Source organism: Erysipelothrix piscisicarius (assembly GCF_003931795.1).
GTDB lineage: Bacteria > Bacillota_I > Bacilli_A > Erysipelotrichales > Erysipelotrichaceae > Erysipelothrix > Erysipelothrix piscisicarius.
On sequence record NZ_CP034234.1, the window covers coordinates 461372 to 576714 of the forward strand.

Consider the following 115343-nt stretch of genomic DNA (forward strand, 5'->3'; position numbering starts at 1 on the left):
TACAATGGTTATAAAGTCTATGATGAAAATGGTTGTCAATTGGTGGATCACAAGATTGCGCGTGTGATTACGCTCATCAATGAGGAACCGGATGAAACATGTGTTGATATCAATCAAGGTGATCGTTCAATGATTACATATATGGAAGCTGATTTTGATGAGACCTATAAAGATGCAATTCATTCGATTCAATTACGCCCTGAGGAAGAAAAGACGTTATCGGTTGTGTTTACATCTCAACACGGAACATCTTATCCGCTTGTACCCGATATCCTAACGGATGCAGGATATCATGTTATACCCGTTCTTGAACAAAGTAATTATGACCCTAATTTTAGTAATACCAAAACACCAAACCCTGAAGAAAAAGCATCTTATGATCTCGCGGTTGAATATGCGAAAAACCATGATGCAGATCTCGTGTTGAGTTGTGACCCGGATGCAGACCGCATGGGGATTGTAGTTAAACATCAAGATACGTATGTTTACCTTACAGGGAACCAAGGTGGGTCGATCCTCCAAGAATATATTTATGCTACGCATATTGAAAAAGAAACGATGCCCGAAAATCCAATTATGTTTAATACAGTTGTGACTTCTGATCTAGGCGAAAAGATTGCGCAAGCATATGGTGTTAATGTGGAGAAAACATTAACCGGATTTAAGTATATTGGTGATAGCATTGAAAACCACAATAAAGTTGGTGATTACAATTTTGTATTTGGATATGAAGAGAGTTATGGTTACCTCATTGCGGACTTTGTACGTGACAAAGATGCATTGCAAGCATGTATGATGGTTGCGGAGGCAGCAAACTACTATAAAAACAAAGGTTTGACGCTTGTAGATGTTTTAAACGGACTTTACGACCGCCATGGTGCTTATCATGAAACGCAGGTTGCGATTACATTATCAGGACAAGAAGGCTTAAATCGTATTCAAGAAATACTAACAACGTTTAGAGAATCAAATATTGAAATGTTTGCGGGAATTAAGGTTCTATATCGTGATGACTTTCTCACTTCGACACGATCAAATGGTGAGATGTTAACATTACCAAAATCAAACGTTATTAAATACAGTCTTGAAGATGGTTCTTGGATTGCAATTCGTCCATCGGGAACCGAACCAAAATGCAAGCTCTACTATTGCGTTGTCGGTAAAACAATCGAAGAATCACTCTTGAAATTTGAAGCGCTAAAAAAAGACATTAATCAAATAGCACAACTCGACTAAAAATACAGTGTGCTATGTCTTTTTAAGGCGTAAACGGGACATTGATATATTCGTTAAAATCATGTATCTTATATATGAAAAAGAAGGAGCACATATAAATTATGAATAATATAGAAAACTTAGCAGTTAATGCACTACGTGTGTTATCTGTCGATGCAGTTCAAAAAGCAAATTCTGGTCATCCAGGGATGCCTTTAGGTGCTGCACCCATGGCATACACAGTCTGGGCAAACCATATGAACTTTAACCCTGCTGATCCAAAATGGATTAACAGAGATCGTTTTGTTCTGTCTGCAGGACATGGTTCGGCACTGCTCTACTCATTACTCCATGTATTTGGGTATAATGTTTCAAAAGAAGATTTACAAAATTTCCGTCAGTTTAACTCGTTAACACCAGGTCATCCAGAATATGGTCATACGGATGGCGTTGAAGCTACAACAGGTCCTTTAGGAGCGGGTCTATCGACAGCAGTTGGTATGGCAATGGCTCAAGAACATCTTGCAGCAAAATATAACAAAGACGGTTTTGAAGTCTTCAATAACTTCACTTATGTCATTTCAGGTGATGGTTGTATGATGGAAGGAATTACAAGTGAAGCTTCCTCATATGCAGGAGCAATGAATTTAGGTCGCTTGATTGTTCTTTATGATTCAAACAACATTACAATTGAAGGAAGTACAGATCTTTCATTCCATGAAGATGTTTGTGCACGTTATGAATCCTATGGGTTTGATACATTCGTAGTTGAAGACGGTAACGATATCGAAGCAATTAATGCTGCAATTACAGAAGCTAAAGTAAATCTGGATAAACCTTCATTTATTGAAATTCGAACAAAAATTGGTTTCGGAACACCTAAAGAAGGTTCTGCCGCATCACACGGTGCTCCAATCGGTGAAGAAGGTATCAAAACATTTAAAGAACTTGTAAATTATCCAAGTCTTGAACCATTCTATGTACCCGAAGAAGTTTACGAACACTTTAGTTCAATTGCAGCTGAAGGCGCAAAAGCACAAGAAGCATGGAATGCAATGATGGATTCATATAAGAATACGTATCCAGAATTAGCACAACAATTAGAGCGAGATTTGAAAGATATTACTGTTGAAGAACTCACAGCAAATAAATCACTTTTTGAATTTGAAGATAAGCCAATGGCAACACGCAGTGTTTCAGGTATGATGATTAACCGTCTTAAAGATCAATATTCAAATATTTTTGGAGGGTCTGCAGATTTAGCGCCTTCAAACATGACTCATATGAATGATGAAGATTCATTCTCTTCACAAAACTTTGCAGGACGTAATATCCATTTTGGTATTCGTGAACATGCAATGGCTGCAATGGGAAATGGGATTGTTCTCTATGGTGGACTTAAAGCATATGTTGCAACATTCTTCGTGTTCTCAGACTTCCTAAAACCAATGGCTCGTTTAAGTTCACTTATGAACTTGCCACTAACCTACGTTTTAACGCATGACAGTATCGGCGTTGGAGAAGATGGACCAACTCATGAACCTGTTGAACAATTAACAATGTTACGTTCATTACCGAACTTCTATACATTCCGTCCTGCAGATGCTACTGAAACAGCATACGGCTGGGTTTTAGCACTTACATCAAAAACAACACCAGTTGGACTGATTCTTTCACGTCAAAACTTACCACAACTTAAATTAACAGGTGCGGATGCACTTAAGGGTGGTTATGTTGTGAAGGATGCGGAAAAGGTTGATGCAATCATCATGGCTACTGGATCTGAGGTTTCACTTGCAATTGAAGCAGCTGAGTCATTAGAAAAAGAAAACATCGGTGTTCGTGTTATTTCAATGCCATGTATTGAACTCTTTGAAGCGCAAAGCAAAGAATATCAAGAATCGGTACTTCCTTCATCCGTTCGTGCCCGTGTTGCTGTAGAGGCAGGGTCATCGATGAGTTGGGGTAAATTTATCGGACTTGATGGTGCGTATGTAACCTTGGATCACTTTGGTGGTTCTGCACCAGCACCAAAACTCTTTGAAGCATTTGGATTTACTGTTGAAAATGTATCTGAAACTGTAAAATCAGTAATCAAATAATAACGATTAAGATGTGAGGAAGTCTCCCATCTTTTTTTATTCAAAGGATAGGGTATAATAAACATAAAAAGAAGAGGTGCATGTTAGATGATACGTTATATGGAAATTCCCGAGATTGAACAGGTTATGAAAATATGGTTGGAGTGCAACTTGGAGGTTCATTCCTTTATGGAGGCCACCTATTGGACAGACAATTATGATACTGCAAAAGAAATGATGGAGAATTCAAACATCTATGTTTCAGTTGAAGAAGGTGTTATTCAAGGGTTTGCAGGTGTGACTGAGGGCTATTATCTTGCGGGTATTTTTGTTTTGAAAGATTATCGAAACAAAGGAATTCGTAAGCAACTTCTTGATTATATAAAAACGCGATATGATGAACTCACACTTGATGTTTATGATCACAATAAACAAGCACAAAACTTTTATAAACGAGAAGGATTTGTTGTTGTGGAAACGCATCCCGAGAGTCCTGTCGAACATACCATGGTTTGGCCAGAAACAGTTTAATGATCTCTCATTAAGAGACTTGACTTAGACCGATGTAAGATGTAAAATATATAAGCCTGTAAAAAGGCTTTTGTTATGTGGGAGAGTGATGCAACCATTCATTTAACCACAGCACAGACAAACACATATAAGGAGGAATGTCTCGTGAGTAAAAAAGTTGCAAGAGTAGTTAAACTACAATTCCCTGCCGGTGGCGCTAAACCAGGACCTGCATTAGCTGGTGTTGGTATTAACATGCCTCAATTTTGTACTGCGTTCAATGATCAAAGTAGAGAACGTGCAGGAGATGTCGTTCCTGTAGAAATTACAGTATACGATGACAAGTCATTTGATTTTGTCTTAAAAACAACACCTGCTGCAATCTTATTAAAGAGAGCTGCTGGCGTTAAGAGTGGATCAGCAACACCAAATTCAAACATTGTTGCTACAATCTCAGCAGATCAATTACGTGAAATTGCTGAATATAAAATGCCGGATTTAAATGCAAATAGCATCGAAGGTGCTATGAACATCGTTGCTGGTACAGCACGTAATATGGGTATTGCTATTGAAGGAATGGAGGACTAGAGTATAATGGCTAAAAAATCAAAAAACGTCGTTAAAGCTAATGAATTAGTGGATCGCTCAAAAGTTTACTCAATTTCTGAAGCAATCAAATTAGCAAAAGAAGCAAGTTTCGCAAAATTCGATGAAACATTTGAAGTTTCATACCGTTTAAATGTTGATCCTCGTCATGCTGATCAACAAATCCGTGGTGCTATGGTATTACCTAATGGAACAGGTCGTTCACAAAAGGTATTGGTTGTAACTCAAGGTGCTAAGGAACAAGAAGCAAAAGATGCTGGAGCAGATTTTGTTGGTGGTAAAGAAATTCTTGAAGAAATCCAAAAAGGATGGGTCGAGTTTGATATTATCGTTGCAACACCAGATATGATGGGTGAACTTGGTAAACTTGGTCGTGTATTAGGACCTAAAGGTTTAATGCCAAACCCTAAAACTGGAACAGTAACAATGGACATTACTAAAGCTGTTGAAGAAATCAAAAAAGGTAAAATCGAATACCGTGTTGATAAAGAATCAAACATCAATACAATTATCGGTAAATCATCATTTACAGATGAAGCATTAGAAGAAAACTTTAACGCATTACATGACGTAATTCTTAAATCACGTCCAGCTGCAGTTAAGGGTGCTTTTATTAAAAACCTTACAATCTCAACATCAATGGGTCCTGGAATCAAAGTTTCAATCGACTAATTTATGTTAAATTAAACAAACCGGTCTTAGACCGGTTTTTCTATATTAAGGAGTAACCATGGACTTAAAATTTAACAGTGAATACTGTGTTTTTGTAACAGTTCTCACTAAATACAACAATCAATTTTTATTTGATAAAAACCAAAAACCCATTCAAGGGGTTTTACGATACAAAGAACGCATTGAAGATTGCGCAAAGCGCTTGGTTAAAGAAACGCTTAATCAATCGATAGAAAATCTTTAATTTATCGGTCTTGGAGAGTCATTTGGATTTGAGTGTAGTCACGGTCATAATTTTATCTTGATTGCGGATGTGGAAGGTTTCAGTGAAAATACGTCTTTCTCTGTGGTACAAGAAGCAAATTATCCTGAGATGTGGCTCCCATTGATTAATGCAGAGGATTTTGATTTTTATGAGTATCGCACCGTAGAACCGAGTTCTTTGGAGTCCAAGGATTTAAGTTATGCGATCGCTACCGGACATGAGTTTACATTTCGAGTAAGTGCGTTAATACGTTCAGATCAGGGAATTCTCTTCGATGATGCTCATAATTTAATTGGTGGTCGTCAACGACTTAATGAAACAATCTATCAAGCGTTGGAACGTGAAGTTAAAGAAGAATCTGGATATGATATCGATGACTCATATTTCATAGGGATTGCGGAAGATATTGTGGAACTGCCAAAGTACAATAAAATCGTCCATTATTTAAATCTTGTTTTTGAAGTGTCGGGTGATTTTTCAGAAAACATTAAGTCATCCGGTCAAGGATTCGTATGGAAATCCGAAGATGACATTGAAGACATAGATATGGGGATGGTTGAAGTTAAACATATCATTGAGAGCATGTAAAAAGACAGCAGATATAGGGTGCTGTCTTTTTTTGTGTTTATATGCAATGACGAAGTGTCTCGCGAATGACTGATTTGATGTCGTTTTCAGGAGTAATTCCTAGGGTTTCCATTGTATCCGCGGGATCGAGGTAGAGATCCTCTTCATTCATCTTTTGGGATATGGCGACGTGGATCCCGTGTTCTTTACCTTCAGCTGCAGCATGTTGATCTGCCGCGATGTATCGATCAGCCATGCTTCCACAATCATGTGGAAAAATTCTTCATATTTAAGGTTTGAATCGCATATTGCGTAGGTTGTACGGTGGGTTCCGTTTTCAAGTGCTCCTACAGCGGCTTCTGCGACCTGTGTGGCGGTTATGATGGCAGTACCTCCTTTGTGTACCGGATAAACGGGTTGGTCACGTACCATGTCCACAAACATCTTCCAAAGCGGTGTTCGACCTGGCATTGTGCCAAATATATAAGGGAGTCGAAGACTTGTAACGCGCATCGCTCCTTCACCTTCAGCAAAGGCAATTTGTTCTTGAAGTAAACGTGTTCCGGGATAACCTTGATTTTTTAAGTTATATTGCGGCAGACGTTCCGCAAACTCTGAAAAGTAAGATCCAAAAACAACAAAACTTTCAACACCTGCTTGAACAGCTAGTCGCGCAATACGTTGTGTGGGTAAAACATTTGCTTGATAGAAAGCCCGATAGGATGGAGCATCTGGTAACCAGCGCTCATCGGCACCAATTGCGTAAACAAATCCATCGACATCGTAAAGCATATCAACAATTTCAGAGTCGCTCATTTGATTAATATCACCTAAATGGCTTTCCACATTATCCGGAAATAAATTTTCGGAGGGCATTGGAGGAAGGGACATTGTCTTTACCTGATAGTCTTTTTTCAAGAGTTCGCAAATGGTATGATAGCAAAGAAATCCCGTTCCACCTAAAACAAATACTTTTTTCATGTACATAAACCTCGCTTTCGAGTACAGTGTAGCATTTTGACGATATCCGTTGGAAAAAGTATGGTGAAAACTGCACAAAAAAAGAAAGACTTAGCTTTCTTTACGCGTAAATATATAGGTATCCTCTGTGGACAATTCACGATTGTAACTGTAACCATCAAAACGTATGGATTTCAGTTCTTGGAAAGAATGGATACGTTTTTCAATTAAGTGTGAGACCATTTTCCCACGAGCGATTTTTACGTATGTCGATTTTGTTTTGAAGGTGTCACCGACCTGTTCTTTAAAATCAAGCGTAATCATCGGCACATTGAGATGTGCTTGGTCAATCATCGAACTGTACTCGTTGGATGCGAGATTAACAATAGGTTGCGCAAGACGGTTTAAGTAGTTTGTAATTGGGTTACGCCAGATTTTATAGAGATCCATGGGTCCATTCATCATAAAATCAAGACGATAACGGCCTACAGCAGAAGAACACTTTGAAAGGCCGTAGAGTGCGGAGAAAATATACAACCGATCTTGTGCCTCTTGATAATCATCAGTAGACCACTGTTCTCGATTCATATTTTTAAATGAAGACCCTTGATAAGACCACAGTGCCGGGGTTGTTTCAGAAAAATTTTGGTAATTATGATACACGGTATCCGCAATTTTATCGGAGATGTTCATCATCGATTTAAGTTCATCCCGTGTATATGCTTGCATGGTTCTAAGAATTTCTGATTGGAGGTCGGGAAAAAGAGAATTCTCAAGATTAAATTGAGAATTCTCTTTTTGTGTTTTCGTTGGTGATACGAGAATAATCATTACTTTAAGGTCTCATACATCTCTTCGTGGAACCCAACAAACACACCATGGTCTCCAATTAATAACGGTCTACGAACTAAACGACCGGTTGTAGAGAGCAATTCAAGGGCTTCATCATCGCTCATTTCAGGAAGTTTATCTTTAAGTTTCATTTCGCGATAAACAATCCCAGATGTATTAAAAAAGCGTTTAATAGGCAAGCCACTAATCTGGAGCCATTCTTTTAATTCTGCTTTCGTTGGATTTTCAAGCATCATGTCTCGATAAACAACATCGATATTGTTTTCTTCCAAATATTTTACAGCGCGTTTGCATGTGGAACATTTTGGATAGTAAATAAATAATGGTTTCATAAGAACCTCCCTTTAAATATATGTTAATGATAACATATTATTTTAAAGGAATACGTCTTAAAATTGTGGATGCGATGGTAAAGTCGACAAGACTGTGGATAAAACCACCAACACCAACCGCTAAGAAGACAACGGTAAAATAAGAACCGATAGATATTGATTGAGAAAAAAAGAAAGGTGTAACGGCGAGACACTCAAGGGTAGCATGAATGATTCCGATAATAATATTAAAACGGATGCGTTTTCCTTTATGACTTAAGAAGTCTGGATTTTTTTTGATATAAAGCGACCCTAATAACGCAAAAACACAATGCGAAAAAGCACGAATGGCTACGATAAATGGAGTTGAGAGAAGAAACCCAACACCGGTACCAATTGCAACGGCAAGTGCTACAGATGGCGAAATAAACATCGCAACGAAAAGTGGAACATGACTTGCAAGTGTGTAGGATGCAGGTGGGATGATGATTTTAGGCATAAACATCGGTATGGTGATACCGAGTGCAATCAGCAGTGCAGTGATGCTTAGATTACGAACAGATTTCATTGTGAACCTCCAAAGTGTCTTGACACCTAGGAGTATTGTAGAGGGAAAAGAAAAAGGTGTCAAGACACCCTAGTTACTTTCATAGAGAAACGCATGTTTTTTTAATTCAGTGATTAAATCGGCGTAATTTTCTTCAGAGACGGCAACGCGATGCAAGTGAATACCATTGGTTAAGGAGGCAAGCAATTCGGGGTTTTGATTCATAAAAAGGTCTATATCCTCTTGAGATTGGATTTTTAATTGCCCTGTAAGGTAACCATAAATTGGATGTTCAACGGTGACATCCAAAACTTGAGCGTGATGCTTAATGAATATTTCTAATTCTCTTTGGGTATCCTGGTGATTGTGTTGCATCGCCAAGGTGTATATATTTCGATTCGCATCAATACGATTCATGAGATAACCCTTACCCGTTGCGATGATATCGTGCCCTTGCGCTCTAAGTAGTGCGACATCACCAACAATAATCTGTCGTGAGACATTGAAACGTTTTGCGAACTGATTTGCACTGATTGCATGCTCGGATTCTATCAATTTTGTAATAATTTGTGTACGTCGCATATCGCCATGCATCTAAAATCACCTCTTATAACTTATTGTAACGAAAGATACACAAAATTGAAAGGGAAAGATTGTCTTAGAACCTTTATTGACAGGTTCTAGTCACAATGATAGGCTAAGAGTACAGATGAAAAAGGCGGTTAATCATGAAAATATTACTCTATCAAAAGGGCGAGAAAGCATTTAGTAAATCGGGAATTGGACGTGCAATGAAGCACCAAGTTCGTGCATTGACCGAAGCTAAAGTCGATTTCACAACAAACACGCAAGACGACTATGATTTGGTTCATATTAATACTGTGGATTTTGGTGCGCGCATGTTTGCACGTAAAGCCCATCGTCGGGGTAAAAAGGTTGTGTATCACGCCCATTCTACCGAGGAAGACTTCCGAAATTCATTTATGTTTTCCAATCAAATTGCCCCACTCTTTAAAAAACATATTGTTTCAAGTTATAAGTTGGGGGATTATATTTTGACACCAACACCCTATTCCAAGCGAATTCTTGAAGGATATGGAATCACGATCCCAATTGAAGATATTTCCAACGGCATTGATTTAAGTCGATTTGAATATCGTGCTGAAAAGGTTCAAGCATTTAGAGAGTACTTTAAGATTAAAGAAGGTCAACCTGTAGTGGTTTCGGTGGGACTCTATTTTGAACGCAAAGGATTGCCTGATTTTATGGAAGTTGCTCGCAAGATGCCCGAGGTAACATTCATTTGGTTTGGTCACACTCCGCTTGCAAGTGTTACACAAAAGATTCGTGATGCGATTAAACAGAAACCGGATAATGTCTTACTACCTGGTTATATTGCGGGCGATATTATTGAAGGGGCATATATGTGTGCTGATCTGTTCTTTTTCCCATCTTACGAAGAGACAGAGGGTATCGTTGTTTTGGAAGCATTGGCTGCACATTGCCAAACCCTTGTTCGAAATATTGGCGTATACGATCCATGGCTTGTGGATGGTGAGAATTGTTATAAGGGTGAATGTAATGAGGATTTTATCCGCATTGTTCAAGGATGTCTTGATCAAACTTTGCCTTCTACAACTGAAGCAGGATATCAAGTAGCGAAAGATCGCAGTATTAAAGCGATTGGGGAACAATTAAGAGGGATTTATACAAAAGTTTTAAATCAGGATTCCAACATCTTTAAGTAAGGTTGTACTTATGATATTATGACGATAACGAGGTGGATATATGAAACGTCTAAGTGTTTTTTTAGTTCTATTACTAATTTTAACGGGTTGCAGCGATACGCCGGAAAACCGGAAGTGGTTGAACCGCCTGTGAATACATATGAAACCATTGCATTTAAACTGGGTGGGAAAGCGTATCAACTCCCAGTATCGTATCAAACCTTATTTGAAGATGGATGGATTCCGACAACAGATATTGAAAGCATCTCCCTGGCTTCAAATAGTTATACAGATGGTTATGCTTTACGCAAAGATCGAAATATTATCTGGATTGCATTCTTTAATCCCGAAGATGAAGAAAAGATGTTAGAAGAGACGCTTGTAGCATCGATAAGTGCTGAAAATCGTGAATCGTATTATGATGATCCTGTGGATATTATTGTCCATGAAGGCATTTCCTTTGAAACACCCAAAGAAACAATCATAGAACAATTAGGGGACTACACGGAAGATGAAAATGCACGATTTAAAAACATTACATTTGAACATACTAAAAAAGCTAAAAGTGTTTTCAAATTTGATATTGATTCGGGACGTATGGAATATATTGAAATTACAAATTATCGAAAACCAAGGTCGTAAAATAGATACAAATGCGTATCTATTTTTTTTTATTTATTCTTGTCAGAAAAACATCATAAGCGTATGATAATGAAGAAAAAGTTGGGAGTTGTCATTTTGAAGAAAAAAGAACAGATTATTAATTATTTTGATAAGACGCGTTTAGCCTTTATTGGTAAGGGAATACTGGTAGGTATCTGCGCAGGTCTTGTTGTCAGTTTATTTCGATATCTTATTGAGGAATTGTTAGGACTTGTGAAGTTGGGTTATGCACTCTTACACATTAATCCTCAAATGATTCTTTTTTGGGTTATCGCATCAATCATCCTTGCGGTGGTTTTGGGGCTCTTTATTAAAAAAGATCCAATGATTAAAGGCAGTGGTATTCCGCAAATTGAAGGTCAAATATTAGGGGTAATGCACATGAATTGGCTCTCGATTGTTTTGCGAAAAGGAGTTGCGGGTGTTTTGGCTATTGGATCTGGGCTCTTTTTAGGTAGAGAAGGACCTTCGATTCAGTTAGGTGCAGCCGTTGGACAAGGTGTTAATGAAGGATTTAAAGGCAATAGGATGTCTGAAAAGGTATTGGTCTCAAGTGGAGCAGGAGCGGGTCTCGCCGCGGCGTTTAACGCTCCGGTAGCAGGGTTGTTGTTTGTATTGGAAGAGGTTCATCATAATTTCTCGCCACTTGTTCTTCTAACGACACTTGCGGCAACGACAACAGCAAATTTTATTTCACTTTACTTTTTTGGTTTAAGACCAATCCTATCGTTTGGATATTTACAAACATTTGAATTGAAGCATTATGGATTCTTAGTGTTCTTAGGTGTGCTTTTAGGTGTAGCGGGCTTTATCTACCAAAAAGTCGTTCTCTGGATACCTACGGTCTACAGCAAGCTCAAAAAAATGCCACCATATTTTTACGGAGTTATTCCATTTATCCTCGTAATTCCGATTGGTTATTTTTATCCACACTTAATTGGAGGAGGGAGTGATATTATTCATCTTCTTGCGGAGAATCCTTTTGGACTTTCCACACTCATTTCAATCTTTATTCTAAGATTTATATTCTCGATGATTTCTTATGGTTCTGGTCTACCAGGAGGTATATTTTTACCAATTCTTTCTCTTGGTTCCTTGTTAGGGGCAATATATGGTGTATTTTTAACGACACAGTTTGGCTTCGATCCGAACCTTTTAAAATCATTTATTGTGATTGCAATGGCAGGGTACTTTACCGCCATTGGTAAAGCACCGCTCACGGCAATTGTGCTAATCACTGAGATGGTTGGTAATTTTGATCAACTGATGCCGATGGCGGTTGTTTCTTTGGTTGCTTATGTCATTTCGGATTTATGTGGGGGAGAACCTGTGTATGAAGCGATGTTGGAACGTTTGGTGGGAGAACGGGAACCCAATATTACCGGTCAAAAAGTTATTGTTGAACTGTGTGTGCACGTTGAAAGTGCTCTTGACGGTTGCATGGTTCGCGATGTTAGTTGGCCAAGATCAAGTCTTTTGACAGGGATAAGTCGGGGAGACCATGAATTTATTCCACATGGAGATAGTATTATTTGTGCGGGTGATACATTAATGATTTTAACTAATCGTGATTCAAGCGCAGAAGTACGTGAGTATCTTTCCAGTTACGTAGGGGTTAAAAAACCAGTTTAGGACTGGTTTTTTAATGGACTTATTTATTATTAGGGTTAAAGCACTAAAAAAATTCTCAAACCCGTTGACAAAATACAAGAATGCGATATGATATTAGCAATTAACGAATTAGAGTGCTAAGGAGGAATAGAATGGCTCGAACAAAACAATTTAAAGCTGAATCAAAAAGGCTACTGGACTTAATGATTAATTCTATCTATACAAACAAGGAAATTTTCTTGCGAGAACTCATATCAAATGCGAGTGATGCGGAAGATAAACTTTACTATAAATCTTTGCAGGATACCTCGATTGAAATCAGTAAAGACGATCTAAAAATAGAAATTGAATTGGATGAGGAGAACCGTACCTTAACCATTCATGACTATGGTATTGGTATGACTGAAAAAGAATTAGAAACTTATCTGGGGACAATTGCGAAAAGTGATTCGCATGCCTTTAAAAAAGCGCTTGAGGAAGGTGATGATGCGGTTGACGTCATTGGCCAATTCGGTGTGGGTTTCTACTCTGCGTTTATGGTAAGTGATCACGTTGATGTTATCTCAAAGGCTTATGGTTCTGAAGCTGCTTATAAGTTTAGCTCGGATGGATTAGATGGATTTAAAATTGAAGCAGCAGAACGGGAAAAACACGGAACCACAATCGTATGTAAGATTAAAGACAATACGGATGACGAATTTTATGAACGATTTATTGATGAGTACACAATCAAGAATTTAATCAAAACATATTCAGATTACATTCGTTATCCAATTGAAATGAAAGTAGAAGACGAAGTCGAAGTTTTAAACTCAATGATTCCAATTTGGAAACGATCCAAAAATGATGTTACTGAGGAAGCATTAAATCAATTCTATAGAGATAAATTCAATGATTATGATGATCCATTTAAAACAATTCAGATGAAAGTTGAAGGAAACCCTTCTTTCGATGCATTACTGTTTATTCCCAAACATGTTCCAATGGATTTCTACTCACAATCCTTTGAACCCGGACTCCAACTTTACAGTCGTGGCGTGTTTATCATGGATCACAGCAAGTCTTTAATTCCGGAAGAATTCCGATTTGTAAGAGGACTTGTGGATTCACCTGATTTAAATCTAAATATTTCACGTGAAATCCTACAACATGATCGACAACTTGCTGCGATTTCAAAACGAATTGAACGAAAGATCAAAAGCGAACTAGAGCTAATGATGAAAAACGATCGTGAATCGTATGAATCATTCTGGAAAAACTTTGGTCTTTCAATCAAATATGGTATTTACACGTCTTACGGATCAAAAAGCGATGCCTTAAAGGATCTTGTCCTCTTTAAGAGTTCACAGGGTGATGATTTGGTAGCGTTCAAAGAATATATGGAACGTATGAAAGAAGATCAAGAAGAAATCTATTATGTTTCTGGTGAAAACGAAACAAAATGTGCTCATCTACCTCAGACTGAATTTGTTGTTTCAAAAGGTTATGAAGTACTTTATTTCACAGATGAGATTGATGAATTTGCAATTCAAATGTTGCGTGAGTATGGGGGCAAAGCCTTCAAATCAATTAATCAAGGGGACCTTGATTTAGTTGATGATGAAACTAAAAAATCAATTGAAGCGAAAAAAGAAACGCATAAACTTTTAATTGAAGCATTAAAAGAAGCTTTAAAGGATGAAGTTGATGATGTAACCTTATCCACTCGCCTCGTAAATCACCCAGTGTGTCTCGTCAGTGAAGAGGGTGTTTCATTTGAGATGGAGAAAGTGTTGAATGCGATTCCTGATCAAGGGGAACACGTGAAAGCAAAACGGATTTTAGAAATTAATCCAGAACATCCACTGCTTGATGCACTTGAAAATGTTCATCAAAACAAACCTGAGGAACTCGGTGATTTTGCGACCATCTTATATGATCAAGCATGTCTAATCGAAGGACTTCCTATTAAAGACCCAGTAACATTCTCAAAACGCGTTGCTGACTTAATGGTAGCTTCCGCAAAATAATAACATTATGCAAAACCCCTTTATGAATCGTAAAGGGGTTTCGCGTATGCGGTTGATAATAAAAAAAACTGTGGTTTTAGACTGATTGTGCTACAATATATTTAGAAAAAGAGGATTTGTAATGCGAAGTGTAGGAGAAAATCTACTGAATTTTGTTCCTAATTTTACGGTAATTGACTTAGAAACAACAGGGCGTAGTAATAAGTTTGAAGACGTAACGGAATTAAGTGCGATAAAGTATCGAAATTATAAACAAGTCGATGCATTTTCCACATTGGTAAAACCTGATAATTCAATTCTTCCTTTTGTTGTAGAGCTAACTGGCATTACCGAAGAAATGGTTTCCGATGCACCTAAAATAAATGAGGTTATCGAACAATTTGTTGAGTTTATTGGGACTGATGTTATTCTTGGTCATAATGTAATGTTTGATTATGGTCTTGTTTATGATGCTTATCTCGATGTTGTTGGGAAACGTATGCATAACGATTACGTTGATACGCTCCGCGTTTCAAGGCTTTTAAATAAAGATTCTAAGAACCATAAATTAGAAACTTTATGTATTTACTTTAATGTTGAGCGTTTAGTGGGACATCGAGGTTCAGAAGATTGTCTTCAGACTGCAGAAGTCTATATCAAAATGAAGGATAAGTATAAACGCCTACGACAGATTCAAAAAGAACAAAAACCAAAAGTATATCCTGTAGAAAAGGGGGCAGAATAAATGAATGTTTATGATTTCGATAAGACCATTTATGATGGGGATAGTTCCATGGATTTCTATAAGTACAATTTAAAACGTGATAAATCGATCATGAAATTTTGGCCGCGTCAAATCAAAGCAGCGCTTGACTATAAACGTGGAAAGATTGATAAGACAGAAATGAAAACGGTTTTTTATGAGTATTTCACGGCGATTCCTGATATTAGAAAACGAGTCTTAGAATTTTGGGATGAACATCGTGATAAGATTAAACCATGGTATCTTGAACAAAAACGTGATGATGATTTAATTATATCAGCATCACCGGAGTTTATGCTTGAACCAATTTGTGATGAATTAGGTATTGAATTGATCGCTTCGGTTGTTGACCCAAAAACTGGGAAGAATCTCAAACATAATTGTTGGGGTGCTGAAAAAGTTGCACGTATGGAAGCATTTTATGATTTGGGTCTGATGGAAGATTTCTATTCTGATTCCTATTCAGATGATCCACTCGCACAGTATGCCGAGCATGCGTATCTCGTAGAAGGTAATACGATAAAACCTTGGTAGAAATAAGACTGATACTCTCTTTACGAGGGGATCAGTTTTTTTTATTTCACTAATTATTGGCGAAAATATTGAAATTAGTGAAATTAGTGGTATAATTTGAAAAGTAAAGGAGGTCGCTATGTTTGAATGGGTAACAGGAAATTCACAACTTCAAGTTGTGAATTTGACTGAAAAAAGTTTAACATTAAATCAAAATGCATCATCTCATTTTAAAGACAGTCAGTATGTCTTGGTTGGTTTTTCAAAAGATGGGCAGGTTGGCATTAAGCCAGTTACAAAACGCGATCTTGAACTGAATGTCTATCCAGTCGAGAATTTGCATAAAATTTCAATTGGTAAAGGTTATGCGAAGGTAAATAATAAAGCGTTGTGTGATTTAATCTCTGCTAAAGTAGGGAAAAATCTTGACGGTCAGAAGGTTATTGCGAATTATGACAAAAAAGAACGTGTTCTAACATTTGATTTGTCATCACTAAATGAAGAGGGAGTGATACTATGACATTAACGATGGATTGGGTATGGCTAATTGTTTGTTTAGGGATGTTGGTGCTTGAAGTAATCACGGTTGGAAATTTGGTTTCCCTTTGGTTTTCATTTGCTGGGCTTGCGGCACTAGGTACAACATTTTTAACAGATAATGTAGCAGTACAGTTAGCGGTTTTCGCTATAGTAAGTGTTGCGGCATTAATTATGATTCGTCCAATGACTAAAAATCTCTTAAGAGGTAATGTTGTTTCGACGAATGCGGATCGTTTAATTGGCCGTCAATTTATTTTAAATGAAGAAATTAACCAAGATTCTTGGGGAAAAATCAAGGTTCATGGCGAGGAATGGTCCGCAACGACGGCAGATCAATCTTCAATTTCAGCACATACACGTGTTGAAGTTATTGTCATAGAGGGTGTAAAATTAATTGTGAAAAGTGTAGAGGAGGCTTAACATGCCAGGAATAATTTTATTTTTAGTCATTTTAGCATTAGTATTAATCATTATTGGATATTGCATTCGTGTGATTCCGCAATCAAATGCCTATGTTGTTGAACGATTAGGTGCTTACAGTCATACACTCGATAAGGGAATGCATTTAATTCTGCCGTTTGTAGATCGTGTTGCCAATAAAGTTTCTTTAAAGGAACGTGTTCAAGACTTTGCACCACAACCTGTTATTACAAAAGATAACGTAACAATGCAAATTGATACGGTTGTCTATTTCCAAATTACAGATCCAGTATTATATACATACGGTATTCATAATCCAATTAATGCTATTGAAAATCTTACAGCAACAACGCTTCGTAATATAATTGGGGATTTGGAGTTAGACCAAACCTTAACGTCGCGTGATATCATCAACTCAAAAATGAGAGCAATTCTTGATGAAGCAACAGATCCTTGGGGTATTCGTGTACAACGTGTTTAAGTTAAAAACATTATTCCTCCACGTGATATTCAAGAAGCAATGGAAAAACAAATGCGTGCTGAACGTGAACGACGCGAGTCAATCTTACGTGCAGAAGGGGAAAAACGCTCTGCAATTCTGATTGCTGAAGGGGAAAAGGAATCAACCGTACTTCGAGCTCAAGCTCGTAAAGAAGCAATGATTACAGAAGCTGAAGGGGAAGCCCAAGCTATGGAACGTGTGTTTGACGCTCAATCTAAAGGGGCACAACTGTTAGCATCTATTGATCCAAATAGCGCTTATCTAAAACTTAAGAGTTTTGAAGCGTTTGAAAAAGCAGCAAATGGCCAAGCAACAAAAATTATTGTTCCTTCCGATTTACAAAACTTAGCTTCCGTTTTAGCAGCAGGTAAAGAAATTATTAACAAATAATATAAGACCACTCTTAGAGTGGTTTTTTTTAGGTTTATTTAAGCGCGCACCATACTTATTATTGGGTGATTTAAATGATTTGTGACCGTTGCGGCTACATCGTTCAAAATGATAAATGCCGAAGATGTCTTTATTACAGTCAATATCTCGTGGATTTGGAGTCATGTCGGCAGGAGTCTGTAACCAACAATGATGCGATATGTACACTTCCTTTTAAATTGACAGCATATCAAAACGATATTGCGAATCGTTTGTGTGAATTGGTTAAGACGGAAGATGTATTTTTAGAAGCGGTTTGTGGTGCTGGGAAAACAGAAATCTGTGCCCCCCTTATTGAACAATTACTGAGAGATGGGAAATGTGTTTGTTGGGCAGTTCCTCGTAGAGCAATTGTGCTTGAGTTGTATGAACGATTTCAATTGTATTTTAAAACTGTCAAAGTCGCATGTGTATGTGGTGGGAAAACGGATGATGTTATCGCACCGCTTATTATTTGTACGACGCATCAACTTTATCGATACGATCATCAATTTGATCTGTTAATTTTAGATGAGCCGGATGCCTTCCCATTTGCAAATGATGCGTTGTTGCTTAAATTTGTTTTGAACGCTTGTAAAGGACGTATCGTCTATCTTAGTGCAACATGTAATGCATACCTTGAATCCTTATGCGAGTCCAAGCAGGTAAAACATCTATATGCATCATTGCGTCCCAGTGGGAAACTTTTACCGGTCCCAATTTATATTCAATCGTTCTTTCCAATACTACGAATGTTAATTGAGTATCGAAAAAACAAAAAAGAGAGTTTGCTCATATTTGTACCAACACGTAAGCTGGCGCAGGTGCTATCGTTATTATTACGTGTGCCTTCGATTACATCACAGACCACAAATCGTGACGTGGTCTTGGAGCATTTTAGAGAATGTGGAGGGGTACTCGTTTGCACAACGGGACTCGAACGCGGTGTAACGTTTAAAAATGTGATGTATTTGTACTTTATGCAGATCACCCAATTTTTAATACTTCATCATTAGTACAAATTGCTGGACGCGTAGAACGTGGTTTGAATCCAAAAAAAGGAGTATGTATGTGTTTTTTTCTCGAATTGACACCGTCCTTACAAAGGGCAAAACAGATCATCGACAGTGCGAACAAGCATGCGATATTTGCTTTAAGAGCATTGGAATGAAACCATTCATTGATTCGGTTATGCATCCAAGGCAGCATTTGTTATGTTCATGCTGTTGTGCCCAGCTACGAATCAAGAAATTTTACCGCGAAGACCTTTCCGTCAAAACGTGTGTATTGTTTGAGTATCGAGATTTTATTCGAAACCTTATCCTAAGATACAAAGTTCATAATGATGATTATCTGAAACGATATTTGTTTGAATATCATCGACTTTGGATTCGACTTCATTATGTAGGGTACCATTATGTTATTGCGCCATCGCACCAAAATACAACTAAAAGTAGTAAGAAAAATCATTTAGAAAATTTAGTTGAAAATATCGGCCTCAAGTGCAGTGGAATCAACCTCATCAACACGGCACCCATAAAGCAAGCTCAATGTAATGCGCAACAGCGGTGCTTGATCAGAAATCATATTCAACTCGAAAAAGTCCTACACACAAAGACAAAGAAAATTTTAATCATTGATGACATTGTAACAACTGGAAATACTTTAGAAACAATTGCAGGTCAACTCAGCCCCTATGTCAATCAGATTGAGGCACTCTGCCTCGCGGGGACGTTACCAAGCCATAAGTAAGCGATTTCACTTGCCTTTTAAGTACCTCTATCGTATAATTTTATTGAAATTAAAAGTATATAAATATGCTTAGAAAGGGTCTGTACAATGAAGGGGAAAGTTAAAACATTCAACAAAAACAAAGGATTCGGATTTATCACGGCAGAAGATGGCCAAGACATATTTTTCCATTACACACATCTGATTATGGAAGGATTTAAAACCATTGAAGAGGGTACTGAAGTTGAATTTGAACTTGTGGAATCCGATCGCGGTTTGCAAGCACATAATATTGTGAGAATCTAGAGTAAAAAAGTTGGTCATGCCAACTTTTTTAGTTATGTATTCTGAAATCGTTATGTGTTACAATATCAAGGAATGGAGGCTTGAATTATGGCTGGATTTTTAAGTAATCTTTTTAGTGGCGATCGTAACATTTTAAATGAAATTGAAAAAATTGCAAATGAAATTGATGCATTGGCAGATGAGACGCGAGCTCTATCTGATGAAGCATTAAAAGAAAAAACTAATGAATTTAAAAACCGTATTGCGCAAGGGGAAACTTTAGATGATCTTCTTGTGGAAGCTTATGCTGTTGCACGTGAGGCTGCATATCGCGTTATTGGCGAATTTCCATATGTTGTTCAGCTCATGGGGGCTATAATTCTTCACCGCGGTGATATCGCGGAAATGAAGACCGGAGAAGGGAAAACATTAACTGCAATTATGCCTGCTTACCTTAATGCGTTAGAGGGTAAAGGGGTTCATGTTATTACGGTTAATGAGTATCTTGCTCAACGTGATGCGGAATGGATGGGTGAGATTCACCGATTCTTAGGACTTACAGTCGGTATAAACGTGCGAGCTTTATCACCTTCAGGTAAACGCGAGGTATATGAATGTGATATTACATATACGACAAACTCAGAAGTTGGTTTCGACTATCTTCGAGACAATATGGTGACAAAGGTCGAACAACGTGTTTTACGTCCTTTAAACTATGCGCTTGTTGATGAGGTTGACTCGATTCTCATTGATGAATCACGAACACCCTTAATTATTTCAGGTGGTGCACGTGATGGTGCGAAGTTGTATGAATCTTCAGATAAATTTGCGAAAAAACTAAGCGAAGGTGCAGACTACGTAATTGATGTTAAGTCAAAAACAGTCCAACTTACTGAAGCGGGTGTTGAAAAGGCAGAACGCACTTTTAAAGTAGATAACCTCTATGATCTTGATAATACATCGTTGGTGCACCATATCAATAATGCATTAAAAGCAAATTACATTATGCTTAATGACATTGAATATGTTGTTCAAGATAATGAAGTGGTGATTGTGGATCAGTTTACAGGACGTTTGATGGAAGGACGTGAGTATTCTAATGGACTTCACCAAGCACTGTGCGCAAAAGAAGGCGTAACAATTAAACAAGAAACGGTAACGTTAGCAACCGTAACGTATCAAAATTTCTTCAGACTTTATAATAAACTTTCAGGGATGACCGGAACTGCGAAAACGGAAGAGGAAGAATTCCTCGAAATTTATAACATGCGTGTTTTAGAAGTTCCGACAAACCGTCCGATTGCACGTCAAGATCTACCAGATCTTGTATACGGTACACGCAAGGCGAAATTTGAAGCACTTATTGAAACCGTACGTGAGCTTAATGAAAAAGGACAACCCGTGCTTGTGGGTACTGTTGCTGTTGAAACATCTGAATACTTAAGTATGATGATGAAACAACGTAAGATTAAACATGAAGTTTTAAATGCGAAAAATCATGCTCGTGAAGCACAAATTATTGAAAAAGCAGGGCGTAAAGGTTCTGTAACAATTGCAACCAACATGGCTGGTCGTGGTACCGATATTAAACTTGATGAAGAATCAAGAGCGTTAGGTGGTCTTGCAGTTTTAGGTAGTGAGCGTCATGAATCACGTCGTATTGATAACCAATTACGCGGTCGTTCAGGTCGTCAAGGGGATCCAGGGCTGTCCCGTTTCTTCGTTTCATTTGAAGATGATTTAATGCTGCGTCACGGTAGTGAGCGTTTTGAAAATGTTTATAGTCAATTGGGAGATGTAGCAATTGAAAACAAAGTAATTACAAAACAAATTAGTGCTGCACAACGACGTGTTGAAGGGGTCAACTTTGACATTCGTAAGACACTGCTTGATTATGATGATGTACTACGTCAACAACGTGAAATCATTTATGAACAACGCGATTACGTTTTAGAAAACGAAGATGTTCATGGAATAATTAAAGAAATGTATAAACGTGTTGTATCAGATACCATCGCATCGTATACAAATACAGAGTCAAGAGATCTTTCAATTGACAAGGAAGGACTTGTAGAAGCATTAGACAAACTTGGTTTGATCGATGACACATTCGATCTAACATCGTTGGATAAAGCATCACAAGAAGATATTCAAACAATCATCACGGATGCTGCATGGGAAAAATATGAAACCAAAATTTCTGATGTTCAAGATCAATTTACTCGTGTTGAAAAAGAAGTTGTTCTTAACATGATTGATCGATCATGGGTTGATCATATCGATGCTATGAGTAAGTTGAGAGAAGGGATTCATTTGCGCTCTTATGCACAGGATAAACCGCTCCAGGCTTATGTGACTGAAGGATTTGAAATGTTTGAAGAAATGCTAGGACAAATTGCACAAGACATTGTAATGTTCTGTGTAAACGTAAAAATAATAGAGTACAGACAATAGATAGGGTGATACGATGGAATTATTTGAAATAGCACAGATTGTTGATTCAACAACATCTGATTTGAAAGCACTTGGTGATTCACTTTGACTTAGCTCAAAAAGAAGCTAAAATCAAAGAACTTGAATCAGAAATGGTTGAGGACGGTTTTTGGGATGATCATCGTCACAGTTCTCAACATATTCAAAAGCTGAATCAATTAAAAAAAGTCGTTGAAACACATCACGATTTACGCGAACGATTGATGTCATGCTCCGATAGCATTCTTTTACTAAAAGAAGAGTCGGATGAGGAGTTTCAAACCTCACTTGAAGCAGAAGTTAAAGAAATTCAAAAAGAAATGGAATCTTTCTCGGTACTTGTACTTCTAAGTCATGACTACGACCAAAAAAATGCAATTGTGGAAATCCATCCGGGTGCCGGTGGGACAGAGAGTCAAGACTTCGCAGAAATGTTGTACCGTATGTACACACGTTGGGCGCAAGATCACGGATTTAAGATTAGTGTTCTTAACTATCTTGATGGCGATGAAGCAGGGCTAAAGTCCGTATCTTTTTCCGTCTCTGGAATGTTTGCATATGGTTATCTTAAAGCTGAAAAGGGTGTGCACCGTCTTGTTAGAATTAGTCCTTTTGATTCATCAGGTCGCCGTCACACATCATTTGCTTCCGTTGATGTCGCACCCGAGTTTGATGATAGTATTGAAATTACAATTTTACCAGAAGACATTGATGTTGATACCATGCGTGCAACAGGCGCTGGAGGACAACATGTTAATAAAACGGATTCAGCAGTGCGGATAACGCACAAGAAAACGGGTATCGTTGTGACATGTCAAGCGGGAAGAAGTCAACTTCAAAATAGAGAAGAAGCCTTAATGATGCTTAAGAGCAAATTGTATCAAAGAGAAATCGAAGAAAAACAAGCTCAACTTGCAGCCATAAAGGGTGAGCATAAGCTTATTGAATGGGGATCACAAATTCGATCTTATGTCGCTCATCCATACACAATGGTGAAAGATCATCGTACAAAATTTGAGACGAGCCAATATGGTGATGTATTAGATGGTGATATTGATGATTTTATTGAAGCATTTTTAAAAATGAATGTAGGAGTATAGAATGGATCGTATAAAAGAACATTTAAGCGACTTGCTATTTTTACTTCTAGGAAACTTTGTACTTGCGGTAGCTGTAACATTTTTTATACTACCCAATAATATTCTTTCTGGGGGCGTATCGGGTGTATCCGTTGCGCTCTACCCATTTATAGGGATTGAAAAAGCATTGATGATTAATATTATTTATGCATCATCGTTTCTATTAGGGTTGGTTTTCTTAGGTAAACGATTTGCAATTAAAACGCTAGCGAGTACAATATTATCCCCTTTGTTAATTAACCTTCTATCAACAGTCGGATACGCACCTGTCGTTGAGCCAATACTAGCTTCGATTTTTGGAGGCGCATTAATGGGAATTGGATTGGGATTAACATTTAGGACTGGTGCAAGTACTGGTGGTATGGATATTCCACCCTTAATTCTATCAAAGTATACTGGGATTAAGGTCTCTGTATGGATTGCACTTATCGATACTGTTACAGTACTACTAGGCCTAAAGAGTTATGGATTGAACAATGTCCTGATTGGGTTTTTAGCAATTTTTACTTCAGCGGTAGCGATTGATAAGATTCAGATGATTTCAGGAGAGCAAGCAAAACAAGTATTTATTATAACCGATGAAGTAAATGAAGTTTTAAATCGTATTCATACTATGATTGATCGAGGATCAACGCGCATTCCGGCAACTGGTGGATATACGAATGAATCACGTGAAATTATTTTAACGGTATTAATGAAGGACCAATATGTCGAGCTGGAGCGTCTTGTTAAAGAGGTTGATCCAAATGCATTTTTGATTGTATCAGATGCTACGGAGGTTCATGGGAAGGGCTTTATGAAGGCATCAATCACATAGCCTACCATACTTTTTCACATTATGGACATAAACGGTGTGATATAATAACACATGATAAAAGGAGTGAGTTGATCGATGTTATATTTCGAAAATGTATCAAAACAGTATAAAAACGGTGTTAACGCGCTCTATAATATTAATCTTGGAATTGAACAAGGCGAATTTGTTTATATCATTGGACCGACAGGTTCAGGAAAATCTACGATGATTCGTCTCTTAAATGGTGAAGAAATACCTACTAAAGGAACCGTTAAAGTTGGGAAATTTAATGTAGGTAAATTAAAACATTCAAAAGTGCCGCTCTATCGACGTCACATTGGAGTAGTATTTCAGGACTTTAAATTATTAGAACGTAAAACAGTATTTGAGAATATTGCTTTTGCACTTGAAGTTGTTAATACACCACGCGTTGAATTACGCAAGCGTGTACGCGAAGTTTTAAGACTTGTGGATTTAACTGAAAAGGCAAATGCTTATCCGAATGAATTATCAGGGGGACAACAACAACGTGTTGCAATTGGACGCGCGATTGCAAATAGACCCAAAGTTCTTATTTGTGATGAACCAACAGGGAATCTTGATCCCGATAAATCAACGGAGATTATTCATTTATTGGAACGCATTAATGAAGAAGAAGCAACAACAGTCGTAATGGTCACACACGATGTTGAAATTGTTAATAAAAACAAAAAACGTACAATTGCTTTAGATGAAGGCCACTTGGTGGCAGATTTGACTGCGGGAGGATATATCAACCATGGGTAGAGTCTGGCGTCATATCAAAGATGGTTTTACAGGTGTTACACGACACTTTGCATTATCACTATCAAGTATTTCATCGGTTACTGTGACCCTCTTACTAATGTCAATCTTTCTATTTTTAAGTGTAAACATTAGCACAATTACGAAATCAATGGAACAAAGTGTTCAGATCCATGCTCAGATTTCGAATGACTATGAGGAAAAATCACAGATTAATGAAATTCAAAAACAAATTGAACAATTACCAGAAGTTTTAGATGTTAAGTTTTCATCCAAAGAAAACGAGCTTGATGCATTTATTCGAGCCAATGCCTCAGAAGATGCCGAAAGTCTTTACGGTGGTTATCGTGGAGAAAACAATCCGATGTTGAACGCGTTTTTAATCAATGCCAAATCGGGGGATGAAATTAAAGACTTATCAAATAAAATTGCGAAAATCGAAGGTGTTTATAAAACAAGTTACGGAGGAAGCGGAACAACTGATTTCCTTGGTATGCTTGAACAAGTTCGAAATATCGGGTTTATTATTGTAATCACACTTGCTGTGATTGCTGTATTTTTAATATCGAATACGATACGTGTTTCAATTCATTCACGTCGTCGTGAAATTAGTATTATGCGAACGGTGGGTGCAACCAATTGGTACATCCGTTGGCCGTTTATCATCGAGGGGATGATAATTGGATTACTCGGAGCAGTAATTCCTATTGTTATATCGATATTTGGATATCAATACTTATATCAAGCAACGGGCGGTATATTAATATCGCAAATGTTTAAATTGGTTGCAGTTTATCCATTATCACTACAAATCTCAGGGATTCTAGCATTAATTGGAATTGTTGTAGGAGCATTGGGAAGTCTCTTCTCAGTGGGTAAATTCTTAAGGTGGTCACGATGAAAAAATTTTTCAGAAATGTTATAATCATATTAGTAGTAGTATTAATGCTTGCTGGCGTGCTGGCACCCGTGTTTGTTACGGTGCCAATCTACGCTGAGGATATTGAATCACTTCAAAATTCAATTGCTGAACGTGAGAAAGAGCTCGAGGCGCAAAAGTCGAAACAGGCTAATATTAAAGAACAACTTTCTGAAGAAGTCGCTAAGTTGGATGATTATCGCCAACAAATCAAAAATCTTGAAGCAGAAATTGAGTCGATGAAGACAGCGATCGCAACTTCGGAAGAAGAGATCAAACGCCTTCAAACAAGTATCGATGAGAGAGCGAAAAAGATTAAAGAAACGGAAGAGAAGGTTAAGGGCTATATGGTCAATGCCCAATCATCTTCTCGTGTTAACGGTTATTTCGAGTTTGTAATGGGTGCTGAAGATTTCGCTGAGATGGTTCGTCGTCTTGAAGGTATGGGCGCCATTAAACGTTATAACGAAGATCTAATCCGTGAAATGAATGAAATTAAAACAGAATTGGAAGCAGATAAAGCAAAACAAGAAAAAGAAAAACAAGCGATTGTTTTACGTAAAGAAGCTTCGGAACTTCAAAAGGAAGAAGCAAAACTTCTTGAGGAACGTGTTCGCGCCGTCATTACAGAGCTTCATCAAAAAGAAAAAGAAGCCCAAGAGCAAATTGCGAGCATTAATGACAAAAACAAAGCGGATGAAGAACGTATTAAAGAACTTCAGTTTCCCTCAACACCTGGAACAGGTGGCAATGGTTTTACATTACCACTCCCATCAGGGACCTTTAGCGTCACTGCCGATGTTTGGCATTATCCAGAAGAATATGGTGGAAGCGCTCATGCTGGTGTCGATTTAGGTGTAAGTCAAGGAACTCCGGTATTTGCGGTTGGTAATGGACTTATTGTTTCAACCAATTCAGGCTGTTATCCAGGCAATTGGAGTTGCGGTGGTGGTTATGGAAACTACATTTCATATATTGTAAATGTAGGGGGACATAACTATGGAATTCTTGTTGCCCATCTATCCGCTGTATCGGTTTCAAAAAATCAAGTAGTATCTGCTGGTAGTCAAATTGGACTTTCAGGAAATACCGGATCTTCAACCGGACCACATCTTCATGTTGAAACAATTGATATGGGACCTGGGACCATTTTAGATGCTTGGAACCGATGGAATGGTGATCCTCAATTTGGAACAGGTCCGGCTTCTTACGGGGGCCGACGTTGTGATCAAGGTTACGGTGTTCCATGTCGCCTTTATCCGCGACAAACATTAGGAATTTAATTATAGAAAAAAGTACAAATCTCCGTTTGTACTTTCTTTGCCTAGTATCCTACTCGTCTATGATTTGTTCATAGTTCTGTACTATTACGAAATAGGAGTGATTGTATGAAAAAAATAATCAAAAATGGACTGTGTATATTTCTTGCGTTGTTTGTGCTTGGTGGAACGTTAACACCTGCAATCAGTACAACTGTATTTGCTGCGTCCTCAGACACAACAAAAGAACAAGAAGAAAGACGCGCACAAATTGAAGAAAATAAGAAAAAATTGAGCGCGCTTGAAGGATCTCAGAAAGATATTAAGGCAAACTTAACAGAAGAAATGAAAAACTTAAGCGGATATAAAGAACAAATCGCAAGTTTAGATTCAAAAATAAAAGAAATCGAAGGTGAGATTCGCGTTTCTGAAGCACAGATTGTTCAGCTTCAAAAATCGATTGATGAACGACAAGCTAAGATTGAAGAGACAGACGTAAAGGTTAAATCCTATATGTTAAATGCGCAATCTGCTACACGCGTAAATGGTTATTTTGAATTTATGATGACGGGCGAAGATTTTTCTCAAATTGTGCGACGGTTTGAAGTATTGAGTTCCATTAAACGCTATAATGAAGAACTTGTACGTTCAATCTATAAAATCAAACTCGAACTTGAAGCAGATAAGAAACTTCAAGAAGTTGAGCGTGAAGAAATTAAACTTCACAAAGAGGACATCGAACTTCAAAAAGAGACTGCAAAGATCTACGAGAAACATGTCGAGGAAATTGTGAAAGAACTTCAAAAACAAGAAGCAGAATTACAAGATGAACTTGATGAAATTCAGTATGTTAATGCAGGGCATGAAACTCAGATTAAAGCGTTAGCAGAACAACTTGCTCATGAACTTGCCCAAGAACAAAATAATAATTCAGGTTCTCAAGGATCAAATGGTGGCTCTACCGGTGGTGGATCAACTGGAGGAGGCTCTACGGGTGGTGGATCAACAAGTGGATTTTCACTGCCTCTCGATCCGGGAGTATACCGAGTAGGAAACAGTGTTTGGGAGTATGACTGGGGCTCACCTCATATGGGTGTGGATCTTGAAGTCTATTATGGAAACAATGCACGTTCAGTAGGAACTGGAATGGTTGTTGCAACGAATTCCGGATGTTCTGAAGGAAACTGGGCTTGTGGTGGAGGTTATGGAAACTATATTTCATACCTTGTGCACGTAAACGGCCAAAATTATGGTATTCTGTTTGCCCATTTAAGTGCTGTTTATGTTTCGGAAGGACAAATTGTTCATCCAGGTTCAGTACTTGGACTCACGGGTAATACCGGTGCATCAACCGGACCTCACTTACATGTTGAAACCATTAACATGGGTGGTGGATCAATCTATGATGCTTGGAGTTTATGGGCTGAGAATAGTACTATGAACTTTGGGACAGGATCTGCAAGCAGTGGTGGTCGACGTTGTGATCAAGGCTACGGTGTTCCATGTCGATTACATCCGCAATCAACGCTTGGACTCTACTAAAAAAACTGAGCTCAATAGACTCAGTTTTTTTTCTGCTCAAATCCAAATTATGAATCCATCAGTTTCGCTTCCATTTGACGGATAAACGCATCAAAATTCGATTCAAAAATAATGCAATCAATCTGTTCATGTGATGAGAATCCGACATTTGCTGCTGTATCCAAATATGTTTGAATCCCATCATAGTAATGGTTAATATTTAAGAAACCGTAAGGCTTGTTATGAATTCCAATCTGATTCCATGTAATGACTTCAAAAATTTCTTACATCGTTCCACATCCACCGGGAAAAGCAATAAACCCATCTGCCATATCCATCATCAGTGCTTTTCGTTCATGCATATCCTTCACAAGTATGGATTCGGAGAGTCCTTCATGGAGGATTTCCTTATCCGCAAGAACCTTTGGCATTACACCAATAACATATCCGCCTTCTTGCAACATCGTATTCGCAAGAAGCCCCATAATCCCTACTTTTGCGCCACCATACATTAATTGAATATCATGATGTGAAAAATACGTGGCAAGTCGTATCGCTTCATCGCGATAAATCGGCAATTGTGGCATTTTTGATCCACAAAAAACTGCAATTCGTTTCATAATGTGTCCTCCGTGATTTATTTGTGATTATTAATATTATAACATTGAATTCTTATTCCCTTATGCTAGGATTATATTAGATTACTTTTACCATAGTCTATGTTAACGCTTAAGGCTGAGTCTATGGTAAACTATAACCATATTGAGGTGATTTCATTGAAAGATAAAAATAAAAAAGTAAGTATAAAACTCGAACGTCATCGATGGCCTGATGAAATAGCAAAAGACCAACAGAAACGACGCAAGGCTTTTAAAATCGTAATCGTGATTATTGTTGCATTTTTACTTGGTACTCAATTTAATAAAATTTCAAGCTTTGCGGGAGGGCCAACAGAGGCTCATGCTGGCGTAGAGCGTTTTGATCGTGTTTACCGTGATTTGCTTGCAAGTTGGTATTTTAAAACGGATATGGATCATCCGGAATCAGAAATGATTGATAATGCGATAAAAGGGATGCTTGAAAAAAACGGAGATCAACATACTTCGTACATGACTCAAGAAGAAATGAATAATTTAAATGAGTCGATAAACATGAATTTTGATGGTATTGGTGTCCAATATTACGCAGGAAATGGTGCGAATATCATTACTCGTGTATTTAAGGGATCCCCAGCGGAAGGTGCTGGCCTTTTAGCGGGTGATGTCCTTTCTAAAGTTGCTGGTGTTGAAATTAAAACCGTAGATCGTGAAAAAATTCAAGAATTAATCATGGGAAAGGAAGGTACTTCAGTTAAAGTTGAAGTCTTACGTGATCAAAAACCGATCGAGTTTGATATTAAGCGTGGAAAGATTAACGCACTGGTTTGGGGCGGGATTCGTGATGGCGTGGGTTATATCGAAATATCCTCATTTGGTAAAAATCTTGCGGATGCAACGAAGCTTTATCTTGATGAATTTCTGGAGCAAGGCATCGATAAACTCGTAATTGATTTACGCGATAATGGCGGCGGATACTTACAAGCTATCGAGGACATTGCACGAATTTTCTTTGATAATGATGAAATTGTCTATAAAGAAGACTTTATGAACCATTCTGAGAAGGTGTATAAAGTGACAGATAGTGAGAAAGATCAGTACCCATTCAAAAATATTGCAGTACTTATTAACGAAAAATCTGCAAGTGCTTCGGAAGTACTGACACTAGCACTCCAAGAAAATCGTGGCGTTCAAGTTGTTGGTGTTAATTCATATGGAAAAGGGACAGTTCAAACACAACATGAATATCCTGATAAGAGTGCTTTAAAAGTAACAATTGCGAAGTGGAATTCACCAAAAGGAAATAATATTCACGGTACGGGTATTAAACCGGATGTGGAAGTGAAGTTACCGGCAATTTTCTATACCAATTTTGTCGTGTTAGACGATTCTAAGGAAATACACGTTGATGCAGTGCATGAAGCGGTTGTGTATACTCAAAATGCGCTCAAATTTTTAGGATACCACAATGGCCGTACGGATGGCTATTATGATATCCAAACATCAGAAGCCTTAATGAAATATAAAGCCAATCTTAATCTAACGATAAATGATACGATTGATCATAGCGTTCAAGAGCAGTTGTACAGTTCGGTTGTTTCAGAGTGGTCAAGTAACCGTAATGCTCGAGATGTCCAGTTACAAAAAGCAATTGAGGTTGTGAAAAATGGCAAATAAAGAGGAACATAAATTTGAACTTGTTTCCAAATTCGAACCGAAAGGGGACCAAATTAAAGCAATTGGTGCACTTACAGATGGAATTTTAGAAGGTAAAAAAGAACAAGTTCTTTTAGGGGCAACTGGAACGGGTAAAACCTTTACAGTAAGTCAAGTTATTGCGAAGTTAAACAGACCAACCCTTGTTTTTGTACATAACAAGACACTTGCTGGGCAACTTTATTCAGAGTTCAAAGAATTTTTTCCAAATAACCGGGTTGAATACTTCGTTTCAAACTTTGATTATTATCAGCCAGAAGCTTACTTACCCGGCTCAGATACTTATATCGAAAAAGTTCAATGATTAATCAAGAATTGGATATGCTGCGACACGCTGCACAAAACTCGGTATTACAACGTCGTGACACAATCATTGTCGCATCCGTGGCGAGTATTTATGCAACTGCGGATCAAGTTACTATAAAGAAATGCTTTACGTAATGCGCGTTGGACAAGAAATTTCGCGGGAAGATTTGATGCGTGATCTTGTGAAGCGTCAGTACATGCGTAATGATATTGAACAAAGTGTCGGAACATTTAGGGTTCGTGGTGATGTGATTGAAGTCGTTCGCGGTGATCGTGACGATATCGTGGTTCGCGTTGAATTTTTTGGCGATGAAATTGATCGAATCGTGGAAGTCGATCGCATTACCGGGAATGTTCGTGAAGGTTATTTAGTCTACGATATCTTTCCGGCAAATCAGTATGCTCGAGATATGGATCAAATTCGTCCTGCAGCCGACCGGATTGAAGCAGAGTTGCAGGAACGTCTTGCTTATTTTGAATCTGAGAATAGACTGGTTGAATACCAACGCCTCAAACAACGGACTGAATATGATCTTGAGGCATTACGGGAATTTGGGATGTGCTCGGGTGTTGAAAACTACTCCATGCATATTGATGGTCGAGATCCAAATCAACGTCCTTATACATTATTCGATTATTTCGCTGATGATTATTTATTTGTTGTGGATGAGTCTCATGTGTCATTACCGCAAGTTCGAGGGATGTACAACGGTGATCAGTCCCGTAAACGGACACTTGTGGAATATGGATTCCGCTTGCCGAGTGCCATGAACAACCGTCCAATGACATTTGAGGAATTCACAAGTGTTCAAAAACAAACGATATATGTTTCTGCGACACCTGGCGATTATGAACTTGAAAAAGTGAATCATGAGGTCGTTGAACAAATTATTCGACCAACTGGACTTCTAGATCCGACAATTGAAATTAAAAAAAGTCAGGGACAGGTGGATGATTTAATTGACCAAATTCTCGAACGTCGTGAGCGTGATGAACGTGTCCTGATCACGACACTTACGGTGAAGATGGCTCAAGATTTAACGAATTATCTTCTTGAAACGGGTATTAAAGTCGCATACCTTCATCATGAAACCAAGACTTTGGAACGTATTGAAATATTAAGAGATTTACGCTTAGGAAAATACGATGTCGTTGTTGGGATTAACCTCTTAAGAGAAGGGTTAGACCTTCCTGAGGTAAGTCTTATTGCGATTCTTGATGCCGATAAAGAAGGATTCCTAAGATCCTATCGATCACTTGTTCAGATTGTAGGGCGTGCAGCTCGAAATTCAAACGGTCATGTTATTATGTACGCAGATAAAATAACGGATTCCATGAAAAAAACAATTGATGAAACGAGACGAAGACGCGATATCCAAATTGCGTATAACGAAAAACATGGCATTACTCCGAAAACCATAAAAAAAGAAATTCGTGATGTAATTGCAGGAAAAGAAACCGCTGAATTGACACATCGTATCCGCAATAATAAAGGAAAACGTAAAGATAAAAAAGCTGTGGATGAACTTATCCAAAAACTCGAGAAAGAAATGCGAGAAGCTGCGGCACTTCTTGATTTTGAGAGAGCAGCTCAACTTCGTGATATTGTTATGGAGATGAAAGCAAGCTTGTAGACCAAGGAAACTTGGTCTTTTTTTGTAGTTTTTGTGCACTCATGCGATAATAGAATTAAATGAAGAGAATGTTGATTTGTTTGAAATCAAATATTGGAACGAAGTAATGTGATAGGGTTTCTTAAAATGGTAATTATTTATTACCAGAGGAGGCGTGCTATGCGAACTGAAACTGAAATTATGACTGTAATTTTGGAAGAAGCGGAATCAAGTCCACAGATTCGAATTGTTGCGATGAATGGGTCACGGGTAAATAAAAATATCGAAAAAGATGCAATGCAAGATTATGATATTGCATACATAGTCGATGACATCGAATATTATAAAAATCATCAATCATGGTTGGAACCTTTTGGAAAGATATTGATGATGCAAAGACCCGATGATTTTACGCTGTTTGGGCAAACACAGTCTCGAGACTATCATTACTTGGTTCAGTTTGAAGACGGGATTCGTATCGACTTCACATTTGTATCCATCGAGAATCTTGAAGATTATCTTCAGGAAGATCATTTAGTATCCATCATTTTGGATAAGGATTCCATTATATCCGGTGTCCTTCCTGCAAGTGATCAAGATTATTGGGTTCGTAAGCCAAGTGAGCAAAGTTACCGTGACTGTATTAATGAGATGTTGTGGTTATCCTTTTATGTCGTTAAAGGTATCAAGCGCCATGAGCCAATTTACGCAATGGACCACCTTGCATTGATGCGCGGAATGTTGCTTCAAATGATTACGTGGCAAGTCGGATTTGAAACAGAATTTTCCTTGAGTGTTGGGAAGAATTATAAACATCTTGATCGATATATTAGTTCGAGTATGTGGGAAAAGCTACTTTCAACGTATAACTTAAGTTCAAAAGAGCAGTGTGTCATTGTGTTGGAGTCCATGCTTACAATCTTCTCGGTAGTTGCTGATCGCGTAGGAGATTATGGAACTTTTGTATATGATCGTCATGAATACCATGATGTTTCAACTTATGTCTTAAATCAGATTAACGGTGAGTAAAGCGGTATTGTGGAGTTAAGAAACATGTTATAATTTGTTCAGTAGGTGATAGATATGGAAAACAATAAAATTGTCATTAAAGGTGCAAAAGAGAATAATCTAAAAAATATTAGCCTTGAGATTCCAAGAGATAAACTTGTAATTATGACGGGCCTTTCTGGGTCTGGTAAAACGAGTTTAGCGTTTGATACGATTTATGCTGAAGGACAGCGTCGTTATGTCGAGTCACTCAGTTCGTATGCACGTCAGTTCTTAGGAAATATGGAAAAGCCGGATGTTGAGTTAATTGAAGGACTTTCTCCATCGATTGCAATTGATCAAAAAACAACAAGTAATAATCCTCGTTCCACTGTTGGAACAGTAACGGAGATTTATGATTACTTGCGTCTTTTGTATGCTCGAGTGGGTATCCCTTATTGCCCTACGCATAATATCGAAATTACGTCTCAGACGATTAAACAGATGGTGGATCGCATTATGATGCTTGAAGATAAAACACGTCTTGAAATCTTGGCGCCGGTTGTGAAAGCACAAAAGGGAGAACATCGCGATTTACTGGATCATCTTCGTAAAGAAGGTTATGTCCGTGCGTACATTGATGGTGCTTTAGTTATGTTGGATGAAGAAGTCGCACTTGAAAAGAATAATCGCCATGATATCGACGTTGTCATTGACCGAATTGTTAAGAAGGAAGACAGCCGTTATCGATTGAGTGATTCATTAGAGACTGCCTTAAAATTGAGTAATGGAGTTGTACTCGTGAAAAATGGCGACGAGAATATGGTATTTTCAAGTAATTTTGCGTGCCCGGAGTGTGGATTCAGCATTGCATCCATCGAACCACGTCTTTTTTCTTTCAACTCACCCATGGGTGCATGTCACAACTGTAATGGTTTAGGCATGACGCAATCAGTAGATCCTGAGTTCTTAATTCCTGATCCGACTTTGTCGATTTCTGAAGGTGGGATTCGATACTATAAAAATATTGTGAATTCACAAAATATCGAGTGGCAGACATTTGAGCATCTCATTCAATTTGCGAAAGTTGATATTGATAAACCCATTAATAAATTAACGAAAAAACAAATGGATATTTTACTCTACGGAAGTGTTGTGCCCGTAAAATATGTTATTGAATCGCGTTCGGGAAATAGTTTTCACCGTAACGAACCCATCGAAGGGGTTGTAAGTTTAATTGAGCGACGTCATCGCGATACGACATCTTCATCATCGCGAGAATGGTATGGTTCGTTTATGGGTGAAGCTGTCTGTTCAGAGTGCCATGGTGCACGTCTGAATCAAGAAGCCTTAAGCGTGCGCGTAGGCGGATTAAACATTAGTCAATTTACTGAACAATCGATTGGTGATGCACTGCATTTTATGGATCATTTAGAACTCGATGAGATGAAAGCAAATATTGCTGAACTTGTGATTAAAGAAATTGCCTCACGTCTAACATTCCTTAAGGATGTAGGACTAGAGTACTTAACGTTAGACCGTATTGCAGGAAGTCTTTCAGGTGGAGAATCTCAACGAATTCGTCTTGCCACCCAGATTGGGTCGCGCCTTACGGGCGTGCTCTATGTTTTAGATGAACCCTCAATTGGTCTACATCAACGTGATAATGCGCGTCTTATTGAGACGCTAAAGAACATGCGTGATCTAGGGAATACCTTGATTGTTGTGGAACATGATGAGGAGACGATGGAAGCTGCGGACTGGATCGTGGATATCGGACCGGGAGCGGGCGCACTGGGTGGAGAAGTTATTGCGAATGGCCCCCTAGAATCGATTTTAAAAAACGAAAATTCAATTACCGGTCAGTATCTAAGTGGTAAACGAAGAATTCCTACCCCTCAAAAACGCCGTAAAGGCAATAAAAAGAAAATCGAAATTATGGGTGCGGAAGAAAATAACTTAAAAGGAATTAATGTTAAGTTTCCACTTGGAACATTTATCGCAGTTACAGGTGTAAGTGGTAGTGGTAAGTCGTCACTTGTTAATGAGGTCTTAAGCAAAACCGTTTATCATGCGCTTGGAAAACAACGTTTAAAACCTGGTAAACATAAAAAAATTAAAGGTCTCGATAATATTGATAAATTAATTACAATTGATCAAAATCCAATTGGACGTACACCACGTTCTAACCCTGCAACCTATACAGGGGTATTTGATGATATTCGTGACTTGTTTGCGAAAACACCTGAGGCCAAAATGCGCGGTTATGATAAAGGAAGATTCTCCTTTAATGTTGCCGGTGGCCGTTGTGAGATGTGTAAAGGTGATGGAGTCAAACGGATTTCGATGCACTTTTTACCGGATGTATTTGTTAAATGTAGTGAATGTGATGGTAAGCGCTATAACGATGAGACACTCCAAGTTCATTATAAAGAAAAAACAATTTTTGATATTCTTGATATGAGTATCGATGAGGCGACGGAATTCTTTGCACCGATTTCAAAAATTCGAAAAGGACTTGAAACGTTGCAGGATGTCGGACTGGGTTATATTAAACTGGGTCAATCAGCAACCACTTTATCCGGAGGTGAAGCACAGCGTGTTAAACTTGCGAGTGAGCTTCAAAGACCTTCTACTGGGAAGACGATGTTTGTTCTTGATGAACCGACAACAGGTTTACACAGTTATGATGTGGAAAAACTAACGGGAGTATTACAACGTATTGTGGATAATGGTGATACCGTAGTTGTGATTGAACATAACCTTGATGTTATTAAAAATGCGGATTATGTTATTGACCTTGGTCCAGAAGGCGGTGAAGGCGGTGGAACACTTGTTGCTTGTGGTACACCTGAAGACATTTGCCAAGTCGAAGACGGCTATACTGGACATTATCTTAAAGGGGTCTTAGAAAAGGGGTAGTTTATGGAAGAAAGAGTTTCATGCAGTGTAAAAACACTCGTACATCATTTTGGATTTGAACAAGTGGCGGGAGACCGAGAATCGTTAAAACGACGAATTACTCTTCCGAATACAAACAGACCTGGCTTGGAATTAACGGGGTTTTATGCACATGCAGAACCAAAACGTGTAGTCATAATTGGAAATAAAGAATCCTCATTTATCAAAACATTGGATGAGTCCGAACAGGCCGAACGATTTGATACAATCTTGAATGAAGAAACACCGTTCGCGTTAATTACAGGTGGCAATCCATGTCCGCCAACCCTTCGTAATGTTGCGAACAAAAAGAATTTCCCCGTGTTTGTTACAGACCGACCAAGTTCAGATATCATGGTGGAAATCGTTACGTTTTTAGATGAGGTCTTGGCACCGACAGGAAATGTTCATGGTGTTTTAATGAACGTTTTTGGAAAAGGTGTACTTATTATTGGTGAGAGTGGTATGGGTAAAAGTGAAGTCGCACTTGAATTGGTCTTACGTGGTCATGCGTTAATTGCCGATGATCGTGTAGATATTACCCGTGTTAAAAATAAAATAATGGGAACAGCCCCCGAGTTATTACGTGGAATGCTCGAAATTCGCGGAATTGGAATTATCGATGTCAGCCAGATGTTTGGGGTCCGCTCATATCTGGAACAAGAAGAAATTAACTTTGTAATTGAGTTTACAAAATGGGATGACAACCAGCAATACCTTAGAGCCGGTATTGAAGAACAACTGCCTTATGAGGCATTGGGATTAAAAATACCGCACCTTGTATTCCCGGTGAAAGAAGGTCGTAATATGTCAGTACTCGTTGAATCCGCTGTACGTGATCATATGCTTAAACAACGAGGAATTAATAGCGCAGAACTTTTTGATGAGCGCGTAATGGATTTTATTAAACGTCAAGCAAAGGAGCAAGTTGATGATTAAGTTTTTTCCAAATACTCAAACATTCGTTCAAATTGGACCTGTAAGTATTGCGTGGTATGCAATACTGATAATGTCTGGTGCATTTCTAGCGTATTCTATAAGTCAACGAAATTTACTCAAAGTAGGTTATAAAAAAGAGGATATCGAAGATTTATTCATGGGTTCGCTCATTGCGGGGTTTCTGGGCGCGCGTCTTTGGTATGTTTTGTTTTTTGAATTTAAGACATACCTTTCTCAACCTTTACGCATCTTTGCAATCCATGAAGGTGGACTTGCGATTCAAGGGGGTTTAATTGCAGGGGTGGCATTTGGCTATTGGTTTACAAAGCGCCGACGTCTAAATTTTATTCAATGGGCAGATCTCATTATTCCAAATATTCTCCTTGCACAAGCTATCGGTCGATGGGGGAATTTTATGAACAAGGAAGCTTATGGACGTGTTGTTCAAGAGAGCTTCTATAATCATTTTCCAATTTGGTTTAAAGATATGATGTATATTGATGGAGCATTCCGTCAACCAACATTCCTCTATGAGAGTGTTGCAAATATTATTGGATGGATTCTGATTGTATTTGTACTCAAACGATTCAGTAAGATTAAGCGCGGCGACTTAACTTTCGCATATATGATGTGGTATGGAGCAACCCGCTTTATCATTGAGGGATTTCGATCAGACAGTTTAATGTTTGGTCCAATTCGAGTTGCACAATTTATTTCAATTATTTTTGTAGTACTTGGTGTGGCTGGATACATGGGACTTTTTAAAAAATACCTTAAACGTCAGAAACCAATTATTCTATTTGATTTTGATGGAACCATTGCGAATACACAAGCGTGCATTTTGGAGACGTTCCGTCGCGTGTTTGAAACATACAAGCCTGAGTATAAACTCAGCGAACAAGAAATGAAATCCTTTTTAGGACCAACACTTCATGATACGTTTAGTAACTATTTTGAAGAAGCTGACATTGAGTCAATAATCCAAGAATACCGTCGGATCAATCATGAGCTGCATGATGCTTATGTTGTTCCTATGGAACATGCGATTCCATTATTGGAAGATCTTAAAAATGATGGATATCGTATGGGTGTTGTTTCAAATAAAATCACATCGACACTTGAACTTGGGATGGAAGTAACGGGTATCAACCCTGAACTTTTTGAAGTGGTATTAGGATGTGATCAATTTGAACCCGTAAAAGCCGATCCTGCGGGCATCGATAAAGCACTCGAGTTGATGCATGCAGATCGTGGACAATTAATTTATGTTGGAGATACTGCTTCAGATATTCTCGCAGGACAGCGGGCAGGTTCATTTACTATCGGATATGTATTTGATAAAATACGTGAGAAGGATTTAGAAGAAAGTAAACCGAATCGTATGATTTCGGATTTAATGGAAATCAAAGAAATATTGAAGGAGGATCATGAATGGACAATAACTATGATGTAGTCATCATTGGAGCAGGTCCAGCAGGTTTGACGGCAGCGGTTTATGCAGGACGCGCTGGCTTGAAAACAGCAATGTTGGAATCGGAAGCCCCAGGTGGAAAAATGATTAAGACGGACTTAGTCCAAAACTATCCCGGTGTGGATAATATTGCGGGGGTCGATTTATCGATGAAAATGTTTGAGCACTCGACCGCTTATGGAACAGAATACCTTTACGGGAATGTCAATGGCATTGTTGATGAAGGGGATTATAAAGTAATCAAAACTGAAGATGGATCGGAGTACCGTGCTCATGTTGTCATCGTTGCAACGGGGACAAATGAACGTACTTTAGGATTTGAAAAAGATGACGCACTCTTAGGTCACGGCCTATCTTATTGTGCAGTGTGTGACGGTGCATTCTTTAGAGATAAAAAAGTTGTTGTTATTGGTGGGGGGAATTCAGCCCTTGAAGAAGCTGTCTATTTAACCCAGTTTGCAAGTGAAGTTAATCTTGTAATTCGTAGAGATGTCTTCCGAGGCGATGATTCAGCACAACGCCAAGTATTTAGCAACGATAAAATTAATGTAATTAAAAAACATATTCCCGTTGATTATATCGATAGCGATGGGAAAATAACAGGGATGAAATTTGAACATGTTGAAACAGGAGAACCACTAGTAATTGAAACAGATGGTGTCTTCCCTTACATTGGGGCGACTCCAGCAACAGGGTTCCTAAAAGATTTAAATGTTTTAGATAATGAAGGTTATTTAATTGTTAATAATCAACTTGAAACTGAAATTCCAGGCATCTTTGGAGCCGGTGATGTTATTCAAAAACATTTACGTCAAATTGTTACTGCAACAAGTGATGGTGCAATTGCAGCACAAAATGCATTTCACTATATACAAGATCTTAAATCTAAGGCATAGCCTTAGATTTTTGTTATAATTGGGGTAAGAGGTGGAACATGGAAAAACAAAAAGTAGTTTTAGTCACAGGTCTATCAGGTGCAGGGAAAACAAGCGCCATGGCTGTTTTAGAAGACATGGGGTATCATTGTATTGATCGTTTTCCAGTATTTATGATTGAAGATCTTGTACGAGATATTGAGGCGATGAAAGATGGGACTTACAGCAATCTTGCGTTAAGTGTGAATGCTGCAGATTTCGATGTTTTCTATCGTACATTCAAGAACTCAGAGTGTGAGTTGATTGTCTTGTTTTTAGATGCGAGTAAAGAACAACTTCTGCTACGCTATAAGTATAATCGACGCAATCACCCATTAATTGTTGCGAATCTGGCAAATGGGCTTGAAGAGGCCATTGATGCGGAAATCGAACAGTTTTCAAATATTAAGTCACGCGCATCGATTATCATCGATACAACATTTTTAACACAACAAAATCTAACATCACGCATTAAGCGGTTCTTTAAAATAGAGGGAAATCAATCCTTATTCCTAAGCTTTATTTCGTTTGGTTATCGTAAAGGTCTTCCAATGGATGCAGACCTTGTTTTCGATGTGCGATTCTTAAACAATCCATATTGGGAAGAATCCCTGCGATCTATGACGGGGAATGATAAACCAGTCTTTGACTACGTAATCAACGATGAAAAAACACAAGAATTTTTAAAATATCTAACACACTTTTTAGATTACGCCTTTGAACGTTATATCGAAGAGTCAAAGCACTTGTTAACTGTTGCAATTGGTTGTACAGGTGGTCAACATCGATCTGTTTCGATTGTGAATTGGCTCTATGAAAATTATGACAAACAATATAATACCTTAAAAGACCACCGTGATATGCCCGAGGATAAAGAGTAATGAAGGTCGCGGTAGTTGGTGGTGGAAAAGGGCAATCTGCGTTATTAAGAGGTTTAAAACATATAGAATCACTGGAGTTAAGTGCGATTGTTACGGTGGCTGATGATGGTGGTAGTACTGGGCGATTGCGAGAAGATTTTAATGTTCCAGCTATGGGTGATATTCGAAATGTGATGCTTGCTTTAGCGGAGTCGGAAAATTTGCTGTCGCAAATTATGAACTATCGTTTTAGTAAAGATTCAAGATCAACCCTTGCAGGTCATAATCTTGGGAACTTAATCCTTACGGCACTTACAGACACCACTGGCGATTTTATGGACGCGGTTGCATCGGTTTCAAAAGTTTTAAATGTGATAGGTGACATTATTCCTTCATCCGAAGAAACCATTACATTATGTGCACGGATGGAAGATGGAACGATTGTCCGCGGAGAATCGAATATTCCAAAATATGCGAACTCAATTGACTGTGTTTACTACGATGAGCCGGTACATGCAACAGATCAGGCGCTTCAAGCCATTCTTGAAGCGGATGTGATCTTATTAGGTGTTGGTTCGTTGTATACCTCAATTCTTCCAAATATCATCATTCCAGAAATAAAAGAAGCACTGCAAAAAAGTAATGGGAAGATTGTGTATTATTGCAATGCAATGAGTCAGCCCGGAGAAACAGATGGCTATAGTGGGGAAGATCATGTGAATGCAATTGTAAAACATATCGAAAAACCTGTCGATCTTGTTGTACGTTGTGTTGATGAAATTCCTTCTGATGTAATTCAAAACTACGAAAATGAAGATTCTCATCCAATTTACTTTAGAAGTTCGGTTCATACGTATACCGTTGTAGACCAAAACTTATTGAATTTTGAGAATGGAAAAATCCGTCATGATCATGATCGTGTGCGTGAGGGATTCTATGAAATACTGGAGGTGATTGGATGTCCTTTAGCAGTGAAGTAAAACATGAAATATCCACAAATATTTATCACGAGTGTTGTGAACGTGCATTCTTATCGGCATTCTTACAAATCAATTCAAATTTGATTATTGCGAATAAGCGCATGCAAATTCAAATTGAGATTGAAAATGCAGCAATTGCGAAACGATTGTTTTCACTTCTTAAAGAACGTTACCAGGTCGAAATTGACTTGACGGTTGTTAAAAAACAAAAATTAAAGAAAAATAATGTCTATGTTCTCCGTGTTATGGATCGCGGTATGGAAATCTTGGAAGATTTGGGAATTTATTCGTCGAAAGGCATGCGAAGCACACCATATAGCGTAATTACACTTAAAGAATGCTGTGCGCGTGCTTATCTTGCGGGTGCATTTCTGGCAAGTGGAAGCATTAATGCGCCAACAACTGCAAATTATCATATGGAAATAACGTGTGAAGGCGAGGAACTTGCGCGTTATCTACAAAAACTACTCAATCGTTTTGACATCACCGCTAAAATAACAACCCGCCGCAATCGTCAAGTTGTTTATGTTAAGGCAGCAGACCAAATTGCGGATTTCTTAAAAATAACAGGAGCTCATGTTAATACTTTGGAATTTGAAGATATCCGCATTCAGCGCGATTTTAAAAACTCCTTAACACGACTTGATAATTGCGAAGTTGCAAATGAGGTCAAAGCCATTAAAGCCGGAAGTCAACAGTTGGACGCAATTTACAAACTTATTGAACATAATCGTTACAATCAACTTGAAGCGCGATTAATTCAAGTGGGTGATTTACGCATGAATCATCCTGAAGCAAGTTTGAACGAGCTTATTGAATACTATGAAGAAGAACATAATGCAACCATTAGTAAATCAGGTTTACAACACCGTTTTAAAAAAATAATTGAATTAGCAGATAAATTAGACCAAGAGGTAGCATCTTGATGCATTATGAAGGTGTAAAATTTAACTTGAGAGAAGCTCGTGATGATGATGCACACGAACTTTTCCAGATAATGTGTGATGAACGTGTTACGAAATATTATGGAATGGGTCGCTTTGAAGATCATGACGAGGCATTAAAGGAAATCCATCGCTTTAAAGAATCTGAGACCAGCTTTGATGGGTTTCGTTGGGTTATTTCAGATAAAAATGACTGTTATATCGGCGATGTAGGGTGTTATAACTATGATCTGGATTTTAACTGCATTGAAGTCAGTTTTAAACTCAAATATGAATATTGGAATCAAGGAATTCTTTCGGAAGCATTACAATACGCAATTGATTATGCGTTCAATTTCAAATACTATAATCGACTCCAAGTAAAAGTTTGTCCTGAAAATCAAGGATGCATTCGACTCTTGGATAAAACAGGATTTAAGTATGAGGGGACGTTGAGGCAAGCGGAGTATGAAGCGGGACGCTATATCGATATATGTATCTATTCGCTACTTCAAACCGACATTATGTGATGATTAGTGAACCGCGCTAAAAGTGGTATTGACATTTTTTTTCGTGTTATAATTATTAAAAGGCGGTATTTATTATGGGTTCTATTATTTCGTTTTTAATTTTATTCTTTATAACAATGATTATTATCAAGATTTTACCCCAATTATTGGGTATTGTCGTCATCATTTGGGTTATTAGTACGATTGTACGTGTAATCCAAGAAGTACGTCGTCCTCGAGGATCTTCTCGAGATTTTTATGGGAGTCAAAGTTCGCATACAGATCAATCGTATTCGGATAATCATAACGGCGATGTTATCGATGTAGAATATACAACACGTGATGTCACAGATCAAGAAAATAAATAGTGATTAAGGGAGGGGATGCTTGATGATCTCGAAAGCAGTTATTGCAGATAAAAAACAATTAAATCTATTGTGGAAAGATGCGTTTCCAAACCTCAATCGCGGTGCAGTCGATGCGTATTTTAATAATTTTTATCATGAAGATCAATGTTATGTATCCCAAAATGATTATGACGAGATTTTGGCTGCAATCCAAGTTCATGATAAAGTCCTATCGTTACATGATAAAAATATTAAAGCTTCCTATCTCGTTGGGAGTTTTATAAGACCGAATGTCTTGGTTCAAACGATGACGACACTGATTGAAACAATCTTAGAAGATGTTTCAAAGACAGATATCATTACATTGTGTCACACAGATCATCCGGAATGGTTTGAACCATTTGGATTTGAGACAGTTGTGGAAAACTATATTTATACAATCCCAGCAATTTCACTTCCTGCATTAGGAATGGAAGGGATTGTTAGAGATCCAAGCCCAGAAAGTCTGTTAGAAGTATATCGACGATTCACAAGTCATTTCACTGCGAATTTTGTACGGGACGAAGTTTATTTTGGAAAACTCAAAAAAACAATGCGAGAACAAAACGGCCAAATTATTGGACTTCAAGAAAATGGCGTTTTAATTGCCTATGCAATTGTTACAAATGGGCCTCATTCGGTAGAAGTGTTAGAGTGCTGTTATGATAAGAGTGGTTCTTTAGTATGCCTTCTTGCCTTTGTTTCGCGCTCTGTTCAAGATGTTCGTCTTCATGCTTCAATTTCGGAGCGACTGGATAAAATATTTACAGAGGCTCAGCGTGTAAAGGCACCTTTTCTTATTGCGCGTGTTAATGATAAAGAATTATTTGAACGATTGTATCATATAAAAATTATCAGTGCGTATTCGGCATTTCATGCCTTTGGGAAGCCACTGTTTAATAGGGATTTTTTATAGATTGTTAGTTGGCTCACAATTGACAATTGGTTGAGATGGTATATAATAAGAATGTCAATTATAAGGAGGATATAGACACTATGACAGTTAAAGTAGCAATTAACGGTTTCGGCCGTATTGGTCGTTTAGCAACACGTTTATTAACAGGTTCAAAAGACATGGAAATCGTGGCAATCAACGACTTAACAGATGCAGCAACATTAGCTCATTTATTAAAATATGATTCAGCACAAGGACGTTTCGAACATGATATCGAAGTTAAAGACGGAGCTTTCGTAATCGACGGACACGAAATCAAAGTTTTAAGCGAACGCGATCCTAAAAACTTACCTTGGAAAGAACTTGGTGTTGACGTAGTTATCGAATGTACAGGTTTCTTCACAACAGAAGAAAAAGCTGGCATGCACTTAGAAGCAGGAGCACGTAAAGTTATTATCTCAGCTCCAGCAACAGGCGACATCAAAACAGTTGTATACAACACAAACCATGAAATTCTTGACGGTAGCGAAACAGTTATCTCAGGTGCTTCATGTACAACAAACTGCTTAGCTCCAATGGCTGCAGTATTAAATGACAAGTATGGTATTATTTCAGGAACAATGACAACAATCCATGCTTACACAAACGATCAAAACACATTAGATGGTCCTCATCCTAAAGGTGACTTACGTCGTGGACGTGCAGCTGCACAAAGCATTATCCCTAACTCAACAGGAGCAGCTAAAGCAATCGGTTTAGTAATTCCTGAGTTACAAGGTAAATTAGATGGTGGAGCACACCGTGTTCCTGTAATCACTGGTTCAATCACTGAATTAGTAGCAGTAGTTGAAAAAGCAACAACAGTTGAAGAAGTAAACGCAGCTATGAAAGCAGCAACTAACGAGTCATTCGGTTACACTGAAGAACAACTTGTTTCAACAGACATCATTGGTATGAGCTACGGTTCATTATTTGATGCAACACAAACTAAAGTTTCATCAATCGGTGGTGTAAACTTAGTTAAAGTTGCTTCATGGTATGACAACGAAGCATCATACACAAACCAATTAGTACGTACAGCACATTACGTTGCTTCAAAATTCTAATTGATTCAATTATGATCTTGAAAGCTATCCATTTGGATAGCTTTTTTTATATTTGAAGTGTGCCTAAATAAAGGCGATTTATGATATACTTATTGCAAAGGTTTGGAGGCTATTATGAAGTTATATAATTCGAAATCAAATTCGCTTGAAGAGTTTACACCGATTGAGGAAGGGAAGGTATCCATGTATGTCTGTGGACCAACTGTTTACAACTATGCACATATAGGAAATGCACGCCCAATCGTCGTATTTGACTTATTGCGACGCGTTCTAACGGCACTTGGGTATGATGTTAAACTTGTATCGAATTACACGGATGTTGATGATAAAATCATTAAGAAAGCGTTAGAAGAAGGTGTTGATGAATCGGTTATTTCAAATCGTTATATTGAGGCCTATGAAAAAGTTCGTAAAGGACTTCATGCAGATTACGTTCAAGCAACTCCAAAAGTAACAAGTACGATGCCAGAGATTATTGCGTTTATTCAGGACTTAATTGATCATGGTTATGCGTATGCATCCAATGGAGATGTTTATTTTCGTGTGTCTAAAGCAAAAGAATACGGCTCCATTTCTTCACAAAATATTGATGAATTGATGGTAGGTGCACGTATTGAGGAAAACAGCAGCAAAGAAAACCCTCTTGATTTTGTATTGTGGAAAGATACAAAGGATAATGGCATTAAGTGGGATGCACCATGGGGTAAAGGAAGACCGGGTTGGCATACTGAGTGTGTTGTTATGATTGGGAATGAATTTAAACAAGAGGTTATCGATATTCATGGCGGTGGTCAAGATTTAAAATTCCCGCATCACGAAAATGAATCAGCACAATGCCGTGCACTCCATAATCATGATCTTGCGAATTATTGGATTCATAATGCGATGCTAAATATTGATGGTGAAAAAATGAGTAAGTCAATCGGTAATGTTATGTGGGCCCAAGAGTTTATTGATAAATTGGGTGAAAATGCTACACGGTGGTTGCTTATGTCGACACATTATCGTCTCACATTAAATATTACGGAAGAACTTATTGAACAAACTCAGAAAAAACTTGATCGGATCTTCCAAGGACTAAACAAAGCATATATTGAACTTGAAAAGATGGAATATCATATTGGCCCACAATTTGATGATGTACGCTATCATCAATTTATGGACGCCATGGCGGATGATTTAAATGTCGCGAATGCGAATGTTGTCCTGTTTGACACCGTGAAACAATTAAATGCTGCAGTGCGCCAACGTGAAATTAATGGTGAAGGGGTATCTAAATATATTGTGACTGTGGAGAAAATGTTGGATGTTCTTGGTATTGCTTATTCAAGAATTGTCCTTGATGACAAATCTAGAGCGCTGTTTAAGCAATGGAATGATGCTAAAGCACGCAAAGATTTTGAAGACGCAGACCGCTATCGTAGCGAACTCATGGAACGAGGATTATTATAATATGATGCATTCAGGAAATGTTTTGGCTTTTGTGGGTGATGCGGTTTTATCCCTTCAAGTGAGGCAATATCTGGTAGAACAAGGAATTACGAAAACAAAGCAATTACAAGAAACTTCGGTTAAGTTTGTGAGTGCCATGGCACAAGCCGATTACATGAAGACATTACTGGATGGTAATGCACTTTCTGAGGAAGAGATGGGTATCTATAAACGAGGCCGAAATACCAAAAGTGCATCAATGGCTAAAAATGCGGATGTTATGTCGTATCGTATTGCGACGGGATTTGAAGCATTGTGGGGATATCTTTATATGGAAGGTCATCATGAACGTTTGGACACGCTTTGGAAAGAATATATAGAAACGGTGGAAATATAATGTCGAATTACATTTTTGGGAAAAATACGGTCACTGCATATTTAAAAAGTGGGCAGAAACCAAAGAATTTATATTTATTCAATAAAGGAAATTATCAAGAAATTGTGACGCTTGCGAAAGAACACGGAATTAGACCGCAATTTGTCGATAAATTTCGATTGGATAAAATGGCTGATGGTGTGCACCAAGGTGTCGTGATAGAAATTCAAGACTACAAATATTACTCACTTCAAGAAATTATTCAAGGCGCTCAAAACAATTTAATCGTGCTCTGTGATCAACTTGAAGATCCACATAATCTGGGTGCAATTCTAAGAACGTGTGATGCATGTGGTGTAGATGGAGTGGTAGTTGGAAAACATCGAAGTGTTGGCTTAACATCAGCGGTTGCGAAAGTTTCTACAGGTGCAATTAATACGGTAAAGGTAGCGGAAGTTACAAATATGGTTAAAGCTATCGCAGAACTTAAAGAAGCGGGTTATTGGGTAGTAGCTGCTGAGAATGCGGTGGAAGCAGTTGATTATACTGAATTCAATGTTGATATGCCACTTGTATTGATTGTGGGTTCTGAGGGTAAAGGAATTTCACGTCTTGTAAAGAAAGAGTGCGATATATTAACAACGATTCCAATGCAGGGAAGCGTCAATTCACTAAATGTATCCGTCGCAACGGGTGTTTTGCTCTTTGATATAGTACGTCGCCGAAAATAATGCAGTATGGGGGGATTTGCATGATAAGCGATTTTGAGTATCTTTATATGATTCGCCAGAACAGTGAAGATGCATTGGATATTGTAATGGGGAAGTTCAAGCGTTTGCTTTGGAAAAGAGCATATGAACTTTATACTCAACAAAAGCCTATCGGGATTAATATCGAAGATTTGTTTCAAGAAGGATTTTTAGGGTTTTATGATGCCATTGATACCTTCAAAGAAATAAAAGATGTAGGATTTGCATATTATGTAAATCTCTGCGTAATCTCCACGATGCGAACCGCACTACGAAAATGTCGATCACAATCATACAAACTTTTGGATAGTAAATGGTCGTTGGATCTCTTTGTGACAGAAGATAAATCCGTTTATCTTGCTGATATGATTGAAACGCAAGATCTCACCAGTGATCCGGTTGTGGTTGCACATTATCATGATGCACGTCGCATTGAACGCAAAGTACTTGAATCGATCCCTGAAAAAGAACGGATAATCTATACAATGCGGGAAGAGGGATTTGGATATCGTGAGATTGCAGATCGGTTTAATATTTCACCGAAAAATGTGGATAATATCATCCAAAAAGTGAGGCGTCGTCTTGTAGCAATGCGCGATGTTTCCCACATGTGAGTTCATTGACACCCCACTGTGATTGTGATAAAGTTAGGGAGCACGAAAGTGGGGTTTTTTAATGACAAATAAAAGAGAAAAAGTAATCTTGGTATGTACTGAATGCCTTTCACGTAACTACTCTACTTTTCGAAATCATTCAAGTGTTACGGAACGACTTGAGATAAAAAAATTTTGTAAACGATGTGGAAGACACACATTACATAGAGAGACAAAATAGGAGGTAAATGCTATGGCTTGGTTTAGTTTTGCTGGAATTAAAGAAGAAATCCATAAAATCAAATGGCCTACTCGTAAGGAAATGACACGAAACACAACAATCGTTTTATCCTTTGTTCTGTTTTTTGTAGCTTACTTTTTACTAACAGAAGTTGTGTTAGTAGCAGCATTGAAATTGATTGGAATTGGTGGATAAGATGGAAGAAAAAAAATGGTATGTTGTTAACACCTATTCAGGACATGAAAACCGTGTTAAAGAAAACTTAGAACGACGCGTAGAATCAATGGGTATCGAAGATGCTTTATTTAGAATTCTTGTAGCTGAAGAAAAAGAAATTGAATATAAGAATGGTAAAAAAGTCGAAAAACTTCGTAACTTATTCCCAGGTTATTTATTTGTAGAAATGATTATGACGGATGAAGCGTGGTATATCGTTCGTAATACTCCTGGTGTTACAGGATTTATCGGTTCATCAGGTGGTGGTGCAAAGCCATTCCCAGTTTCAGATGAAGAGATTGAATCAATTTTAAGACGCATGGGTATGAGTGATCAAAAACTTATCGTTAATTTCAAGGAAGGCGATACAGTTCGTATTCTTTCGGGACCATTTGCAGGGATCGAAGGAACTGTTGATAGTATGAATGATGATTCTCAAACAGCAATGATTCTTACGATTTTATTTGGTCGTGAGACACCTACTGAGATTTCATATACAGATATCGAAGCATTATAATAATTACAAGCGGGCTATGCTCGCTTTTTTTATGCACAATTATATGAATTCGTGTGAATTGGAAAATCTTAAGATTTATGATGTATAATATAGATGCTATTTATGTTTGGAAGGTGTTTATATGAGTCTATATGGAATTGGGTCTGCGACCGGAAAAATTATTCTAATGGGTGAACATTCAGTTGTTTACGGTAAACCAGCGATTGCGTTGCCTTTCGCATACGCACGTATTGAGACAAGAGTGGATTTCCATCAAGAAGAAACCACGATTGATTGTCTTTATTATCAAGGGGCCTTGTCAAGTGCGCCTTCAGTTATTGCGGGTATCAAAGAATTAATCACACTAACATTAAAATTTATGAATAAAGAGAATTATGGTCTTCATATTTCAATTGTATCAACATTACCACCACAACGTGGATTGGGCTCGAGTGCAGCAGTTTCAGTATCCGTTGTTCGTGGTCTTTTTGATGCGTTTAAAATGCACTTATCAGACGAAAACTTAAATTATTTGGTGTCAGTAGCCGAGCGCATCCACCATACGAATCCTAGTGGCCTTGATGCAAATACAATCGCTATGGGAAAACCCGTTTTCTTTGAACGGGGTAAATTGGGTGAAGTTATTGAAGTGGATATGGATGCGGTCCTCGTTGTTGCAGATACTGGCGATTCCGGTCAAACCCGTCTTGCCGTTTCAGAAGTGAATGCAATGCTTAAGGATAATCCAGAGTATGTGGAATCGTTGATGAACAAACTTGCAGATTTGACCAATGAAACCCGTATTCACCTTCAAACAAAAAATGTGGGGGAAGTGGGTAATTGTATGAATCGTGCCCATGAGGTTTTAAAAACAATTCGCGTAAGTAATGATAAATTAGATCTCCTAACAACCATCGCCATTCAAGAGGGGGCATTGGGCGCAAAGTTAACGGGATCAGGAAAAGGTGGCTGTATGATTGCCCTTTGTGCCAACGAAGAGGATTCAATGCATGTATCACAAAAATTAAAAGAAGCGGGTGCGGTAGATACATGGTCTTATAATTTAAATGGTAAACAAATTCATGACTAAAACGATTCGTGCTCATACCAACATTGCCCTCATTAAGTATTGGGGAAAGAAGGATAATGAATTAAAAATACCGCACAATTCCAGTCTTTCTATGACATTAGATCAGTTTTACACCGATACATGGGTTGAATATGATGCCACATTAACTGAGGATATTTTTATCCTTGATGGTTATGAGGTGGAAGGTAAGGAAAAAGATCGCGTTGTTTGGTATATGAATGAGCTTAGGAAACGATATCCGTTACCTTATTTTGCTCGCATTCATTCTACCAATTTTGTCCCCAAAGCAGCAGGCTTAGCCTCATCAGCATCCGCATTCGCTGCGCTTGCGAAAGCAGCAACGCTTAACCTTGATTTATCCGATGAAGTAGTATCTCGCTGTGCGCGATTGGGTTCGGGAAGTGCATCGCGTTCAATCTACGGTGGATTTGTGAAATGGAATCGCGGCTCAAATGATTTGGACAGTTTTGCGGAGCCTATAATCATGAAGCCTTGGCCAGAATTTAGAATGATTGTCTGCATTCTTAATGATCAAGAAAAACCGTTTTTAAGCAGCCAAGCGATGAACACAACTGTCGAAGAATCGGTATATTACCCAGCGTGGGTAGAACAGACAGAAAAAGACATCATAAATTTAGAATCGGCACTGAAAGAACACGATATCTGGACTGTTGGTGCGATTGCGCAACAAAATGCTTTACGAATGCACGCATCGTTAATGGCAGTAAATATGTGGTATTTTGAGCCGCAAACGGTCGAAATTATGAATAAAGTGCGTAAAATCCAAAAGACAGTACCTGCTTTCTTTACCATGGATGCTGGTCCTAATGTGAAAATCATGACAACCTCTGAACATGTGGAAACGGTTCTCGCTGAGTTAGAGGGTGTTAAAACGGTAGTTTGCGCGCCGGGAGTGGGGGTATCGGTTTATGATTCACGTTAAATTTCCTGGGAAACTGTTTTTTATGGGGGAATATGCAATTATGGAACCAGGTCAAAAAGCGGTCATTGCAGCCATTGATCGGTTTTTAAATGTTTACATAGAGGCCGCCGAGCAATTTGAAGTAAACAGTCGCTATGGTCAACTTCAAGGTACTGAGATATTTATGCAGAATGAAACGTTGACTCATGTGAAGGCAGCAATTGAAATTTCAAGACGCTATTTGAAATTTAGAAGAATAACAATGACCCCTTTCAAAATGCATATTGAGAGTGAGTTGGATTCGGAAAATGAGCAAAAATATGGATTTGGATCGAGTGGTGTTGTACTAGCGGCAGTGATTGATGCTATTTTGAGACTTCATGAGGTAGAGCTGGAATCGTTAGAACTTTTTAAACTCTCGGTGATGGCCCAAGTAATTGTTGGTGAGATCAGCTCGGGTGGTGATTTGGCTTCCACATGTTTTGGCGGCACACTAGTTTATCAGCGTTATGATGAGTCATGGCTTATTGTTGCGGATATGTGTAATATGAACCTTGTCCATTCAACATGGCCAGGATTGCTGATTGAACCTTTACCATCAACCAACCTAAATCTATGTGTTGGATGGACGGGAACTGTAAATCAAACCTCGCCTTTTGTCGACGCAGTACGAGAATTAAAAAGTAGTAATCCAGGCTATTATGCATCCTTTCTCGAGGAAGCGAATCTTCGAGTCAATCAGTTTATTGATGCTTGGAAAGACCATGATTTTATATTGGTTTCTCAAGCCATTGATCACTATAGAATGTTGATGGCCGAATTAGGGAATCGTGCATCGATCAATATTGAGACAAATGTCTTAACGAAGCTGATTGAATCCGCGCACAATATCGGTTTACCTGCCAAGATATCCGGTTCTGGTGGTGGTGATTGTGGATTCGCATTAATATCTGAAAACTTTAATGAAAAAGCGAACACTTTAGTACATGAATGGGAAAAACATGGTATTCTATATCTAGATGTAGGAGTGTATAAAACGTAAATGAGATCAAAAAGAAAAGACGAACATGTAGCACTTGCGTTAAAGCAAAATGTGTATCAATCTGATTTTGATACCGTACGGATTGTTCACCAAAGTTTACCAAATATCAATTTGAGTGAAGTAGATCCTTCCATTCAATTTTTAGGTCAGACGATGAAGTATCCAATTTATATTAATGCAATGACAGGTGGTAGTGAAAAAACTGAAATGTTGAATCGAAACCTAGCGAGAATTGCTCGTGTTTTTGGTTTGCCGATGGCAGTTGGTTCACAACATGCTGCGCTTGATGATAAGACCCTTGAATCATCGTATCGAGTTGTACGTGATGAAAATCCTACAGGATTTATTATCGGGAATGTAGGGGCGAATGCAACTGTGGATGAGGCGAAGCGTGCAATCGCGATGATTGATGCGAATGCACTAGGTATCCACATCAATGTTGCGCAAGAAATTGCGATGGACGAAGGTGATCGCGACTTTGCTCACTGGCTTGAAAATATAACCCAAATTGTTGCTTCGGTGGATGTTCCAGTTATTGTTAAAGAAGTGGGATTTGGTATGAGTGCAAAGACCGTTGCTCAGCTCTATGATTGTGGTGTGCGTCATGTAGATTTAAGTGGTCGTGGGGGTACGAACTTCGTTTGGATTGAAAATGAACGCTCACAAGGCAAACGTTATAATTATCTATCAGATTGGGGTATTACGACCGTCGAGTCACTTATGATGACTAAATCATATCAAGAAAAATGCGATATATTCGCATCAGGTGGGGTGCAAAATCCACTTGATGCCCTGAAGTGTTTAATACTCGGTGCAAAAGCAGTTGGGATTTCAGGGTATTTCCTCAAGGTAGCACATTTAGAGTCAGAAGCGATGCTGAATGAAGTTTCCATGTTTTTGGAAGACTTTAAAAAGCTAATGGTTTTAGTTGGGGCTAAAACGATTGAATCGTTAAAGAATGTTGATTATACAGTCCATGGGAAGGAGGTGTAGTAGGATGAGCGAAGAACATCAAGCAATACATGTTGAGGAAAATGCAAACGACAAGAAAGAAAAACAGCGTTTAGTTAAAAATCCAAAAGAAAATAAGAGTGTTATCATTGGTGTTATTGCAGTCTTGTTACTTGCAGTTTTTTCAACCTCATTCTTCTTCTTAAAAAGTCGTTGTACGGTAGATGGAAAGAGTGTTTGTTACGATAAAGATAATGAATATTTTAGTATTGAAGAAAATGCCTCGCTTACTGTACAAGTAGAAAATAAAGAACTTGGAGATTATCTCGTGTCCACATGGAATGAGATTCATCCGCAACATAAAGATGCAATTTCATATGTTGTACAGGAACCTTTAAGTATTGATCAAATGGCAAAAGGACTTCCTTATGATGTTATGGTGACGTCTCAAAAAAATGCTGTTTATTTTCTAGATCAGTTGGTCAATCTGGGGAATTCACTTGATACAGTAGTTGGGAGTCGTATTCCGGTCCAACTGCAAGATTCCATTAATCTTAAAGGATACTATTTCGTTCAAAACAGTATTGAAGGTGGCCTTTTTGTCTATAATAAAACCCTTCTAGAGGAAGCAGGTTTTGATTTAAAAGATTCGGATGAATCTGGTTTACCTGATGTTTTTGAGACCTGGGATCAAATCTATAAAGCTTCAGATAAAATACTGAAAAAGACCGATATGGTTTTCCCATTATCCTTTAAAGATCAAGAATCCTTTTATCCTTTCTTAACCAGCGGACGCTGGACGTTGAATTTTACAAAAAAAGGATCTGATCCTGGCTTTGAAACTCAAGAATTTAGAGATGGTCTTGTATTTATTGAAGCAATGAGCACACATAAAATGGATAAGACTCTCTCTAAAGATGTGAAGGCAGAAGATCTTCCATGGCAATTGGATGCTGCATTTTATGAACGACGATCGGCCTTTAGTTTTATTACCGATTTTGAGATGGCCGATAAATACGAAGTAAGCAGTAACGATGAATATGTATATGCTCCATTCCCAGAATATATGAAGCATCGCATGTCGCCTATGGGTGAAGTCGATGGTTACATCGCACGAAAAGAGACAAAGTATCCTTCAGCAGCAGCCGAAGTAATCCGAATCTTACGCAGTGGTGAAGGGGTATCAACATATCAAAGTTCGGTAGGGAAAACGCCGATCTATCATCGCATACACCTTGATGAACTTACGATTACCGATAAACGTGTGATTGAAAAGATGAGAGCCTATAATTTCCATGACACACCACCCGTTATGGCATTGGATAATAATCCAACGAAGTTAGCACGAAGTCTTTATAAAGAAGTTGATTTTATGCCAATCTTACGAGATTTATACGATCATAAAATTACAGTTGATGAAGCGCAGACAAAAATTGTGGAATTAGCAAACAAGTGGATTGAAGAAAATGATTTGACGGAAGATGAGAAAAAAGCATTGGAAGCCAAAAAGGCTGAAGATGAAAAAAAAGAGCTTGAAGCTAAGAAAGAAAAAGAATCAAAAGAGTCAGATGATGAAGCATCTTCTGATGATGAAGCGAAAAATAATTAATTGATAATCACAGTTTTGTGATGGAGGTTAGCATGGCTAAAAACAATCGAAAAGAATTTATTTTATTCCGAGACAAAGTAATCGTACTGATATTTTTACTTTGTTCAGTCGTTACTTTGTATGCAATTTATAAGTTTAATGCAATTCCGACAAAGTATCTCATGATTATTGTAGGGATTATCCTACTTTTATTCCTTATTGGAGCGTTAATAACCATGCTCACCAAACCCGGTAAGTTGAAAAATTTTGGTAAAGTATACAGTTTAATTTTAAGTTTACTCTTGTTACTGGGAACACGTTATTTAGTTACAGGAAATAGTTTCCTTGGCAAATTAACCGGGGCAAATAAAGACACACATGTTATTTCTGTTGTGGTCATGAAAGATTCAGAATATAAAAGCATTGATGATGTTAAATCGTTATCCTTTGGTGCAAATACACGATTGGACTCGAAAAACATCGCTAAAGGTAAGAAATTAATTGATGAAAAATATAAATCAGATATTAATATCGTGGACTATGAAGATTATACGGAACTCGCAAATGATTTGTATGATGGTACACAAGAAGTCATCTTATTGAGTGAAGCACACCGTGGTTTTATTCAAGATGAGGTAAAAGATTTTGATGAAAAGACTCGTATTATAGGGACCGTAGCGTATGAAGAAGAAGTCGATTTTAAAAATAAAAATACAGACGTAATGCAAGATACATTTAGTATGTTTGTAACCGGGATTGACACCTATGGACCTGTTTCATCCGTTTCACGCTCAGATGTGAATATGATTATGACCATTGATCCTAAGAATAAGCAAATCTTATTAACAAGTATTCCTCGTGATTATCATGTTGAACTTGCATCCTTTGGAGCTTATGATAAGCTAACACATGCGGGAATTTATGGTGTCGGAGAATCAATGGCAACACTGGAACATCTTTTCGATATCGATATTGATTACTTCGTAAAAGTAAACTTCAGTTCAGTTGAAACCATTATTGATGCATTGGGTGGCGTAGATGTTTATTCCCGATATGCATTCCAATCTTATGCAGGTGTGTATTTTGATGAAGGAATTAACCACGTAGATGGACGAAATGGTCTTATCTTTGCACGTGAACGTTATAATCTACCAAATGGTGATAATGACCGTGTTCGAAATCAACAAGCTCTCATTACAGGAATCCTTAAAAAGGCAATGTCACCCGCAATTATTACAAACTATACATCAATTCTAAACTCAGTTTCGGACTCATTCCAAATGAGTATGGAAGAAAGTGATTTTAAAAAACTCATAAAACAACAAATTAATGACATGTCTGATTGGGATATTCAATCCTATGCAGTAACTGGAACGGGAAGCTCAAGTACAACGACTTATTCAATGCCGGGACCAGCACTCTATGTGATGGAACCAAACTATGAAACAGTACGTCAAGCGCATGACTATATTGAAGCAATGGAACGTCATGAAATTATTTCAGTCAATGAATAAAAGCCAGATATCTGGCTTTTATTTTTAAAAATCATGCAGGAGGTCTTTATGAACTGGCAACAATTATTTAATGAAGAAAAGCAAAAAGACTATTTTCGTTTACTTGAAAATAAAATCAAAGAAGAAAGAAATGAGTTTACAATCTATCCACCTGAGGAGGCGGTTTTCACGGCATTTGAAAATACTAAATTTGAAGATGTAAAGGTAGTGATTTTAGGACAGGATCCTTATCATCAACCCGGTCAGGCGATGGGGATGAGTTTTTCTGTTTATAAAGATCAAAAATTACCTAAAAGTTTGATAAATATTTATAAAGAGTTGGAAGCTGATCTCGGAGTAAAAAATGAACATGGTGACTTATCATCGTGGGCGAAGCAAGGTGTTTTGCTTCTTAATACGTTGCTGACGGTAAGAGAAAGTGAGCCAATGTCTCATGCTCATATTGGATGGGAACCGTTTACGGATCGGGTAATTTCGGAATTAGGACGCCGCGAAGAACCAATCATTTTTGTGTTATGGGGGAAAAAGGCTCAAGCTAAAAAAACGCTCATCCAAGATCACCATCAATTTATTGAATCCAGTCACCCATCACCACTTGGTGCGTATCGAGAATTTATAGGGTCGCGTCCATTTTCAAAAATCAATGCGTTGCTTAGAGAACGTCATCAAGAAGAAATTAATTGGAGTGTTACATGTTTAGACAAATAGAACCTGCGCTTGAAGCGCTTATGAAACGTAAAAATCAGACGTACGGCATTGACTTGTTTCGTCAATGTTTAGAAGATATGGGCAATCCTCAAGATTCCCTCTCTTGCATTCATATTGGTGGTACCAATGGTAAGGGGTCGACAACCAATTATACCCGTGCAATTTTACAGGAATCCGGTTATACTGTTGGGACATTCACATCACCTCACCTTATGGTACATAACGATCGTATTCGGATAAATAATCAGAATATCACGGACTCGGATTTACTAATCTATATTAATGTAACCGAACCTTTTTGGGATCGATATCAATTAAGCATGTTTGAAATTGATGTTCTCATCTCATTTTTATACTTTCTTGATCAAGATGTAGACTATGCGATTTATGAAGTGGGTCTTGGAGGTCGACTGGATGCAACCAATGTTATCCATCCACTAATTTCTGGAATTACAAACATTGGTCTTGATCATATGAATATTCTTGGGGATACCATTGAGAAAATTGCTGCCGAAAAAGCGGGTATTATTAAGCCGAATACACCTCTTTTCACAACAGAAAGCAAAAGTTCATGTTTAGAAGTATTCCACCAACACGCACATTGTATGCAAACCGAAGTACACCCGATCGAAACACCGGTGCCTCATCGTAGTGGAATGGCCTATCACTTTGAGGTTTTGGGTGACAGCTATAGCATTGAAAATCAAGCTATTTATCAAGTTGCGAATGCAAGTCTCGCCATTAATCTCGTAAAGGCCTTGCCTCAACTTGCGATTTCAACCCAAACCATTCAGAATGCAATTTTGAATGCATCCTGGGCAGGCCGTTTTGAGCGTGTCAGCGAGGGTGTTTATGTAGATGGCGCTCATAATGAGATGGGGATAGAAATGCTTGTGAGAAGCATGGAAATGCTTCCTCGACCATGGATTGCGGTATTCACAGCTCTTAAAGATAAAGACTATACGCTTATGATAAATAAATTGGAATCTGTATTTGATGAAGTTATTATCACCCAGTTTGATTTTTATCGTTCCGAAAGTGCAGAAAACTTAGCGTTTGGACATCATGTCACCATCATCAAAAATCAATATGATGCAATTGATGCAGGTATCAAACATCGAAATCATGGGACATGTGTCGTTACGGGCTCACTCTATTTTATTTCTGAGGCGCGTGATTATCTCAAAAAAAAGCAATACAATTGATGTGAACCCCTAAATCCAAACATGGACAGGGTTTTTTTTCATGTCAACATGTACTGCGGAATTCAAATTAATCGCAATCGAGCATGCAACGATAAACCTAATAAAGTATGGGAACCGATTTCAAATCAAGAAATATGATATCATAATATATTTAGAAAAATAATCAAGTAGATTCGTCCGCACAGCCGTGACAAAATAAAAAGGACGCTCTTCTGTTTAATACAGAGAAGAATCCTTTGGTACTATTCATTAAATATAAAGCTCTTGGTTATGGGTCCACATCCATTTAAGACATGTTTTTTATAAAACTTCACTTAAAAACTCAATGGTACGTGGATGAGATGGGTGATCAAAGATTGCTTCAGGATTACCTTGTTCACAAATAACGCCCCCATCCATAAATAATACTCGATCACTAATTTCTTTTGCGAAATTCATTTCGTGGGTAACGATGACGATGGTCATGCCACTTACCGCAAGATCTTTAATGACTTCAAGAACATCCTTAACCATTTCGGGATCTAAAGCAGAAGTTGGTTCATCAAACAGCATAACTTGAGGTTGCATAGCAAGTGCCCGAACGATAGCAAGACGCTGTTTTTGACCACCGGATAATTTACGTGGAAATTCGTGAGCTTTTTCTTTTAATCCAACTTTATCAAGTAAAGATAGCCCTAAAGCATTTGCCTCATCAAGAGACATTCCCTTCTCTAAAGTTGGTGCGAGGGTGATATTTTCCAAAACAGTTAAATTTGGGAAAACATTAAAGTGTTGGAACACCATCCCAATTTCTTGACGAAGCTTATCTAAATTTTTATGATCGGGTTGTAATTCAACACCGTCAAAGATTATACTTCCAGAACATGGTGTTTCAAGTAAGTTCAAACAGCGTAACAGTGTCGATTTTCCAGACCCTGAAGGGCCAATAATTGAAACAACTTCACCTTGGGTGATGGTCTCATTAATTCCTTGAAGAACCGATAAATCGCCATATGCCTTATGTAAGTTTTTGATTTCAAGTAGCGGTTTAGTCATTGAGAGCCACCTTTCTTTCAAATGCGGAAATAAGTTTTGATGTTGAGAATGTCATCATAAAGTAAATAACACCAACAATCATTAAAGAAGGAAGTTTTAAGTGCGTTGCACTTGAAACGATCGACTCCGAAGTCATCAGGTTATTAACAAAAAATACCGATGCAAGAGATGTTTCTTTAATCATTGTAATAAATTCATTCCCTAAAGCAGGTAAGATGTTCTTAATCGCTTGGGGGAAAATAATTTTCTTCATCATATTGGCGTTTGAGATACCAAGACTTTTCGCAGCCTCAAATTGTCCTTTATCAACAGCTTGAATTCCTGCACGGAATATTTCCGCAACATAGGCGCTTGAATTAATTATGAGGGCAACCATAATCCATCCCACATCGGGTACTGAGGATGAAATGTACTCAGATCCTAAAAAATAAAATAAACTCAGTTGAAGTAAAAGGGGCGTTCCACGAATGACTTCAATATAAACATTAATAATTGCTTTTAAGGGTTTAAATTTTGACATTTTCCCCATGGCAAGAAATGCACCAAGTAGAGTGCTGATGAGAACAACTACAACAGAAATGGTTAATGTACCCCAAGCTCCCTTGAGGTACACATGTCCATAGCGATTAATGAGCTTTAATATATCCTGAAACATTTTAGTCTATCGCTCCTAATTGTTCTGCAATGCTTGTAGCGTCATCAAGCCATTGTTTATATAAATCAAGTTCTACGGCTTTCGCAATGGCTTTATTCACTTCATTCATAAGGTCTTCTTGACCTTTTTCTAAAATTACTTTTGTACCATTGTCATCGATTGTTGCGAATTTAACTTTACTTACAACGAGATTTTTATTATTGAGGGTAAAACCTTCGCCTGATGCACATGATGCGGCAATGGCATCAACTTTCCCAACAGTTAATTGAAGAATGGCATCATCTAAAGTATTCACAAGCTGCATTGTTGCTTCAGGAAGCTCCGTTTCGACATATGTTTGAGGTAATGATCCGTTTTGAACGGCTACCTTTGCTGTTTTAAGATCATCGATTGTATTTAGGGTTGCTTCTTTTTCTTTGGTAACAAGGAACCCTTGGCATGTGGACTCTGTTGTATCATATGTTTCACTGAAATCAACTTGTTCGGCACGTTCGTCATTGTAAGTGAATCCTGCAATACCCATATCAAATTTTCCAAGCGATACGGCGGAGGCAATATCGCCAAAACTCATCGCTTTAATAACCAGATCAACACCAATTTCATTGGCAATAAATTTTGCGAGTTCAATATCTGCTCCAACATATTGATCTTGACCAGATTTTGTTGCATCGATGAACTCATACGGTGCGTAGTCAGGTGACGTTACTAAAACAATTTCACCTTTTGCCTTGATGGCTTCGAGTTTACTTACGGTTGAATCCTTTTTACCACAACCGGTTAATACTAATAATGTAATACTTGCTACGATAAATAATTTTTTCATTTTGTTTCTCTCCTTGTGATGTTCGCTTTAAGTTTGGTTTGTGCGCTTTGCGAAGTCACGTCGTCGTTTGATTCCCATAAAAATTCTCCTCACTCTTATTTGAATCTAGGAACAAAAAAACGTCCCTAGATAGTTATATCTAGAGACGTGTTAAACGCGGTACCACTCTAATTGCCATATGTTTTTCATATGACCTCTCTCCTGTAACGCTAGGTTTGCGGTTTATCCTACTCTTTGTTCAGATAAACATCTCCCAAGTGCGGTTCAACATAATTCATCCATTAGGCTTCCACCATCCCTAATTCGCTATCGATATCCGAATGTCTACTCTCTTGTTCTGCGATTTAAGTGAAATAATATCGTACAATCAAATCTTTGTCAATACTTTTATTTATCGTTGTAAGGGAATTGATCTTTCTTAATTGGATGGTTTTTTGCCCAAGTCCTATGTTCTACTGAACAAATAACATCATCACCTAATGTGCGTAAGCGGTCTAATATTTTTTCGTTTTTGATTTGAAGGCCATCAAAATCACAATCTTCAATAAAGACATACTTCTGAACAATCCGTGCACCCATGTAAGATAAAATCGGCTTGAGCTGTTGTTCAGCCATTAAAAAGTACTTTGGTGATCCTGCAGTTACAACAATACCTGCACTTTTATCAACCAACGCATGCATTGGTAGTAAATCAAAATATTTTAAGGGCTCCAGGAATAGAGGTTTGATACGTTGGCGTTCCAACAATAAGTGCATCGGCCTCCAAAATTGCATTAATAACATATTGGGTATCGGAATTATATTGATTAACGGGGCGTCCATCACTAAATTGGAGATCATAATCTCCGATATTAATAATCTCCGTGTCAATAGTATGATTGTGTTTGGTTATCTCTTGGATAACATAGTCCAAAGCGACACGTGTCTTGCGGCCTGCTACTGAACCTGTGATTGCGATTATTTTCATGATGACACTCCATTTCTAAAAATTGTATCGCTTTCATTATAGAGTTACATGCTGCAAAATGAAAGGAATTCGCATGACTTTATGACAATAACATAAGTTTCGATTACAATTCAATTTCATTATAATAAGAATGTGTTAAAATTTTGATGATAAGGAGGTAGCATATGAAAAAACTCATCGTTCCAGCAATTCTTGCTGCGGCAGGCTATGGTCTGTATAAATATATAAATGAACCGACAACGAGAAATCGATTTCTAAAACCCGTTATGGTACCGACTCTTGGGCGTGATAAAGATATTTTCGTAGGGGAGAAACACTTATATTCGTTTTATATTAGTGAAGGTGATTTTACCCGTATTCTTAAAGAACACATTCGAATTAAACAAGCAGGTTTTGATTTAAATATCAATGAATCTTATACAAATATGCGTTTTGAGGAAATGATTTTACCTCGAATGGATACAAACAGTAATGATACGATTCAAGCAGATATTATTGCAAATTACAGAGAAAATGGCAGTTTAAAAGTAGGGGTAATTAAAGAGATAAATATTGTTCCGGATACGGATGTAAGAGAACGAAGAATTACGCGTAAAGACTTAGAAATGTTTGCGGATCGTTATCAACAACAAGATATTCCTGGCGTGATTACAGTTCGCTTCCATCTAAAAGAGGCCGATGCGTTTAAGGAGTCCCTAGATGTTGTCATTCTAAAAGATCGTACATTATTTATTTTTGAACCGGGTAAAGAACATGAAGACAGTGGGCAAATTGGGATTCATACATGGTTTGGATCTCGAGATCATGAAGCAACGTATACCTATGAAATGGCCTATCATTTTGGTGATTTCAAATAAAAGTCCACGCGATGTGGACCCTAAATTCAAATCTCAACCGCACCACCCAAGGTGCGGTTGTTTTTGTATAATAAAAGGAGCCCACCCCTATGAACTGAACCCCAAATTTTGGACAAGCTAATTATCTTTTAAATTTAAGGATTGATTCCTGTATTGAACAGGGGTCAGTCCTTTTAGTTTGCTCTTAATTCTCTTGTTATTATAAGAGTCGATATATTCATCAATTGCATCAACTAATTCTTCTACCTTTTTATACTTATGTTCTTGGTCATAATACATTTCTGATTTTAGTAGCCCAAAAAAGCCCTCCATGAGTCCGTTATCAATACTATTTCCCTTTCTTGACATACTTCTAATCATCGAATGTGCTTCTAATTCTTTCACATAAAATTGATGTTGGTATTGCCATCCTCTATCCGAATGAATAATTGTTCCTTGCGTATCGTTACAAGAAAATGCCTTGTGAAGCACGTCTCTAGTTTGATCCAAATTAGGACTTGTAGATATGTTGTAAGATACAATGTATCTACCATATGCATCAAGTATTGGTGAAAGATAGATTTTCTTCCCTTGCACATTAAACTCAGTGATATCCGTAAACCATTTTGATTGGGTTTATCAGCTTCAAAATCTCTTTGAACTCGATTCTCAACAATGGTTCCCACTGTCCCTTATATGAAGAATACTTACGTTTCTTTCTTATGATTGAATGTAATCCCATTTATTCATAAGTCTCAAGACTTTCTTGTGATTTACACGAATTCCTCGATTATTTAGTTCTAAAGTAATTCTACGATAACCATATCGTCCTTTGTGATCATAATAGATTTCTATAATCTCTTGCATGAGTTCGTCGTTTTGGTATCAAAATCAATTTTGAAACGTAGAAGTAGTAAGTAGATCGAGCGAGTCGGATATTTTAAAAGAATCTCTAAGGGATATTTTGTCGTAGTAGAAACTACTCTGGTTTTCTTCTTTCGCGCTCCACCTTTGTTTCACTACGGCATTCAATTTTTAAATATTCATTCTCCGCTTCCAAATACTTGTTTTTTTTCTTCAATGCCTTTAGTTCATCATTAACTGTTAACAGTTTAGTTGGTTTTGTCATAGATGGTTTACCTCGTTTCCGTTCTATGACATTATAGCCGTTTTCTTTATAATTTTTAATCCAATTGTAAATCAATCCATCAGAACTTAATCCAAGTTCGATGGCGATAGCTATTGTACTTTCTCCATCCATTAATATCCGATTTATTACTTCTGACTTAAATTCATGAGAATAAAAGTGATTTTTGTTTCGTCTTAGAACATTGGGTCCATGTTGATCGATAAGTCTTACCAAATATTTAATACTTGATTTATTAATACCATACTCATTTACTAATGAACATACTGATTGTCCTAACTTTCGTTTTTCATATATTTCAATTTTTTGTTTTCGTGTTAGCTTAGCCATAAAAAACCGCACCTCCTCATCTTTGTCCAAGATTCGGGTGCGGTTCACTAAAAGGAGCTCCCATATGAAGTATAAACAATTAGATAAAAAAATGAAAGACCAAATTGATATTCTATTAAGCATCGGCTACTCTATGCGCAAGGCAGCACGTAAACTCAATATATCTCATTCTACGATTTCTAGATATAAAAATAATGTCTATAAGAAACGAACGATTGATATTCGAGAAAAATATTCCCACTTAATCGAATATCTGCATTCTCACTATGATCCTAAAGTTCATTGGGTAGAAGTATGCTTGAGTAACTATAAACGATATCATCCATATAAACCGTGTGTTTCATCGCAGCAAGTCTATAACTGGATTAATCAAGGTAAACTTGATATAAAACCAAATAGAATGTGCTATAAACGTCGAAAACGTAAAAAGAGAATTAGTGGAATGATGAATCACTTGAGATGGAACTTGGAAGAGAAAACGGTACTTCCAATTAGCCTTAGACCTAAATACATTGAGGAACGTAACGAGATTGGCCATCTCGAAATCGACTCTATAATCGGTAAGAAACATGAATCTGCAGCGATTATATCCATTGTAGACCGCTGCTCAAGAATGACCTGGCTTATTAAAGCAGAATATCGATATGACTATTACACATCAAACTTAATTCGAAAATTTATTGAAGAGAATAATATAACCACGAAATCGATAACAGTAGATAATGGACTTGAATTTAAAACATTAGGAATTACAGCCAAGCGGTTGGGTGTGAAACTATATAAGTGTGATCCATACTGTTCTTTTCAACGTGGAACCAATGAACGAGCGAATGCAATCGTTAGAAGGTTTATACCAAAAGGAAAATCAATGTATGATATAGCGCAACAATATCTTGATGATATTTGCTTCAAAATTAACTCAATGCCGCGAAAAATATTTGACTTCAAAACGGCCTATGAGATAGACTTTAATAAAAGTGAAAGTGGTGCGGTTGAGATTTGATAAAAGAAAACGCCGTACCAGGCGTTTTATTGCTTTCAAGGGGGATCTATGAAACCAACACTTTTTACACTTTGCCTACTCCTTTTATTAAGTGGTTGCCACAAAGAAACAAAACAGTATTCAAAAACCGAAGCATCGATTGGATCGGATGTCTTAGAAGTTGAGCACCTTGAAAACGTGGTCGTACCCGAACTTTTACGACGCTACCAAAACATCAGTGTCATTGACTCTCGCTCTGTTGAAGAAGACGTCCTTGAGGAAACGGATTCGGGCGAAGATTCTGATTCAAATTCCAATCCAAATTTAGAGTACGAAGATATTTCATCCTATGGCATCAATTATAATTACCATGGCGACAAGCCAGATTTATCTCATCCTATGATTGCGGGCATGCCAACCAAACTACGCCAATATTTCTATGCGTTTCGTCGTGGTTATCATGAAGTTCCAGAAGGGTCCTATGCTTATGTAATGCCACATGAACGTTATATATATTTGCTTCAAGATTGGATGATTATGGATACAGAAAGCATGTATCATGAGATGGCTCATTTATACGGATTTGCCACCGGGGCGCATGACACAACAGAATGGGAACAGATTTATTTGAATGAATGGCAAGATGGCACCTATGGCTCTACAAATACTTACGAAGCCTTTGCGGAATCGGTTGCCGGTTATTTTATCACCCCTGATCTTTTGGAGGGAAAACCACAGTCAAGAGCGTACGTGCATCAAATCTTTAAAGATTCTGAAAAATCAATCATCCCTCAAGGGGCTCATTAATACATTTTGAAAGACACAGTTGTTTTTAAATCAACGCGAGGACGCATAATAGCCTCATTGTTAAGTGATAACGAACATTGAAGGCACGAACATGCTTTCGTATCTTTGAATGCATGGCAGTCCTTTATGGACACGAAAAGGAAAGTGAAATGATGGTTTGGGTAAAACAACTGTGTCCATTCATAAATGAACGCTAACCAAGATTCACCCTAAAAATACTTTTATATCATACCTTAACTTTAAGTTGAAATAAATCAGAGGCCTACCAGAAATAAAAACCCTTATCCAAGAAAGGAACTGACCTAGTTCCTTGGGACTAAAGAAAAAACCAAGTTAGGATGAAGTTAACCGATAATTTACGGGAGATTGATATCCTAGCTTTTCTTGTATTCGATTTTCATTGTAATATTTTAAATAGTTTATCACAGTTTGTGATACAATTTCAGTAGAACCCTTTAGTTCTGGGTTTAATTCGAATGTTTCACACTTTAGCGAGGCATGAAACGATTCGATAGGAGCATTATCAGCGGGTGTACCCTTACGGGACATACTCATGGTAATGCTTTTATTTTTTACTTTGAGTTGATACTCTTTTGATGTATAGACACTCCCTTGATCAGAATGAAGAATACATGGCTGAACGATATCCGGAAGTTGATTTAATGTATCAACCACACATTCTAGGTTTTGTCTGTCACTCAATGTAGACGCAATAATCTCACCATTATATAAATCCATGATCGTAGATAAATAGAGCATCTTATGGCCATAAGGGATGTAAGTGATATCTGTCACCAATTTCTCTAGAGGACGTAGTGATTTAAAGTCGCGATTAATGATATTGGGCATAATGATCTTCGGATTTTTGTTTTTTCGATACCGTTTGACCTTAACACGGCATTGACATTGGTGTTTCTGCATTATCTTTTGAACAGTGTTCTTATTGATAATTCTTTCTTTTCGAATTAATGCAGTTATTTTTCGATATCCATAACGAAATTTATTTTCTTTACAAAGTTCAATTACTAATGCTTCATTGACAGAATAATTATTAGACTCTAGTTGCTCTTTTTTAGTCCAACGGTAATACGTTGACTTAGGTACCCCAAAAAGATTCAAGATATCTTTAAGAGATACAGTGTTGCGATACTCTTCAACGAGCTTGATGATTATTTCAGGAACCACATCCTTTCTCTTTCCAAATACTTTTTTAATAGTTCAATTTGTTGCTCCAAAGATTTAATTCTAAGTCTTTGTGTTTCTTCGACCGTGTCTCCTTCAGGCCCTTTTCCAAAAGTATATTGCTTGCCTACAGGTTGAGAAAATCGATAGTGTTCACCATTTCGATACCATCTCCACCATGTTTTGACTTGTGTTACATTTTTTATTCCAAGTTCAGTCTGAATAAACCTGCTTGAGTAGCCTGCCAATTTCATTTCTATAACTTTCATCTTTGTCTCATAGCTATGCATAGTTCGTGTTCCCATATAAAAACCTCCTATATTGAACTATTTTACAATAATTCTCATACAAGAGGTTTTTTTCTTTAGTCCCACGGAACTAGGTCAGTTCCGTCTGACATCATGTCAGATTGAGATGTTTTTACGTTTTACTTGTTTCTTAGCAATTAAGAGTCTTTACGCTTAAAGAGTAAGCCAAGTCCAATAATCATAAACGCTGCAAAGGATCGTGTTTCTGAATGGATACCTGTTTTAGGAAGTGTATCGGATTCTTCACGGTTACTTTCTGGTTTTTTAGTTGGTTTTGAAGGATCAATGTTTGGCTCTATTTCCACATCTGGTTTTCCTTCTTCAGGCTTTGTTTCCGGCTTTGTTTCAGGTTCTTCTTGGATTTCTTTGAGTTCAAGATGATCGTAGGAGGTTTGAAGTTGATCGCGGCCGTCTTCGAGATCTTCGAGGGTACGATCGGGATTATCAACGGTTTCTTGTGCGCGTGATCGTGTTTCAACTAGATCATTACTAGAATCTTCAGTATAGAGATCTAAATCAAGAGCATCGATTGTTTTAAAGAGCGTACGAATCTCTGACACGACAGCATTTTCAAGTGCCTCTGTATCAAGGCGTAATTCGATAATGCTGGAAGCCCCTTCAAGATCTTTGGTATTGATTGTGAATTGGTTTCCATTTTGAGTGATGTTTGAATCCATCTTGGTTACAGATTTGTAGGGACGGGTAATGGATACCTGAATTTCTTCCTCTACATGTTTTGGATCACTCACTGCAATGGTTAACGTACGGTTGTTTGTAATGTGTGCAGGAACGGATGCGGAACGGTCAACACCAATTCCTTCGAGATTGGCACCATCAACACCCCACACGTTCATTGCAAAGGTTGTATCTGTTTTGATTGCTTGAATTAAGTTGTTATTTTCAAGGATTTCGAGTGTGTTATTTTTAGCGAAGTCTTGAATTTGTGTTTCGGAACTGTTTGGAAGCATGACATACTCATAAGCATCATTGTCTGCGACTGTTCCATGGTTGATGCCCAATTTAAAGAAGTTTGAGCTGTATTCAATTTTGTCATCAAACATTAGGTTTTGATCTACAAATTTTCCACTGTGAACGGTATTACTGATTTCAACATCTGTTTCTGTTGGGAAGTAGTATCCAAAAGTTCCTTTGTCGCCGTTGTTGAGGGTAATGGTATCCCCTTTTTCAAGGCTTAGTTTTGGAGCGCTAATGGATGTTTCGTTGTGCTTGATTTGAGCATCGGCATCAACTTTTCTATTTTCAATTGTTGTTTCAATGGATGATGGGGATGTTCCTGTGATATTTGTTCCGAGTGCAACAATTGCATCATCTAAGAAGAACCATGATTTTTGAGCACGAAGGTCCATACCATTATTAAACGTATTTGTGTTGTAGTACATTCCTGCACTTCCTATTTTACCAGTTGATGAACCACCAACCCATGCTTGTTTGGATAGTTTTCGGTGGAGCGCTTTATTAGCTAATGGACGTGTATCAATGGTTGTTCCTGGAAGACGATATTTATCGACTGCTGCCCAGTAGGTACCGTCATATTGATCAATGTCGTTATCTGTGTACAGATAGAGCATACCACTTCCTGTATGCCATCCTTGCATGTTTTCGTTGTTTATGGATTCATAGTTTGAAATTCGTTTTGAGAACATGCTGAGTGCTGCGGTATAGTCGTGGTTACGATTTACAACGCGATCCATTGATCTATATATTTTCACATGTTGCGTTGATTCCAAGGTTTGGATGGATTCATCTTCAAAAATTTGTTTGGCTTTAACTAATGATTCGAAATCACGAGTACGACTAAAGTAATCGTGGTAACGATCTGATGCGATAATCCACTCTTTGAGGTGTTGTTTGTAAGTAGATTTTAGTGGTTCCGGTGCTGCATCTGCGATCAACATAATATTTGCGATACTTTCTTTTCCTGTATCAAACTCTTGTGCGGTTGGACTCATGTAAGGAGCGCGAGAAATGCTTCGACCATTAACCATTGACATCATTTTCCCTTTATACATAAGTGGAATGTATCCCTCATCAATCAGTGAATAGATATTTTGCATTGTTGCAGGATCCATAGCCCAAGGTGTGTCCGCGACAATCGATGCGATTTTCCCAATTCCCTTTACGAGGTCATTTCCGTAGGTACCAAGGTATGCAATATCTTTATGCTGTACAAGTGATCCATCTTTGTAAAGACCATCACCTGATGATACATATTGAACAACTTCCGGCATCTCTTGGTTTACATAATCAAGAAGTGAAGCATCTTGCTTCATGATCCCAACCCCTAAGAAAATTAGACCAACATCTGTTTTATTTGCACCTGTTGCTGGAGCACCATTGAGGAGCGTGGTGAGGTTTGTATTGTAGACTTCAATTCCTTTTAAATAACGGGTTATGTCCTCTTGGTCGATATAATCATTTACAATCGAGAGGATATCAAGAAGGCGCATTGGGATTCCAATTTGCCAATCCCACCAGTTTCCGTGAGTCGGAACGGTGAATGGACTTCCATACATTTGGTCGTTAATGAGAAAATCAAGTTGCGTCGAAATAAAGTTTAAGGTTGCTTCATCTTGATAATATTTACTTCCGTACGTTCCAAATGCAATCGCAATGGACTTTAGATTTGTAAATTGACGGGTGTTATGAGCAGCTACGGTTTTGTTGTCTTCATTAGCCCATGGGAATTCAGGATTTGGACTTTGGTCAAGTGTTGAGAATGCGTCATCTGCTTTTCCATCAACAACCTGAATATAATCTTGAATGTGTTTGTCATTGAGGTTGATGGATTCATCTCCAACAGCACGTTCTTGCCAGCGTGATTCCATCGCTATAAAGTGGGAATCAACCGCATCTTCAGTAATATCAATTGAGATGCTTTGAACGATTTCAGAAGTGTCTTTTGATTTAATGTTTACGGTTGTTTTCCTTTTAAGGCCAAGGATAAGACCATTTTCTGATATCGATGCGATTGCGGCATCTGTAGTTTCAAATTGATAATGGCTATTTGGATCACTGAGAAGTGGCGTGACAAATTTACGATGTCCTTTTTGAATTGTAAGAGCCATTTCTTTTGAGTTTACCGGTTTACTTTCGGTATTAAAAAAAAAGTGGTTGTTTCTCGATTAAAGATGTGGGTTCGTCTGCATGGATCAACAATGCATTGGAACTCATTACGAGCGCGAGCCCGGTACATAATAATGTTTTGGTGTGTTTCATGGTATCCTCCTTTTGAATGCGCTTACAGATGAATTCTACATTTTACGGTGATGTTGGTCAATCGCTCCATTGAATTCTATAAGTGTTTGGTTGAAAAGTGAAAATGGGTTTTTAACGGTTTTTTTTTTAATTAAATCAAGGAATGTCTAAAGCTAAAGTTTAGTTAGAAGTGGATATGGATGAAAGAAAATGAGATAATTAAAGTCAAGAGTGAGGCAAGGAGATTGTGTATGATTAAATGGATTCAAAAACATAAATATGGGGTGATGGGCGCAGCGCTTGTGGTTACTGTTTTGGGTTTAGCAGTAATGGCATACATGATGTCTGGTGCTGCGATTCGCATCGTTGATGGCAATGAATTCGTGGTTGAAGCAGATAGTGATGTAGCTTTATCGGTTGTCCACGATAAGATTATCGTGGATCCGAAGACATCTGAGTATGAAATGGTTGTGGTTTCGGATAAAGGGGAATTATCCATTCAAGACCATAATGATGCGATAATTCAAAGGCGAAAGCTTGAATTACAGCCCAAAGGTATTTTAGTAGAAGAAAATCTAAAATTGCGTGTCTATTTAAAAGAAAATCCGAAACGTGACGTCCTTTTGAAGATTAAAACTGAAGATACGAAAGCTCCCGAAATTATTATTACACATGATGGAACTACTATTAAGGGGAACGAACAATCAATTTCGATAGGAGCATCAAAGATTACTGCAGTCGCAAAGGATTATGCTTTTGGATCGTTAAGCGAATCTTTAAAGGTAAATGTGAAAGGCTCGATTGATTATGATGAACCCGGAACCTATGACATGATCTATAGTGTCGATGATAAGACAAACCAAGTTGAACGTAAATTGACCGTTCATGTGTTGAAAGAGCATGCTAATGATGTGGAGGAAGGGAAACCACATGATGTTGAAAATCCTACGGATTATGATAGTGGAACATCTGCAGTGGTGGATTCTCATTCAGAACTTGTTTTGGTAAATAAGCATCGATCATTATCACGAGATTTTTATCCAAACCTCAGTTATATTCCTGCGGATTATGCTGTCAGCGAGGGTTATGAGGCAACCCCTAATACGGGTTCATCATTTGTTAAGATGGTAGATGCTCTTTATGATGAAACGGGTTTGTGGTTGCTTGCTACTTCATCCTACCGAGGTTATGACTTCCAAGAAGAACTGTATACCAATTACGTTGCATCTCACGGCCAAGTTCAAGCGGATTTAATGTCGGCAAGACCGGGACATTCGGAACATCAAACGGGGCTCGTTATTGATGTGGTGACACCAGGTGGGAATATGTTTGCTTTTTCTGAGACCGAACAATCCACATGGGTGAATCGCAATGCTCATCGCTTTGGTTTTATTGTTCGTTATCAAGCGGGCAAAGAACATATAACAGGATATCAACCCGAAGCATGGCATTTGCGCTATGTTGGTAGCAATGCTGCGACTGAAATCTATAACAGTGGTTTAACGCTTGATGAATATTTAAATCAATAAAAAAAGGAACTGACCTAGTTCCGTGGGACTAAAGAGAAAAACCTCTTGTATGAGAATTATTGTAAAATAGTTCAATATAGGAGGTTTTTATATGGGAACACGAACTATGCATAGCTATGAGACAAAGATGAAAGTTATAGAAATGAAATTGGCAGGCTACTCAAGCAGGTTTATTCAGACTGAACTTGGAATAAAAAATGTAACACAAGTCAAAACATGGTGGAGATGGTATCGAAATGGTGAACACTATCGATTTTCTCAACCTGTAGGCAAGCAATATACTTTTGGAAAGGGCCTGAAGGAGACACGGTCGAAGAAACACAAAGACTTAGAATTAAATCTTTGGAGCAACAAATTGAACTATTAAAAAGTATTTGAAAGAGAAGGATGTGGTTCCTGAAATAATCATCAAGCTCGTTGAAGAGTATCGCAACACTGTATCTCTTAAAGATATCTTGAATCTTTTTGGGGTACCTAAGTCAACGTATTACCGTTGGACTAAAAGAGCAACTAGAGTCTAATAATTATTCTGTCAATGAAGCATTAGTAATTGAACTTTGTAAAGAAAATAAATTTCGTTATGGATATCGAAAATAACTGCATTAATTCGAAAGAAAGAATTATCAATAAGAACACTGTTCAAAAGATAATGCAGAAACACCAATGTCAATGCCGTGTTAAGGTCAAACGGTATCGAAAACAAAATCCGAAGATCATTATGCCCAATATCATTAATCGCGACTTTAAATCACTACGTCCTCTAGAGAAATGGTGACAGATATCACTTACATCCCTTATGGCCATAAGATGCTCTATTTATCTACGATCATGGATTTATATAATGGTGAGATTATTGCGTCTACATTGAGTGACAGACAAAACCTAGAATGTGTGGTTGATACATTAAATCAACTTCCGGATATCGTTCAGCCATGTATTCTTCATTCTGATCAAGGAGTGTCTATACATCAAAAGAGTATCAACTCAAAGTAAAATAAAAGCATTACCATGAGTATGTCCCGTAAGGGTACTCCGCTGATAATGCTCTATCGAATCGTTTCATGCCTCGCTAAAGTGTGAAACATTCGAATTAAACCCAGAACTAAAGGGTTCTACTGAAATTGTATCACAAACTGTGATAAACTATTTAAAATATTACAATGAAAATCGAATACAAGAAAAGCTAGGATATCAATCTCCCGTAAATTATCGGTTAACTTCATCCTAACTTGGTTTTTTCTTTAGTCCCAAGGAACTAGGTCAGTTCCGTTTTTTTATGGGATGGACTGAGGGTTTTAATCTAAATTTCACGATGGTCATGTAAGATTAAGTTAAGAAGGAGGGGTAGAATGAATATTGAAAAGAAATGGTTTCATGATTTAACGAAAGAAGAATTGTTTGAGATGTATCGCTTGCGTATTGATATTTTTGTGGTTGAACAGGAATGTGCGTATCAGGAAATTGATGATTTTGATTTAACGGCACTTCATGTGTTTGTACGGGATGATGAAGGCGTTTTAGTCGGTTATGGTCGTGTTTATGACGCCGGTGACTCCAATACCTTTGGCCGTGTTTTAATCTTGCCAGCCCTTCGTAATCAAGCTCTGGGGTCGCTTTTAGTTCAAACTTTAATCGACACAATTAAGACAACGTTAAAAGATAAACCAATACACATTCATGCGATTGCATCGCTTCAAAATTTTTATGAAAAACGTGGATTCAAACCAATGGGGCCTGTTGTCGTTGAAGACGGTATCGAACACATTGATATGGAATATATTGGATCGGTAGAGCCAAAGGATCAATAGCACTTTCTTGCTATTTGACCCATGAAAATCACGATATTTGCATACTGATAATTTGTATATTTGCTAATTTGGGATTTTTTATATTTGAGCATTGCATATCCCCAGAAGCTAGCGTATAATAGGAAACATCAACAGGGATTATGTTGAAAAGATGATGCGCCCGTAGCTCAACTGGATAGAGCACTTGATTACGGCTCAAGAGGTTATGGATTCGACTTCTGTCGGGCGCGCCAAATATTAAATAAAACACCTACATTGTAGGTGTTCTTTTTTTGTTATGTTTGGTTGCGAAAGAGGCGTCGATAAATATAGCATATAAACCGATCATAGGCAGAAACCATTGGTTTACTTGAAAGCATGTAAACAATAACACCACACCAACTTAATACTAACATCAGCCTTATGGCTCGATTCTCAAGGTTAAAGGTTATTGGAGCCATCAAAATCAAGAGATAGGTATGAAACATGTAGATGTTTAACGAATTTTTTCCGAATCGATTCAATCGTGTTTGATGGTCTGGAACGCGATTTAATAAAACATAAATCCCCATAAACCCAAGACCGTAACGGATGATTGCTAAGAGAATGGGGTAACCCATTGTAGTAAAGAGTTCATGATATGATCGATCACCCCATAGAAATTCGGACGGTAAGTTAAGAACAAATGTATAGAGGTATGCCGCAAGGATAACTATTGCAAAGATAAGAACTGGATAGTGTTTGGTTTGCGATTGGATATCCGCAATGGTTTGATGTGTTGTGAAATATCCGGCAAGAAAATAGGGCAAGAAGACGAGAATACGAGATAACGTGAGGTAGTCACCAAATTCAGTGAAAAGCCCTCCTAAAACGCCAATAAACAAACTAAGCGCAAATATATCTTTAATATGAAGCAATGAGGGTAGGAGCAATTTCCAGATAAACATTGCCAGCAAAAACCACATTGCCCACCCGGGTGTTAAAAAACTAAAAATTGGAATCCCATCCGTGGTTTGAATGCCAAGCGGGAGCAATTTTAATATAGCCCAAAGGGTATTGAAAATAAAAAAGGGGATAAAAAAAGTCCGAAAAGCATCATTTCGGCCTTTCTCAATATTCTTCGACAAATACCCTGAAATAAATACAAAAGCAGGCATATGAACCATGTAAATAAGGTTGTAGATGAATTGAAGACTTTAAGATCATGACGTAAAAATTCAAGCCCATGACCAAAAACGACCATTAGAATAAGTATTCCTTTGAAATGATCGATCCAAAGGTATCGTTGTTTTAGTGTAGTCATAAAGCCTCCAATTTTCTCTATAATAAAAAGATTCATCGTGCAAGTCTATGAAAGCGAAAAACTGCCGAAGCAGTTAAATTCGAACTTTATAGACAATTTTAGAGATGGGGTTGTTCCCAGTAAGATCATAGCCCACTTTATGTGCTTCATGTTCAAAGAAAATCACAAACGTATTGGGTTTTAAGATACCTTCCCCTTGATGCGGTTCACAATCTCCAAATAAGATATCATGCGCTTCATCATAGTTTGTTTGATGGACAAGATTGTCTTTATGCGTCATTTTAAAAAACTCATTTCCCTCTAACACAACATGCACATCATAATAAATGCGATGCAATTCATATGATTTTTCTGCTTCAATTCCTGTTTCAAAATGAATGAAGTTTTTAATGAGTGTTGTAGAGGGGTCTAAAAGCCAAGTCTGGATATCCATCAAGATTGCATCCAGGTTTTCATTAATTCCTAAGTATAAATGGGCATTGCTAATATGGTCGTAGATCATATTCAATCCTCCTTGACACCATCATACACAAGATTTCATTCTTATGATTTATTTTTGTGCATTAGTACCATAAACTATGTATTTCATGACATATTGCGACTTTAAGAGGGGTGATTGCGTAAACTAGGGGTAGGGAAGGACGTTTAATTAATTATAATAGATTAAAACACCTTCTCAAATAATAATAATGAGCATAAAACGTTACCATCAAACACATCCCCTTGCACATAAATCGGCGGTTGATTTATGTCGTGTATTGATGCTCTTTATGTTCAACCTTTATTCAATCATTCCCAATGCAGAGTTTATCCATTATTTGCAATTGATTGAATCATCCTAAAACACTGTGTCGGACAACGCAGTGTTTTTTTTTCGCACTTTTTGAATAAATCAGCCTGTGTTTTTGTCGAATAATTCGTTTTACATTGACAAGTCGGATAACTGTTTGTACTATAAACAAAAAAGGAGATGATGATATGAAACGGATTGATTGTTTAGGCGAAATTTGTCCTTATCCCATGCTATTACTTCAAAAAGAATATGATGCCTTATGTTCTGGAGAGTCTGTTTTATTGGTTACAGATCATCATTGTACTTTATCTGCCGTTGGTGTTTATTGTGATGCGCAAGGGTTTCGTTACAGCCCTGATGAGGTAATACCTGGTGTTTGGGAAATTACGATTACCGCAAAACAATAATCATCCGCCATCAAAATCTTGAGGGGTTCTATGAAAGATTTAGAGAAGAAACAGCGTTATGTTTATCTCGCAGCATTCATGATGCTGCTTTTTATTGTATTTGTTAGAGGTGGAGCACGTATTAAAATGAGTCACGATACGTTGCGAAAGCCAGCGACGTCTGAATCGGATGTGATTGTGTTTCTGGTTACAGCTGATGATACCTTGGATACCATTGCTGAGCGTCTTGAAGGACAAGGGATTGTACGATCAAAAAAATTCTTCAAAAAAACGATGCAACGATCCACAACGCAAACCATTAAACCAGGAAATTATTTTTTAGATCGTTCATCAACCTATGAGGAACTTGCAAATCAATTAACCAATCCGGAAAATAAAGTTGGACGGGAAGTTGATATCACATTTCTTCCCAATGATTGGGCTAAAGATTTTGCGTTTAAAATTGGGAGCATTCCCAACCTTAAAGCAGATGATATTTTAGCGTCGTGGAGTGATCCAGTGTACTTAAAATCCCTAAGTAAGGACTATCCGTTTTTAACTGAAGCTGTATTTAACCCATCGTTAAATGTTGGTTTGGAAGGGTATTTTACCCCTGAAACATATCGTTTCTTTACGCAAACAACCGTCGATGCGGTTACGCGAAGACTTTTAGACCAAACCCTTGCGTTTTACCAAGAACATAAAGCTTTGTTTGAATCTCAAAAACTCAGCATCCATGAAATCTATACATTGGCTTCAATTATTAATTTTGAAACCGAAAATTTTGATGATATGAAACGGGTCTCCGGTGTATTTTATAATCGACTCCAATCGGAAATGCCCTTGCAATCCAGTGTTAGCGTCTGTTATGCATTGTATGAATATGAAACTTGGCAACAATGTGAATCCAATACAGATATTGATTCTAAATTTAATACATATCAACATTTAGGACTTCCTATTGGTCCGGTTATGAATCCATCTCAAAATGCCCTCTTAGCTGCAATGGAACCGGAAAGACACCAGTATTATTATTTTGTTGGTGATATGAAGCATCATGATGTTTATTTTGCGGAAACGTTACCAGAACATGAGTATAATGTGGAAACATATGTTGATCCTTATCGATAACCTTAAATACAAAAAAAGCAGAATGAATCTGCTTTTTTTCTAACATTTCGTCGCATCAACTTGATCTTCAATATAACGCATAATTTCTAAGTGTTCTTCCATTGAGTCATCCGTAATGTTTTTTCGGATAAGATGATATTCTGACATAAACTCAAACCCTTCGAGTTTGATTATTTTGAGTTGTTTGTTATAGACTTCTTTTTTGATGGACATATAAGGTAAGAATGCAAGGCCAAATCCACGTACCGTGGAGGTCTTAATGGATTCAGTAGTATCCAATTCATAAGGGATGCGTAATCTTGATTCATCAACATGACATTTCTCAAGTTGTTGGCTGAGTAATTGGCGGCATTTCTGGGACTTCTTCAACATCAAGACTTGATATTGGTAAAGCGCTTCAACGGTCAAAGCGTCAGGGACATCCAATTCGGTACTGGCAACAAGATAGTACGGGTCTTTAATTAAAGGCCGACAATAAAGCGATTCATCAAGGGGCGTTCCAATAATAAATCCGATATCTGCTTTCCCCTCTACAATTTGATTTTCAATTTCAATACTGGATGCGGCTTTCATTTCTAAATCATAGGATTCAAAATTTTCTTTAATACTGTGGATGGTGCAAGGAAGGGCATAAGCATATACAATTGGTGTCGCCATGATATTAATGCGATGATTTTTATCATGTTTTAGATTCTCAACTTCTTTAATCATTTTATCGTGACAGGAAATGAGTCGTGTTGCATATTTTAAAATGACTTCGCCCTCTTCGGTTAGAACCACCCCTTTGTGGGTCCGTTCAAACAAGGTACAGTCAAGATGGGTTTCCATTGCTTTGATTTGTTGACTTAATGCGGGTTGAGAGATATTCGCAAGTTCAGCGGCGCGTGTGATACTTTTATATTTTGCGACATCCACAAATGCACGAAAAAAACTAATATTCATGAGGATTCTCCTTGTGTAATTTAGATAATTATATCACAAGGGTCTTTATTTGGGTTATCAACCAATAAGTAATTGTTATGACAGAAACAATTTTTTCGTTCTTTTTTCTTAAAAGATATAAACCTTGTGAAAACTGTTGTTTTCTAACAAATATTCCCGATTTGAATATCAAATTAACACACTTTTGAGGCAACTTCGGTATAATAAAAGAAAAAGGAGTCTTTATGGAAAAACAACGCTGCGAGTGGGCGAATCGTAATCCCTTGGAAATGATGTATCACGATACAGAATGGGGTCGTAAGTCTGAAGATGATCGCTATTTATTTGAAATGTTGATTTTAGAAGGTATGCAAAGTGGTTTAAGTTGGACGACGATTATTGCGAAACGTGAGGGGATGCGCGAAGCTTTTGCGAATTTCGAACCAGCACGACTGATCCGTTTTACCGAAGAGGATGTAGAGCGTCTTGTTTTAAATCCGAATATTATCCGTCACCGTCTTAAAATTCAGGCAGTCATATCCAATGCACACGCGTATTATAAACTCACAGAGGAACATGATAGTTTGGCAAAGTTTTTATGGCGTTATGTTGATTACAAACCAATCATCAATCATTACCAAGATATGTCCGAAGTTCCTGCATCCACACCCCTTTCCGTTCAAATGAGTAAAGATTTGAAGAAACTGGGATTTAAGTTTGTCGGTCCAACGACAATTTATGCTCTCATGCAAGCTGTAGGCATGGTAGATGATCATTTAGAAGATTGTTTTCTTAAAACACATGAATAATCAAAAAAAGATCCACGTAATCGTGGAGTAGTAAACTAAAAGTAGACAAGTAAAAAAGACTTGTCTACTTTTTTGTGTAATAATAAAATCAGAGATAAAACGGAGGTATTAATGATGGGAAGACCCAAAGGTGGATTAAATAATAAATGGACTTATGAGGATCGTATTAAAGTCGTTACACGTCATATTGATGAACATATAAGTGCTGCGAAACTATCACAAGTCCTAAAGGAACGATTAATGGTTGGATTGATCGATTCATGCGCGATGGTAAAGAGGGTTTAAAACAAGAAAAGACAGGAAATCATTTTCTGCGCTTCATACGAGTAAATCATTAACTGAGCTCGAACGACTTCAACTCGAAATTCTAAAACGAGATATTGAGATTGCACGATTAAAAAGGGTACCAGGTGAAAGGTTGGTGTAAACAAGGAGTTCGTTACTTTAAAGACAAGAATTCCAAATAGCACATGACTTATCTTTTAAACATCCGATTACGTTCATTTTAGATTTATGAATTTGAACCGATCTGGTTATTACAAGTGGTTAAAGCATAAGAATGATCTCAATATTTATGAACAAAAGAGCGATTCTTAGCTTTGTGATTAAAGACTGGCATCGCCGTTTTCAAGTTATGGTTATCATGATATCGCTGCAGTCATGAAAGCAAAGTGATTTAGGGATTGAATTTTCCGATAATTTAATCCACAAGTGTTGCAAGTTTTAAATATTAAATCAAAAGTTAAACACTATTCCTATAAAACCTGGAACACAAAGTCGAATTTATCCTAATATTATAAAGAATCAATGGAGGCAGCAAACCTTTAGAAATTATTGTTTCAGATATGACACATATTCGAAACAAAGGGATTAATATGAATGGACTTTAATGGTTGATACCTTTAACAATGAAATTATCAGTTCTGCATTATCGCGTACAACTGGTGATCCTAAGCCTTACTACAAGTGTCTCGAGGATCTCCTTGCGCTACTTAAGGATAATAAAAACAGCTCCACGATTCTTCACACAGATCAAGGAGCTGTCTACCACTCTAAAGCTTTCGCTAAAGCGCATGAAAATTATAACATAATTAGATCTATGTCGCGAGCTGGAACACCTACAGATAATCAATTATCGAATCATTAAATGGATGGATTAAAGCAGAAATGGCGTGTGATTATCAATACTGGTCCGTAGATAACTTTGAAAATTTTATCGAAGAATATGTACATTATTTCAATTTTGAAAGACCTGCTTACTGTTTAAATTACAAAACCCTATCAATATAAAATGGATAAGGGTTTCTAGTCTTTTATTAATGTCTACTTTTGTTTGACAACTCCACGTAATCGTGGGTCTTTTTAGGCACCAAAAAAGAAAATTAAGGAACCAATCATTAAGGCAATTAGAATCCAGTAGATAAGCATCGCTACCACTTGCTTTTTTGTATCGCTCCATTCTTTCGCATCGACGTAGAAAATCGCAATACATCCGATAACAACTTCAAATAATACTTCTAACATCGTTCCCCTCCCATAATAGATATATTATAAAGCATAGGTTTATGAAATAGTTATCCACTCGATCATTTTTTAGTAAATTTAAGATATGCGTCCAAGGCATTCACGGTCGTTACGGTTAGATTCTGTGGTAATTCATCAAGGGGAAACCAACCCATACCACCCAATGCGTCGGGTTCCATTAGACATGGATTACCGTCGGTAATGTGCGCAAGATATGTTGGGGCAACATAATGCACGCCTTCTTCAATCAAAATATGATTGGTCGCACACAAAAGTTGATCCAATTGGATCTCTAGATTTAGTTCTTCTTTGATTTCGCGTTTTACCGCATCTTCCAAGGTTTGATAGAGTTCAACTTTTCCACCAGGTAAGCTCCAGTGATCTTTTTCTGGACTTTTTTTTCGTAAAACAAGTAGAACTTCACCTTCTTGCAGAATCATGGCACCTACGCCAACACGGGGTTCATTTTTTATCATGAGTATCTCCTTATTATTACATCAAGTATACCGCATCTCATATTGTTTGTGAGTGAGTATCACGAGTTCGGTCAAGGGTAAACAGGAGAAGGGGTACTTTATCCATGCACTCTTTGGTATAATAATAAGAGAACGTTTCAAGGTTGCTTGAAATGAATGAGGAGGATCTATGGACTTAAATACAAAAGTAGAATCAGTTTTTGAAGATTATAAACGTGATTTGGAACGCCTTGTATCGATTGCAAGTGTTCTTGACGAAGAAGGTCAAAAACCATTTGGCCAAGAAATCCAAAAAGCACTTGAAGAAGTGTTAGCGATTGCGAAGGAAATGGGCTTTAATACATTTATCGACCCAGAAGGCTACTACGGTTATGCGGAAATTGGTGAAGGCGAGGAAATGTTTGGTGTGTTGGGACATATGGACGTTGTTCCTGCTGGAAATCTTGCATCATGGAATACCAATCCTTTTGAATTGGTTGAAAAAGATGGCATGTTGTTTGGACGTGGAACTTCCGATGACAAGGGACCAACGTTAGCCGCTATGTATGCATTGAAAATGTTGTTGGATGAAGGGAAATCTTTAAACCAACGTGTTCGCTTTATTTTCGGTACGGATGAGGAATCCTTATGGCGTTGTATGAATGCTTATGTTGCGAAGGAAGAACTTCCAACTCAAGGATTTACACCGGATTCATCTTTCCCATTGATTTATGCGGAAAAAGGGTTGATTGAGTTTACACTCACAACACATCAAATTACCGACATTAAATTTAATGGTGGTGGTGCCTTGAATGCAGTACCGGCTGAAGCATCAACGACATTTGATCCTGAAGTGGTGAAAGCCTTGGATGAATTGGGTTATCCTTATGAAATTAAGGATGATGTGATTACCGTTACGGGTAAAGCCATGCATGCCCAAGTTGCCGATCAAGGTGAAAATGCAATTACGCATTTAGCTCATGCATTGTATACAGCGGGAAAACGAAGTGAAATGATCGATTTTATTGTGGAAAATGCTTAGATCAAACGGTAAACTCATCTTTGGTGATGTTTATGATGATGTATCCGAAAATTAATGCTTAATGTTGGGAAAGTAAGTTTTAAAGAAAACATCCAAGAAATTGGAATTGATATCCGTTTCCCTGTTACTTATCCAAAAGAAGAAGTAGAAACAAATCTTAAAAAAGCAGCCCATGAACATTCGGTTGTTGTAGAATTGTTTGATTATTTAAAATCCATTTATGTGGAAAAAGATTCTGAGTTTATTCAAAGTCTTATGGGTGCATACCAAAGCATTACCGGCGATATGGAATCCGAGCCAAAGACAAGTGGTGGTGCAACGTATGCACGTGCCATGGATAATGTCGTAGCATTTGGTGCCATTTTACCAGGCGGGGTGAAGACAGAACATCAACCAAACGAATGCATCAGTATTAAAGATATGAAAATTGCGATGGCAGTTTATGCGCAAGCATTCTTAAATCTTGTGATTCAGTAAATAGAAGTCAGTAGGGGAAAATAAAGTATGAGTGAAACAAAAAAACGTTTTAAAATGCCTACGTCTTATAAAATTGTCTTTTTTGCTTTAGTTATCACTGCGATTTTGAGTTATGTTGTACCTCAATCGGTTTTTGATAAAGAAGCGGGAAGCATTGTATTTAACGCAGCATTTGGTGAAAACGGTGAAATTATTCGTGGTGTGGGTCTAAGACCGTTTGGCTTTTGGGATGTCTTAATGGACCCAATTCAAGGATTTCAAGCAGCAAGTGATGTTGCGATTGGGATCTTATGTGCCGGTGGTTTCTTGAATGTATTAAATCATGTCGGTGCTTTGGATGCGGGTATTGGTCGTATTCTAGAGCGTTTTGAAGGGAATGTCTTAATTGCGGTGATGATGTTTATCTTTGCCGTATTAGGAACATCATTTGGTTTCTGGGAAGAGATTACAGCGTTCTCAGTTGTGATTGTGCCAATGTTTGTTCTCGCAGGGTACGACGTTATGACCGGATTGGGGGTTCTCTTTATTGGGGCAACAATCGGTAATATGTCCAGTCTTGTGAATCCTTTTTCCACAGGTGCTGCTGTTGCCGCAATTGGAAATCCAGATCTTACAATTGGATCAGGAATTGTATTACGCTCAATAATCTTCTTAGCACTCTATGTTGTTGGGACGATGTTGATGATTCGTTATGCGTCTCGTGTTAAAAAGAATCCAGAAAAATCAGTGTTAGCAGATTGTGAAGGGGTAAATACCCTTGTGGATAAGAATGAATCCTTACCGGAATTCACAACACAACGTAAGTGGTCTGCACTTGTCTTGATTTTAATTGTAGTTATCATCATTCTTGGATACTTCCCATGGGAAGAAATCGCAGGAACTGAGGTGGCAAATATCGTAAACAGTCCATTCACAGCCCTTGCGAAAGTTCCGGTGTTGGGATCCATTTTTGGGGCAGGTCATGTTTCAAGACTTGGAACATGGGGCTTTAATGAGTTTGCATTCCTCTTTGTATTGGGCGCATTCTTACTTAAATTTATAAATAAAATGTCTGAGACAGAATTCTTAGATGTATTTATCGATGGAATGAAAGATTTATTTGGTGTTGTGGTTGTACTTGCGATTGCACGTGGGATCGCAATTATTATGGGGAGTTCCACAGAAGGAATGTCCATCACCTTCATCTATTGGATTTCGGGTGCGTTAAGTGCGGTTCCTACATGGGTGTTTGGTTTATTCGCGATTGCATCGTATGTGCTTATTGGTGTATTCCTTCAATCCACAAGTGGGGTTGCGGGTATCTCGATGCCAATTCTTGGTGCTGTAGCTTCTGCAGTCTTTGCGGCAAGTGCAATTGGTGAATCGGGTGGACAAATTATCTTAATTAGTGCCTTTGTGGCAGGAATTAACTTTATGGCCGCCATTTATCCAAGTGCAACGCTAATGGGAACTTTGGAATTTGTGAATGTTCCTTATGATAAATATCTGAAATTCACACTTCGCATTTTATCAGTCTTATTAATCGTTGCTGCGGTCATCATATCCGTTGCATCTGCAGTTGGATTTGTAAAATAGAACGAGGAAAAAACAATGAACCTAAATTTTAAAAAGTTTACAGCAGAACATATTCCGGCCTATTACACATGGCGTAATGACCCCGAGGTCGCAATTTTTGATCAGTCTCAATTCCTAAGACCGATGTCTTTCGAAGAAGTTGAAACATGGAGTCAGATCATGGTTGATGGGATGACTTATGTCATTTGTGATGGCGACAAACCAATTGGAACGTGTGCATTTATGAACCTCGATCAACGAAATCGTCATGCAGAACTTGCAATTGTAATTGGGGATAAAAATTATTGGGGTAAAGGTTATGGGAAACTTATTATGGCTCAACTTATTGAGTGGGGCTTTGAGGGTCTTAATCTTAATCGCCTTTACCTTCATGTATTTGATTTCAATAAACGTGCCATTGCACTCTATGAAAAAATGGGTTTTGTTGAAGAAGGAAGAATGCGTGAAATGCTTTATCGAAATGGGAAGTATCACGATGTGCTCTGCTATGGTTTATTAAAATCAGAGTTAAAATAAGAAAAGACGCTAGGAATAGCGTCTTTTTTAGTGACTTTGATTGTTTTTCGAGAATGTAAGATAAACTCGAATGTTTAAAAGTAATATTGAAATAAAACATAAGAAAAACAATGGTGGAATAGACCAGGAAACAAAGATCGTTTTGCTGATGAATTCGTAGTATATTCCAAACGGAATAACAAAATGAACAGCAAAGGTAATCAAAAATAAAATAAAACATAAAATAAAACATAAAACGATGTGAACCTTAAAATCTCGGTAAAGATCAAATACAGACTCATGATGCATCGAAATCCCCCCTTTGCACCCCTTATTCTACACTGTTATCATCAAGAATACGAACGGAAAGTTCAATAATAAACTCATCTTCCGTTTTTACGGTAATCTCGTTAATAAGAAGCTTTTCATAGAATGCTTCGTCTAATACAAAGTGGTGTTTCGAAGCGTATGCAATCATCGCATCATAGCCAACAGACAACGTATCGTATGATCCATGATGATAATACGTTAAATAGGTTCCGCCGGGTTTTTCATAAAGATTTACGTTCTCAAGATCTCCAAGGGAAATCGCGTATAAATAATCCAATTCTCGATAACGCTTTTCGAGAATGGCACGCTTAGATGTAATGGAACCCACGTAATTGGTAAAGGTGATGCCATTATCAATACAAAAACTAACATAAGCTTTAAGAAAACTGTGGGGATCTGAACTTACCGTCTGTCGACTAATAATCAAAGACTCGGGTTCAAGAACTTTCACTTCACAAACGTTTGCTTTAGAATGGGCCGCCAAATCCATTAAATCGAGTGTATGTTTTATGAAACTTTGGCTGAGTTTTAATCTCTGGATCTGTTCATCAATTTTTTGGTTTCTTTGTGATAGAATATGAGTAAGGTTCTCGGGGGAACGAACATCCAGATATTCCTTAATATCTGTGAGTGGCATTCCTAAATCTTTTAGGAATGTAATAACAATAAAAGCATAATACTGATGATAGGCGTAGTATCGGTAACCATTTTGATCGGTGAATTCTGGTTTAAATAAATCAATTTCATCGTAATAAAATAAAACATGTTTCGGTACATGACAAATTTTTGCGAATTGACCGGTAGTAAGTTTATCCTTTTTTATGCTCATTATACGTTTTCTCCTTGACTATAAGGTTACCTTATACCTTATTATAGTTCAGTTGCAAAAAAATGTACAGGAGGTAAAACTATGAGATTAATTATTAGATATTTAAAGAAATATAAGATGTTATTTCTATTAAATATTGTCGCAATTCTGGCCTTTGCGCTTGTTGAGTTGGGAATTCCAACAGTCATGGGAACCATGATTAATGAGGGTGTGGGAACACAGAATATGGACTTAATTAAGAGCCAAGGTTTCTTGCTCCTTGGAGTTGCCATTCTTGGAGGTTTGGGGACAATCTTACTTAACTATACGTCGAGTCGTATTGCTACACGTATCACTCGCGATATACGTAACGATATGTTTGAAAAATCTCAAGAATTTTCACACTCTGAGTATAATGAAATCGGGGTATCATCCTTAATTACACGTGTTTCTAATGATGTATACCAATTACAATTGTTTGTTCAAATGTTATTACGTATGGGGCTTCATGCACCGTTTATGATTTTATTCAGTTCGGTTATGATTTTCCGTACCAATCAACGTCTTGCGCTTGTCATGGCAGGAAGTGTCCCTTTTATCCTTATCGTAGTAGGCATTGTAGGTAAGTTATCGGGACCGCTAAGTCGAAAACAACAAAGTCTTATGGATACCTTGAATCGTGTCACCCGTGAGAATATTACAGGTGTTCGTGTTATTCGTGCCTTCCGTAAGGATAAACATGAAACAGCACGTTTCCAAAAAATTAATAAAGATTATGCAAATGTTTCAAAGAAACTTTTCCGTGTGATGTCACGAGCAGAACCACTGTTCTTCTTTATCCTTGAATTATCCGTACTAACCATTATGTGGACCGCATCGGGGATGGTTGAAGCTGGAACATTAGAAGTTGGTTCAATCGTTGCCTTTTTAGAATACCAGTTCCATGCTTTATTCTCATTGTTGCTGTTTTCAGTTGTATTTATTATGTATCCACGTGCTGCCGTAAGTGCACGTCGTATTGAAGAAGTTTTAAATACAGAACCTATTATTAAAAACCCGGAAAATGGGGTTCATGAAGGTTCTGAAGAAACATCAATCGTCTTTGATCATGTCGATTTCGCATATCCAGATGGTGAGGCAAATGTTTTAGAAAACCTAAACTTCACCGCTAAAAAAGGTGAAACCGTAGCATTTATTGGTTCGACCGGTTCAGGGAAATCCACGTTGATTAACCTTATCGTTCGTTTTTACGATGTCACAAACGGTCGTGTCTTGGTGAACGGGGTTGATGTTCGAGAATGGGATTTATATTCCTTACGTTATAAAGTAGGCTTTATCCCACAAAAATCACTTTTATTCAGTGGTAGTATTTCACAAAACATACGTTATGGAAAAGAAACAGCCAATGATCATGAAGTTGAAGAGAGTGCAGAACTTGCATCCGCTAAGGACTTCATTGAACAAAAACCTGATAAATATAATGAATGGATTAGTGAAGGTGGATCCAATGTATCCGGTGGGCAAAAACAGCGTTTAAGTATAGCGCGTGCGCTTGTACGTAAACCTGAGATTTATATCTTTGATGATAGTTTCTCGGCGCTTGATTATAAAACCGATGCCTTGATTCGAAAGAACCTAAAAGAAGAAACAAAAGATGCAATTATGTTAGTTGTCGCACAACGTATTAGTTCGATTGTGGATGCAGACCGCATTATTGTATTAAATGAAGGAAAAATTGTTGGACAAGGGACTCATCTAGAATTAATCAAGAATTGTCCAATTTACATTCAAATTGCAGAGTCTCAATTCAGTGAAAAGGAGATGGCAAAGTATGAAAAGTTATAAAAAACTCTGGCGTTTTCTAAAGCCTTATAAAGTAAAACTTCTCGGAGCAGTTCTATGTCTTCTTGTTGCTGCTGTCTTAACGGCTGCTGCGCCAATGATTGAAGGATTTGTGACGACACAGCTTGCAAGTGATGTGAAAGATATCAGTTTAAATGTAGCGGGTGCTCACATTCAATTTGATGTGATTCTTCGTATTATTAGTATTCTATTTGTCATTTATGTTACCAATGCATTATCGCGTCTATTCTTGCAATACTTAATTTCAGATGCGATTCAATCTGCAGTATATGACATGCGTATGGAAGTTAAGAAGAAAATGGAACGTCTTCCGGTAAGTTATTTTGATAAGCATTCAGCCGGGGATTTGATGGCGCGTATGTCTACTGACATTGAAGCCTTATCAGGTGCACTCCAACAATCCTTTGCGCAAGTTGTTATGGCTGTATTAGGAATTATTTTTGCGGTCATCTTGATGATTTCAATTGACTTTACGATGGCCCTTGTGGGGATTGCGATTATTCCATTAAGTATCCTTGTTGCACGTTTTATTATGAAGCGATCACAAGTACTTTTTACTCGTCAACAAGAAGTATTGGGAAATATGTTCTCAGTTGTTCAAGAAAAATTTACAGGATTTAAGGAGATTAAACTCTATAACTATCAAGAAAATGCAACGGAAGATTTCCGTAAAGCCAATGAGGAATTGTGCGAAAATGGATTTAAAGCAAACTTTTTCTCAGGGTTAATGACACCGAGTGTTTCCATGATTACTTATATTGCGATTGCACTTTCTGTATACATGGGTGCCATCCGTATTATTGAAGGTGCTATGGCTGTTGGGGCTTTACAAGCTTTTATTCGTTATATTTGGCAAGTAAACCAACCGTTATCACAAATTACGCAAATGGCTCCAACCATTCAAGCATCAATTGCTGCGATGGATCGTGTGTTTGAATATTTAGAAGAACCCGATGATGTTTATGACATTGAAAATCCAGTGATGATTGATGATTACGAGGGTTCAGTATCGTTTGAAAATGTATATTTTGGATACGGGGAAAAACCCGTTATTCAAGATTTATCCGTTGATATTAACCCGGGGGAAATGGTTGCGATTGTTGGACCGACAGGGGCTGGAAAGACAACCATTATCAACCTTCTTATGCGTTTTTATGACGTTAATGAAGGATCGATTAAAATTGATGGGATTGATATTCGTGATATGAAACGTGATGATTTGCGTTCTCTATTTGGTATGGTTCTTCAAGATACATGGCTCTTTAGTGGAAAAATTAAAGAGAATATTGCTTATGGAAAACCGGATGCGACCGATGAAGAAATTATCGATGCAGCCAAACGAACCAACGTCCACCACTTTATCACAACCTTACCGAATGGGTATGACATGGTTCTCAATGAGGAATCATCAAATATTTCAAATGGAGAAAAACAATTAATAACAATTGCGCGAGCACTGTTAAGTGATCCGAAAATCTTGATTCTTGATGAGGCAACCAGTTCGGTTGATACACGACTTGATGCAATGATTCAAGAAGCGATGGCTGAGTTGATGAAGGGACGCACAAGTTTTGTGATTGCGCACCGCCTCTCAACCATTAAAAATGCAGACAAAATTCTTGTCGTTAAAGATGGGAATATCATTGAAATGGGAAATCATCATGAATTGATGGCTCAAGGTGGCTTCTATGCCGATCTTTATAACAGTCAATTTGCGGATGACCAAGAATAATACATGTCGTTTTTAGGACTGTTGACAGAAATGTCAGCAGTCTTTTTTGTGTCCATAAATAATATTTTGTTTGGGTATAAATAGTATTTATAGACATAAAAATGTTGTATTGGTCGCGTTTGAGATATCGTCCTATAATGGAGTCAAGAAATGATAGCGCTATCATTCTTTGTAAATTTATTTTTGATCATCCCGATATTGGGAAGATGTCAAAACATAGAAAGGGCACAATATGACAAAAGTAATAGATTACAAGAAGATTCTCAAGGAAACAAATGCGGAGCCGAAGCTGTTCCAAATCATGGACGAACATGGAAAAATCGTCAATAAAGATTACTTTCCAGAGTTAACAGATGCACAGATGGTTGAGATGATGGAGATCATGGTCTGGGGACGTGAATACAACAATCGTGTCAGAATCCTAAGCCGTCAAGGTATTATTGGAAACTTACCGCCTACTGAATGACAAGAAGCGGCACAATTAATCAGCCAATATGCATTGCAAGAGGGTGACTGGTTACTACCAACATACCGTGATGTGCCACCATTGATTCGTCATGGTATTGAGACACGTCAAGCGATGAACTGGTATAACGGTCATACAGATGGATTCTCATACGATCATTCAATCAAAGCATTTCCACCTCAAGTTATTATTGGAGCACAAATTATCCAAGCTGCAGGTGTTGGTTTAGGACTTAAAAAGAATAAAAAAGAGAATGTCGCAATGACTTATATTGGTGATGGTGGGCCTTCCCAAGGGGATTTCTATGAGGGATTAAACTTTGCAGGTGTTTATGATGCGCCGGTTATCTTTATCGCTCAAAATAATGGATTTGGAATCTCAGTACCACGAAGTTTCCAAACAAAATCCGCAACACTATCCCAAAAAGGGATTGGCGTAGGGATTGCGCATCTCTTTGTAGATGGAATGGACCCATTCGCAGTTTATGCTGCGACGAAAGCAGCACGTGAGTATGCAGTTGCAGGAAATGGACCCGTACTGCTTGAGTTCCTAACATTCCGTTATGGACCCCATACATTAAGTGATGATCCACGTCGTTACCGTGAAAATGAACTTGTTGATTCATGGTTACCAAAAGATCAACTCATTCGTATGCGGAAGTTCTTAACAGAAAAAGGGCTATGGTCTGAAGAACAAGAAGCAGCAATTATTGAGAAAACACAAGTTGAAGTTAAAGATGCATTGGATGCATCACGAAAACTTCCAAAACAAAAAATATCAGAATACCTGGCAAATATGTATGAAGTGATGCCACCTTCAATTAAAGAACAATACGATCTTTATGTAGAAAAGGAGAATGCATAAAATGGCTGTTAAGAATATGGTAGAAGCAATTACCGATGGACTTGAGGTAATGTTTGAACATGATGAAAAGGTTTTAATTTTTGGTGAAGATGTTGGGAAAAACGGAGGGGTTTTCCGTGCTACCGATGGTCTTCAAGCAAAATTTGGAGAAGACCGTGTCTTTGATACACCGCTTGCGGAATCAGGAATTTTAGGGCTTTCAATTGGTTTAGGTGTTGAAGGATTTAGACCGCTACCTGAAATTCAATTCTTTGGATTTATTACGGAAGCAATTGATTCGATTACCAACCAAATGGCACGGATGCGTTACCGTACTGAAGGTCAATTATTTGCGCCAATAACCATTCGTAGTCCTTATGGGGGTGGTGTTGCGACACCGGAGATTCACTCAGATAGTTATGAGGGGATGATTGCGCAAATGCCAGGAATGCGTGTTGTGGTTCCATCAAACCCTTATGATGCGAAAGGACTTTTAATTTCATCCATTAAAAGTAATGATCCAGTCTTATTTTTGGAACATTTGAAACTGTATCGTGGTGAAAAAGTAGAAGTGCCAGAAGGCGTTTATGAAGTACCGCTTGATAAGGCAAACATTGTTCGTGAAGGTACAGACATCTCAATTGTTTCATATGGAGCAATGGTTGTGGAAGCACGTAAAGCTGCGGATATCCTTGCGGAAGAAGGCATCAGTGTTGAAGTTGTAGACCTCCGCACGATTGCACCACTTGATATGGGAACCATTGGTGAATCCGTTGCGAAAACCGGACGCGTATTGGTTGTTCAAGAAGCGCAACGTATTGCGGGAGTAGCAAGTCATGTTATGTCTGAAATCAGTGAACGATTCTTCTTAGATCTCGTAGCGCCTGTATCACGCGTAACTGCACCGGATACGACGTATCCTCTACCACAGGCAGAACAAATTTGGTTGCCGAATGCACAGGATATTGTTACATCAGCACGTAAATTAGTACAAGAATATTAGGAGGAACTCATGAATTATAAATTTAATTTACCCGACCTTGGTGAAGGAATCACCGAGAGTGAAATCTTACTTTGGCATGTAAAGCCAGGGGATGCCATTAAAACGGATGACCCGCTCTTTGAAGTTCAAAATGATAAAACAACAATCGAAGTACCATCTCCCGTAAATGGAACGATCAAAAACGTTCTTGTGGAAGCAGGCGCTGTAGCCCAAGTAGGGGATACGCTTGTGGAAATTGAAGTTGACGCTTCGGATTTATCGAAAGATGCGAAATAAGAAGAAAAACCAAGTGTTGAAAAAACTGAAGTGGAATCAAAACCAGCGCCAGTTGTAAGTCAAGGGAAAGCACGCGCAATTCCTTCCGTTCGAAAATATGCACGAGAAAAAGGGATCGATATCGCTCTTGTAACGCCAACTGGAAAACATAATACGGTTACAAAGGAAGACATCGATAACTTTACAGGGGAAGCAGTCGAAGTTGTAGCACCTGAAGTCACAGCACCAAAAGAAGCAGTGAAAGCACCAGTACAAACAGTAGGAACGAATGGATTACTACGTGAAAAGATGACACCGATGCGAAAAGCAACCATGCAAGCAATGGTACAATCAACATCATCCATTCCACGTGTAACGGTCTTTACCAATATCAACGTATCGAAATTGGTAGAACACCGTGATATGTATAAAGATTATGCGAAAGCAGAAGGTGCACGCTTAACATATACGGCATATTTTGTGAAAGCAGCAGTTACCATGTTGAAGAAATATCCAATCTTTAATGCCATGGTGGATGCGGAAAAAGGTGAAATTATCTACCGTGACGCAATTAATATTGGTGTCGCAACCAATACCGATGCTGGCCTCTATGTACCAAATATTAAAAATGCCGATACAAAAAACCTCTTTGAGATTTCAAAAGAAATTGAAACCAATGCACGTCTAGCACAAGAAGGTAAACTTCCGATGGAAGCAAGGCGTGATGGTTCATTCACGATCACAAATGTTGGGGGAATGTCATCGGATGGTGTTTACTCAACACCAATTATCAATGCACCTGAAGTGGGAATTTTAGGAACAGCCAAAATTGAAATGGAGCCGTATGTTACAGAAGATATGACTGTAGCCATCGCACCGTTTATGAAACTATCCTTTACCTTTGATCACCGCATTATCGACGGTGTGGAAGCACAACATGCTTTAGATGAACTTAAAAAAGTTCTAAGCGACCCGAATAAGCTTGTATTGGAGGGATAGAAAATGGTAGTTGGAGATTTCGCGAAACAAGCAGATGTAATTGTTATTGGAAGTGGACCGGGTGGCTATGTCGCAGCCATCCGTGCTGCTCAACTTGGAAAAAAAGTAACCATCATCGAACGGGATGCCATTGGTGGTGCATGTTTAAATGTGGGGTGTATTCCATCAAAAGCCATGATTCATGCAAGCAGTGAATACGCAAAAACACAAATCAAAACACCCTTTGGTTTGAGTTATGGCAAAACAAGTTTTGATATGAAACAGGCAAAAGCATGGAAAGACAAGGAAGTTGTAAAGACAAGGAAGTTGTAAAGACCTTAACCTCAGGAATTGGTGCACTTTTAAAGAAAAACAAAGTTGAAATTGTTAAGGGTGAAGCACACTTTATGTCGGAAGATAAGATTCGTGTTGTAAATGAGATGGATGTTCAAACATTTTCATTTAAAGATGTCGTCATCGCAACCGGAAGCAGACCCATTGAAATTCCAGGATTTAAATTTGGTAAGAGAATTTTAGATTCTACCGGGGCGCTTGATCTCGATGTGGTACCAAAATCATTAACCATCGTTGGTGGTGGGTATATCGGTTGTGAACTTGCAGGTGTTTTCGCAAACCTTGGAACTGAAGTCACAATTCTTGAAGGTGCACCCAATATTTTGCCCCTTTTTGAAAAAGACTTAAGCGCTTATGTTGTGGATAATTTTAAAGAAAAAAATGTCACAATCCATACCAATGTGAAGGCTGAATCTGCGAAGGTTAAAAATGACATCGTAACAATCACTTACAGTCAGGAAGGGAAGTCAATCACACATCAATCAGAATATGTCCTGGTAACGGTGGGGCGTCGTCCTAATACTGATGACTTAGGTCTTGAGTACGCAGGTGTTGCAGTGGGAGAACGCGGTCTTATTGACGTGAATGATCAAGGTAAAATCAGTGTCTCAAATATTTATGCAATTGGTGATGTTATCGCAGGTCCTGCACTTGCCCATAAGGCGAGTTATGAAGCGAAAGTCGTAGCAGAAGTGATTGCAGGACAAACAGCTGGATTTGATTATACGGTTATTCCATCCGTAAGTTACACCGATCCTGAAATTGCAGTTGTTGGAATGAATGCAACCGAGGCAAAGGCTCAAGGCATTCAAGCAAAAGCATTCAAATTCCCTTATGGAGCAAACGGACGTGCCTTATCCATGAATGATACACAAGGATTTGTCCGACTTACCGTAGAAACGGAAACAGGATTTATTTTAGGAGCAGAAATTGTAGGGGCCCAAGCCAGTGAATTGCTTGCGGAACTTACCATGGCTATTGAATCCCAATTAACGGTTGAAGATATCGCGTTAATTATTCATACACATCCAAGCTTATCGGAAATGATTATGGATACAGCAGAATTGGCTCTGGGTTATCCCATCCATCTCTAGAAAGGGTTATCATGAAAAAAATATTTGATAAAGGATTTGGAATGAAAATACTAAATGGGGTGGCGATTGGTTCCGTTGTTGTATTGATACCCGGTGCCTTGCTGAATGAAATCTTTAAAGCACTTTTACCCATTTTCCACAAGGCCAATTTGTTTTAACGGCAACATCATTTGAATGATCTTAATGGGTGTTGTCATTGGTGTTGCAGTGTCAATGATGTTTAAGTTTACGCCAATTCAGACCGCTTCGGTAGGAATGGCAACCGCATTTGCCTCCGGTGGGTGGAAGCTTGCAGAAGATGGAACGTTTATGCTTAAAGGCAGTGGTGACATCATTAACATGGCACTAACAGCAACGTTTGCGGTAATCTTAATCCTTGCTGTTGCCGATAAATTTAAAGCATATGCCATGTTGTTAACACCAACACTTGTCCTCATTGTTGCAGGGGGGTTGGGAATGATTACACTCCCTTACGTACAAATGATTACCGGTGCGATGGCACACTTAATCAGTAACCTCCTACAACTTCAACCACTCCTCATGTCCATCTTGGTATCCATGATTTTTGCGATGATGATCGTATCCCCACTCTCTACAGTTGGGATTGCTCTTGCCGTCAATTTATCCGGTGTCGGATCCGCGGCAGCGAATGTGGGAATCTGTGCAGCTGCATTTGGGCTTGCAATTACAGGTTGGAAATCGAATGAACTGGGAACTAAAATTGCTTTGATGTTAGGTTCACCAAAAATGGCGATGCCAAATGTTATGAAAAAGCCTAAGATTATGATTCCTGTTTTATGTAATGCAGCACTAAGCGCTATCGTAGTTGTTTTACTTAATCAACAAGGAACTCCCATGTCAGCAGGATTTGGAATTAGTGGACTGATAGGACCCATCAATGCCATTAACCTTGCGGGTGGTTGGACTTTTGGTAACATCATCAATGCCGTGCTTGCCTTTGTGGTAATGCCAATCGGACTTGCAATTGTATTTAGAAAAGTCTTTACCGAAATGAAACCAGTCGTAACGGTGGATGATTATCATATTGAGGTACAATAAATGAAAAATTTTGTAGAATTGGAGGCACGTTTAGTACGAGAACGCATGACGCAAAAGCGTCTTGCCCTCGTATGTGCGGATGAAGTGAATACACTTGAAGCGGTTATCGAGATGGAAGAACGTGGGTATATCAAACCCATTCTTCTAGGGGATAAAGAAGCAATTCAAAATGTTATTCGCGAAAACAACCTCGCGGTAAATTATCAAATTATTCATTGCGACCAACCGCAAGAAGCGGCTCAAAAAGCTGTAGCTCTGGCAAAAGCGGGAGATGTGGATCTGATTATGAAAGGGTTGATTCAAACCAGTGATTTATTATCGGCGGTTGTGAAGCGTGAAACAGGCATTCGCGAGCAAAAAGTCTTATCACATGTTGCGGTTGTGGAAATTCCGTACAAAGAAACGATGTATATCATGAGTGATGGGGGTATGATTCCTACGCCTAATTTTGATCAAAAAGTAGGGATTATTGAAAACAGCATTCAACTTGCGCATGCTCTCGGGATTGAGGAACCTAAAGTAGAATTGTTGGATGCTGCTGAGCATACCAATCCCCATATTCAATCTTCCGTTGATTCAGAAACTTTAAGTCAACGCGCGTGGGAACATGCGATTGTAGAAGGACCGATATCCCTTGATCTTGCGGTATCTAAAAATGCTGCAACCATTAAAAAATGGTCAGGACGTATTCAAGGGGATGCCAATATTCTTATTACTCCAGATATTATAAGTGGAAATATTTTGGGTAAAGTTGGAACCCTTTTCACCGATGGGAAAATGGCAGGTGTCATTCAAGGTGCGAAAGTACCCATCATTCTTACATCCCGTGGTTCAAATCGTGATGAAAAAATTAATTCAATCTTACTTGCATGTTCGATTGCGAAAGGGGATTTATAATGTATATTCTAGTAATCAATCCTGGGGCCAGCTCCACAAAGTTTGCGCTCTTTGATGACGAACGCGAGTTGATGCGCGATGATCTCAAAATACCTTTAGAAAAAGTAGAAGCGTATCAAACGTTAGAGGATCAATTGGAAGACCGTTATGCCTCAATTTATAATGCATTGGTTGAACACGAATTTGATCCGAAAAAAATTGAAATTGCTGTGGGACGTGGTGGTATTTTGCCACCGGTTGAAGCCGGTGCGATTGCAGTTACGGACACACTCATTGATTATCTTTTACATAAAGCTGAAGTTATTCACCATGCAAATCTTGGTGCTTCGATCGCTCAGAAATTCGTTGATCAAGCAGAAAATTGTACGGCGTATATTTACGATCCAATCTCCGTCGATCAAATGGATCCCATTGCCCGTATCTCTGGATTAAAGGGTATTGAACGTAAAAGTATTGGACACATGTTAAATTCGCGTGCTGTTGCCATAGAACATGCGAAATCCCTTCAAACTCCTTATAACAAACTCAACATGATTGTTGTCCATGCGGGTAGTGGTATTACTGTCACAGCACACAAGCAAGGTCGTATGATTGATCTTGTTGGTGATGATGAAGGTGCCTTTTCACCGGAACGAAGTGGTGGTTTACCCTTACGTCCCTTTATGAATCTATGCTATAATAATGACAAGGAAGCGGTTACAAAACTAACCCGTCATCAAGGTGGTCTGATCTCCTATTTTGAGACCAATGATGTCCGAATTGTCGAAGCAATGATTGAAGAGGGTCATGAAGAAGCAGCGCTCGTATTAGAGGCAATGGCTTATCAAATTGCGAAAAGTATTGGTACTCTAAGTATTGTGCTTGAAGGTAAGGTTGATAGTATCGTGATCAGTGGGGGATTTGCGCGTTCGAATCAAGTCATGAATTGGATTGAAGAACGTGTATCGTTTATTGCACCGGTTGCGATTTATCCGGGAGAATTTGAACTTGAAGCACTTGCTTCGGGAGGATTAAGAGCATTTCATAAACTCGAAACCACTCATTATTTCGAATAGAATTAAGAGGTAGCTATGGAAATTAGAGAGGTGAAATACTTTATTGCTGTTATAGAAGCAGGGAGTTTTACTGCTGCCGCTAAAACGTTACACATGACGCAACCAGCCCTCAGTTGGAACATCAAACAACTTGAGGCTAAACTTGAGACGCAACTCATTGAGCGAACTCAAACGGGCGTCAGTGTAACAGAAAGTGGGCAAGTGTTTTACGATGGTGCGAAAGATGTAATTGCGCATCTTAATCGATTGGATCGATTAATGAAGTCTGAAGCCCAACGCATTCGTCGTAAAATTCGATTTGGACTTACCATCCTTTCTTCGATTAACTACATGGATCAATTTCAAGGATATGTCGGCAAATATCCACAAGTAGAATTAAATTTTGTACAACGAGGTTCCAAGGAAATTCAGGACATGCTTATCCAAGATAAACTGGATGCTGCTTTGATTTCAGAACCCATTTATTACTCAAAACTTGAAGAGAATGCAAAACGATTAGATGGGTATTATTATGACGTGGGTGTGGTTGTCGCCAAAGATCATCCACTGGCGAATCGTGAGCGTCTCACGCTTCGGGATATTATGACAGAATCTTTTGCATTAGTGTCAGATGCTTATGCAATAGGACAAGAAGTACCCCGTCGATGCAAAGAACTGGGGTTTATTCCAGCTATAAATTATCGTAATGACAACTGGGAAGTAGTACTTGAACATGTGGCTGCATATGGTTCCGTAACCATACTTCCTGTTGATCTTCTCCACATCATTGCACGCGATGATGTGGAGTGGATTGAATTGGATGATGAAATCAGTCGGTTCCATCTCCAACTGGTGATCAATTACGATAAAACACATGTGGATGAGTATGCAATATTTCAAAATTTATATGAAGAGTTGATGGTGAATCATTAGAAAACGAACCCAGATAATCTTGGGTTCGTTTTTATTTTGTTATTGCGATAGTGTGCTGTGGTGTTTACGGTAGGGACTTGGCGACATGGATTCCACATTTTTTAAAAATTGAGAAAAATAGGAAGGTGAGCGAAACCCTACAATATCTGAAATTTGTGTAATCGATAAGTCAGTATTCACAAGAAGCTTTTTGGCTTCAATCATTCGTTTTCGTAACAGATAATCAATCGGAGACAGTCCAGTTTGCTCCTTGAATATATGAGACAAATAGAACTTATTTAAAAACGTGAGGGATGCTAGATGATCAAGTGTAATATTTTCGCGATAATGGAGGGTAAGGTAATGCTCCAAGAAAATACAGTCCTTATTTTCACCACTGCTTGATGTCTCAACATCAAGCAGTGATGTCGTGCGTCGCATCGTGTTTAAAACCAATACACGTAATAAGTTATCCACAATGAGTTCAGACATCTCATCATGTGTCTTTCCTGCCTCCAAGATTGCTTTAATATAAAACAGAATTTCATGTTTATAATCTTCGTAATTATGAATCGACACGCCAGGATGTTCGTTTTGCTCGGTGGAAAATTCAACCCCATCAATACCTAAAACGATATATTCCAATCCACTTTCAGCATCACTGCATTCCGTATGTAAAACATTTGGGTTAATGATAATTAAGTCATCTGCTTGGATGGGGAGTTTAAGGTTATCGGCAAAGCGGAAATAACCACTTCCTCGTACAACATACATTAATTCAGCAAATGGATGTGAATGGAGCGTTGAGTGCCAATCTGAGTCAAAGCGAGAACTATCAATATAGAGTAATTTAAGTCGGTTAAGGCGTTTTGTAAGATCGTGTTTTGTTTCCATAAGTACCCCCTACTATAATTAAAGTATATTATCATTTTGTGAATTAAACAAGATACCATAAGAATCTAACAACATCTCAATTGCTTTGAGTCTGTACAAGTCGTCATAATACATATATAGGAGGTATATTATGAAAATACTTAATCAATTTCAACTAGAGGGCGCAATTGTAAACTGTGTTCCTTATGGAAATGGACACATCAACGACACGTATCGTGTTGAGACTGCTTGTGATGTATATATACTACAACGAATTAATACAAATGTGTTTAAGAACCCCACGTTATTGATGGAAAATATTGGTCGCGTGACCCGATTTATACAAAATAAAATTCAGCAAAAAGGTGGGAATCCCCTACGAGAAGCACTTACGTTAATTCCTACTTTTGAAGATTGTGATTATGCTTTGGATGAAGACGGGAACTATTGGCGTATGTACCGTTTTATACAGGACACGGTTTCATATGAGCTCGTTTTAGATGCGCATGATTTTTACGAGAGTGGTCGTGCATTTGGAAATTTTCAGTTTATGTTGGCGGATTTTCCAGTATCGTCATTGCACAGTACGATTGAAAATTTCCACCATACACCTAAACGACTTCAACAATTCAAATCGGCATTGAAAAATGATGTCATGAACCGTCGCCAGACCTGTGAAGCAGAGATTAGGTTTATCTTACAACAGGAAGCATTTATGAACATACTTTGGAATCTCTATGATGAAGGTAGCCTTCAATTAAAAGTGACTCATAATGACACGAAGTTGAATAATGTTTTATTGGATGCGAAAAGTGGTAAGGGTGTTTGTGTTATCGATTTGGATACTGTGATGCCAGGCTTTGCTTTGGATGACTTTGGTGATTCAATCCGGTTTGGTGCATCCACCGCACTTGAAGATGAACAAGACCTAAGCAAGGTTCATTTTGATCTAGATCTCTACCGTGCTTATGTAGAGGGTTTTGTCGAAGGAGCTAATGGAAGTCTAACGAATTTAGAAATCGAACTGTTTCCGGTAGGGGCTAAAATGATGACCTTAGAATGTGGTATGCGTTTCTTAACAGATTACCTTGAAGGTGATACTTATTTCAAAACAACATATTCCACTCATAATTTAGTTAGAGCACGCACGCAACTTAAATTGGTGAGTGAGATGGAAGATTCCTGGGAAGCAATGCAAGATATTGGGACGTTTATTTTATCTAATTATAAAATGAATTATGAAAAACCATAATATTTTTCAAAACAGCAAGATAACATAAGTTAAGAACAATATCATGGAAGATTAAACGCTTACATTACTCTATAATGAAAGTATCAGGGAGGAACTTTAAATGAAAAAAATGTTAGTAGTTTGCCTTACTGCATTGCTTATCCTAACCGGTTGTGGAGAAAAAAACGAAACCACATCCAATGAGGGGAAAGTTTTAAAAGTAGCGGGATTAAATAGTGGATATGGTACTGAAGGCTTTAAGAAGGTTGTCGAAGCGTTCGAAGAAGCAAAAGGTGATGGTACTAAAGTTGAACTTGTACTTGAAAAAAATATTGCGGAAGTACTTCGACCTCAAATTCAATCTGGGGATGTTCCAGATGTGATCTACCTTGCGATTGGTTCGGAAGGTAAACTTACAGATACGATGATCTCAGAAAAGAAAATTATGGATATTTCCGATATTATGGATATGAATGTATTTGGTGAATCCGTAAAATTAAAAGATAAAATTAATGTAGGTGTACAAAATACCATGCGAACAAGTCCATATGGTGATGGGAAAACCTACCTTGCACCTGTATTCTATGCACCAACAGGCCTATTTTATAATCAAACCTTATTTACAGAAAAAGGATGGACGGTTCCTGAAACATGGGAAGAAATGTTTGCTTTAGGAGAACTTGCGAAAGCGGATGATATTGCATTATTTACCTACCCAACAACAGGATATTTTGATGCGTTTTTCTCATCAATCTTAAATAATATGGTTGGACCTGAAAAATACGAAAAGCTAATGAATTATGATCATGAGACATGGAAAGATCCACAGGTAAAAGAAACCTTTGATTTAGTTGGTAAGCTTTTAACTTATACACATCCTGACACTGTTGCCCAAGCTAATGGTGAAGGGTTTACCAAAAACCAACAACTAATTTTGGATAACAAAGCACTGTTTATTCCAAATGGCACATGGTTAGCAGGAGAAATGGAAAAAGCATCACATTCAGAAGGTTTTAAATAGGGATTAACTACTGCTCCTGTACGTACGAAGGGTGATGAAACCTACGCAACAACATTTGCGGAAGAAATGTATATACCAGAGGGTGCGAAAAATGTGGACTTAGCAAAAGAATTCTTAACCTTTGTTTATTCTGATAAAGCCGTAGAACTCTTTGCGAATAATGGAAATGCGATTCAACCCGTTAAAGGGTCATCAGACTTGATTACTGATGAACAAACCAAAGATTTTTATGCAATTTACGGTCGTGGTGTTATTGCTTCATCGGTTGGATTTGCAGCGAAAGATCCCGTGGAAGGTGTTGATTTAACATCAGGAGATGGAATCTTATATGGAACTGTAAATGATGTTGTCTCGGGTCAGAAAACTGCAGAACAATGGTATCAAGACGTTCTTGATGCAGTTTCAAAATATCAATAATTCACGAAAAGTAATTTGATGTTTAAGGAGCGATGACACACGTGTTATCGCTCTTCTATTAAGAAGCCTTGAAATGGAGTGGGAATATGAATAAGAAAAAGGCAAAAAGACGGTTCGTAATTGGTTGATTAACCCCGGCACTTATATTAATAGGGATATTTATGGTTTATCCAACGATAAATATATTCATGATGTCACTCTTTAAATGGGGTGGGTTATCCAGTACTAAAACCTTTGTAGGATTTAATAACTTTAAGATATTATTTCAAGATTTAAAATTTATTCAGGCGGTTCAAAATTCAATCTTACTTATTGTAATTGTAACAATTGTGACCTGTGGATTTGCGGTTGTATTTGCAAACATACTTGTGCGGGAAAATGTAAAGGGCAAGGGATTCTTTCGCGTTATCTTCTATATTCCCAATATTTTATCTGTCGCAATTATTTCCGCAATCTTCGCTCAAATTTATGCGGTAGACCAGGGGGCTTGTTAAACAGTATTATTCGATTATTTAAACCAGAAACCTGGAAAAACATTCAGTTTCTAGGGGATCCAAATATTGTTCTGTATGCCGTTGCGGGAGCGATGATATGGCAGGCAATTGGATATTACATGGTAATGTATATGGCAAGTATTAGCAGTATTCCAGAGCATTTGTATGAGTCTGCGAAAATTGAAGGGGCATCCCGAACCCGTCAATTCTTCCAAATTACACTACCATTAACATGAGTTTCTTATTTGTTAAAGTATTAACCAGTGGAGGACCCGGTGGGTCAAGCGAAGTATTTCTAAGTTATTTATATAAACAAGCATACGATAATGCTTCGTATGGGTATGGAATGGCGATTGGGGTCATGATTTTCTTATTTTCCTTTGCACTATCTGCAATTGTAAATAAGATTACCGAACGTGATCCAATTCAGATGTAGGAGGATCTATGAAAAAACATAAAAGTATAAGTGCAGAGAAAGCATATAAGTTATTTGTCTATGTTGTCCTAATTGCATTAACCATCTCCATAATTGTACCGATTGGCTGGGTGTTTCTTGCATCACTTAAAGAGCCGGGAGAGTTCTTTTTGAATCCATGGAAATTTCCACAGAATCCAAACTTTAATAACTTTATCGTTGCCTTTAAAGAAGCTAAGATGGGCGACTACTTCCTTAATTCCGTTTATGTAACGGTTTTAGGCATCGTTCTTCTTTTGATTACAGCACTGCCTGCGGCATATGTATTGGCACGATTTGATTTTAAATTTAAGAAACACATTAATGGGTTGTTTATGGCTGGATTATTTATTAACGTTAACTATATTGTGATACCAATCTTTTTAATGCTTCTAAAATGGAATGAGGGCAGTAAATCGCTTTTAAATATGAGTTTATTTATCAATAATCGTTTTATGCTGGCCGTTGTTTATGCAGCAACTGCACTTCCATTTACGGTTTACCTTCTATCCGGATATTTTAAAACATTACCGAAAGCATTTGAAGAAGCTGCTTCAATTGATGGTTGTACATATTTTCAGACGATGACAAAAATTATGATTCCTATGGCAAAACCAAGTATTGTAACGGTGATCCTGTTTAATTTTCTATCGTTTTGGAATGAATATATCATTGCATTAACGTTAATGCCGGGAGCTCAAAAAACATCACCTGTTGGATTAATAAACTTACAACAGGCAGCAAGAGGGGCTGCAAACCCTGGACCGCTTTATGCGGGGTTGGTTATTGTTATGTTGCCAACTCTGATTTTATATATATTTGTACAGAGTAAACTCACTCAAGGGATGACCTTGGGTGGCGTTAAAGATTAGGAGATTCATATGAAAAAGAATATTGGTCGTGTAACATTACCGAGTGAAAATAATTTCCTTGAAGAAACCAAGGATTTAATGAAACGTTGGGGTGCCGATGCATTACGTGATAGCGATGGAACAAAATTAGATGAGGATTTAAAAAGCCTTGATGCGAAAATCTATACAACGTATTTTGTAGCCCGAGGTCAAAATGAATTTGCACTACAACATATAACGGAGGCTCAACAGATTTTCTTGATGAGTGATTACCATCTTGCTATCAAAACAGAACTTGAGATCCCCTTTATGAAAGGATATCTGCGGGAACAACTTTCACCCGATTATAATCATGATCCTAAATCGTGGTGGCAGGTTATTGATCGAACACGTAATGAAGTGGTCGATGTTGAGCGATGGGAAGTGGATTCAAAACGCGATGTTGTCGTGATAAAAAATGCAGAACCATTCCATGAGTATACCGTCAATTTCCTTTCCTATATGATTTGGGATCCAACACAAATGTATAACTACATTACAAATGATTGGAAAGATCGAGAAAAAGAAATTCCTTTTGATGTGCGCCAACCGCATTCTCAAAAATTTATGATGGACACGCTTAAAGATTTTCTCGAAACCAACCCAAAAACAGATGTGATTCGTTTTACGACGTTTTACTATCACTTTACCTTGTGTTTTAATGATCAACGAAAAGAAAAATTTGTGGACTGGTTTGGATATGGGTCGAGTGTTTCTCCCCGTGCTTTAGAGGCGTTTGAAAGAGCGAAAGGTTACCGTCTCACCGCTGAAGACTTTATCCAAAATGGATATTATAATTCGACCTTCTGCATGCCAACTCAAGCATATAAAGACTATATCGATTTCCAACAACAATTTGTCGCTCAGCAAGCGAAAGCAATGGTTGATTTGGTGCATTCGTATGGTAAAGAAGCCATGATGTTTTTAGGTGATAACTGGATTGGGGTTGAGCCGTATGGACCATATTTCCATACAATAGGACTGGATGCTGTAGTGGGAAGTGTCGGCGGCGGGATGACGCTTCGACTTATTTCCGATATTCCTCATGTAAAGTATACAGAAGGACGTTTTTTACCGTATTTCTTTCCTGATACATTCTTTGAGGGCAATGATGATGCAATATTAAAAGAAGCAAATGACAATTGGATATCAGCGCGTCGTGCATTAATGCGAAGTCCGCTTAATCGTATCGGTTACGGAGGATATCCAAGCCTAGCTTATAAATTTCCTAAGTTTGTCGATTATATTGCTAGAACTGCTGATGAATTTAGAGGGATCATTGATAAAATAGAAGATGTAAAACCGATAACTAAAGCAACTGTAGGGATTATGAGTGCTTGGGGATCACTACGTAGTTGGCAAAATTTCATGGTTGCACATGCTCTACACTACAAACAGATATATTCTTACATTGGAATTTTAGAGTCACTTAGTGGCATGGATGTTGATGTCCGTTTTCTAAGTTTTGATGAAATTAAGTCGGGAATTCCCAGTGATATCGATGTCCTGATTAATGCAGGGGATGCGAGAACTTCATTTTCAGGTGATGTTGTTTGGAACGATCCAGCATTTGTATCGATGATTCGAAAATGGGTTTACGAAAGACATGGATTTATCGGTGTTGGTGAACCGAGTGCTTTTGAAAAAGGAGGACATTTCTTCCAACTTCATGACGTTCTGGGTGTAGACAAGGAACTCGGATTTACCTTGTCCACAGATAAGTATTTTAAAGAGGTGTTTTCAGATCATTTTATTACTCATGATCTTGAGAATGACTTTAATTACGGTGAAGCTATAAACAATGTGTATGCTCGAACTGCGGCTACTGAAATAATTAAGATGGATAATGAAAATGTAACAATCGCAGCTAAATCATTTGGTAGTGGTCGTGGTGTGTATCTTTCGGGACTTCCATACAGTTTTGAAAACACACGTATTCTATATCGTTCAATTTTTTATGCAATGAATCATGAGGATCAAATGAAGTATTTCTTTGCATCCAATATTCATTGTGAAGTGAATGTTTATCAGAAGACCGTGGCCTTATTGAATAATACACATGAAACACAAAAAACGATCTTCTATGATGGTTTGGGTAAAGGGCAAGAGATAACCCTTGAGCCATCAGAAATTAAGTGGGGTGAACGCAATGAAGAAACTGTTGAATGGCATTGCTAATATAGCTGTGTTTATCTTGGGTATTTGGATGGTAATTGATTTCCAGAAGGACATTTCGATGCAGTCTCTATTTATGATGATTGTCGGTTTAGGAATGTTGCTGTTGCTACTCTATCGTTATAATAAACGTTTTCTTTAATGAACTAAAATAACACCTAAATGCTAGGTGTTATTTTGGTCTTGCACATAATTGTAGAAGGATGAAAATATGAAATCAATAAAAGAAGTAGTACAAGAATTTTGTTTTGATGGGGATGTAGTGGAAATTGTTCCCTTTGGTAATGGTCATATAAACGATACCTATCGTGTTATGTGTTCAAGAGGAAGTTATGTTCTTCAAAAAATTAATCATCAGATTTTTTTAGATCCGCAAGGGCTTATCGAGAATATCGAAAAAGTAACAAGACACATTCGCCAGAAAGTCATAAAACGTGGTGGTGATCCAAGGCGTGAAGTTTTAAATCTCATTCCAACGCACCATCAAGAATATATCTGTCAAACAAAATCGGGAGATTTTTGGCGTGCCTATGAATTAATTGAGAATTCAAAATCCTTAGATCTTGTAAAAAATAAGGAAGATTTTTATCAGAGTGGTCTTGCATTTGGTGCATTCCAAAAAGATTTAGAAGACTTCCCAGTTGATACTCTAAATCTCACGATTGAAGATTTCCACCATACACCGAAGCGGTATGATCAGTTTCACAAATCCCTTAAACTCAATAAATCAGGCCGAAAACACTTCGCATTACCTGAAATTGAATTTGCACTTAAACATCAAGAATTCGCAGATACATTGTGGGATTATCATCAACAGGGTCTATTACCCCTAAAAGTAACACATAATGATACCAAGTTGAATAATGTTCTCTTAGATGCCGATTCTAATGACGTGCTCTGTGTTGTGGATTTGGATACAGTCATGCCGGGTTTTTCCTTAGATGATTTTGGAGATTCGATTCGATTTGGTGCAAGCACGGCATTAGAAGATGAAAAAGACTTATCCAAAGTTCACTTAAGCATCCCGTATTATGAAGCATATGTGGATGGGTTTATTGAAGGTGCGGGCGGTAGCTTATCAGATTTGGAAATCAAACTCTTTCCAGAAGGCGCAAAAATGATGACACTTGAATGCGGGTTGCGCTTTCTTAAAGACTACATCGATGGCGACGTTTATTTCAAGACCAGCTATCCTGACCACAATTTAGTAAGAGCACGAACACAGTTTAAATTAGTTCAAGAAATGGATGATTCTTGGGAAATATTAAAAAAAATAAGTGCTACACGTCTCAAAGTATAATTATGAAACTTCAAATTGAAAACTATGAATTTTAGGTGATATCGGTTACAATGTTTACTATATAAAAAGAAGGTGACATAATGATACGATTGGCTACGCCCGATGATTTAGAAGCAATTCGCTTGATTGCCTCCATAACATGGAAAGAAGCGTATAAGGATTTAATCCCATTGGATATTATTAATCGTTTTATTGAAGATGCGTATGCGCCCACAGTCCTTGAGCGTCGCATTGAAACGACAAAGCTTGTGGTGGCAGTTCAAGATGATTATATTGTAGGATTTGGGAATTATGAGATTCGTGACAATGATTTATATATTGTTGCATTGTACGTACTCCCAACACACCAACGTGCCGGTGTGGGTTCAGAACTTCTTGCATATATTGAAGCAAGTGTTCCTGATACAATTGACCAAGCATATGTTGATGTGGAGAATGGCAATGTGAGTGCCGAATCATTTTATAAGAAATATGGATTTGTCCAAAAAATTTGTATTCCAGATACGTTGTATGGTTACCCACTCAAAGCCCTACGTATGGTTTATGAAGTAAAACGCTAATGATTGAGCGTTTTTAAAAATACACATCACTGCGATCAAAGCAGAGCAAGGGTGTCATGAATGAAATTAAGAAAGATTGCTGTTTAGTGGAGTAGTAAACTAAAAGTAGACAAGTAAAAAATACTTGTCTACTTTTTTGTGTAATAATAAAATCAGAGATAAAACGGAGGTATTAATGATGGGAAGACCCAAAGGTGGATTAAATAATAAATGGACTTATGAGGATCGTATTAAAGTCGTTACACGTCATATTGATGAACATATAAGTGCTGCGAAACTATCACAAGAAACAGGAATACCGAAAGGAACGATTAATGGTTGGATTGATCGATTCATGCGTGATGGTAAAGAGGGTTTAAAAAACAAGAAAAAGACAGGAAATCATTTTTCTGCGCTTCATACGAGTAAATCATTAACTGAGATCGAACGACTTCAACTCGAAATTCTAAAACGAGATATTGAGATTGCACGATTAAAAAGGTACCAGGTGAAAGGAGTTGGTGTAAACAAGGAGTTCGTTACTTTAAAGACAAGAATTCCAAATAGCACATGACTTATCTTTAAACATCCGATTACGTTCATTCTTAGATTTATGAATTTGAACCGATCTGGTTATTACAAGTGGTTAAAGCATAAGAATGATCTCAATATTTATGAACAAAAGAGCGATTCTTAGCTTTGTGATTAAAGACTGGCATCGCCGTTTTCCAAGTTATGGTTATCATGATATCGCTGCAGTCATGAGAAAGCAAAGTGATTTAGGGATTGAATTTTCCGATAATTTAATCCACAAGTGTTGCAAGTTTTAAATATTAAATCAAAAGTTAAACACTATTCCTATAAAACCTGGAACACAAAGTCGAATTTATCCTAATATTATAAAGAATCAATGGAGGCAACCAAACCTTTAGAAATTATTGTTTCAGATATGACACATATTCGAAACAAAGGGATTAATATGAATGGACTTTAATGGTTGATACCTTTAACAATGAAATTATCAGTTCTGCATTATCGCGTACAACTGGTGATCCTAAGCCTTACTACAAGTGTCTCGAGGATCTCCTTGCGCTACTTAAGGATAATAAAAACAGCTCCACGATTCTTCACACAGATCAAGGAGCTGTCTACCACTCTAAAGCTTTCGCTAAAGCGCATGAAAATTATAACATAATTAGATCTATGTCGCGAGCTGGAACACCTACAGATAATCCAATTATCGAATCATTAAATGGATGGATTAAAGCAGAAATGGCGTGTGATTATCAATACTGGTCCGTAGATAACTTTGAAAATTTTATCGAAGAATATGTACATTATTTCAATTTTGAAAGACCTGCTTACTGTTTAAATTACAAAACCCCTATCCAATATAAAATGGATAAGGGTTTCTAGTCTTTTATTAATGTCTACTTTTGTTTGACAACTCCAGTTTAGGCAATCTTTTTTAATTATTTGTGAAATCATCGATTTTTTTTATAAGAAGAAATTTTTGTGTGAAGATGATGAAGTTGTGTGAATGATAAACGAAAGATAAATTGTGATAAATAATGAAAAAAAGCACGAAAAATATGTAGGGATGTGTTGATTTTTATTATTTGTAGGTGTGAGATGCCGTAAATTGAAAACTAAAATACAGATTAAGGCATTGTAGAGGGGCATTTGATAAGTATACTTTTTTTTACAGGATATCCATAACCTTTTTAAAACCGAAATTATTTTTTAAAATATGCGCTGAAATTCAAAAAAAAATTCCGAAATACCATCCATTTTCCGGAAAATGGGTCACTAGACAGGTTTTTTAATAAGAAATATAATGAAAATGAACTCTGTAAGGGGGTTTACGCATTTTTTGAGCGTAGAGAAGGAGTACACATGAACAAACAAAAAATGATCATAATCATGTTATGTTGTTTACTGATTACGGGTCAGGTTTCGCCAATATTTGGCTTAAATCAAGACGACCAAAATAACGTAGATACACAAACGATGGAAACCATCGCTGATAAAGAAACGCAAGAAGAAACAGAAAATGCTTCAGAGGTTGTTGATTTGGAAGAATCCACAACCTCTGAAGCAAAAGCTGAAGATGACACGACGCTAAACGAACCGGGAAATGAACCGGAAGTGAAGTCTGACATATTTTCAGAGATTAGTATAAATACGAAGTCAATCAACGAACCGCTCGACAATTTGCATCGATCAAAAGATTATTCTCTTGATGTCCAAATTACTACAAACTCTAATATTTCAGAACCCGTTAAAAGTCCAAAAATTATCGTTCATCTTGAACCTAATTTTAAGAGTGTTGAAACAAAAAAATACTTACCAAAGTTTCAGTCAGGTGACTTGACGACCGCTTCTTCTAAAGAAACTATTTATAATGAAGATGGAACCATCGATATTGTTTATGTGATGAAAGATATTGCTGGTGGGACAACAATCGGATTCCCTGTTCAATTTCGAATTGCAAATACGACTTCGGATGAGTATCCATTTAAGGTGAATGTCGATATTAAGAGTGAAGATGGCACAATTATCGGATCTTCGAAAACAGCACCTGTTTTTTCACCAGATACTACAAGGAGTATAACTTTTAATCCGAACCCAACAAGTACAGTATCATGGACTTGGGATAATTCTAAAAATGCTTGGGTACAAACAATTGCTGTTGTTGGGGATAATACAGTCCCAACAGACACCCAATTTGAAATAATGTATGTGACTAACAGCGGATCAAAGACAGATCGCGTTGCAAAACGAGAAACTAAATTCGAGAATCCAAGTGATTTACTGGATTTTGAGCTGACCGCACCAGAGGAAGTTATTTTTAATGGAGGAACTTCTAATCTTGGCAGTGGAAAGATTAGAACAAAGGAAGGACTCGAGTTTAACAAAGACTATGAATTTACGGTATCGGATACCTGGAAAGATTCGAATGGAGATCCAAGTGAGTTTGATAAAATGGAGCCAAAAAGCATGAAGTTTTTTATAAAATTCACCAAGAAATCCCTCCCGGACCGTTTAGGTAGTACGACCGAAGAATCTACAGTTAAAATCTCTGATTATCAAGATGTATTTGAAAAAAAAATCGATCAATTTTTCAGTGTGGCTTCAATCACTCAGATTTGAAAACTTCTCAATGACGGTTGGTCATCCCGGTTTATCCAGCCAAATGTCATATGCCGGAGATGGTGGAAGTTTCGTGAGTCCCAAAAGTGAGTTTCATATCGAAAAAATCGGAATCAATCCTTCTGAAGCATTGATGTTTGATGGAACCATTAAAATATTTGCGGTTGATGATGATCTCAATGAGACGGTACTTTTTGACGATGTCACCGCCCTTCAACTCCAGAAAGGTCTCGAAATTGAAGATAAGAATGTTAGATACATTAGACTAGAGTCTAATTCTGGGTTTAAATATGAATATTCGGTAGCACACCCATCTTTCAAAATAAATGTATCAGTGCGTAAAGATAATCTCGATACAAAATATATTGATGACATCAATACAACAGCAGGAACTACAAATAAGAAGCATTCGGACGATTCTAAGATTTATTATCAAATGACCGTGATGGGAAAGATTGAAGGAAAGTCAGTTCCGTCTACGGACTCTTATGTTAAAATTACAGTTGCTCAGCCTCATACGACCTCAACTGTTAGTCCGTACTCCACGACTGCGCAGGATATACTTACAAACAAAATCGTGTATACTACACCATCATTTAACTTACTGGATTTAGACACGATTTCAAAAATTGAAAAAATGGAACGTTCGGTAAAGACAGTCACCGTCATTCCAAAAGGAATATCGATTAATGAGGTTGGATTAAACAGTAGCAATGCTCAATATTATAAGACTTCAATCGTTGAAAATTATAAGGGTTCAGGGAATTCTGCAGTTATTGCTGAATTAACAAAAGAAAAGTTCCTTGAAAACTACTTGGAATCGGGTCGTTATAATCCACTTACACTTACCTTGGGTTTAACCTTAACCAGAGGACTTCCAAAAGGTGAGTATAAAATCATTACGTGGGTGGATGATGCAGGCATCGCAACAAAAGAAAGTGGTCGAAATCATTATTTGGAAGATGAATATGATATTAATGAAAATGGTTCTAAAACAGATAAATTGCCAGTTGCACAAGATATCTATAATCATTTAACGTCAAAAGAAGTTTAGGGATTCCTCTCTGGAACTGGTGATCAAAATGAAATAGAAATTGTCTCTCCAGGAGTTGGAAGCATTTCAAATGTGCATGGGTCAGTCGATTATTTTGTGAACTTTAAAAATTATAGTGACTCACCTGTAAGTAATTTAACGAGTGTTTTCTCGCTACCGCGAATTGGTTATAAGACCCTTACCGAAGGCAAAGATCGTGGATCTGAATTTGATATCTATTTAAAGGAAAAAATTACAGTCCCATCTAATTTCAAAGCTTATTATACAACTGAAACACTTGATGAAGATTTAGAGGCAAGCGTCCATAACAGTTCAATATGGTCCGAATCGGTGACCGACTATGCGGCAGTTACAGCAGTTAAACTTGTGATGGAATCCGGTTCACTTGACAATGGTAAAGAGTATGTCATTAACTATAAGGGAACGAGTGGATCACAAGAACAGTACAAAGGAATCGCGTACAGTTCCGTTGCTTTCTCACTTGATGATGGGGCAAAAACTTTTACAGAATCTGAACTTCTTGGAATGAAAGCTTACTATGAAATGGGGATTCATGCCCACGATTCAACAATCTATGTTGGTGATTCATGGACTGCGGAAGATAATTTTGATCTCGCTGTTGATGAAAATGGAGATATGATTCCTTTCGCTGACCTTACCGTTGATGATTCAGAAGTTATTATTACAAAACCTGGAAATTATCCTGTTGTGTATAAGTATCTCGATATGGAGAAAACAGTCACAGTAACCGTTAAGAATAATGAACAATCCATTACTGGTTCGGATGTGACCAAGTATGTTGGTGACGCAATGCCATCAGATAGTGAGTTTAATGCAAGTGCTACTGATAAAGATGGTGGAGTCATTACGGTAACCCTAGATAAGGGTGCCGTTGATATGAGCATCCCTGGAGACTATGATGTCGTCATTACGGCGACAGATGGCCAAACCAAAACGGTAAAAGTTCATGTTAAGGAAGACAAGCATTCCATTAATGGGATTGATTTAATTCGCTATACGGGGGATGCATTACCAAGCATTGCTGAGTTTAAAGCTACAGCGATGGATAAAGATGGAAATCCACTTGAAGTAACATTGGATACTTCTTCAGTTGATATGACAACGACTGGAACGTATTCTGTTGTCATCACCGCAAGCGACGGCCAAACCAAAACGGTATCTCTTGAAATTCGCGAAAATAAACAGTCTCTTGTAGGATCCGATGTAACCAAGTATGTTGGCGATACACTTCCTCAAGATACAGAGTTTATGGTTTCCGCAACAGATAAAGAAGGAAACATCATCTCCGTTACGGTAGATACTTCAAAAGTTGATATGTCTAAAGCAGGAACGTATGATGTTGTTCTTAAAGCAGAAGACGGTCAATTACTAACCGTTAAAGTAATCGTTAAAGCAAATCTTCAATCGATTAACGGAATCGATGTTGCGAAAAATATTGGCGATGCGCTACCTGAAAAGGGTGAGTTCATGGCATCCGCAACAGATCGGGATGGAAATCCTATTGACGTAACCATCGATACATCGAAGGTGGGTATGAACACGCCCGGTAAATATGAAGTTGTAATTACCTCTACAGATGGTCAAACACTCACGGTATTTGTAACCGTAACCGGTCTGGTTTTAGATGGAACTGTTACGATTATTTATATTGATTCGAATGGTAATGTTATTCATGAACAACGAATAATAACAGGTCAAGTAGGCGATGCTTATAGCACCGAAGCCCTTAACCTAAAAGGCTATACGCTAAAAGAAATAAGAGGAAATGCGACAGGACTGTTCACGGAAGAAAATCAAACCGTAACCTATGTCTATACAAAAGATGAGAATGGCAACCAACTTCCACAAACGGGAGTGAGCACGCCTCTGATCTCGTTTGTGAAGTATTTAGGCGCAGTCTTAATTGTAATGGGTGGAGGTCTTGTTTATAAAAACAGAAAAAAATCTAAAATAGAGCGCTAATCATTTCATAAATAAATAATTCAAAAGCAACCAGTGATGGTTGTTTTTTTTTGTGTTAAAATTCGTGCTCTTGTTCGGTATCAAAAAAAGTGTTGTGAAAAGACAAGAAATGCGAAGTGTGAGGATGAGGCACGAAATAAACGTAAAAAGTTCAATTTTTAATGATGAAAGATAAACATATTATGAAATCCAAAGCAAATTCTTAGAATTGAAAGAAATTCTATGTTATCTTGATAGAGCGTGCTTACGGAATGGGGAGGGGAATTAAAAAAAACGCAACACTGTAGTATTGATAAGAAAAGGAGTATATTATGATGAAAAAAATAAACTATTAAACAAGATCATGACAGTTGCATTAACATTTGTCTTGCTCGTTACAAGTATTTCAATGAACCAAAATTATACAATATCTGCACAAGAGACAGAGGAATTGTTTCCATTCCGAGGCAATAAATTACAAAACCCCTATCTGAGATATGGTGCAAAAGATTCAACGATTCCAAACTGGAAACTTAGCTCCACAAATAATGTATTTGGAGGAGAATCTGCTGGAACGATCAGTTCGAAAGTAACAGATGGATATCGCGATATTGGAAGATATAACTATCTCGTTGGCCAAAAAAACAATACAGATGATAGTGTCTTTAAGTCAAAATCTATAAGAGTAGAAAACTCAAGTGTGGCCGAAAATGCAAGTTTCATGCTAGTTGGTCAAACAATTCAACTT

Annotated in this window: 120 protein-coding genes, 1 tRNA gene, 6 pseudogenes and 1 other annotated feature (2 of these 128 running past the window's edge); of the genes and pseudogenes, 106 read left to right on the top strand and 21 right to left on the bottom strand. The window is 37.8% G+C overall.

The window, feature by feature from the left end; genetic code table 11:
• From EEI45_RS02280 to EEI45_RS08910, 7 genes are all read left to right on the top strand, one after another.
• Positions 1-1236, top strand: the 3' portion of a protein-coding gene (locus tag EEI45_RS02280) for a phospho-sugar mutase (protein ID WP_125163988.1). Its footprint begins 432 nt before the window's first position; only the last 1236 of its 1668 coding nucleotides appear in the window; its start codon lies off the left edge, out of view; its stop codon occupies positions 1234-1236.
• A 101-nt stretch (positions 1237-1337) separates the two neighbouring features.
• Entirely contained in the window at positions 1338-3317 is a 1980-nt protein-coding gene (gene tkt / locus EEI45_RS02285) for a transketolase (RefSeq protein WP_125163989.1), read from the top strand.
• An 87-nt stretch (positions 3318-3404) separates the two neighbouring features.
• Positions 3405-3827 (top strand): GNAT family N-acetyltransferase, encoded by a 423-nt coding sequence (locus tag EEI45_RS02290; RefSeq protein ID WP_125163990.1) that lies wholly within the window; start codon positions 3405-3407, stop codon positions 3825-3827.
• 144 nt (positions 3828-3971) lie between these two features.
• The gene (gene rplK / locus EEI45_RS02295) at positions 3972-4394 is read left to right on the top strand and encodes a 50S ribosomal protein L11 (protein ID WP_125163991.1); all 423 of its coding nucleotides are present in this window, start codon (positions 3972-3974) and stop codon (positions 4392-4394) included.
• A gap of 6 nt (positions 4395-4400) precedes the next feature.
• Complete coding sequence (gene rplA / locus EEI45_RS02300) at positions 4401-5084, top strand: 50S ribosomal protein L1 (RefSeq protein WP_125163992.1); 684 nt, start codon at positions 4401-4403, stop codon at positions 5082-5084.
• A 58-nt stretch (positions 5085-5142) separates the two neighbouring features.
• Entirely contained in the window at positions 5143-5328 is a 186-nt protein-coding gene (locus EEI45_RS08905) for a hypothetical protein (protein ID WP_228410456.1), read from the top strand.
• A 102-nt stretch (positions 5329-5430) separates the two neighbouring features.
• Positions 5431-5937 carry an NUDIX domain-containing protein gene (locus tag EEI45_RS08910; RefSeq protein WP_228410457.1) on the top strand — a complete coding sequence of 169 codons (507 nt, stop codon included), beginning with the start codon at positions 5431-5433 and terminating at the stop codon, positions 5935-5937.
• 147 nt (positions 5938-6084) lie between these two features.
• Here the strand turns inward: EEI45_RS08910 and EEI45_RS02310 are convergent, their stop codons facing one another.
• The 5 genes from EEI45_RS02310 to EEI45_RS02330 all read right to left on the bottom strand — a co-directional run bounded on the left by EEI45_RS02310 (position 6085) and on the right by EEI45_RS02330 (position 9180).
• Positions 6085-6897 carry an NAD-dependent epimerase/dehydratase family protein gene (locus EEI45_RS02310; RefSeq protein ID WP_228410458.1) on the bottom strand — a complete coding sequence of 271 codons (813 nt, stop codon included), beginning with the start codon at positions 6895-6897 and terminating at the stop codon, positions 6085-6087.
• Positions 6898-6987: 90 nt separating this feature from the next.
• Positions 6988-7707, bottom strand: a complete 720-nt coding sequence (locus EEI45_RS02315; RefSeq protein WP_125163993.1) for a YaaA family protein — start codon at positions 7705-7707, stop codon at positions 6988-6990.
• Complete coding sequence (locus tag EEI45_RS02320) at positions 7707-8060, bottom strand: arsenate reductase family protein (protein ID WP_125163994.1); 354 nt, start codon at positions 8058-8060, stop codon at positions 7707-7709. Before EEI45_RS02320 ends, EEI45_RS02315 begins: the two co-directional genes overlap by 1 nt.
• A 37-nt stretch (positions 8061-8097) precedes the next feature.
• Entirely contained in the window at positions 8098-8607 is a 510-nt protein-coding gene (locus EEI45_RS02325; protein ID WP_125163995.1) for a hypothetical protein, read from the bottom strand.
• 69 nt (positions 8608-8676) lie between these two features.
• Positions 8677-9180, bottom strand: coding sequence for a transcription repressor NadR (locus tag EEI45_RS02330; RefSeq protein ID WP_125163996.1), 504 nt, complete (start codon positions 9178-9180; stop codon positions 8677-8679).
• Between the two features lie 134 nt (positions 9181-9314).
• On the opposite strand from EEI45_RS02330, the gene EEI45_RS02335 reads away from it, so the two are divergent.
• The 20 genes and pseudogenes from EEI45_RS02335 (at position 9315) to EEI45_RS02425 (ending at position 28647) form a co-directional block, all read left to right on the top strand.
• The gene (locus EEI45_RS02335; RefSeq protein WP_125163997.1) at positions 9315-10334 is read left to right on the top strand and encodes a glycosyltransferase family 4 protein; all 1020 of its coding nucleotides are present in this window, start codon (positions 9315-9317) and stop codon (positions 10332-10334) included.
• Between the two features lie 40 nt (positions 10335-10374).
• Positions 10375-10467 (top strand): lipoprotein, encoded by a 93-nt coding sequence (locus EEI45_RS10010; protein WP_323368222.1) that lies wholly within the window; start codon positions 10375-10377, stop codon positions 10465-10467.
• Positions 10464-10955: a hypothetical protein gene (locus EEI45_RS02340; protein WP_228410459.1), complete on the top strand. Its 492-nt coding sequence runs from the start codon at positions 10464-10466 to the stop codon at positions 10953-10955. The genes EEI45_RS10010 and EEI45_RS02340 overlap by 4 nt, the downstream gene beginning before the upstream one ends.
• Positions 10956-11051: 96 nt before the next feature.
• The gene (locus EEI45_RS02345) at positions 11052-12608 is read left to right on the top strand and encodes a ClC family H(+)/Cl(-) exchange transporter (RefSeq protein WP_228410460.1); all 1557 of its coding nucleotides are present in this window, start codon (positions 11052-11054) and stop codon (positions 12606-12608) included.
• 131 nt (positions 12609-12739) lie between these two features.
• The gene (gene htpG, locus EEI45_RS02350) at positions 12740-14596 is read left to right on the top strand and encodes a molecular chaperone HtpG (protein WP_125163999.1); all 1857 of its coding nucleotides are present in this window, start codon (positions 12740-12742) and stop codon (positions 14594-14596) included.
• A 121-nt stretch (positions 14597-14717) separates the two neighbouring features.
• Positions 14718-15320: a 3'-5' exonuclease gene (locus EEI45_RS02355; RefSeq protein ID WP_125164000.1), complete on the top strand. Its 603-nt coding sequence runs from the start codon at positions 14718-14720 to the stop codon at positions 15318-15320.
• On the top strand, positions 15321-15872 hold the full coding sequence (locus EEI45_RS02360) for a haloacid dehalogenase-like hydrolase (protein WP_125164001.1): 552 nt from the start codon (positions 15321-15323) through the stop codon (positions 15870-15872).
• A 118-nt stretch (positions 15873-15990) separates the two neighbouring features.
• The gene (locus EEI45_RS02365; protein WP_125164002.1) at positions 15991-16371 is read left to right on the top strand and encodes a hypothetical protein; all 381 of its coding nucleotides are present in this window, start codon (positions 15991-15993) and stop codon (positions 16369-16371) included.
• On the top strand, positions 16368-16811 hold the full coding sequence (locus EEI45_RS02370; RefSeq protein WP_125164003.1) for an NfeD family protein: 444 nt from the start codon (positions 16368-16370) through the stop codon (positions 16809-16811). The genes EEI45_RS02365 and EEI45_RS02370 overlap by 4 nt, the downstream gene beginning before the upstream one ends.
• Before the next feature lies 1 nt (position 16812).
• A pseudogene (locus EEI45_RS02375) lies at positions 16813-17703 on the top strand (SPFH domain-containing protein).
• A 74-nt stretch (positions 17704-17777) separates the two neighbouring features.
• A complete protein-coding gene (locus tag EEI45_RS02380; RefSeq protein WP_228410461.1) occupies positions 17778-18737 on the top strand; it encodes a DEAD/DEAH box helicase in 960 nt (319 codons plus the stop codon).
• Between the two features lie 271 nt (positions 18738-19008).
• Positions 19009-19473, top strand: a complete 465-nt coding sequence (locus tag EEI45_RS02385) for a ComF family protein (RefSeq protein ID WP_228410462.1) — start codon at positions 19009-19011, stop codon at positions 19471-19473.
• An 87-nt stretch (positions 19474-19560) separates the two neighbouring features.
• Entirely contained in the window at positions 19561-19758 is a 198-nt protein-coding gene (locus EEI45_RS02390; RefSeq protein WP_018580254.1) for a cold-shock protein, read from the top strand.
• Between the two features lie 87 nt (positions 19759-19845).
• Positions 19846-22191 carry a preprotein translocase subunit SecA gene (gene secA, locus EEI45_RS02395; protein ID WP_125164005.1) on the top strand — a complete coding sequence of 782 codons (2346 nt, stop codon included), beginning with the start codon at positions 19846-19848 and terminating at the stop codon, positions 22189-22191.
• A 13-nt stretch (positions 22192-22204) separates the two neighbouring features.
• A protein-coding gene (gene prfB, locus EEI45_RS02400) for a peptide chain release factor 2 (RefSeq protein WP_125164006.1) occupies positions 22205-23309 on the top strand; the annotation gives its coding sequence in 2 pieces (ribosomal slippage) (positions 22205-22276 and positions 22278-23309; 1104 coding nt in all).
• A 1-nt stretch (position 23310) separates the two neighbouring features.
• Entirely contained in the window at positions 23311-24165 is an 855-nt protein-coding gene (locus tag EEI45_RS02405) for a YitT family protein (RefSeq protein ID WP_125164007.1), read from the top strand.
• A gap of 75 nt (positions 24166-24240) precedes the next feature.
• Positions 24241-24930, top strand: a complete 690-nt coding sequence (gene ftsE / locus EEI45_RS02410; protein WP_125164008.1) for a cell division ATP-binding protein FtsE — start codon at positions 24241-24243, stop codon at positions 24928-24930.
• Positions 24923-25828 carry a permease-like cell division protein FtsX gene (ftsX, locus tag EEI45_RS02415; RefSeq protein WP_125164009.1) on the top strand — a complete coding sequence of 302 codons (906 nt, stop codon included), beginning with the start codon at positions 24923-24925 and terminating at the stop codon, positions 25826-25828. Before ftsE ends, ftsX begins: the two co-directional genes overlap by 8 nt.
• Positions 25825-27129, top strand: a complete 1305-nt coding sequence (locus tag EEI45_RS02420; RefSeq protein WP_125164010.1) for a murein hydrolase activator EnvC family protein — start codon at positions 25825-25827, stop codon at positions 27127-27129. The genes ftsX and EEI45_RS02420 overlap by 4 nt, the downstream gene beginning before the upstream one ends.
• Before the next feature lie 105 nt (positions 27130-27234).
• Positions 27235-28647, top strand: coding sequence for a murein hydrolase activator EnvC family protein (locus EEI45_RS02425; RefSeq protein ID WP_125164011.1), 1413 nt, complete (start codon positions 27235-27237; stop codon positions 28645-28647).
• A gap of 47 nt (positions 28648-28694) precedes the next feature.
• Here the strand turns inward: EEI45_RS02425 and EEI45_RS02430 are convergent.
• Positions 28695-29246 (bottom strand): annotated as a pseudogene (locus EEI45_RS02430) (LOG family protein).
• Between the two features lie 99 nt (positions 29247-29345).
• Between EEI45_RS02430 and EEI45_RS02435 the strand changes: the two are divergent.
• The 29 genes and pseudogenes from EEI45_RS02435 to EEI45_RS02575 all read left to right on the top strand — a co-directional run bounded on the left by EEI45_RS02435 (position 29346) and on the right by EEI45_RS02575 (position 58889).
• Positions 29346-30899 carry a S41 family peptidase gene (locus EEI45_RS02435; RefSeq protein ID WP_228410463.1) on the top strand — a complete coding sequence of 518 codons (1554 nt, stop codon included), beginning with the start codon at positions 29346-29348 and terminating at the stop codon, positions 30897-30899.
• Positions 30889-32878, top strand: a pseudogene (gene uvrB / locus EEI45_RS02440) (excinuclease ABC subunit UvrB). The gene EEI45_RS02435 and the pseudogene uvrB overlap by 11 nt, the downstream one beginning before the upstream one ends.
• A 159-nt stretch (positions 32879-33037) precedes the next feature.
• The gene (locus tag EEI45_RS02445) at positions 33038-33886 is read left to right on the top strand and encodes an aminoglycoside 6-adenylyltransferase (protein ID WP_125164013.1); all 849 of its coding nucleotides are present in this window, start codon (positions 33038-33040) and stop codon (positions 33884-33886) included.
• Between the two features lie 54 nt (positions 33887-33940).
• The gene (gene uvrA, locus EEI45_RS02450; RefSeq protein ID WP_125164014.1) at positions 33941-36766 is read left to right on the top strand and encodes an excinuclease ABC subunit UvrA; all 2826 of its coding nucleotides are present in this window, start codon (positions 33941-33943) and stop codon (positions 36764-36766) included.
• Between the two features lie 3 nt (positions 36767-36769).
• Positions 36770-37723, top strand: a complete 954-nt coding sequence (hprK, locus tag EEI45_RS02455) for an HPr(Ser) kinase/phosphatase (protein ID WP_125164015.1) — start codon at positions 36770-36772, stop codon at positions 37721-37723.
• On the top strand, positions 37716-39176 hold the full coding sequence (lgt, locus tag EEI45_RS02460) for a prolipoprotein diacylglyceryl transferase (RefSeq protein ID WP_125164016.1): 1461 nt from the start codon (positions 37716-37718) through the stop codon (positions 39174-39176). Before hprK ends, lgt begins: the two co-directional genes overlap by 8 nt.
• Entirely contained in the window at positions 39155-40090 is a 936-nt protein-coding gene (locus EEI45_RS02465; protein ID WP_125164017.1) for an NAD(P)/FAD-dependent oxidoreductase, read from the top strand. Before lgt ends, EEI45_RS02465 begins: the two co-directional genes overlap by 22 nt.
• Positions 40091-40128: 38 nt before the next feature.
• On the top strand, positions 40129-40989 hold the full coding sequence (gene rapZ / locus EEI45_RS02470; protein WP_125164018.1) for an RNase adapter RapZ: 861 nt from the start codon (positions 40129-40131) through the stop codon (positions 40987-40989).
• Positions 40989-41948, top strand: a complete 960-nt coding sequence (locus EEI45_RS02475; protein ID WP_125164019.1) for a gluconeogenesis factor YvcK family protein — start codon at positions 40989-40991, stop codon at positions 41946-41948. Before rapZ ends, EEI45_RS02475 begins: the two co-directional genes overlap by 1 nt.
• Entirely contained in the window at positions 41927-42874 is a 948-nt protein-coding gene (gene whiA, locus EEI45_RS02480) for a DNA-binding protein WhiA (RefSeq protein WP_125164020.1), read from the top strand. Before EEI45_RS02475 ends, whiA begins: the two co-directional genes overlap by 22 nt.
• Positions 42874-43401 carry a GNAT family N-acetyltransferase gene (locus tag EEI45_RS02485; protein WP_125164901.1) on the top strand — a complete coding sequence of 176 codons (528 nt, stop codon included), beginning with the start codon at positions 42874-42876 and terminating at the stop codon, positions 43399-43401. The genes whiA and EEI45_RS02485 overlap by 1 nt, the downstream gene beginning before the upstream one ends.
• Positions 43402-43475: 74 nt before the next feature.
• Positions 43476-43748, top strand: a complete 273-nt coding sequence (locus EEI45_RS02490) for a hypothetical protein (RefSeq protein WP_125164021.1) — start codon at positions 43476-43478, stop codon at positions 43746-43748.
• Between the two features lie 22 nt (positions 43749-43770).
• Positions 43771-44682, top strand: coding sequence for a GNAT family N-acetyltransferase (locus EEI45_RS02495; protein WP_125164022.1), 912 nt, complete (start codon positions 43771-43773; stop codon positions 44680-44682).
• Between the two features lie 80 nt (positions 44683-44762).
• Positions 44763-45767 carry a type I glyceraldehyde-3-phosphate dehydrogenase gene (gene gap / locus EEI45_RS02500; protein ID WP_125164023.1) on the top strand — a complete coding sequence of 335 codons (1005 nt, stop codon included), beginning with the start codon at positions 44763-44765 and terminating at the stop codon, positions 45765-45767.
• A gap of 114 nt (positions 45768-45881) precedes the next feature.
• Positions 45882-47219, top strand: a complete 1338-nt coding sequence (cysS, locus tag EEI45_RS02505; protein WP_125164024.1) for a cysteine--tRNA ligase — start codon at positions 45882-45884, stop codon at positions 47217-47219.
• A gap of 1 nt (position 47220) precedes the next feature.
• Positions 47221-47595: a Mini-ribonuclease 3 gene (locus tag EEI45_RS02510; RefSeq protein ID WP_125164025.1), complete on the top strand. Its 375-nt coding sequence runs from the start codon at positions 47221-47223 to the stop codon at positions 47593-47595.
• The gene (gene rlmB / locus EEI45_RS02515; protein ID WP_125164026.1) at positions 47595-48305 is read left to right on the top strand and encodes a 23S rRNA (guanosine(2251)-2'-O)-methyltransferase RlmB; all 711 of its coding nucleotides are present in this window, start codon (positions 47595-47597) and stop codon (positions 48303-48305) included. Before EEI45_RS02510 ends, rlmB begins: the two co-directional genes overlap by 1 nt.
• Positions 48306-48325: 20 nt before the next feature.
• Positions 48326-48937, top strand: coding sequence for a sigma-70 family RNA polymerase sigma factor (locus tag EEI45_RS02520; RefSeq protein WP_125164027.1), 612 nt, complete (start codon positions 48326-48328; stop codon positions 48935-48937).
• A 61-nt stretch (positions 48938-48998) separates the two neighbouring features.
• Positions 48999-49157, top strand: coding sequence for a 50S ribosomal protein L33 (gene rpmG / locus EEI45_RS02525; RefSeq protein ID WP_083913023.1), 159 nt, complete (start codon positions 48999-49001; stop codon positions 49155-49157).
• A 12-nt stretch (positions 49158-49169) separates the two neighbouring features.
• Positions 49170-49352: a preprotein translocase subunit SecE gene (gene secE / locus EEI45_RS02530; protein ID WP_125164028.1), complete on the top strand. Its 183-nt coding sequence runs from the start codon at positions 49170-49172 to the stop codon at positions 49350-49352.
• 1 nt (position 49353) lies between these two features.
• Positions 49354-49890, top strand: a complete 537-nt coding sequence (nusG, locus tag EEI45_RS02535; RefSeq protein ID WP_125164029.1) for a transcription termination/antitermination protein NusG — start codon at positions 49354-49356, stop codon at positions 49888-49890.
• 121 nt (positions 49891-50011) lie between these two features.
• Positions 50012-50959: a mevalonate kinase gene (mvk, locus tag EEI45_RS02540; protein ID WP_125164030.1), complete on the top strand. Its 948-nt coding sequence runs from the start codon at positions 50012-50014 to the stop codon at positions 50957-50959.
• Complete coding sequence (gene mvaD, locus EEI45_RS02545) at positions 50937-51902, top strand: diphosphomevalonate decarboxylase (protein ID WP_228410464.1); 966 nt, start codon at positions 50937-50939, stop codon at positions 51900-51902. The genes mvk and mvaD overlap by 23 nt, the downstream gene beginning before the upstream one ends.
• Positions 51889-52923 carry a phosphomevalonate kinase gene (locus EEI45_RS02550; protein ID WP_125164031.1) on the top strand — a complete coding sequence of 345 codons (1035 nt, stop codon included), beginning with the start codon at positions 51889-51891 and terminating at the stop codon, positions 52921-52923. The genes mvaD and EEI45_RS02550 overlap by 14 nt, the downstream gene beginning before the upstream one ends.
• A complete protein-coding gene (gene fni, locus EEI45_RS02555; RefSeq protein WP_125164032.1) occupies positions 52924-53916 on the top strand; it encodes a type 2 isopentenyl-diphosphate Delta-isomerase in 993 nt (330 codons plus the stop codon).
• A gap of 4 nt (positions 53917-53920) precedes the next feature.
• Positions 53921-55483 carry an ABC transporter substrate-binding protein gene (locus EEI45_RS02560; RefSeq protein WP_125164033.1) on the top strand — a complete coding sequence of 521 codons (1563 nt, stop codon included), beginning with the start codon at positions 53921-53923 and terminating at the stop codon, positions 55481-55483.
• A gap of 32 nt (positions 55484-55515) precedes the next feature.
• Complete coding sequence (locus EEI45_RS02565; RefSeq protein WP_125164034.1) at positions 55516-56976, top strand: LCP family protein; 1461 nt, start codon at positions 55516-55518, stop codon at positions 56974-56976.
• A 48-nt stretch (positions 56977-57024) separates the two neighbouring features.
• Complete coding sequence (locus tag EEI45_RS02570) at positions 57025-57684, top strand: uracil-DNA glycosylase (protein WP_125164035.1); 660 nt, start codon at positions 57025-57027, stop codon at positions 57682-57684.
• Positions 57669-58889, top strand: a complete 1221-nt coding sequence (locus tag EEI45_RS02575) for a bifunctional folylpolyglutamate synthase/dihydrofolate synthase (protein ID WP_125164036.1) — start codon at positions 57669-57671, stop codon at positions 58887-58889. The genes EEI45_RS02570 and EEI45_RS02575 overlap by 16 nt, the downstream gene beginning before the upstream one ends.
• 300 nt (positions 58890-59189) lie before the next feature.
• Here the strand turns inward: EEI45_RS02575 and EEI45_RS02580 are convergent, their stop codons facing one another.
• From EEI45_RS02580 to EEI45_RS08920, 5 genes are all read right to left on the bottom strand, one after another.
• Complete coding sequence (locus EEI45_RS02580; RefSeq protein WP_125164037.1) at positions 59190-59924, bottom strand: amino acid ABC transporter ATP-binding protein; 735 nt, start codon at positions 59922-59924, stop codon at positions 59190-59192.
• Positions 59917-60579 carry an amino acid ABC transporter permease gene (locus EEI45_RS02585; protein ID WP_125164038.1) on the bottom strand — a complete coding sequence of 221 codons (663 nt, stop codon included), beginning with the start codon at positions 60577-60579 and terminating at the stop codon, positions 59917-59919. Before EEI45_RS02585 ends, EEI45_RS02580 begins: the two co-directional genes overlap by 8 nt.
• Before the next feature lies 1 nt (position 60580).
• Positions 60581-61402 carry a transporter substrate-binding domain-containing protein gene (locus EEI45_RS02590; RefSeq protein WP_125164039.1) on the bottom strand — a complete coding sequence of 274 codons (822 nt, stop codon included), beginning with the start codon at positions 61400-61402 and terminating at the stop codon, positions 60581-60583.
• A 138-nt stretch (positions 61403-61540) separates the two neighbouring features.
• Positions 61541-61751: a binding site (T-box leader), on the bottom strand.
• 38 nt (positions 61752-61789) lie between these two features.
• Positions 61790-62158: an NADPH-dependent FMN reductase gene (locus EEI45_RS08915; RefSeq protein WP_228410465.1), complete on the bottom strand. Its 369-nt coding sequence runs from the start codon at positions 62156-62158 to the stop codon at positions 61790-61792.
• Positions 62094-62369, bottom strand: a complete 276-nt coding sequence (locus EEI45_RS08920; RefSeq protein ID WP_228410466.1) for an NADPH-dependent FMN reductase — start codon at positions 62367-62369, stop codon at positions 62094-62096. Before EEI45_RS08920 ends, EEI45_RS08915 begins: the two co-directional genes overlap by 65 nt.
• A gap of 164 nt (positions 62370-62533) precedes the next feature.
• Here EEI45_RS08920 and EEI45_RS02600 point away from each other — a divergent pair, with 164 nt between their 5' ends.
• Positions 62534-63226: a hypothetical protein gene (locus tag EEI45_RS02600; RefSeq protein ID WP_125164040.1), complete on the top strand. Its 693-nt coding sequence runs from the start codon at positions 62534-62536 to the stop codon at positions 63224-63226.
• A gap of 117 nt (positions 63227-63343) precedes the next feature.
• Here the strand turns inward: EEI45_RS02600 and EEI45_RS02605 are convergent.
• A pseudogene (locus EEI45_RS02605) lies at positions 63344-64682 on the bottom strand (IS3 family transposase).
• Between the two features lie 64 nt (positions 64683-64746).
• Here EEI45_RS02605 and EEI45_RS02610 point away from each other — a divergent pair.
• Positions 64747-65685, top strand: coding sequence for an IS30 family transposase (locus EEI45_RS02610; protein ID WP_125163807.1), 939 nt, complete (start codon positions 64747-64749; stop codon positions 65683-65685).
• A gap of 48 nt (positions 65686-65733) precedes the next feature.
• A complete protein-coding gene (locus tag EEI45_RS02615; protein WP_125164041.1) occupies positions 65734-66471 on the top strand; it encodes a hypothetical protein in 738 nt (245 codons plus the stop codon).
• Between the two features lie 333 nt (positions 66472-66804).
• Here the strand turns inward: EEI45_RS02615 and EEI45_RS02620 are convergent.
• Together EEI45_RS02620 and EEI45_RS02625 are read right to left on the bottom strand one after the other, a co-directional pair.
• Positions 66805-67958, bottom strand: a protein-coding gene (locus EEI45_RS02620; protein ID WP_125164042.1) for an IS3-like element ISErh1 family transposase whose coding sequence is annotated in 2 segments (ribosomal slippage) — positions 66805-67685 and positions 67685-67958 — 1155 coding nt in all. Because the reading frame shifts where the segments join, the coding sequence is not laid out codon by codon here.
• A 140-nt stretch (positions 67959-68098) separates the two neighbouring features.
• Complete coding sequence (locus tag EEI45_RS02625; protein WP_228410467.1) at positions 68099-71047, bottom strand: polysaccharide lyase 8 family protein; 2949 nt, start codon at positions 71045-71047, stop codon at positions 68099-68101.
• Between the two features lie 381 nt (positions 71048-71428).
• Here EEI45_RS02625 and EEI45_RS02630 point away from each other — a divergent pair, with 381 nt between their 5' ends.
• The 4 genes and pseudogenes from EEI45_RS02630 to EEI45_RS02645 all read left to right on the top strand — a co-directional run bounded on the left by EEI45_RS02630 (position 71429) and on the right by EEI45_RS02645 (position 74747).
• A complete protein-coding gene (locus tag EEI45_RS02630; RefSeq protein WP_125164043.1) occupies positions 71429-72706 on the top strand; it encodes a M15 family metallopeptidase in 1278 nt (425 codons plus the stop codon).
• Positions 72707-72797: 91 nt separating this feature from the next.
• Positions 72798-73934: pseudogene (locus EEI45_RS02635) on the top strand (IS3 family transposase).
• 121 nt (positions 73935-74055) lie between these two features.
• Positions 74056-74514 (top strand): GNAT family N-acetyltransferase, encoded by a 459-nt coding sequence (locus tag EEI45_RS02640; RefSeq protein ID WP_125164044.1) that lies wholly within the window; start codon positions 74056-74058, stop codon positions 74512-74514.
• Between the two features lie 156 nt (positions 74515-74670).
• Positions 74671-74747 (top strand) — tRNA-Arg (locus EEI45_RS02645).
• Between the two features lie 42 nt (positions 74748-74789).
• On the opposite strand, the gene EEI45_RS02650 is transcribed toward EEI45_RS02645, so the two are convergent.
• Together EEI45_RS02650 and EEI45_RS02655 are read right to left on the bottom strand one after the other, a co-directional pair.
• A complete protein-coding gene (locus tag EEI45_RS02650; protein WP_228410468.1) occupies positions 74790-75659 on the bottom strand; it encodes an acyltransferase family protein in 870 nt (289 codons plus the stop codon).
• A gap of 210 nt (positions 75660-75869) precedes the next feature.
• Positions 75870-76298 carry a YhcH/YjgK/YiaL family protein gene (locus EEI45_RS02655; protein WP_125164045.1) on the bottom strand — a complete coding sequence of 143 codons (429 nt, stop codon included), beginning with the start codon at positions 76296-76298 and terminating at the stop codon, positions 75870-75872.
• Positions 76299-76485: 187 nt separating this feature from the next.
• Here EEI45_RS02655 and EEI45_RS08530 point away from each other — a divergent pair, with 187 nt between their 5' ends.
• From EEI45_RS08530 to mltG, 3 genes are all read left to right on the top strand, one after another.
• Positions 76486-76638 (top strand): hypothetical protein, encoded by a 153-nt coding sequence (locus EEI45_RS08530; protein ID WP_164503748.1) that lies wholly within the window; start codon positions 76486-76488, stop codon positions 76636-76638.
• Positions 76639-76774: 136 nt separating this feature from the next.
• Positions 76775-76996, top strand: coding sequence for a sulfurtransferase TusA family protein (locus tag EEI45_RS02660; RefSeq protein WP_125164046.1), 222 nt, complete (start codon positions 76775-76777; stop codon positions 76994-76996).
• Positions 76997-77026: 30 nt separating this feature from the next.
• Positions 77027-78106 carry an endolytic transglycosylase MltG gene (mltG, locus tag EEI45_RS02665; RefSeq protein ID WP_125164047.1) on the top strand — a complete coding sequence of 360 codons (1080 nt, stop codon included), beginning with the start codon at positions 77027-77029 and terminating at the stop codon, positions 78104-78106.
• 39 nt (positions 78107-78145) lie between these two features.
• On the opposite strand, the gene EEI45_RS02670 is transcribed toward mltG, so the two are convergent.
• Positions 78146-79048 (bottom strand): LysR family transcriptional regulator, encoded by a 903-nt coding sequence (locus EEI45_RS02670; RefSeq protein WP_125164048.1) that lies wholly within the window; start codon positions 79046-79048, stop codon positions 78146-78148.
• Positions 79049-79272: 224 nt separating this feature from the next.
• Here EEI45_RS02670 and EEI45_RS02675 point away from each other — a divergent pair, with 224 nt between their 5' ends.
• The 4 genes from EEI45_RS02675 to EEI45_RS08930 all read left to right on the top strand — a co-directional run bounded on the left by EEI45_RS02675 (position 79273) and on the right by EEI45_RS08930 (position 81126).
• The gene (locus EEI45_RS02675) at positions 79273-79836 is read left to right on the top strand and encodes a DNA-3-methyladenine glycosylase I (RefSeq protein WP_125164049.1); all 564 of its coding nucleotides are present in this window, start codon (positions 79273-79275) and stop codon (positions 79834-79836) included.
• A 111-nt stretch (positions 79837-79947) separates the two neighbouring features.
• Positions 79948-80121: a hypothetical protein gene (locus EEI45_RS08535; protein WP_164503749.1), complete on the top strand. Its 174-nt coding sequence runs from the start codon at positions 79948-79950 to the stop codon at positions 80119-80121.
• Positions 80122-80725: 604 nt separating this feature from the next.
• On the top strand, positions 80726-80983 hold the full coding sequence (locus EEI45_RS10015) for a DDE-type integrase/transposase/recombinase (RefSeq protein ID WP_407644012.1): 258 nt from the start codon (positions 80726-80728) through the stop codon (positions 80981-80983).
• Positions 80984-81003: 20 nt separating this feature from the next.
• Positions 81004-81126, top strand: coding sequence for a hypothetical protein (locus EEI45_RS08930; RefSeq protein ID WP_267128138.1), 123 nt, complete (start codon positions 81004-81006; stop codon positions 81124-81126).
• A gap of 72 nt (positions 81127-81198) precedes the next feature.
• Here EEI45_RS08930 and EEI45_RS02690 read toward each other — a convergent pair whose 3' ends face one another.
• On the bottom strand, positions 81199-81360 hold the full coding sequence (locus EEI45_RS02690; protein ID WP_125164050.1) for an amino acid permease: 162 nt from the start codon (positions 81358-81360) through the stop codon (positions 81199-81201).
• Positions 81361-81422: 62 nt separating this feature from the next.
• The gene (locus tag EEI45_RS02695) at positions 81423-81836 is read right to left on the bottom strand and encodes an NUDIX hydrolase (RefSeq protein WP_125164051.1); all 414 of its coding nucleotides are present in this window, start codon (positions 81834-81836) and stop codon (positions 81423-81425) included.
• A gap of 169 nt (positions 81837-82005) precedes the next feature.
• Between EEI45_RS02695 and EEI45_RS08935 the strand changes: the two genes are divergently transcribed.
• The 4 genes from EEI45_RS08935 to EEI45_RS02710 are packed head-to-tail and all read left to right on the top strand — an operon-like array spanning position 82006 to position 85425.
• On the top strand, positions 82006-82857 hold the full coding sequence (locus EEI45_RS08935) for a Sapep family Mn(2+)-dependent dipeptidase (RefSeq protein WP_228410469.1): 852 nt from the start codon (positions 82006-82008) through the stop codon (positions 82855-82857).
• Between the two features lie 54 nt (positions 82858-82911).
• Positions 82912-83334, top strand: a complete 423-nt coding sequence (locus EEI45_RS08940) for a M20/M25/M40 family metallo-hydrolase (protein ID WP_228410470.1) — start codon at positions 82912-82914, stop codon at positions 83332-83334.
• Between the two features lie 27 nt (positions 83335-83361).
• Positions 83362-84909, top strand: coding sequence for a YfcC family protein (locus tag EEI45_RS02705; protein ID WP_125164052.1), 1548 nt, complete (start codon positions 83362-83364; stop codon positions 84907-84909).
• A gap of 15 nt (positions 84910-84924) precedes the next feature.
• Positions 84925-85425, top strand: a complete 501-nt coding sequence (locus EEI45_RS02710; RefSeq protein ID WP_125164053.1) for a GNAT family N-acetyltransferase — start codon at positions 84925-84927, stop codon at positions 85423-85425.
• A gap of 310 nt (positions 85426-85735) precedes the next feature.
• On the opposite strand, the gene EEI45_RS02715 is transcribed toward EEI45_RS02710, so the two are convergent.
• Positions 85736-86563: a MerR family transcriptional regulator gene (locus EEI45_RS02715; protein WP_125164054.1), complete on the bottom strand. Its 828-nt coding sequence runs from the start codon at positions 86561-86563 to the stop codon at positions 85736-85738.
• 81 nt (positions 86564-86644) lie between these two features.
• Between EEI45_RS02715 and EEI45_RS02720 the strand changes: the two genes are divergently transcribed.
• The 14 genes and pseudogenes from EEI45_RS02720 (at position 86645) to EEI45_RS02765 (ending at position 99053) form a co-directional block, all read left to right on the top strand.
• Complete coding sequence (locus tag EEI45_RS02720) at positions 86645-88387, top strand: ABC transporter ATP-binding protein (RefSeq protein ID WP_125164055.1); 1743 nt, start codon at positions 86645-86647, stop codon at positions 88385-88387.
• Positions 88374-90137: an ABC transporter ATP-binding protein gene (locus EEI45_RS02725; protein WP_125164056.1), complete on the top strand. Its 1764-nt coding sequence runs from the start codon at positions 88374-88376 to the stop codon at positions 90135-90137. Before EEI45_RS02720 ends, EEI45_RS02725 begins: the two co-directional genes overlap by 14 nt.
• 232 nt (positions 90138-90369) lie before the next feature.
• Positions 90370-90603: a hypothetical protein gene (locus EEI45_RS10060; RefSeq protein ID WP_228410471.1), complete on the top strand. Its 234-nt coding sequence runs from the start codon at positions 90370-90372 to the stop codon at positions 90601-90603.
• Positions 90604-90615: 12 nt separating this feature from the next.
• Positions 90616-91467 (top strand): annotated as a pseudogene (locus EEI45_RS02730) (thiamine pyrophosphate-dependent enzyme); the annotation flags it as partial.
• 1 nt (position 91468) lies between these two features.
• Entirely contained in the window at positions 91469-92449 is a 981-nt protein-coding gene (locus EEI45_RS02735) for an alpha-ketoacid dehydrogenase subunit beta (RefSeq protein WP_125164057.1), read from the top strand.
• A gap of 9 nt (positions 92450-92458) precedes the next feature.
• Entirely contained in the window at positions 92459-92725 is a 267-nt protein-coding gene (locus tag EEI45_RS08950) for a biotin/lipoyl-containing protein (protein ID WP_228410472.1), read from the top strand.
• 30 nt (positions 92726-92755) lie between these two features.
• Positions 92756-93703 carry a dihydrolipoamide acetyltransferase family protein gene (locus EEI45_RS02740; RefSeq protein WP_228410473.1) on the top strand — a complete coding sequence of 316 codons (948 nt, stop codon included), beginning with the start codon at positions 92756-92758 and terminating at the stop codon, positions 93701-93703.
• Between the two features lie 3 nt (positions 93704-93706).
• Positions 93707-94015, top strand: a complete 309-nt coding sequence (locus EEI45_RS09880; RefSeq protein ID WP_267128140.1) for an FAD-dependent oxidoreductase — start codon at positions 93707-93709, stop codon at positions 94013-94015.
• Entirely contained in the window at positions 93976-95130 is a 1155-nt protein-coding gene (lpdA, locus tag EEI45_RS02745) for a dihydrolipoyl dehydrogenase (protein ID WP_267128141.1), read from the top strand. Before EEI45_RS09880 ends, lpdA begins: the two co-directional genes overlap by 40 nt.
• Before the next feature lie 11 nt (positions 95131-95141).
• Positions 95142-95288 carry a hypothetical protein gene (locus EEI45_RS08955; RefSeq protein WP_228410474.1) on the top strand — a complete coding sequence of 49 codons (147 nt, stop codon included), beginning with the start codon at positions 95142-95144 and terminating at the stop codon, positions 95286-95288.
• Positions 95289-95313: 25 nt separating this feature from the next.
• The gene (locus EEI45_RS02750) at positions 95314-96189 is read left to right on the top strand and encodes a PTS transporter subunit IIC (RefSeq protein ID WP_228410475.1); all 876 of its coding nucleotides are present in this window, start codon (positions 95314-95316) and stop codon (positions 96187-96189) included.
• The gene (locus EEI45_RS02755; protein ID WP_125164058.1) at positions 96190-97086 is read left to right on the top strand and encodes a phosphate acyltransferase; all 897 of its coding nucleotides are present in this window, start codon (positions 96190-96192) and stop codon (positions 97084-97086) included.
• Positions 97086-98141 (top strand): butyrate kinase, encoded by a 1056-nt coding sequence (gene buk / locus EEI45_RS02760; protein ID WP_125164059.1) that lies wholly within the window; start codon positions 97086-97088, stop codon positions 98139-98141. Before EEI45_RS02755 ends, buk begins: the two co-directional genes overlap by 1 nt.
• A 15-nt stretch (positions 98142-98156) precedes the next feature.
• On the top strand, positions 98157-99053 hold the full coding sequence (locus EEI45_RS02765; protein ID WP_125164060.1) for a LysR family transcriptional regulator: 897 nt from the start codon (positions 98157-98159) through the stop codon (positions 99051-99053).
• Between the two features lie 39 nt (positions 99054-99092).
• Here the strand turns inward: EEI45_RS02765 and EEI45_RS02770 are convergent, their stop codons facing one another.
• On the bottom strand, positions 99093-99926 hold the full coding sequence (locus EEI45_RS02770; protein ID WP_125164061.1) for a helix-turn-helix transcriptional regulator: 834 nt from the start codon (positions 99924-99926) through the stop codon (positions 99093-99095).
• Positions 99927-100056: 130 nt separating this feature from the next.
• Here EEI45_RS02770 and EEI45_RS02775 point away from each other — a divergent pair, with 130 nt between their 5' ends.
• The 18 genes from EEI45_RS02775 to EEI45_RS02835 form a co-directional block, all read left to right on the top strand.
• Positions 100057-101157 (top strand): phosphotransferase enzyme family protein, encoded by a 1101-nt coding sequence (locus EEI45_RS02775; RefSeq protein ID WP_125164062.1) that lies wholly within the window; start codon positions 100057-100059, stop codon positions 101155-101157.
• Positions 101158-101257: 100 nt separating this feature from the next.
• Positions 101258-102157 (top strand): carbohydrate ABC transporter substrate-binding protein, encoded by a 900-nt coding sequence (locus tag EEI45_RS02780; RefSeq protein WP_228410476.1) that lies wholly within the window; start codon positions 101258-101260, stop codon positions 102155-102157.
• 66 nt (positions 102158-102223) lie between these two features.
• Positions 102224-102574 (top strand): hypothetical protein, encoded by a 351-nt coding sequence (locus EEI45_RS08960; protein WP_228410477.1) that lies wholly within the window; start codon positions 102224-102226, stop codon positions 102572-102574.
• A 191-nt stretch (positions 102575-102765) separates the two neighbouring features.
• Positions 102766-103068, top strand: coding sequence for a carbohydrate ABC transporter permease (locus tag EEI45_RS10140; protein ID WP_456073044.1), 303 nt, complete (start codon positions 102766-102768; stop codon positions 103066-103068).
• Positions 103062-103304, top strand: coding sequence for a carbohydrate ABC transporter permease (locus EEI45_RS10145; protein ID WP_456073045.1), 243 nt, complete (start codon positions 103062-103064; stop codon positions 103302-103304). The genes EEI45_RS10140 and EEI45_RS10145 overlap by 7 nt, the downstream gene beginning before the upstream one ends.
• Positions 103301-103504, top strand: coding sequence for a hypothetical protein (locus EEI45_RS10150; protein WP_456073046.1), 204 nt, complete (start codon positions 103301-103303; stop codon positions 103502-103504). Before EEI45_RS10145 ends, EEI45_RS10150 begins: the two co-directional genes overlap by 4 nt.
• 8 nt (positions 103505-103512) lie before the next feature.
• Positions 103513-104394, top strand: coding sequence for a carbohydrate ABC transporter permease (locus EEI45_RS02790; protein ID WP_125164063.1), 882 nt, complete (start codon positions 103513-103515; stop codon positions 104392-104394).
• A gap of 9 nt (positions 104395-104403) precedes the next feature.
• A complete protein-coding gene (gene gnpA / locus EEI45_RS02795) occupies positions 104404-106590 on the top strand; it encodes a 1,3-beta-galactosyl-N-acetylhexosamine phosphorylase (protein ID WP_125164064.1) in 2187 nt (728 codons plus the stop codon).
• Positions 106562-106729: a DUF6903 family protein gene (locus EEI45_RS08540; RefSeq protein ID WP_164503750.1), complete on the top strand. Its 168-nt coding sequence runs from the start codon at positions 106562-106564 to the stop codon at positions 106727-106729. Before gnpA ends, EEI45_RS08540 begins: the two co-directional genes overlap by 29 nt.
• Before the next feature lie 69 nt (positions 106730-106798).
• A complete protein-coding gene (locus EEI45_RS02800) occupies positions 106799-107887 on the top strand; it encodes a phosphotransferase enzyme family protein (protein ID WP_125164065.1) in 1089 nt (362 codons plus the stop codon).
• An 80-nt stretch (positions 107888-107967) separates the two neighbouring features.
• Positions 107968-108447 (top strand): GNAT family N-acetyltransferase, encoded by a 480-nt coding sequence (locus EEI45_RS02805; RefSeq protein WP_125164066.1) that lies wholly within the window; start codon positions 107968-107970, stop codon positions 108445-108447.
• 175 nt (positions 108448-108622) lie between these two features.
• Positions 108623-109000 carry a helix-turn-helix domain-containing protein gene (locus EEI45_RS02810; RefSeq protein ID WP_181950065.1) on the top strand — a complete coding sequence of 126 codons (378 nt, stop codon included), beginning with the start codon at positions 108623-108625 and terminating at the stop codon, positions 108998-109000.
• Positions 109001-109100: 100 nt separating this feature from the next.
• On the top strand, positions 109101-109256 hold the full coding sequence (locus EEI45_RS08965; RefSeq protein WP_228410326.1) for a hypothetical protein: 156 nt from the start codon (positions 109101-109103) through the stop codon (positions 109254-109256).
• Positions 109257-109419: 163 nt separating this feature from the next.
• Positions 109420-109842 (top strand): integrase core domain-containing protein, encoded by a 423-nt coding sequence (locus EEI45_RS08970; RefSeq protein ID WP_228410478.1) that lies wholly within the window; start codon positions 109420-109422, stop codon positions 109840-109842.
• 480 nt (positions 109843-110322) lie between these two features.
• On the top strand, positions 110323-111579 hold the full coding sequence (locus tag EEI45_RS02820; RefSeq protein WP_125164067.1) for a hypothetical protein: 1257 nt from the start codon (positions 110323-110325) through the stop codon (positions 111577-111579).
• Positions 111521-112633 carry a hypothetical protein gene (locus EEI45_RS02825; protein WP_125164068.1) on the top strand — a complete coding sequence of 371 codons (1113 nt, stop codon included), beginning with the start codon at positions 111521-111523 and terminating at the stop codon, positions 112631-112633. Before EEI45_RS02820 ends, EEI45_RS02825 begins: the two co-directional genes overlap by 59 nt.
• 96 nt (positions 112634-112729) lie before the next feature.
• Positions 112730-114616 carry a bacterial Ig-like domain-containing protein gene (locus EEI45_RS02830; protein WP_125164069.1) on the top strand — a complete coding sequence of 629 codons (1887 nt, stop codon included), beginning with the start codon at positions 112730-112732 and terminating at the stop codon, positions 114614-114616.
• Between the two features lie 343 nt (positions 114617-114959).
• On the top strand, positions 114960-115343 hold the 5' end (the start) of the coding sequence (locus EEI45_RS02835; protein WP_125164070.1) for a DUF1542 domain-containing protein. It continues 2877 nt past the right edge of the window; 384 of the gene's 3261 nt are visible here — the first part of the coding sequence; its start codon is at positions 114960-114962; the stop codon falls past the right edge of the window.

Excerpts from the sequence above, each read along its gene's own strand:
- EEI45_RS02775 (WP_125164062.1), top strand. The coding sequence starts at position 100,057 with ATGAAAATACTTAATCAATTTCAACTAGAGGGCGCAATTGTAAACTGT.
- secE (WP_125164028.1), top strand. The coding sequence starts at position 49,170 with ATGGCTTGGTTTAGTTTTGCTGGAATTAAAGAAGAAATCCATAAAATC.
- EEI45_RS02585 (WP_125164038.1), bottom strand. The coding sequence starts at position 60,579 with ATGTTTCAGGATATATTAAAGCTCATTAATCGCTATGGACATGTGTAC.
- EEI45_RS02710 (WP_125164053.1), top strand. The coding sequence starts at position 84,925 with ATGAACCTAAATTTTAAAAAGTTTACAGCAGAACATATTCCGGCCTAT.
- EEI45_RS02580 (WP_125164037.1), bottom strand. The coding sequence starts at position 59,924 with ATGACTAAACCGCTACTTGAAATCAAAAACTTACATAAGGCATATGGC.
- hprK (WP_125164015.1), top strand. The coding sequence starts at position 36,770 with ATGGAAGAAAGAGTTTCATGCAGTGTAAAAACACTCGTACATCATTTT.
- EEI45_RS02805 (WP_125164066.1), top strand. The coding sequence starts at position 107,968 with ATGATACGATTGGCTACGCCCGATGATTTAGAAGCAATTCGCTTGATT.
- EEI45_RS02510 (WP_125164025.1), top strand. The coding sequence starts at position 47,221 with ATGATGCATTCAGGAAATGTTTTGGCTTTTGTGGGTGATGCGGTTTTA.
- EEI45_RS02370 (WP_125164003.1), top strand. The coding sequence starts at position 16,368 with ATGACATTAACGATGGATTGGGTATGGCTAATTGTTTGTTTAGGGATG.
- EEI45_RS02615 (WP_125164041.1), top strand. The coding sequence starts at position 65,734 with ATGAAACCAACACTTTTTACACTTTGCCTACTCCTTTTATTAAGTGGT.
- EEI45_RS10015 (WP_407644012.1), top strand. The coding sequence starts at position 80,726 with ATGGTTGATACCTTTAACAATGAAATTATCAGTTCTGCATTATCGCGT.
- EEI45_RS02475 (WP_125164019.1), top strand. The coding sequence starts at position 40,989 with ATGAAGGTCGCGGTAGTTGGTGGTGGAAAAGGGCAATCTGCGTTATTA.
- gap (WP_125164023.1), top strand. The coding sequence starts at position 44,763 with ATGACAGTTAAAGTAGCAATTAACGGTTTCGGCCGTATTGGTCGTTTA.
- EEI45_RS02825 (WP_125164068.1), top strand. The coding sequence starts at position 111,521 with ATGTATTTGAAAAAAAAATCGATCAATTTTTCAGTGTGGCTTCAATCA.
- EEI45_RS02695 (WP_125164051.1), bottom strand. The coding sequence starts at position 81,836 with ATGATAAAAAATGAACCCCGTGTTGGCGTAGGTGCCATGATTCTGCAA.
- mltG (WP_125164047.1), top strand. The coding sequence starts at position 77,027 with ATGAAAGATTTAGAGAAGAAACAGCGTTATGTTTATCTCGCAGCATTC.
- EEI45_RS08540 (WP_164503750.1), top strand. The coding sequence starts at position 106,562 with ATGAAGAAACTGTTGAATGGCATTGCTAATATAGCTGTGTTTATCTTG.
- EEI45_RS02290 (WP_125163990.1), top strand. The coding sequence starts at position 3,405 with ATGATACGTTATATGGAAATTCCCGAGATTGAACAGGTTATGAAAATA.
- EEI45_RS02790 (WP_125164063.1), top strand. The coding sequence starts at position 103,513 with ATGAAAAAACATAAAAGTATAAGTGCAGAGAAAGCATATAAGTTATTT.
- EEI45_RS02490 (WP_125164021.1), top strand. The coding sequence starts at position 43,476 with ATGGGTTCTATTATTTCGTTTTTAATTTTATTCTTTATAACAATGATT.
- EEI45_RS02365 (WP_125164002.1), top strand. The coding sequence starts at position 15,991 with ATGTTTGAATGGGTAACAGGAAATTCACAACTTCAAGTTGTGAATTTG.
- tkt (WP_125163989.1), top strand. The coding sequence starts at position 1,338 with ATGAATAATATAGAAAACTTAGCAGTTAATGCACTACGTGTGTTATCT.
- lpdA (WP_267128141.1), top strand. The coding sequence starts at position 93,976 with ATGGAAAGACAAGGAAGTTGTAAAGACAAGGAAGTTGTAAAGACCTTA.
- whiA (WP_125164020.1), top strand. The coding sequence starts at position 41,927 with ATGTCCTTTAGCAGTGAAGTAAAACATGAAATATCCACAAATATTTAT.
- EEI45_RS10060 (WP_228410471.1), top strand. The coding sequence starts at position 90,370 with ATGACAAAAGTAATAGATTACAAGAAGATTCTCAAGGAAACAAATGCG.
- EEI45_RS02660 (WP_125164046.1), top strand. The coding sequence starts at position 76,775 with ATGAAACGGATTGATTGTTTAGGCGAAATTTGTCCTTATCCCATGCTA.
- EEI45_RS08530 (WP_164503748.1), top strand. The coding sequence starts at position 76,486 with ATGAGCATAAAACGTTACCATCAAACACATCCCCTTGCACATAAATCG.
- EEI45_RS08905 (WP_228410456.1), top strand. The coding sequence starts at position 5,143 with ATGGACTTAAAATTTAACAGTGAATACTGTGTTTTTGTAACAGTTCTC.
- EEI45_RS02465 (WP_125164017.1), top strand. The coding sequence starts at position 39,155 with ATGGACAATAACTATGATGTAGTCATCATTGGAGCAGGTCCAGCAGGT.
- EEI45_RS02355 (WP_125164000.1), top strand. The coding sequence starts at position 14,718 with ATGCGAAGTGTAGGAGAAAATCTACTGAATTTTGTTCCTAATTTTACG.
- EEI45_RS02640 (WP_125164044.1), top strand. The coding sequence starts at position 74,056 with ATGAATATTGAAAAGAAATGGTTTCATGATTTAACGAAAGAAGAATTG.
- EEI45_RS02320 (WP_125163994.1), bottom strand. The coding sequence starts at position 8,060 with ATGAAACCATTATTTATTTACTATCCAAAATGTTCCACATGCAAACGC.
- EEI45_RS08535 (WP_164503749.1), top strand. The coding sequence starts at position 79,948 with ATGATGGGAAGACCCAAAGGTGGATTAAATAATAAATGGACTTATGAG.
- EEI45_RS02445 (WP_125164013.1), top strand. The coding sequence starts at position 33,038 with ATGCGAACTGAAACTGAAATTATGACTGTAATTTTGGAAGAAGCGGAA.
- uvrA (WP_125164014.1), top strand. The coding sequence starts at position 33,941 with ATGGAAAACAATAAAATTGTCATTAAAGGTGCAAAAGAGAATAATCTA.
- EEI45_RS02690 (WP_125164050.1), bottom strand. The coding sequence starts at position 81,360 with ATGTTAGAAGTATTATTTGAAGTTGTTATCGGATGTATTGCGATTTTC.
- EEI45_RS02405 (WP_125164007.1), top strand. The coding sequence starts at position 23,311 with ATGGATCGTATAAAAGAACATTTAAGCGACTTGCTATTTTTACTTCTA.
- EEI45_RS02765 (WP_125164060.1), top strand. The coding sequence starts at position 98,157 with ATGGAAATTAGAGAGGTGAAATACTTTATTGCTGTTATAGAAGCAGGG.
- mvaD (WP_228410464.1), top strand. The coding sequence starts at position 50,937 with ATGGTAAACAAATTCATGACTAAAACGATTCGTGCTCATACCAACATT.
- EEI45_RS02715 (WP_125164054.1), bottom strand. The coding sequence starts at position 86,563 with ATGAGCATAAAAAAGGATAAACTTACTACCGGTCAATTCGCAAAAATT.
- EEI45_RS08940 (WP_228410470.1), top strand. The coding sequence starts at position 82,912 with ATGCTTAATGTTGGGAAAGTAAGTTTTAAAGAAAACATCCAAGAAATT.
- EEI45_RS02420 (WP_125164010.1), top strand. The coding sequence starts at position 25,825 with ATGAAAAAATTTTTCAGAAATGTTATAATCATATTAGTAGTAGTATTA.
- EEI45_RS02720 (WP_125164055.1), top strand. The coding sequence starts at position 86,645 with ATGAGATTAATTATTAGATATTTAAAGAAATATAAGATGTTATTTCTA.
- EEI45_RS08965 (WP_228410326.1), top strand. The coding sequence starts at position 109,101 with ATGAACAAAAGAGCGATTCTTAGCTTTGTGATTAAAGACTGGCATCGC.
- mvk (WP_125164030.1), top strand. The coding sequence starts at position 50,012 with ATGAGTCTATATGGAATTGGGTCTGCGACCGGAAAAATTATTCTAATG.
- EEI45_RS02565 (WP_125164034.1), top strand. The coding sequence starts at position 55,516 with ATGGCTAAAAACAATCGAAAAGAATTTATTTTATTCCGAGACAAAGTA.
- ftsX (WP_125164009.1), top strand. The coding sequence starts at position 24,923 with ATGGGTAGAGTCTGGCGTCATATCAAAGATGGTTTTACAGGTGTTACA.
- EEI45_RS10140 (WP_456073044.1), top strand. The coding sequence starts at position 102,766 with ATGTCACTCTTTAAATGGGGTGGGTTATCCAGTACTAAAACCTTTGTA.
- rapZ (WP_125164018.1), top strand. The coding sequence starts at position 40,129 with ATGGAAAAACAAAAAGTAGTTTTAGTCACAGGTCTATCAGGTGCAGGG.
- EEI45_RS02655 (WP_125164045.1), bottom strand. The coding sequence starts at position 76,298 with ATGATCTACGACCATATTAGCAATGCCCATTTATACTTAGGAATTAAT.
- EEI45_RS02560 (WP_125164033.1), top strand. The coding sequence starts at position 53,921 with ATGAGCGAAGAACATCAAGCAATACATGTTGAGGAAAATGCAAACGAC.
- EEI45_RS02650 (WP_228410468.1), bottom strand. The coding sequence starts at position 75,659 with ATGGTTCATATGCCTGCTTTTGTATTTATTTCAGGGTATTTGTCGAAG.
- EEI45_RS02755 (WP_125164058.1), top strand. The coding sequence starts at position 96,190 with ATGAAAAATTTTGTAGAATTGGAGGCACGTTTAGTACGAGAACGCATG.
- EEI45_RS02705 (WP_125164052.1), top strand. The coding sequence starts at position 83,362 with ATGAGTGAAACAAAAAAACGTTTTAAAATGCCTACGTCTTATAAAATT.
- EEI45_RS02310 (WP_228410458.1), bottom strand. The coding sequence starts at position 6,897 with ATGAAAAAAGTATTTGTTTTAGGTGGAACGGGATTTCTTTGCTATCAT.
- EEI45_RS02390 (WP_018580254.1), top strand. The coding sequence starts at position 19,561 with ATGAAGGGGAAAGTTAAAACATTCAACAAAAACAAAGGATTCGGATTT.
- EEI45_RS02770 (WP_125164061.1), bottom strand. The coding sequence starts at position 99,926 with ATGGAAACAAAACACGATCTTACAAAACGCCTTAACCGACTTAAATTA.
- ftsE (WP_125164008.1), top strand. The coding sequence starts at position 24,241 with ATGTTATATTTCGAAAATGTATCAAAACAGTATAAAAACGGTGTTAAC.
- EEI45_RS02610 (WP_125163807.1), top strand. The coding sequence starts at position 64,747 with ATGAAGTATAAACAATTAGATAAAAAAATGAAAGACCAAATTGATATT.
- EEI45_RS02725 (WP_125164056.1), top strand. The coding sequence starts at position 88,374 with ATGAAAAGTTATAAAAAACTCTGGCGTTTTCTAAAGCCTTATAAAGTA.
- EEI45_RS10150 (WP_456073046.1), top strand. The coding sequence starts at position 103,301 with ATGAGTTTCTTATTTGTTAAAGTATTAACCAGTGGAGGACCCGGTGGG.
- EEI45_RS02750 (WP_228410475.1), top strand. The coding sequence starts at position 95,314 with ATGGGTGTTGTCATTGGTGTTGCAGTGTCAATGATGTTTAAGTTTACG.
- EEI45_RS02800 (WP_125164065.1), top strand. The coding sequence starts at position 106,799 with ATGAAATCAATAAAAGAAGTAGTACAAGAATTTTGTTTTGATGGGGAT.
- EEI45_RS02675 (WP_125164049.1), top strand. The coding sequence starts at position 79,273 with ATGGAAAAACAACGCTGCGAGTGGGCGAATCGTAATCCCTTGGAAATG.
- EEI45_RS02315 (WP_125163993.1), bottom strand. The coding sequence starts at position 7,707 with ATGATTATTCTCGTATCACCAACGAAAACACAAAAAGAGAATTCTCAA.
- EEI45_RS02435 (WP_228410463.1), top strand. The coding sequence starts at position 29,346 with ATGTTAACGCTTAAGGCTGAGTCTATGGTAAACTATAACCATATTGAG.
- rplA (WP_125163992.1), top strand. The coding sequence starts at position 4,401 with ATGGCTAAAAAATCAAAAAACGTCGTTAAAGCTAATGAATTAGTGGAT.
- EEI45_RS08915 (WP_228410465.1), bottom strand. The coding sequence starts at position 62,158 with ATGCACTTATTGTTGGAACGCCAACGTATCAAACCTCTATTCCTGGAG.
- EEI45_RS02485 (WP_125164901.1), top strand. The coding sequence starts at position 42,874 with ATGCATTATGAAGGTGTAAAATTTAACTTGAGAGAAGCTCGTGATGAT.
- EEI45_RS10010 (WP_323368222.1), top strand. The coding sequence starts at position 10,375 with ATGAAACGTCTAAGTGTTTTTTTAGTTCTATTACTAATTTTAACGGGT.
- EEI45_RS02575 (WP_125164036.1), top strand. The coding sequence starts at position 57,669 with ATGTTTAGACAAATAGAACCTGCGCTTGAAGCGCTTATGAAACGTAAA.
- EEI45_RS08950 (WP_228410472.1), top strand. The coding sequence starts at position 92,459 with ATGAATTATAAATTTAATTTACCCGACCTTGGTGAAGGAATCACCGAG.
- rpmG (WP_083913023.1), top strand. The coding sequence starts at position 48,999 with ATGACAAATAAAAGAGAAAAAGTAATCTTGGTATGTACTGAATGCCTT.
- EEI45_RS02590 (WP_125164039.1), bottom strand. The coding sequence starts at position 61,402 with ATGAAAAAATTATTTATCGTAGCAAGTATTACATTATTAGTATTAACC.
- buk (WP_125164059.1), top strand. The coding sequence starts at position 97,086 with ATGTATATTCTAGTAATCAATCCTGGGGCCAGCTCCACAAAGTTTGCG.
- EEI45_RS02670 (WP_125164048.1), bottom strand. The coding sequence starts at position 79,048 with ATGAATATTAGTTTTTTTCGTGCATTTGTGGATGTCGCAAAATATAAA.
- lgt (WP_125164016.1), top strand. The coding sequence starts at position 37,716 with ATGATTAAGTTTTTTCCAAATACTCAAACATTCGTTCAAATTGGACCT.
- EEI45_RS02380 (WP_228410461.1), top strand. The coding sequence starts at position 17,778 with ATGATTTGTGACCGTTGCGGCTACATCGTTCAAAATGATAAATGCCGA.
- EEI45_RS08920 (WP_228410466.1), bottom strand. The coding sequence starts at position 62,369 with ATGAAAATAATCGCAATCACAGGTTCAGTAGCAGGCCGCAAGACACGT.
- EEI45_RS02630 (WP_125164043.1), top strand. The coding sequence starts at position 71,429 with ATGATTAAATGGATTCAAAAACATAAATATGGGGTGATGGGCGCAGCG.
- EEI45_RS02325 (WP_125163995.1), bottom strand. The coding sequence starts at position 8,607 with ATGAAATCTGTTCGTAATCTAAGCATCACTGCACTGCTGATTGCACTC.
- EEI45_RS02335 (WP_125163997.1), top strand. The coding sequence starts at position 9,315 with ATGAAAATATTACTCTATCAAAAGGGCGAGAAAGCATTTAGTAAATCG.
- EEI45_RS02600 (WP_125164040.1), top strand. The coding sequence starts at position 62,534 with ATGAAAAAACTCATCGTTCCAGCAATTCTTGCTGCGGCAGGCTATGGT.
- EEI45_RS02550 (WP_125164031.1), top strand. The coding sequence starts at position 51,889 with ATGATTCACGTTAAATTTCCTGGGAAACTGTTTTTTATGGGGGAATAT.
- EEI45_RS02780 (WP_228410476.1), top strand. The coding sequence starts at position 101,258 with ATGAAAAAAATGTTAGTAGTTTGCCTTACTGCATTGCTTATCCTAACC.
- EEI45_RS02330 (WP_125163996.1), bottom strand. The coding sequence starts at position 9,180 with ATGCATGGCGATATGCGACGTACACAAATTATTACAAAATTGATAGAA.
- EEI45_RS02820 (WP_125164067.1), top strand. The coding sequence starts at position 110,323 with ATGAACAAACAAAAAATGATCATAATCATGTTATGTTGTTTACTGATT.
- EEI45_RS02625 (WP_228410467.1), bottom strand. The coding sequence starts at position 71,047 with ATGGCTCTTACAATTCAAAAAGGACATCGTAAATTTGTCACGCCACTT.
- cysS (WP_125164024.1), top strand. The coding sequence starts at position 45,882 with ATGAAGTTATATAATTCGAAATCAAATTCGCTTGAAGAGTTTACACCG.
- secA (WP_125164005.1), top strand. The coding sequence starts at position 19,846 with ATGGCTGGATTTTTAAGTAATCTTTTTAGTGGCGATCGTAACATTTTA.
- nusG (WP_125164029.1), top strand. The coding sequence starts at position 49,354 with ATGGAAGAAAAAAAATGGTATGTTGTTAACACCTATTCAGGACATGAA.
- EEI45_RS08970 (WP_228410478.1), top strand. The coding sequence starts at position 109,420 with ATGGTTGATACCTTTAACAATGAAATTATCAGTTCTGCATTATCGCGT.
- rlmB (WP_125164026.1), top strand. The coding sequence starts at position 47,595 with ATGTCGAATTACATTTTTGGGAAAAATACGGTCACTGCATATTTAAAA.
- EEI45_RS08935 (WP_228410469.1), top strand. The coding sequence starts at position 82,006 with ATGGACTTAAATACAAAAGTAGAATCAGTTTTTGAAGATTATAAACGT.
- htpG (WP_125163999.1), top strand. The coding sequence starts at position 12,740 with ATGGCTCGAACAAAACAATTTAAAGCTGAATCAAAAAGGCTACTGGAC.
- EEI45_RS02495 (WP_125164022.1), top strand. The coding sequence starts at position 43,771 with ATGATCTCGAAAGCAGTTATTGCAGATAAAAAACAATTAAATCTATTG.
- EEI45_RS02810 (WP_181950065.1), top strand. The coding sequence starts at position 108,623 with ATGATGGGAAGACCCAAAGGTGGATTAAATAATAAATGGACTTATGAG.
- EEI45_RS02425 (WP_125164011.1), top strand. The coding sequence starts at position 27,235 with ATGAAAAAAATAATCAAAAATGGACTGTGTATATTTCTTGCGTTGTTT.
- gnpA (WP_125164064.1), top strand. The coding sequence starts at position 104,404 with ATGAAAAAGAATATTGGTCGTGTAACATTACCGAGTGAAAATAATTTC.
- fni (WP_125164032.1), top strand. The coding sequence starts at position 52,924 with ATGAGATCAAAAAGAAAAGACGAACATGTAGCACTTGCGTTAAAGCAA.
- EEI45_RS09880 (WP_267128140.1), top strand. The coding sequence starts at position 93,707 with ATGGTAGTTGGAGATTTCGCGAAACAAGCAGATGTAATTGTTATTGGA.
- EEI45_RS02735 (WP_125164057.1), top strand. The coding sequence starts at position 91,469 with ATGGCTGTTAAGAATATGGTAGAAGCAATTACCGATGGACTTGAGGTA.
- EEI45_RS02520 (WP_125164027.1), top strand. The coding sequence starts at position 48,326 with ATGATAAGCGATTTTGAGTATCTTTATATGATTCGCCAGAACAGTGAA.
- EEI45_RS08955 (WP_228410474.1), top strand. The coding sequence starts at position 95,142 with ATGAAAAAAATATTTGATAAAGGATTTGGAATGAAAATACTAAATGGG.
- EEI45_RS08930 (WP_267128138.1), top strand. The coding sequence starts at position 81,004 with ATGGCGTGTGATTATCAATACTGGTCCGTAGATAACTTTGAAAATTTT.
- EEI45_RS02360 (WP_125164001.1), top strand. The coding sequence starts at position 15,321 with ATGAATGTTTATGATTTCGATAAGACCATTTATGATGGGGATAGTTCC.
- EEI45_RS02570 (WP_125164035.1), top strand. The coding sequence starts at position 57,025 with ATGAACTGGCAACAATTATTTAATGAAGAAAAGCAAAAAGACTATTTT.
- EEI45_RS08960 (WP_228410477.1), top strand. The coding sequence starts at position 102,224 with ATGTATATACCAGAGGGTGCGAAAAATGTGGACTTAGCAAAAGAATTC.